At 73.0% G+C, this 111893-nt stretch carries 111 protein-coding genes and 1 pseudogene (1 of these 112 only partly in view); 56 read left to right on the forward strand and 56 right to left on the reverse strand.

What is annotated here, in order from left to right; translation table 11 throughout:
- The 4 genes in view from OHA72_RS37895 to OHA72_RS37910 are tightly spaced (at most 13 nt apart) and all read right to left on the reverse strand, a layout consistent with a single transcriptional unit that may run on beyond the window.
- Positions 1-968, reverse strand: partial view of a dipeptide/oligopeptide/nickel ABC transporter permease/ATP-binding protein gene (locus tag OHA72_RS37895; RefSeq protein ID WP_327000878.1) — the 5' portion only. Its footprint begins 895 nt before the window's first position; the window shows 968 of its 1863 coding nt (coding positions 1-968); its start codon is at positions 966-968; its stop codon lies beyond the left edge, outside the window.
- Between the two features lie 3 nt (positions 969-971).
- Positions 972-1934, reverse strand: a complete 963-nt coding sequence (locus tag OHA72_RS37900) for an ABC transporter permease (RefSeq protein ID WP_327000879.1) — start codon at positions 1932-1934, stop codon at positions 972-974.
- A 13-nt stretch (positions 1935-1947) separates the two neighbouring features.
- Positions 1948-3531, reverse strand: a complete 1584-nt coding sequence (locus OHA72_RS37905) for an ABC transporter substrate-binding protein (RefSeq protein WP_327000880.1) — start codon at positions 3529-3531, stop codon at positions 1948-1950.
- An 11-nt stretch (positions 3532-3542) separates the two neighbouring features.
- Positions 3543-4937, reverse strand: a complete 1395-nt coding sequence (locus OHA72_RS37910; protein WP_327000881.1) for a serine hydrolase domain-containing protein — start codon at positions 4935-4937, stop codon at positions 3543-3545.
- A 294-nt stretch (positions 4938-5231) separates the two neighbouring features.
- Between OHA72_RS37910 and OHA72_RS37915 the strand changes: the two genes are divergently transcribed.
- On the forward strand, positions 5232-5696 hold the full coding sequence (locus tag OHA72_RS37915; RefSeq protein WP_327000882.1) for a hypothetical protein: 465 nt from the start codon (positions 5232-5234) through the stop codon (positions 5694-5696).
- 281 nt (positions 5697-5977) lie between these two features.
- Positions 5978-6121, forward strand: coding sequence for a hypothetical protein (locus OHA72_RS37920; RefSeq protein ID WP_327000883.1), 144 nt, complete (start codon positions 5978-5980; stop codon positions 6119-6121).
- Here OHA72_RS37920 and OHA72_RS37925 read toward each other — a convergent pair.
- Positions 6090-6680 (reverse strand): HD domain-containing protein, encoded by a 591-nt coding sequence (locus OHA72_RS37925; protein WP_327000884.1) that lies wholly within the window; start codon positions 6678-6680, stop codon positions 6090-6092. The two genes, OHA72_RS37920 and OHA72_RS37925, sit on opposite strands and share 32 nt — an antisense overlap.
- 50 nt (positions 6681-6730) lie before the next feature.
- Positions 6731-9736 (reverse strand): TIM-barrel domain-containing protein, encoded by a 3006-nt coding sequence (locus OHA72_RS37930; RefSeq protein ID WP_327000885.1) that lies wholly within the window; start codon positions 9734-9736, stop codon positions 6731-6733.
- 258 nt (positions 9737-9994) lie between these two features.
- Here OHA72_RS37930 and OHA72_RS37935 point away from each other — a divergent pair, with 258 nt between their 5' ends.
- On the forward strand, positions 9995-10987 hold the full coding sequence (locus OHA72_RS37935; RefSeq protein WP_327000886.1) for a LacI family DNA-binding transcriptional regulator: 993 nt from the start codon (positions 9995-9997) through the stop codon (positions 10985-10987).
- A 54-nt stretch (positions 10988-11041) separates the two neighbouring features.
- Here OHA72_RS37935 and OHA72_RS37940 read toward each other — a convergent pair whose 3' ends face one another.
- Positions 11042-11974, reverse strand: coding sequence for an exopolyphosphatase (locus OHA72_RS37940; RefSeq protein WP_327000887.1), 933 nt, complete (start codon positions 11972-11974; stop codon positions 11042-11044).
- A gap of 99 nt (positions 11975-12073) precedes the next feature.
- Positions 12074-13123 carry a glycoside hydrolase family 26 protein gene (locus OHA72_RS37945; protein ID WP_327000888.1) on the reverse strand — a complete coding sequence of 350 codons (1050 nt, stop codon included), beginning with the start codon at positions 13121-13123 and terminating at the stop codon, positions 12074-12076.
- 423 nt (positions 13124-13546) lie between these two features.
- Here OHA72_RS37945 and bglS point away from each other — a divergent pair, with 423 nt between their 5' ends.
- Complete coding sequence (bglS, locus tag OHA72_RS37950) at positions 13547-14263, forward strand: beta-glucanase (RefSeq protein WP_327000889.1); 717 nt, start codon at positions 13547-13549, stop codon at positions 14261-14263.
- A 63-nt stretch (positions 14264-14326) separates the two neighbouring features.
- Here the strand turns inward: bglS and OHA72_RS37955 are convergent, their stop codons facing one another.
- On the reverse strand, positions 14327-15280 hold the full coding sequence (locus OHA72_RS37955) for a LacI family DNA-binding transcriptional regulator (protein WP_327000890.1): 954 nt from the start codon (positions 15278-15280) through the stop codon (positions 14327-14329).
- A gap of 229 nt (positions 15281-15509) precedes the next feature.
- On the opposite strand from OHA72_RS37955, the gene OHA72_RS37960 reads away from it, so the two are divergent.
- Complete coding sequence (locus OHA72_RS37960; protein WP_327000891.1) at positions 15510-16493, forward strand: hypothetical protein; 984 nt, start codon at positions 15510-15512, stop codon at positions 16491-16493.
- Between the two features lie 52 nt (positions 16494-16545).
- Here the strand turns inward: OHA72_RS37960 and OHA72_RS37965 are convergent, their stop codons facing one another.
- Positions 16546-17313, reverse strand: coding sequence for an IclR family transcriptional regulator (locus OHA72_RS37965; protein WP_327000892.1), 768 nt, complete (start codon positions 17311-17313; stop codon positions 16546-16548).
- A gap of 522 nt (positions 17314-17835) precedes the next feature.
- Positions 17836-18522, reverse strand: coding sequence for an SDR family NAD(P)-dependent oxidoreductase (locus OHA72_RS37970; protein ID WP_327000893.1), 687 nt, complete (start codon positions 18520-18522; stop codon positions 17836-17838).
- Between the two features lie 124 nt (positions 18523-18646).
- Between OHA72_RS37970 and OHA72_RS37975 the strand changes: the two genes are divergently transcribed.
- The 5 genes from OHA72_RS37975 to OHA72_RS37995 all read left to right on the forward strand — a co-directional run bounded on the left by OHA72_RS37975 (position 18647) and on the right by OHA72_RS37995 (position 25855).
- On the forward strand, positions 18647-19258 hold the full coding sequence (locus OHA72_RS37975; RefSeq protein ID WP_327000894.1) for a TetR/AcrR family transcriptional regulator: 612 nt from the start codon (positions 18647-18649) through the stop codon (positions 19256-19258).
- A 102-nt stretch (positions 19259-19360) separates the two neighbouring features.
- Positions 19361-20734: an esterase/lipase family protein gene (locus tag OHA72_RS37980; protein ID WP_327000895.1), complete on the forward strand. Its 1374-nt coding sequence runs from the start codon at positions 19361-19363 to the stop codon at positions 20732-20734.
- Positions 20727-22340 carry an ATP-binding protein gene (locus tag OHA72_RS37985; RefSeq protein ID WP_327000896.1) on the forward strand — a complete coding sequence of 538 codons (1614 nt, stop codon included), beginning with the start codon at positions 20727-20729 and terminating at the stop codon, positions 22338-22340. The genes OHA72_RS37980 and OHA72_RS37985 overlap by 8 nt, the downstream gene beginning before the upstream one ends.
- Entirely contained in the window at positions 22337-25339 is a 3003-nt protein-coding gene (locus OHA72_RS37990) for a hypothetical protein (protein WP_327000897.1), read from the forward strand. Before OHA72_RS37985 ends, OHA72_RS37990 begins: the two co-directional genes overlap by 4 nt.
- A gap of 129 nt (positions 25340-25468) precedes the next feature.
- The gene (locus tag OHA72_RS37995; protein ID WP_327000898.1) at positions 25469-25855 is read left to right on the forward strand and encodes a hypothetical protein; all 387 of its coding nucleotides are present in this window, start codon (positions 25469-25471) and stop codon (positions 25853-25855) included.
- A gap of 17 nt (positions 25856-25872) precedes the next feature.
- Here the strand turns inward: OHA72_RS37995 and OHA72_RS38000 are convergent, their stop codons facing one another.
- The 4 genes from OHA72_RS38000 to OHA72_RS38015 all read right to left on the reverse strand — a co-directional run bounded on the left by OHA72_RS38000 (position 25873) and on the right by OHA72_RS38015 (position 29396).
- Positions 25873-26196 (reverse strand): hypothetical protein, encoded by a 324-nt coding sequence (locus OHA72_RS38000; protein ID WP_327000899.1) that lies wholly within the window; start codon positions 26194-26196, stop codon positions 25873-25875.
- Entirely contained in the window at positions 26196-26717 is a 522-nt protein-coding gene (locus OHA72_RS38005) for a DUF6232 family protein (protein WP_327000900.1), read from the reverse strand. The genes OHA72_RS38000 and OHA72_RS38005 overlap by 1 nt, the downstream gene beginning before the upstream one ends.
- A gap of 43 nt (positions 26718-26760) precedes the next feature.
- Complete coding sequence (locus OHA72_RS38010) at positions 26761-27813, reverse strand: CHAT domain-containing protein (RefSeq protein ID WP_327011744.1); 1053 nt, start codon at positions 27811-27813, stop codon at positions 26761-26763.
- A 392-nt stretch (positions 27814-28205) separates the two neighbouring features.
- Entirely contained in the window at positions 28206-29396 is a 1191-nt protein-coding gene (locus OHA72_RS38015) for a tetratricopeptide repeat protein (RefSeq protein ID WP_327000901.1), read from the reverse strand.
- Between the two features lie 98 nt (positions 29397-29494).
- On the opposite strand from OHA72_RS38015, the gene OHA72_RS38020 reads away from it, so the two are divergent.
- From OHA72_RS38020 to OHA72_RS38040, 5 genes are read left to right on the forward strand one after another with little or no spacing between them, the layout of a single operon-like run.
- The gene (locus OHA72_RS38020; protein WP_327000902.1) at positions 29495-30871 is read left to right on the forward strand and encodes a S8 family peptidase; all 1377 of its coding nucleotides are present in this window, start codon (positions 29495-29497) and stop codon (positions 30869-30871) included.
- 47 nt (positions 30872-30918) lie between these two features.
- Positions 30919-31494, forward strand: coding sequence for an RNA polymerase sigma factor (locus OHA72_RS38025; protein WP_327000903.1), 576 nt, complete (start codon positions 30919-30921; stop codon positions 31492-31494).
- Between the two features lie 10 nt (positions 31495-31504).
- On the forward strand, positions 31505-31990 hold the full coding sequence (locus tag OHA72_RS38030) for a hypothetical protein (RefSeq protein ID WP_327000904.1): 486 nt from the start codon (positions 31505-31507) through the stop codon (positions 31988-31990).
- 57 nt (positions 31991-32047) lie between these two features.
- Positions 32048-32209 carry a hypothetical protein gene (locus tag OHA72_RS38035; protein WP_327000905.1) on the forward strand — a complete coding sequence of 54 codons (162 nt, stop codon included), beginning with the start codon at positions 32048-32050 and terminating at the stop codon, positions 32207-32209.
- A gap of 3 nt (positions 32210-32212) precedes the next feature.
- Entirely contained in the window at positions 32213-32947 is a 735-nt protein-coding gene (locus OHA72_RS38040; RefSeq protein WP_327000906.1) for a peptidoglycan-binding domain-containing protein, read from the forward strand.
- A gap of 59 nt (positions 32948-33006) precedes the next feature.
- Here the strand turns inward: OHA72_RS38040 and OHA72_RS38045 are convergent, their stop codons facing one another.
- The 5 genes from OHA72_RS38045 to OHA72_RS38065 form a co-directional block, all read right to left on the reverse strand.
- Entirely contained in the window at positions 33007-33894 is an 888-nt protein-coding gene (locus OHA72_RS38045; protein WP_327000907.1) for an SRPBCC domain-containing protein, read from the reverse strand.
- Positions 33887-34444, reverse strand: coding sequence for a helix-turn-helix domain-containing protein (locus OHA72_RS38050; RefSeq protein ID WP_327000908.1), 558 nt, complete (start codon positions 34442-34444; stop codon positions 33887-33889). Before OHA72_RS38050 ends, OHA72_RS38045 begins: the two co-directional genes overlap by 8 nt.
- Positions 34445-34515: 71 nt before the next feature.
- Positions 34516-35937: an aminotransferase class I/II-fold pyridoxal phosphate-dependent enzyme gene (locus tag OHA72_RS38055; protein WP_327000909.1), complete on the reverse strand. Its 1422-nt coding sequence runs from the start codon at positions 35935-35937 to the stop codon at positions 34516-34518.
- Positions 35927-36607 (reverse strand): peptidase dimerization domain-containing protein, encoded by a 681-nt coding sequence (locus OHA72_RS38060; RefSeq protein WP_327000910.1) that lies wholly within the window; start codon positions 36605-36607, stop codon positions 35927-35929. The genes OHA72_RS38055 and OHA72_RS38060 overlap by 11 nt, the downstream gene beginning before the upstream one ends.
- Positions 36586-37089, reverse strand: a complete 504-nt coding sequence (locus tag OHA72_RS38065) for a M20/M25/M40 family metallo-hydrolase (RefSeq protein WP_327000911.1) — start codon at positions 37087-37089, stop codon at positions 36586-36588. The genes OHA72_RS38060 and OHA72_RS38065 overlap by 22 nt, the downstream gene beginning before the upstream one ends.
- A gap of 157 nt (positions 37090-37246) precedes the next feature.
- On the opposite strand from OHA72_RS38065, the gene OHA72_RS38070 reads away from it, so the two are divergent.
- From OHA72_RS38070 to OHA72_RS38085, 4 genes are all read left to right on the forward strand, one after another.
- Entirely contained in the window at positions 37247-38269 is a 1023-nt protein-coding gene (locus OHA72_RS38070) for a hypothetical protein (protein WP_327000912.1), read from the forward strand.
- A gap of 471 nt (positions 38270-38740) precedes the next feature.
- Positions 38741-39298 carry a peptidylprolyl isomerase gene (locus OHA72_RS38075; protein ID WP_327000913.1) on the forward strand — a complete coding sequence of 186 codons (558 nt, stop codon included), beginning with the start codon at positions 38741-38743 and terminating at the stop codon, positions 39296-39298.
- 193 nt (positions 39299-39491) lie between these two features.
- On the forward strand, positions 39492-40313 hold the full coding sequence (locus OHA72_RS38080) for a helix-turn-helix domain-containing protein (protein WP_327000914.1): 822 nt from the start codon (positions 39492-39494) through the stop codon (positions 40311-40313).
- A gap of 43 nt (positions 40314-40356) precedes the next feature.
- Positions 40357-41163, forward strand: coding sequence for an SAM-dependent methyltransferase (locus tag OHA72_RS38085; protein ID WP_327000915.1), 807 nt, complete (start codon positions 40357-40359; stop codon positions 41161-41163).
- Between the two features lie 28 nt (positions 41164-41191).
- Here OHA72_RS38085 and OHA72_RS38090 read toward each other — a convergent pair whose 3' ends face one another.
- Positions 41192-41398 carry a DUF397 domain-containing protein gene (locus OHA72_RS38090; protein WP_327000916.1) on the reverse strand — a complete coding sequence of 69 codons (207 nt, stop codon included), beginning with the start codon at positions 41396-41398 and terminating at the stop codon, positions 41192-41194.
- Positions 41399-41728: 330 nt separating this feature from the next.
- Here OHA72_RS38090 and OHA72_RS38095 point away from each other — a divergent pair, with 330 nt between their 5' ends.
- Positions 41729-42343, forward strand: a complete 615-nt coding sequence (locus OHA72_RS38095) for a GGDEF domain-containing protein (RefSeq protein WP_327000917.1) — start codon at positions 41729-41731, stop codon at positions 42341-42343.
- Positions 42344-42369: 26 nt separating this feature from the next.
- Here OHA72_RS38095 and OHA72_RS38100 read toward each other — a convergent pair whose 3' ends face one another.
- Genes OHA72_RS38100 through OHA72_RS38145 form a run of 10 tightly spaced genes read right to left on the reverse strand, consistent with a single transcriptional unit; the run spans position 42370 to position 50887 of the window.
- A complete protein-coding gene (locus OHA72_RS38100) occupies positions 42370-43566 on the reverse strand; it encodes a glycosyltransferase family 4 protein (protein WP_327000918.1) in 1197 nt (398 codons plus the stop codon).
- A gap of 2 nt (positions 43567-43568) precedes the next feature.
- Positions 43569-44339 carry a phosphotransferase gene (locus tag OHA72_RS38105; RefSeq protein ID WP_327000919.1) on the reverse strand — a complete coding sequence of 257 codons (771 nt, stop codon included), beginning with the start codon at positions 44337-44339 and terminating at the stop codon, positions 43569-43571.
- The gene (locus OHA72_RS38110; RefSeq protein ID WP_327000920.1) at positions 44336-45043 is read right to left on the reverse strand and encodes a ribonuclease FAU-1 family protein; all 708 of its coding nucleotides are present in this window, start codon (positions 45041-45043) and stop codon (positions 44336-44338) included. The genes OHA72_RS38105 and OHA72_RS38110 overlap by 4 nt, the downstream gene beginning before the upstream one ends.
- Complete coding sequence (locus OHA72_RS38115) at positions 45040-45819, reverse strand: class I SAM-dependent methyltransferase (protein ID WP_327000921.1); 780 nt, start codon at positions 45817-45819, stop codon at positions 45040-45042. The genes OHA72_RS38110 and OHA72_RS38115 overlap by 4 nt, the downstream gene beginning before the upstream one ends.
- A 16-nt stretch (positions 45820-45835) precedes the next feature.
- Positions 45836-46936, reverse strand: coding sequence for a hypothetical protein (locus OHA72_RS38120; protein WP_327000922.1), 1101 nt, complete (start codon positions 46934-46936; stop codon positions 45836-45838).
- Positions 46933-47589 (reverse strand): histidine phosphatase family protein, encoded by a 657-nt coding sequence (locus OHA72_RS38125; RefSeq protein ID WP_327000923.1) that lies wholly within the window; start codon positions 47587-47589, stop codon positions 46933-46935. Before OHA72_RS38125 ends, OHA72_RS38120 begins: the two co-directional genes overlap by 4 nt.
- Complete coding sequence (locus tag OHA72_RS38130) at positions 47582-48622, reverse strand: GHMP family kinase ATP-binding protein (RefSeq protein WP_327000924.1); 1041 nt, start codon at positions 48620-48622, stop codon at positions 47582-47584. The genes OHA72_RS38125 and OHA72_RS38130 overlap by 8 nt, the downstream gene beginning before the upstream one ends.
- Positions 48619-49206, reverse strand: a complete 588-nt coding sequence (locus OHA72_RS38135; protein WP_327000925.1) for a D-glycero-alpha-D-manno-heptose-1,7-bisphosphate 7-phosphatase — start codon at positions 49204-49206, stop codon at positions 48619-48621. Before OHA72_RS38135 ends, OHA72_RS38130 begins: the two co-directional genes overlap by 4 nt.
- Entirely contained in the window at positions 49203-50102 is a 900-nt protein-coding gene (locus OHA72_RS38140; RefSeq protein WP_327000926.1) for a hypothetical protein, read from the reverse strand. Before OHA72_RS38140 ends, OHA72_RS38135 begins: the two co-directional genes overlap by 4 nt.
- The gene (locus tag OHA72_RS38145; RefSeq protein ID WP_327000927.1) at positions 50099-50887 is read right to left on the reverse strand and encodes a hypothetical protein; all 789 of its coding nucleotides are present in this window, start codon (positions 50885-50887) and stop codon (positions 50099-50101) included. The genes OHA72_RS38140 and OHA72_RS38145 overlap by 4 nt, the downstream gene beginning before the upstream one ends.
- Positions 50888-51215: 328 nt before the next feature.
- Between OHA72_RS38145 and OHA72_RS38150 the strand changes: the two genes are divergently transcribed.
- The 9 genes from OHA72_RS38150 to OHA72_RS38190 are packed head-to-tail and all read left to right on the forward strand — an operon-like array spanning position 51216 to position 61433.
- On the forward strand, positions 51216-52418 hold the full coding sequence (locus OHA72_RS38150) for a DegT/DnrJ/EryC1/StrS family aminotransferase (protein ID WP_327000928.1): 1203 nt from the start codon (positions 51216-51218) through the stop codon (positions 52416-52418).
- Between the two features lie 13 nt (positions 52419-52431).
- Positions 52432-53166 (forward strand): PIG-L deacetylase family protein, encoded by a 735-nt coding sequence (locus tag OHA72_RS38155; RefSeq protein ID WP_327000929.1) that lies wholly within the window; start codon positions 52432-52434, stop codon positions 53164-53166.
- Entirely contained in the window at positions 53163-54398 is a 1236-nt protein-coding gene (locus OHA72_RS38160) for a glycosyltransferase family 2 protein (RefSeq protein ID WP_327000930.1), read from the forward strand. The genes OHA72_RS38155 and OHA72_RS38160 overlap by 4 nt, the downstream gene beginning before the upstream one ends.
- Positions 54398-55054 carry an SIS domain-containing protein gene (locus OHA72_RS38165; RefSeq protein ID WP_327000931.1) on the forward strand — a complete coding sequence of 219 codons (657 nt, stop codon included), beginning with the start codon at positions 54398-54400 and terminating at the stop codon, positions 55052-55054. The genes OHA72_RS38160 and OHA72_RS38165 overlap by 1 nt, the downstream gene beginning before the upstream one ends.
- Positions 55051-56046, forward strand: coding sequence for an NAD-dependent epimerase/dehydratase family protein (locus OHA72_RS38170; protein ID WP_327000932.1), 996 nt, complete (start codon positions 55051-55053; stop codon positions 56044-56046). The genes OHA72_RS38165 and OHA72_RS38170 overlap by 4 nt, the downstream gene beginning before the upstream one ends.
- Positions 56047-56051: 5 nt before the next feature.
- Positions 56052-56762, forward strand: coding sequence for an HAD family hydrolase (locus tag OHA72_RS38175; protein ID WP_327000933.1), 711 nt, complete (start codon positions 56052-56054; stop codon positions 56760-56762).
- Positions 56759-57745: a Gfo/Idh/MocA family protein gene (locus tag OHA72_RS38180; protein ID WP_327000934.1), complete on the forward strand. Its 987-nt coding sequence runs from the start codon at positions 56759-56761 to the stop codon at positions 57743-57745. Before OHA72_RS38175 ends, OHA72_RS38180 begins: the two co-directional genes overlap by 4 nt.
- The gene (locus tag OHA72_RS38185; protein WP_327000935.1) at positions 57742-59643 is read left to right on the forward strand and encodes an ABC transporter ATP-binding protein; all 1902 of its coding nucleotides are present in this window, start codon (positions 57742-57744) and stop codon (positions 59641-59643) included. The genes OHA72_RS38180 and OHA72_RS38185 overlap by 4 nt, the downstream gene beginning before the upstream one ends.
- Complete coding sequence (locus OHA72_RS38190) at positions 59640-61433, forward strand: ABC transporter ATP-binding protein (RefSeq protein ID WP_327000936.1); 1794 nt, start codon at positions 59640-59642, stop codon at positions 61431-61433. The genes OHA72_RS38185 and OHA72_RS38190 overlap by 4 nt, the downstream gene beginning before the upstream one ends.
- Positions 61434-61481: 48 nt before the next feature.
- Here the strand turns inward: OHA72_RS38190 and OHA72_RS38195 are convergent, their stop codons facing one another.
- Complete coding sequence (locus OHA72_RS38195) at positions 61482-62132, reverse strand: HAD family hydrolase (RefSeq protein WP_327000937.1); 651 nt, start codon at positions 62130-62132, stop codon at positions 61482-61484.
- Between the two features lie 250 nt (positions 62133-62382).
- On the opposite strand from OHA72_RS38195, the gene OHA72_RS38200 reads away from it, so the two are divergent.
- Genes OHA72_RS38200 through OHA72_RS38240 form a run of 9 tightly spaced genes read left to right on the forward strand, consistent with a single transcriptional unit; the run spans position 62383 to position 74067 of the window.
- Positions 62383-63822: a sugar transferase gene (locus tag OHA72_RS38200; protein WP_327000938.1), complete on the forward strand. Its 1440-nt coding sequence runs from the start codon at positions 62383-62385 to the stop codon at positions 63820-63822.
- A complete protein-coding gene (locus OHA72_RS38205; RefSeq protein ID WP_327000939.1) occupies positions 63819-65234 on the forward strand; it encodes an O-antigen ligase family protein in 1416 nt (471 codons plus the stop codon). Before OHA72_RS38200 ends, OHA72_RS38205 begins: the two co-directional genes overlap by 4 nt.
- The gene (locus tag OHA72_RS38210) at positions 65231-66811 is read left to right on the forward strand and encodes a lipid II flippase MurJ (protein WP_327000940.1); all 1581 of its coding nucleotides are present in this window, start codon (positions 65231-65233) and stop codon (positions 66809-66811) included. Before OHA72_RS38205 ends, OHA72_RS38210 begins: the two co-directional genes overlap by 4 nt.
- Complete coding sequence (locus OHA72_RS38215) at positions 66801-67505, forward strand: polysaccharide deacetylase family protein (protein WP_327000941.1); 705 nt, start codon at positions 66801-66803, stop codon at positions 67503-67505. Before OHA72_RS38210 ends, OHA72_RS38215 begins: the two co-directional genes overlap by 11 nt.
- Positions 67502-68608 carry a glycosyltransferase gene (locus OHA72_RS38220; RefSeq protein ID WP_327000942.1) on the forward strand — a complete coding sequence of 369 codons (1107 nt, stop codon included), beginning with the start codon at positions 67502-67504 and terminating at the stop codon, positions 68606-68608. The genes OHA72_RS38215 and OHA72_RS38220 overlap by 4 nt, the downstream gene beginning before the upstream one ends.
- A complete protein-coding gene (locus tag OHA72_RS38225) occupies positions 68605-70767 on the forward strand; it encodes a GNAT family N-acetyltransferase (RefSeq protein ID WP_327000943.1) in 2163 nt (720 codons plus the stop codon). The genes OHA72_RS38220 and OHA72_RS38225 overlap by 4 nt, the downstream gene beginning before the upstream one ends.
- A gap of 5 nt (positions 70768-70772) precedes the next feature.
- Positions 70773-71852, forward strand: a complete 1080-nt coding sequence (locus OHA72_RS38230; RefSeq protein WP_327000944.1) for a glycosyltransferase — start codon at positions 70773-70775, stop codon at positions 71850-71852.
- Positions 71853-71903: 51 nt separating this feature from the next.
- Positions 71904-73160 (forward strand): cytochrome P450, encoded by a 1257-nt coding sequence (locus OHA72_RS38235; RefSeq protein WP_327000945.1) that lies wholly within the window; start codon positions 71904-71906, stop codon positions 73158-73160.
- Between the two features lie 28 nt (positions 73161-73188).
- Positions 73189-74067, forward strand: coding sequence for a glycoside hydrolase family 16 protein (locus tag OHA72_RS38240; RefSeq protein ID WP_327000946.1), 879 nt, complete (start codon positions 73189-73191; stop codon positions 74065-74067).
- An 18-nt stretch (positions 74068-74085) separates the two neighbouring features.
- Here OHA72_RS38240 and OHA72_RS38245 read toward each other — a convergent pair whose 3' ends face one another.
- The 3 genes from OHA72_RS38245 to OHA72_RS38255 all read right to left on the reverse strand — a co-directional run bounded on the left by OHA72_RS38245 (position 74086) and on the right by OHA72_RS38255 (position 75911).
- The gene (locus OHA72_RS38245) at positions 74086-74691 is read right to left on the reverse strand and encodes a response regulator transcription factor (RefSeq protein ID WP_327000947.1); all 606 of its coding nucleotides are present in this window, start codon (positions 74689-74691) and stop codon (positions 74086-74088) included.
- A gap of 198 nt (positions 74692-74889) precedes the next feature.
- Positions 74890-75339 carry a hypothetical protein gene (locus tag OHA72_RS38250; RefSeq protein ID WP_327000948.1) on the reverse strand — a complete coding sequence of 150 codons (450 nt, stop codon included), beginning with the start codon at positions 75337-75339 and terminating at the stop codon, positions 74890-74892.
- Entirely contained in the window at positions 75336-75911 is a 576-nt protein-coding gene (locus OHA72_RS38255; RefSeq protein WP_327011745.1) for a DUF4386 family protein, read from the reverse strand. Before OHA72_RS38255 ends, OHA72_RS38250 begins: the two co-directional genes overlap by 4 nt.
- On the opposite strand from OHA72_RS38255, the gene OHA72_RS38260 reads away from it, so the two are divergent.
- Both OHA72_RS38260 and OHA72_RS38265 read left to right on the forward strand, forming a co-directional pair.
- Positions 75884-76402, forward strand: a complete 519-nt coding sequence (locus OHA72_RS38260; protein ID WP_327000949.1) for an AfsR/SARP family transcriptional regulator — start codon at positions 75884-75886, stop codon at positions 76400-76402. The genes OHA72_RS38255 and OHA72_RS38260 overlap by 28 nt on opposite strands.
- A complete protein-coding gene (locus tag OHA72_RS38265) occupies positions 76374-76619 on the forward strand; it encodes a hypothetical protein (RefSeq protein ID WP_327000950.1) in 246 nt (81 codons plus the stop codon). Before OHA72_RS38260 ends, OHA72_RS38265 begins: the two co-directional genes overlap by 29 nt.
- A gap of 36 nt (positions 76620-76655) precedes the next feature.
- Here the strand turns inward: OHA72_RS38265 and OHA72_RS38270 are convergent, their stop codons facing one another.
- Complete coding sequence (locus OHA72_RS38270; RefSeq protein ID WP_327000951.1) at positions 76656-77429, reverse strand: phosphotransferase family protein; 774 nt, start codon at positions 77427-77429, stop codon at positions 76656-76658.
- 81 nt (positions 77430-77510) lie between these two features.
- A complete protein-coding gene (locus OHA72_RS38275; protein WP_327000952.1) occupies positions 77511-78230 on the reverse strand; it encodes a hypothetical protein in 720 nt (239 codons plus the stop codon).
- 147 nt (positions 78231-78377) lie between these two features.
- Between OHA72_RS38275 and OHA72_RS38280 the strand changes: the two genes are divergently transcribed.
- Both OHA72_RS38280 and OHA72_RS38285 read left to right on the forward strand, forming a co-directional pair.
- Positions 78378-78500, forward strand: coding sequence for a hypothetical protein (locus tag OHA72_RS38280; RefSeq protein WP_327000953.1), 123 nt, complete (start codon positions 78378-78380; stop codon positions 78498-78500).
- A 236-nt stretch (positions 78501-78736) separates the two neighbouring features.
- Positions 78737-80995: a beta-L-arabinofuranosidase domain-containing protein gene (locus tag OHA72_RS38285; protein ID WP_442788375.1), complete on the forward strand. Its 2259-nt coding sequence runs from the start codon at positions 78737-78739 to the stop codon at positions 80993-80995.
- A gap of 34 nt (positions 80996-81029) precedes the next feature.
- Here the strand turns inward: OHA72_RS38285 and OHA72_RS38290 are convergent, their stop codons facing one another.
- The 3 genes and pseudogenes from OHA72_RS38290 to OHA72_RS38300 form a co-directional block, all read right to left on the reverse strand.
- The gene (locus tag OHA72_RS38290) at positions 81030-81419 is read right to left on the reverse strand and encodes an Ig-like domain-containing protein (protein ID WP_327000955.1); all 390 of its coding nucleotides are present in this window, start codon (positions 81417-81419) and stop codon (positions 81030-81032) included.
- 31 nt (positions 81420-81450) lie between these two features.
- Positions 81451-82026: pseudogene (locus OHA72_RS65070) on the reverse strand (glycine-rich protein); the annotation flags it as partial.
- A gap of 179 nt (positions 82027-82205) precedes the next feature.
- Positions 82206-83795 carry a methyl-accepting chemotaxis protein gene (locus OHA72_RS38300; protein ID WP_327000957.1) on the reverse strand — a complete coding sequence of 530 codons (1590 nt, stop codon included), beginning with the start codon at positions 83793-83795 and terminating at the stop codon, positions 82206-82208.
- 161 nt (positions 83796-83956) lie between these two features.
- On the opposite strand from OHA72_RS38300, the gene OHA72_RS38305 reads away from it, so the two are divergent.
- A complete protein-coding gene (locus OHA72_RS38305; RefSeq protein WP_327000958.1) occupies positions 83957-84301 on the forward strand; it encodes a hypothetical protein in 345 nt (114 codons plus the stop codon).
- 38 nt (positions 84302-84339) lie between these two features.
- Positions 84340-85191: an aminoglycoside phosphotransferase family protein gene (locus tag OHA72_RS38310; RefSeq protein WP_327000959.1), complete on the forward strand. Its 852-nt coding sequence runs from the start codon at positions 84340-84342 to the stop codon at positions 85189-85191.
- A 74-nt stretch (positions 85192-85265) separates the two neighbouring features.
- Here OHA72_RS38310 and OHA72_RS38315 read toward each other — a convergent pair whose 3' ends face one another.
- On the reverse strand, positions 85266-85802 hold the full coding sequence (locus OHA72_RS38315; protein WP_327011746.1) for a hypothetical protein: 537 nt from the start codon (positions 85800-85802) through the stop codon (positions 85266-85268).
- A gap of 43 nt (positions 85803-85845) precedes the next feature.
- Positions 85846-86673 carry an alpha/beta fold hydrolase gene (locus OHA72_RS38320; protein ID WP_327000960.1) on the reverse strand — a complete coding sequence of 276 codons (828 nt, stop codon included), beginning with the start codon at positions 86671-86673 and terminating at the stop codon, positions 85846-85848.
- Positions 86674-86776: 103 nt separating this feature from the next.
- Here OHA72_RS38320 and OHA72_RS38325 point away from each other — a divergent pair, with 103 nt between their 5' ends.
- Positions 86777-87340: a TetR/AcrR family transcriptional regulator gene (locus tag OHA72_RS38325; protein ID WP_327000961.1), complete on the forward strand. Its 564-nt coding sequence runs from the start codon at positions 86777-86779 to the stop codon at positions 87338-87340.
- A gap of 4 nt (positions 87341-87344) precedes the next feature.
- Here the strand turns inward: OHA72_RS38325 and OHA72_RS38330 are convergent, their stop codons facing one another.
- Both OHA72_RS38330 and OHA72_RS65075 read right to left on the reverse strand, forming a co-directional pair.
- A complete protein-coding gene (locus OHA72_RS38330; protein WP_327000962.1) occupies positions 87345-87845 on the reverse strand; it encodes a GNAT family N-acetyltransferase in 501 nt (166 codons plus the stop codon).
- On the reverse strand, positions 87758-88189 hold the full coding sequence (locus OHA72_RS65075) for an LLM class flavin-dependent oxidoreductase (RefSeq protein WP_442788376.1): 432 nt from the start codon (positions 88187-88189) through the stop codon (positions 87758-87760). The genes OHA72_RS38330 and OHA72_RS65075 overlap by 88 nt, the downstream gene beginning before the upstream one ends.
- A 68-nt stretch (positions 88190-88257) precedes the next feature.
- Here OHA72_RS65075 and OHA72_RS38335 point away from each other — a divergent pair, with 68 nt between their 5' ends.
- Both OHA72_RS38335 and OHA72_RS38340 read left to right on the forward strand, forming a co-directional pair.
- Positions 88258-89229 carry an AraC family transcriptional regulator gene (locus OHA72_RS38335; RefSeq protein ID WP_327000963.1) on the forward strand — a complete coding sequence of 324 codons (972 nt, stop codon included), beginning with the start codon at positions 88258-88260 and terminating at the stop codon, positions 89227-89229.
- A complete protein-coding gene (locus OHA72_RS38340) occupies positions 89226-89393 on the forward strand; it encodes a hypothetical protein (protein ID WP_327000964.1) in 168 nt (55 codons plus the stop codon). Before OHA72_RS38335 ends, OHA72_RS38340 begins: the two co-directional genes overlap by 4 nt.
- 92 nt (positions 89394-89485) lie before the next feature.
- On the opposite strand, the gene OHA72_RS38345 is transcribed toward OHA72_RS38340, so the two are convergent.
- Entirely contained in the window at positions 89486-90328 is an 843-nt protein-coding gene (locus OHA72_RS38345; RefSeq protein WP_327000965.1) for a LysR family transcriptional regulator, read from the reverse strand.
- 72 nt (positions 90329-90400) lie between these two features.
- Between OHA72_RS38345 and OHA72_RS38350 the strand changes: the two genes are divergently transcribed.
- Entirely contained in the window at positions 90401-91654 is a 1254-nt protein-coding gene (locus OHA72_RS38350; RefSeq protein ID WP_327000966.1) for an MFS transporter, read from the forward strand.
- An 11-nt stretch (positions 91655-91665) separates the two neighbouring features.
- Here the strand turns inward: OHA72_RS38350 and OHA72_RS38355 are convergent, their stop codons facing one another.
- Positions 91666-92481: an SMI1/KNR4 family protein gene (locus OHA72_RS38355; RefSeq protein ID WP_327000967.1), complete on the reverse strand. Its 816-nt coding sequence runs from the start codon at positions 92479-92481 to the stop codon at positions 91666-91668.
- 314 nt (positions 92482-92795) lie between these two features.
- Here OHA72_RS38355 and OHA72_RS38360 point away from each other — a divergent pair, with 314 nt between their 5' ends.
- Genes OHA72_RS38360 through OHA72_RS38370 form a run of 3 tightly spaced genes read left to right on the forward strand, consistent with a single transcriptional unit; the run spans position 92796 to position 94171 of the window.
- Positions 92796-93215, forward strand: coding sequence for a hypothetical protein (locus OHA72_RS38360; RefSeq protein ID WP_327000968.1), 420 nt, complete (start codon positions 92796-92798; stop codon positions 93213-93215).
- 2 nt (positions 93216-93217) lie between these two features.
- Positions 93218-93442, forward strand: coding sequence for a helix-turn-helix transcriptional regulator (locus tag OHA72_RS38365; protein WP_327000969.1), 225 nt, complete (start codon positions 93218-93220; stop codon positions 93440-93442).
- 21 nt (positions 93443-93463) lie between these two features.
- Positions 93464-94171 carry a DUF4386 domain-containing protein gene (locus tag OHA72_RS38370; protein WP_327000970.1) on the forward strand — a complete coding sequence of 236 codons (708 nt, stop codon included), beginning with the start codon at positions 93464-93466 and terminating at the stop codon, positions 94169-94171.
- Between the two features lie 79 nt (positions 94172-94250).
- On the opposite strand, the gene OHA72_RS38375 is transcribed toward OHA72_RS38370, so the two are convergent.
- Genes OHA72_RS38375 through OHA72_RS38390 form a run of 4 tightly spaced genes read right to left on the reverse strand, consistent with a single transcriptional unit; the run spans position 94251 to position 100086 of the window.
- Positions 94251-95873 (reverse strand): FAD-dependent oxidoreductase, encoded by a 1623-nt coding sequence (locus tag OHA72_RS38375; protein WP_327000971.1) that lies wholly within the window; start codon positions 95871-95873, stop codon positions 94251-94253.
- Positions 95870-97123, reverse strand: a complete 1254-nt coding sequence (locus OHA72_RS38380; protein WP_327000972.1) for an MFS transporter — start codon at positions 97121-97123, stop codon at positions 95870-95872. The genes OHA72_RS38375 and OHA72_RS38380 overlap by 4 nt, the downstream gene beginning before the upstream one ends.
- On the reverse strand, positions 97120-99273 hold the full coding sequence (locus OHA72_RS38385) for an MMPL family transporter (protein WP_327000973.1): 2154 nt from the start codon (positions 99271-99273) through the stop codon (positions 97120-97122). Before OHA72_RS38385 ends, OHA72_RS38380 begins: the two co-directional genes overlap by 4 nt.
- An 18-nt stretch (positions 99274-99291) precedes the next feature.
- Positions 99292-100086, reverse strand: coding sequence for an alpha/beta fold hydrolase (locus OHA72_RS38390; protein ID WP_327000974.1), 795 nt, complete (start codon positions 100084-100086; stop codon positions 99292-99294).
- Positions 100087-100230: 144 nt separating this feature from the next.
- Between OHA72_RS38390 and OHA72_RS38395 the strand changes: the two genes are divergently transcribed.
- Complete coding sequence (locus tag OHA72_RS38395) at positions 100231-100443, forward strand: 2TM domain-containing protein (RefSeq protein WP_327000975.1); 213 nt, start codon at positions 100231-100233, stop codon at positions 100441-100443.
- Positions 100444-100447: 4 nt separating this feature from the next.
- Positions 100448-101023, forward strand: a complete 576-nt coding sequence (locus OHA72_RS38400) for a class I SAM-dependent methyltransferase (protein ID WP_327000976.1) — start codon at positions 100448-100450, stop codon at positions 101021-101023.
- On the opposite strand, the gene OHA72_RS38405 is transcribed toward OHA72_RS38400, so the two are convergent.
- Complete coding sequence (locus tag OHA72_RS38405) at positions 100934-104188, reverse strand: BTAD domain-containing putative transcriptional regulator (RefSeq protein ID WP_327000977.1); 3255 nt, start codon at positions 104186-104188, stop codon at positions 100934-100936. The genes OHA72_RS38400 and OHA72_RS38405 overlap by 90 nt on opposite strands.
- Complete coding sequence (locus OHA72_RS38410) at positions 104185-105087, reverse strand: bile acid:sodium symporter family protein (protein ID WP_442788377.1); 903 nt, start codon at positions 105085-105087, stop codon at positions 104185-104187. Before OHA72_RS38410 ends, OHA72_RS38405 begins: the two co-directional genes overlap by 4 nt.
- Positions 105088-105178: 91 nt before the next feature.
- Between OHA72_RS38410 and OHA72_RS38415 the strand changes: the two genes are divergently transcribed.
- A complete protein-coding gene (locus OHA72_RS38415) occupies positions 105179-105757 on the forward strand; it encodes a hypothetical protein (protein ID WP_327000978.1) in 579 nt (192 codons plus the stop codon).
- A gap of 95 nt (positions 105758-105852) precedes the next feature.
- On the opposite strand, the gene OHA72_RS38420 is transcribed toward OHA72_RS38415, so the two are convergent.
- Positions 105853-106047, reverse strand: a complete 195-nt coding sequence (locus OHA72_RS38420) for a hypothetical protein (protein ID WP_327000979.1) — start codon at positions 106045-106047, stop codon at positions 105853-105855.
- 165 nt (positions 106048-106212) lie between these two features.
- On the opposite strand from OHA72_RS38420, the gene OHA72_RS38425 reads away from it, so the two are divergent.
- The gene (locus OHA72_RS38425; RefSeq protein ID WP_327000980.1) at positions 106213-107802 is read left to right on the forward strand and encodes an ATP-binding protein; all 1590 of its coding nucleotides are present in this window, start codon (positions 106213-106215) and stop codon (positions 107800-107802) included.
- Positions 107803-109047: 1245 nt separating this feature from the next.
- Positions 109048-109395 (forward strand): hypothetical protein, encoded by a 348-nt coding sequence (locus OHA72_RS38430; RefSeq protein WP_327000981.1) that lies wholly within the window; start codon positions 109048-109050, stop codon positions 109393-109395.
- 5 nt (positions 109396-109400) lie between these two features.
- On the opposite strand, the gene OHA72_RS38435 is transcribed toward OHA72_RS38430, so the two are convergent.
- Genes OHA72_RS38435 through OHA72_RS38445 form a run of 3 tightly spaced genes read right to left on the reverse strand, consistent with a single transcriptional unit; the run spans position 109401 to position 111829 of the window.
- On the reverse strand, positions 109401-110258 hold the full coding sequence (locus OHA72_RS38435) for an ABC transporter permease (protein ID WP_327000982.1): 858 nt from the start codon (positions 110256-110258) through the stop codon (positions 109401-109403).
- Positions 110255-111268, reverse strand: a complete 1014-nt coding sequence (locus OHA72_RS38440; RefSeq protein ID WP_327000983.1) for an ATP-binding cassette domain-containing protein — start codon at positions 111266-111268, stop codon at positions 110255-110257. Before OHA72_RS38440 ends, OHA72_RS38435 begins: the two co-directional genes overlap by 4 nt.
- A gap of 27 nt (positions 111269-111295) precedes the next feature.
- Complete coding sequence (locus OHA72_RS38445) at positions 111296-111829, reverse strand: NADPH-dependent FMN reductase (RefSeq protein WP_327000984.1); 534 nt, start codon at positions 111827-111829, stop codon at positions 111296-111298.
- Positions 111830-111893 lie beyond the last annotated feature (64 nt).

Raw genomic sequence — 111893 nt, forward strand, 5'->3', positions numbered from 1 at the left:
TCGCCGCGGCGCATCGTGAAGCTCAGCCCGCGCACCGGTGTCAGCGCGCCGAACGTGACCCGGAGCCCTTCAACGGCCAGCACCGTGTCTTTGTCCACAGTGGACGACGGTGTGGGCTCCGGCAGGGGTGCTCGGCGGCGCACGGCGGTGAACAGCGGGGTGCTCTGCCCGATCTGCCGGGCGATCGCCTCGCCGGTGAGGTTGAACGCCAGTCCCGCCAGGACGACCGCGACGCCCGGCACGAGGGCGGCGAGGGGATGCACGTAGAGGCTGTTGAGGCCCTCGCCGAGCAGCCGGCCCCAGTCGTAGTCGGGCGCCTGCACGCCGAGGCCGAGGTATGACAGGCCGGCGAAGGCGAGCAGGGAGCCGCCGGCCGCGACGGTCGCGTTGACGACGAGGGGCTCGCCGATGTTCGGCAGGATGTGCCGGACCAGGACCCGGAACCGGCCGGCCCCGGCGATCCGGGAGGCGGCGACGTAGTCCCGTTCCGCGACGGAGGCGACCAGGGTACTGGTCAGCCGGGCGAATGCGGGTGCGACGGCGAAACCGATCGCCAGGACCGCGCCCTTGGCGCCCACCCCGAAGATCACCGCGAAGCTGAGCGCGAGCAGCAGCCCGGGGAACGCGACGGCGATGTTCACCCCGGCGGTGACGAGCCGGCCCAGGCGCGCGCCGATCAGCTGCGGCGCGGCGCCGAGGAGCAGCCCCGTGACGACGCCGAGGCCGGTCGCCAGCAACGCCAGGATCACCGACAGGCGGGTGGCGACGAGGACCCGGAAGAAGATGTCCCGGCCCAGTCCGTCGGTCCCGGCCCAGTGCCGCTCCGACGGGCCCTGCAGGATGTTCGCGGTGTCCACGGCGCCGGCCCGGTCACCCCACAGCACGGGCGCCAGGACGGCGGTGACCAGCAGCACGGCAAGGAGCGCGACGGCGCTGATGCCGAGCGGGGTCCGCAGCCGGTTCGGCACGTCTCAGCCCTCCCGGATCGTTGAGCGCGGGTCGAGCAGGGCCAGGCCCACGTCGACGACGAGGTTGACCAGCAGCACGCCCAGGCCGTAGATGAGCACGATGGCCTGCACCACCGGGTAGTCCTTCGACAGGATCGACTGGACGATGGTGCTGCCCAGCCCCGGCCAGGCGAACACGTTCTCCACCAGGACGGTCGCCGCGACCAGACCGCCGAGCAGCAGCCCGGCGAGCGTGAGCGTGGCGGTCAGCGAGTTGGGCAGCGCGTGGCGCAGGTAGAGCCGCCGGTCCGGCAGCCGCTTGGCGCGGGCGGTGCGGATGTAGTCGGTGTCCAGCACCGCCAGGGTCTCCACCCGCATGATCCGGGCGAGCACCGCGGCCGGGCCGATGGCCAGGGCGAGGACCGGCAGCACGTAGGAGCCGGGGCCGCCCCGGCCGGCGATCGGCACCAGGCCGAGGCGCACCCCGAACACGTAGACCAGGCCGGCGCCGATCAGGAACTCCGGCACCGCGCCGAAGAGCACGCTGGCCGAGGTGAAGCCGAGCTCCAACTGCCGCCGGCGGCCGGCCCGGGTCAGCACGGCCATGGTCAGGCCGATCGGCACCGAGAGCGCGACGGCGACGATGAACGCGTACACCGCCAGCTCCAGCGTCGCCGGGTACCGGTCCGCGATGACCTGCGAGACCGGCAGCCCCGAGGCGGTCGAGATGCCGAACCTCCCGGTGAACAGGTCGGCCAGGTAGTCCAGGTACTGCCGCCACAGCGGGTCGTCCAGCCCGAGCTGCTCCCGGCGCGCCGCGACCAGCTCGGGCGACGCGGTGACGCCGAGCGCCGCCCGCACCGGGTCGCCGGGGATCAGGTGGATCATTGCGAACGCGGCCGTCAGCAGCACCCAGACCGAGAACAGCAGACGACGTAACCGGCGCGCGGTGAACCGTACCCACGCGTTGTCCGCCAGTGCCCGCACGCCGGTCACCCCCTTACACCAGCATCCGGATGGACTGCGGGACGAGCGTGCCCTCCGCGAGCTCGAACTGGACGCCCTGGCCGAACGTCGGCACCGTCGAGTTGACGAACGGCACCATGTCGACGTGCTGGAAGAGCGCCTTCTCCGCAGCCGCCCACTGCTCGCACCCGGCGGTGCCGGCGATCGCCGAGGCGTCCGTGACCGCCTTGGTGTACGCGGCGTTGTCGATGCCGGAGAAGTTGACGCCGTCCGGCGCGGACGGCCCCGACAGGTACGGCACGAGCTGGCTGGGCAGGGTGATGTTGAGCGGCAGGAACGCCACGTCCCAGGCGAGCTGCCCGCCGACGATGGCGGTGCCGACCTCGGCGTCGGTCACGGACTTCATGGTGACCTCCGCGCCGGCGCTCTTCCAGACCTGCTGCGTCAGCTCGGCGCCGGCCTGCACACCGGCGCCCAGGCTGGTCGGGTACGCGATGGTGATGGCCAGCTTCTGGCCGCCCTTCGCGCGGACCCCGCCGGTGCCGGCCGTCCAGCCCGCGGCCTCGAGAGCGGCCTTCGCCGCGTCCAGGTTGTGCGCGGGCAGGTTGCCCTCGACGGTGTTCTGCTTGCACGGCCCGAGGCTGGGCGCGACGAGCCCGCTGGGTGCCTTGCCGCTGCCGCTGCTGACGACCTTGCCCAGCTCGGCGAGGTCGAGCGCCTGGGTCAGCGCCTTGCGGACGCTCTCGTCGGCGCCGGGCAGCCCGGCCTTGTGGTTGAACCACAGCTCGCCGAGCGCCGCCTCGACCTGCCGCTGGGTGAGGCCGGCCGCCTGCAGCCGCTGCCGGTCGGGCCCGATCACCTGTGCGACGTTCACCTGCTTGGACATCAGCAGGTTGGCCGCCGTCGACTCGTTCGTGACGACCTTCAGGGTCACCGTGTCGGGCAGGCCGCGCTGGTCGGCCTTGAAGTCGCCGGGGCCCCAGGCGTAGTCCTTGCGGCGGGTGAACGTGTAGTGGTCGTTGGCGACCGCCTCGGTCAGCGTGAACATGCCGGTGCCGTCGCCGCCCTGCTTGAGCAGGTTGCGGTCCTTCATGCCCTTGCCGCACACGATCGGCAGCCCGCCGACGGTGCGCGCGAGGAACGACGCCGGCGCCGCGGAGGTTACCGTGACGGTGCCGGCCGCGTCGTCGCCCTTCGCGGTCGCGCCCGGCGGCACGAACACCCCGATCCTCGACGAGGCGTTCTTCGGGTCGCCGACGAAGTTGATGTTGTCGGCGACCACGCTCGCGGTGAGCGGGCTGCCGTCGGCGCACTTGACGTCCTTGCGGAGGGTGTACGTCGCGGACGTCGTGGTGCCCTGCCAGGTCTGCGCCAGCCCGGCCATCTCGTTGCCGTTCGGGTCGACGTTGATCAGCGAGTCGTACATGAACCGGTCGACCAGGTACGCGACCGACAGCGTGGTGAGGTGGGGGTCGAGCGTGCCCGGGTCCGCGCCGAGCACCATCGTGAACGTCTTGCCGTCGGCGAACGTCTGCTCGCCGGTCGCCGCATTGCCACCGCAGGCGCCGAGGAGCAGCGCGAGACCACCGACCGTTGCAGTGGTCCTGACAGATCTCATGGATGCCTCCGCTACGCAGTTGGCGGGACGCGGCGGATCGCGCGGCCGCTGTGGATGTAGAGGGCGTGGCCGGTCCCGTCGTCGCCGAGGAAGACGTGCGGCAGGTGGACGCCGTGCGTTGCCTTGAGCGGGACGAACCGGTCGTCGGACAGGCGGACCAGTTCGGTGCGCTCGACCTGGCCGCCGAGCTCGGCCATGAGCCCCTTGGGCCGCTGCTCGACCCAGAGCCGGCCGTCGCCGTCGCGCTCCACGACCTGTTCGGCCACGTCGCACGCGTACGTGCCGAGGTACCGCTCGACGTCGACGGTCTCCGGCTCGGCTGGTGGCACGGGCAGCGCCGGCAGCTGCACGCCGGCCAGGTCCCGCAGTAGCCGGGGGAAGATCGACGTGTACAGGCCGAACGGGTTGCCGCCGTTGGTGAGCAGCGCGACCGCGACGTTGCGTCCCGGCACCAGCCGCAGCATCGCGGCCTGGCCGATCGTGTTGCCGTCGTGCCCGATGACCGGGCCGCCGGGCCAGTCGAACAGCTCCCAGCCGAGCCCCCATGCGTCGCCCATCAGGCCGAGCGCGGGCAGGGTCACCTGGGGCCGTTGCATCGCCGCGGCGCTGTCCGCGCTCAGCACCCGTGTGCCGTCGGCGGCCTTCCCGCCGTCGAGGTGCATCTGGCCGAACGCGAGCAGGTCACGTGCCCGCATCGTGAGCATCGAGCCGGCCGGCGCGTTGGACCGGGCGAGTGCCCAGACCGGCGCCGGCACGGGGTCGGCATCCGGCGCCGGCTGGACGTGCCCGACCGCGGCCCGGAACAGGATCGCCTCGTCGGCGCCGTTGGCGGCGTGGGTGAGCCCGAGCGGGGTGAACAGGTGCTCCCGGACGCAGGCGTCGAACGGCTTGCCGCGCAGCACCTCCACCACCCGGCCGAGCACGCAGTACCCGGCGTTGTTGTACGAGAACATGGCGCCGGGCGCGAACAGCTGCGACGTGCCGGCGATCGACGCGACGTACTTCTCGACGCAGTCGTCGCCCTTGCCGGTGTCGGTGAAGATGTCGCCTTCGAACCCGGCCGTGTGGCTCATGAGCTGCCGCACCGTGATCGCGGCGGACGCGTCCTCGTCGGCGACGCAGAACTGCGGCACGTAGCGCCGCACGGGTGCGTCGAGGTCGAGTCTGCCCTCGTCGGCCAGCTGCATCACCAGCGTGCTCGTCCACACCTTGGTGATGGAGCCGACCTGGAACACCGAGTCGGCGGTGGCCTCCACCCCGGTCGCCCGGCTCAGTACGCCGGCCGCGACGTCGATGACGTCACCGCCGACCGAGATCGCCACCGCAGCGGCGGGCACCTTGTACTCCAGGAGCAGCGCGGGCAATTGCTCGCGCAGCCAGTGATGGATGTCATCCAGTTCCGACATGCGGCAAACCCTAGGACGCCCCCTTTCGGCGATGTTCGTATGCTGCGACAACTCAGCCGGCGCCGGTTCGTACCGCCGGACAACCGGACCGGGCGCTCAGGTCCTCAGGTGCCGTGTGAGCCGTTCCAGAGCGTCGGATACGGCCCGGCCGCCGGCAACGGCACTCCGGCCTGCGTCACCCGGTCATCGGTGAGCAGGTCGGCCGCCGCCAAGGCCCGCTGACAAGCTTGCTCTTGCGTTCCCGGGTGCCCGACAGTAGGGCACGTGGCATGGTGGCGACGTTACCGATACTCCGTGCCCGGCGTTCCCCCGAGCAGTTCGGGGGGAGGCTGGGACGACTACCGCCCATCGACCCTCACCGGCCGGCCCGTCGTGGCTGCAGCGCTGGCCCGGACGCCGCAGCGGTTCGCCGACCTCGTCGTTGAGCCCGGGAGCCCGGAGCTGGCGCTGACGCAGGAGCAGTTGCTGGAGTACATGGGGATCTCGACCCGCGATGGGTTGACCTGGGCGCTGGGCATCGACGACGAAATCAAGCCGGTCATCGACACCGGGCCGGACGTGGTCGACGAGGACCTGATGGTTGCCGCACTCGAAGCCCGACCCGGCGTCGTCTGGGCGCAGCATCCGGATCGGGAGTTCTACGAGATCCTGCTGGCCGAACCGGTCCGGGCGGACGAGGCGCTGGCCCTGTTCATCGACGCGATCGCGCACGCCCATCGCGAGCTCGCCCAACGGCTGCAGATCGATCTCGGGGAGTGACGGCACGGGCCCGATGCACCACCACCCGACGCGCCCGCCGACACCTCAACCCGCTGAGCTTCGAAGAGCCGACATGCAGCGGGTCCCTTGCTCTGCGTCGATGCGAACCATTGTCGAATCGGTGACCATCAACGGCTCCTTTCCTCGGCAGGACGCGTCGAGGTGCCGGGGGAGCGCCCCTCCTGGTTCTGGGCGTCGGCGGCGCTGCTCGTCGGCGGTGTCGTCCTGCGGGAGACCGCGATCCGCACCCTGGGGCGGTTCTACTCCCACCACGTGCCGAGGTGCACGGGGCGTTGCACGCGCTCGGCGGTGCGCATCCGTACGCCGCGGCGCTGCACGCGCTCGTCGACGAGGCGATGCTGGCGTTCCCGCTGCCGGTACCGTCGTCCTCCGCTACCCTGCGCGTTGCAGCCGTCCCGTCGTGAGGTCCGGCTCGCCGTACCGCCGCACCATCGACGTGAACAGCGCCGCCTTGTCCTCGCCGAACCGGCGCACCGCCCGCGTGTACTCGGCCGCGGTCACGAACCTCGGCGGGCTGCTCTTGCTGTGGAACTTGTCGGCGTGCATGACGAGCCGCTCCTCCTCGGTCTCGGCGACGTAGTCGCCCGGCGGGATCGGCAGCCCCTGGCGGACCACGTCCTCGCGGGTGACCCCGACCCCGGTGTGGCAGGAGCAGAACCGGCACACCGCCTCCGGCAGCCCCGCCTCGCGCAGCAGCTCGTGCCCGAGGACGCCGTGCCGGATGTAGCCGGCGTGGTCGAGCGCGCCGGCCGCGTCGTACAGCCGGTACACGCCGATGTCGTGCAGCAGGCACCCGGCCCGCACCAGACGGGCGTCGACGGCCGGACCGCCGGGCCGGGCCAGGAGCTGCTCCGCGATCCGCCACACGATCCGGCAGTGCGTGTACACCAGGTCGAACGCTTCCCGGCTCGGCGCGTGCCGCTCGTGCAACGCACGGATCTCATCGTCGGACGGCACCCACATACCGTCACATGCTGCCACCACCGCGCGGTGACGCGGTGGTGGCAGCGCCGTCAGGTGACGGTGAGGCTGTCGATGTTCGCCCCGTTGGAGCCGGTGGTGGTCGCTCGGATCGCGACCTGGCTGCCGGCGGGCAGGGAGGCGGTGAACGAGGTGGTGCTCCAGGTGTCCCAGGAGCCGGTCGGGTTGAACGCCAGGGCGCCGTTGACGGTGCCGCCGTTGACCGAGATGGCGAGGGGGCGGTTGGCGCCGCCGCCGTTGGCGTACCGGAACGTCAGTGTCCTGGTGCCCGCGGCGGGGACGTTGACGGTCCACTGGATGTAGGCGCCGCTGGCCGCGGTGTCGGCGAAGTCGACGAAGCCCGTGCCGGTGTAGTCCGGGTGGCGCGTGTCGATGACGGCGCCGCTGAGCACCGCCCGCTCCGCCTGGTAGGCGGTGCCGCCGGTGGCGGCGGGGAAGGGCGATCCGCTCGGCTCGACCGTGGCGGCCACGCCGCCGCCGGCGACGGTGGGGATGGACGGGGTGACGACCGACAGGACCTTCCTGGCGGCGTCCCAGACGGTGCCGCCGCCGCTGGTGACGGCGGTCGCCTCGCTGGTGTAGGCGGGCAGGGTGCCGCCGCCGTTGACCCGCATGCCGACGGGCGCGGTGAGCCCGTGGACGCGGACGATGTACCGGCGCGCGGCGGGTGCGCCGGCGTAGGTGCCCTGCGGGTGGGCGATGGTGGTTCTGGTCGCGGCGTCGTTCCAGGTCAGTGCGGTGATGCTCCTGGCGCCCGCGACCCGGTAGGACTCGGTGATGCCGTCGTCCTCCACGAGGTCGAAGCTGCCGTCGGCGCCGGCGTAGACCTCCATCTCCAGCTGCCGCTTGTTCAGGTAGGCCGTGCTCTGCGCGTACTGGTACCTGGGCAGGATCGCGCCCGCTTTCACGAACAGGATGATCTCGCCGGTGTAGGTGACGTAGGGCAGGTCGACGGCGTCGGTGCCCACGTGCTTGATGTCGGCCCAGAAGTTGTACCAGGTGTCGCCGGCGGGCAGCCAGACGTTCTGGGTCGCCCCGCCGTCCTGGGTCACGGGCGCGACGAGCAGCGACGGTCCCCACAGGTACTGCAGGTCGTGGGTGTAGGCGGCCGGTCGGTTCTGATAGTCGATGACCATGGCCCGGGCCATCGGCATGCCGGTGGCCGCGGCCTCGTGGGCGAGGCTGTAGATGTACGGCAGGAGCGTGTACCGCAGCTCGCCGTACTTGCGGAAGTCGGTCTGGATGACCGCGCTCTGGTCGAGGGGCCAGCGGGAGGCGACCGCGCCCTGGGAGGTGGTGCTGGCCCCGCTGTGCGGCCGCCAGATCGGCGACAGGCTCGACCAGGCCGCCGCCCAGTTGCGGTAGAACGGCTCGGGGATCAGGCCGCCCGCGCCGCCGTGGAAGCCTCCGCCGTCGATGTTGGAATACGGGAAGCCGCCCAGCCCGCCGACCAGCATGCCCCTGATCTGCTGGCGCATCTCGTCGTAGGTGGAGGCGATGTCGCCGGTCCAGTAGTGACCGTAGCGCTGCTGCCCGGCCGACGCGCCGCGGCTCCAGGTCCACGGGCGCTTGGCGGCGCCGATGTGCCCGGCCGTCTGCGGGTCCCAGCCCTCCTCGCCGACGCCCTTGTGCAGATAGAAGAAGTACGCGTTGCGCAGCTCCGACCACTTCTTGCCGCCGGCGCTGTCGGCGTTGAACGGGATGGGGCCCAGTTCGTCGGTCTCGTCGAGCCACAGCCCGTCGCCGGGATAGTGCAGCGCCGGGTTGAGGGCCTTGGACCAGAAGACGCTCCACACCCAGGCGCGGGTGGCGGGGTTGGTCCAGTCGGGCACCGAGCCGCTGTCCGCGACACCGGTGAGGTCGGCGGCCTTGAAGCTGTAGCCGGGCGGCGGCCCGCCCACCCAGCCGGCCATCAGGTTGGAGTTGTTGCGGTTGTAATCCAGGGTCATCGTCACGCCGTTGTCCGCGGCCCACGCCTGGTAGCCGGCCGGGTCGGGCCACCGCACGGAGCTGAACTCGAACCACGACCCGCCCCACGCGCCGGTGCCGGACCGCCAGCGGTTGTCGTTGACGTGATGGTCGAACGGGAACCCGGCGTTGCGATGCGCCGTGATCTTCGCCCGCCACCAGTTCTGGTCGCTGACGTCGGGGAAGCTCTTGTCGGACATGTGCAGGCCGAAGATGGCGAGCTGCGGCAGGCGCGGGCGGCCCGTCAGCTGGGTGTACCGGTCGAGGAGCTTCGCGAACTGCGGGCCGTTGATGAGGAAGTAGTCCATCTGCGGCCGGACGCCGGCGGTGCCGTGGTCGTCCGCGGAGAACGCGTAGTCCCTGGCGGTGCCGCTGGCGAAGGAGAACGTCGTGTCGAAGGTCGTGTTGAAGAAGACGCCGTAGCCCTTGGTGGACAGGAACAGCGGCACGATCGCGGGTGCCTGGTCGCTGCGGACGGTGCCGTAGTTGTGCGACACGACGTCACCGGTGCGGTCGACCCTCGGCGAGCGTCCGTACAGCCCGTGCCCCGCCTTGACGAAGTGTTCGTCGGCGGGCGGCGGGACGAAGGCCTCGGTGATGACGCTGTTGTTGGTGCCGCCCCAGGTGATGCTGCGGGTCGCGTCCTCCTTCGCGAGCAGGGCACCGGTGCCGCGGTGGTAGAACTCCAGCCGCAGCGGGTTCTTCTGCAGCACGATCCGGATGCCGTCCGCGGCGCCGGTGACGATCGTCAGTGCGGTGCTGTCGTTGGTGACTGTGAGGCCGCCGCCCATGCCCGCGTGGTTGGCGGGTACGACCATCTCGTAGCGGGTGTCGGCGAAGAACGTCTCGCCGCCGCGGATCGCGCGGACCCGGACGATCTGGTTGCCGTACGCGGTGATCCGCAGGCGCTGGCCAGTGGTGCTGGTGACGGTGATGCTGCGGGCGTCGGTCACGTGTGAGGCGTAGTTGCCCAGCTGTTCGCCGACGGCCGCGACGGCCCGGGACGGCGCGGCGGCGACGGCCCCGATCGACAGCCCGGCGGCCATCCCGAGCACGTTTCTTCTCTTCATCGCATCGACTCTCCTCGACAGGTGCGGGCGAATCCGTTGCGCTGGTGGCGGTGTGCGATGCGCAACAGGGCGCGCGGCGATTTGGGTCTCCGGGCGGGTTGGCGGTTGGAGCGCCCTGGAAACGGTTCCCACAGTGGTCCGCCCCAATCAGTTTTGTCAATACCTTGCAATAGACCGGTTTCACATCGACAGGCTTCGTGGTACTGTCGGGAACTGACAAGATCTGGAACCGCTTCCAGTGCACGTGAGGAGCTGCGGATGGCGGCGACGATCAAGGACGTCGCGCGACTGGCCGGGGTGTCCCAGTCGTCGGTGTCCCGCACGCTCGCCGCGCCCGACCAGGTGCGCGCCGGGACCCGCTCGCGGGTCGAGCGGGCCGTCGCGCAGCTCGGGTACGAGCCGAACCGGATCGCCCGAGGCCTCAGCACTGGACGCACCGGCACCATCGGATTCCTGGTGCCCGACATCGCCAACCCGCTGTTCGCCGGCATCGTCAAGGCCGCCCAGCGCCGGTCCCGGGAGTTCGGGCTCGCGGTGCTGCTGGCCGACTCCGACGAGGAGCCCGCCACCGAGATCGACCTCATCCGCACGCTGGGCAAACAGGTCGACGGCTTCGTGCTGTGCGCACCCCGTGCCGGCGACGATGAGCTTCGCTCCGTGTGCGGCGACCTGCCGGTGGTCCTGCTCAACCGCCGCGTCGGCCAGCTGCCGTCCATCATCTTCGACAACGCCGACGGCATCCGCCAGGCGCTCACCCACCTCGCCGCGCTCGGCCACCGGCGCGTCGCCTACGTCGCCGGCCCCCGCACCTCATGGGTGAACCGGGAGCGGCTCCGCGCCGTGCGGGCCGTCGCGGCCGGCCTCGACCTCGAGGTGGTCGAGGCCGGCAACGTGTCACCCGACTTCGAGGGCGGCGTCGCCGTCGCCGACCTGGTCCTGGCCGCCGCCGTGACCGCGGTCATCGCCTACAACGACATGATCGCGCTGGGCCTCGTCAGCCGGTTCGGCACCCGCGGCGTCTCGGTGCCCGGCGACGTCAGCATCGTCGGCTTCGACGACATCCCGGCCTCGGCCCTCGTCAGCCCGGCGCTGACGACCGTCAGCCAGCCGAAGGAGCAGAGCGGCCGGGCGGGCATCGACCTGCTCGCCGACCTGCTCAACGAACGCGAGCGACCGGGCGGCTCGCGCACGTCCCTGCCGACCCGCCTGATCGTGCGCGCCTCGACCGGGCCGGCCGCGCCGCCGTCCTGATCCCGGCCCAGTCGATCGGGCCGCGATCGGTTCGACATCGCCGCCGGCGGGCGCTCAGGCCGGGACGCGGGGCTGGGCCAGCGTCTGGACGAGCTCGGCGAGCACCCGCCCGGCGTCGGCGTTGTCCACCTGGCAGGTGCCGGCCGCGAGGTGACCGCCGCCGCCGTACCTGAGCATGATCGAGCCGATGTCGACCGGCGACGTGCGGTCCACAATGGACTTGCCGACCGCGAACACCGTGTTCTGCCTGTCGCGGCCCCACAGGGCGTGGGTCGAGACGCGCGTCTCCGGGTGGAGCGCGTACACCATGAACCGGTTGCCCGCGTAGATGATGTCCTCGTCGCGCAGGTCCACCACGACGACGTCGTCGTGGACGGTGCTCACCCGCCGCAGCTGGTCGATGAACGGCTCGGTGTGCGCGTGGAACAGGTCCGAGCGCTCGCGCACGTCCGTCATCGCCAGGATCTCATCGACGCTGTCCAGCTGGTGGCAGGCGTGGATGAGCTTCATCATCAGCTCGAAGTTGGAGATGGTGAAGTCGCGGAAACGGCCCAGTCCGGTGCGGCTGTCCATCAGGAAGTTCAGCAGCGCCCAGCCGGTCGGGTCGAGGATCTCCTCCACGGTGTACTGCGCCGAGTCGGCCTTGTCGACCGCCTCCATCAGGTCCAGCGGCACGTCGGTGAAGAAGTCGGCGCCGCCGAACTCGTTGTAGATGACGCGGGCCGCCGACGGGGCCGCCGCGTCGATGATGTGGTTGGGCTGCTCGCCGACGCGTATCGTCTCGGAGTGGTGGTGGTCGAACACCATGTGCGCCCCGGGGACGTAGGGCAGGTTCGTGATGATGTCGTTCTCGGTGATCTCGACCTTGCCGTCCTGCATGTCCTTCGGATGCACGAAGACGATCTCGTCGATCATGTCGAGGTGTTTGAGCAGAGTGGCGCACACCAGACCGTCGAAGTCGCTGCGCGTCACGAGCCTGTACTTCACGGCGGTCTCCCCTTCTCCAGGTCCGTATCCACCGATCGGCCACAGGGGCGCTGACCTGAGCGGATCGGGGCCGCCGCCCGGCGGCCCCGATCCGCGGGTTCACGAACGGGCGTGGTGTGCGGCGATGCGGGCCAGTTCCCCGCCCCGCCCGTTCATGTATTGCCGGTGGACCCAGGACCTGAAGGCGGCGAGCGCGGCCGGTGAGGAGTTCGGCGACCAGGCCTCCTCCTTGGTCAGGTCGAAGTAGGTGAGCAGTCTGAGGTCGGGGTACGCGCCCGAACGCAGCGTCGTGTCCATGTCCTTGAGCCACTGCGCCTTGTCGCCGCCGTCCTCGGTGGACGCGAACTCGCCGATCATCACCGGCTTACCCGGCGCGACGGCACGGGCCTTGGCGTATGCGGCGTCGAAGGTGGCGGTGAAGGTCGTCCAGTGGTCACCGGCCGGATCCCACGACGGGCCGAACCCCCAGTTGTAGCCGTCGATGCCGACCCAGTCGACGTACCCGTCGCCGGGGTAGGCGCGGGCCGGGTCGTTGTAGGCGGCATCCGGTGACGAGCCGTTGTTGAAGGCCCACACCCATTGCACGTTCCTCGCCCCGGCGGCCACGACGAGGTCGTGGACGTGCCGGTAGGCGCGCACGTACAGGGACGGGTCGGCGTTGTTGTTGGCGATGCCCCACGGATACCAGTTGCCGTTGAACTCGTGGCCCCAGCGGACCAGGATCGGCAGCCGCACGGCGGCGAACTCCCGGGCGCGTGCCGTGATGTAGGCGTCCCAGGAGCCGTCGATCACGTCCTGGAGGTGGATCTGGGCGGGGTCGTCCGGGCCGAGGGCGGTGTCCCAGGGTTCCCAGGTGTAGTGCGGCATGATGCCGCGCCGCCAGAGCATTCTGGCCTCGTCCACCGGGAAGGCCCGTCCGCTGGCCCAGCTGTCGAACCACATCACGCTGGCCGGGGTGACGCCGTACAGGCTTCTGACGCTGGCGGCGACGGCAGTGGGGTCCTCTTCCCGGAACATGCCCAGGTACCTGGTCGGTGACGCGTCCCGGCCGGCTCCCGCCGCGGCCGGTGCGGCGTCCGCGACGGCGGCACCGGACACCACCAGTGCGACAGCGGCCACCACCGCGCACAGCAGCGTTCGCATCCGCATGTTGCCTCCTCAGCAATTGGTGAGAGCGCTCTGTGGCGCCCCAGACTGCGGCGGCAGACTGGTAGCGCTTCCAGCCCAAGGTAACCACCCCGCGCCTTCGACGTAAAGAGTTGACTTCATCGATCACGTGAAGCGGCGGGGGTGGGAGGGGTGCCGGCACGTAGAGTCCCTGTTCAACGGCTGTTACGCCTTGACAAGGCCCGCTGTGGGTCCGACACTCTGTCATCGACGTGGCTGGATTGCCAGGACTGGAAGCGCTTCCAGTTCGGCCGGACCGCGTCAGGGATCCGCCACATCCCCGCTCGCCATCCGCGGCGCGACGCAGCATCCCCGCATGGCGACACCCGCAAAGAACTGGAGACGTCAGTGCAGAGCACTCGATTGCGCGGCCCGGCAGTGTTGGTCCTCGCCACGCTGGGCCTGGTGGCCGCCCTGATCGGAACCGGCGTTCACCGCGCGGAGGCGGCCACCGGCGCCGCCTTCGTCGACAACTTCGACGGATTCGACACCGGTCGCTGGTACAAGGCCGACGGCTACAGCAACGGCAGCATGTTCAACGCCAGCTGGCGCGCCGACCACGTCTGGTTCAGTGGCGGCGTCATGGGCATCAACCTGGACACCGCGTCCTGCCCGGGCGGCTGCGCCGGCAAGCCGTACGCCTCCGGCGAGTACCGCACCACCGCCCTGTACTCGTACGGCCGCTTCGAGGCACGCCTGAAGGCCGTCAAGAACCCCGGCACCGTGACCTCGTTCTTCACCTACACGGGTCCCAGCGACGGGCAGCCCTGGGACGAGATCGACGTGGAGATCCTCGGCAAGAACACCACGCAGCTGCAGACCAACTACTTCACCGGTGGCGCCGGCGGCCACGAGACCGTCATCAACCTGGGCTTCGACGCCTCGGCCGGCTACCACACCTACGCCTTCGAGTGGTGGAACGGCGGCACCATCAACTGGTTCGTCGACGGGGCGCTCGTCCACCAGGAGACCGGCTCCCGCGGGCCGCTGCCGACCCACCCGCAACGCGTCATGATGAACCTCTGGCCCGGCATCGGCGTCGACGGCTGGCTGCAACCGTTCACCTACCCCGGCACCAAACTGACCGCCACCTACGACCGGGTCAGGTACATCAGGTACTGAACGTCCCTCAGCGGCGCCCACCGTGGCGGCCGGCAGCAAGCCGGTCGCCACGCCCGCGTGCCGTCAGGCCGACTCCCGCACGACGATCTTCGTCGGCAGGACGGACGACGCCGGTTGCGCGCCGTCCAGCAGCTCGACCAGCATGCGGGCGGCCTCGCGGCCCAACGCCTGCACCGGCTGGTGGATGGTGGTGAGCTTCGGGTCGGTGTGCGTCGCGATGGGCAGATCGTCGAAGCCCACCAGGGCCACGTCGCCGGGCACCGTGCGGCCGGCGTCGCGCAACACCCGCAAGGCCCCGGCCGCCATGTTGTCATTGGCGACGACCACGGCGTCGAGGTCCGGTTGCGCGCTGAGCAGCGCGCGCATGGCCGCGGCGCCGCTCGGCTCCATGAAGTCGCCCGGCTCGGTGGCGCACGGTTCGAGCCCGGCCAGTCGCAACGCCTCGACATAGCCGCGATGGCGTTCCCGGCCGACGGCGGTGTCGAGCGGCCCGGTGATCATGGCGATGCGGCGACGGCCGGCGCCGATGAGGTGCTCGGTCGCCGTCCGTGACCCGCCGGCGTTGTCGACGTCGATGTAGAACGGTGGCGTCCCGTGCGCCGGCAGCCCGATGAACACCGTCGGCAGTCCCGATCGCGCGACGATGTCGATCAGCGGGCCGACGCCGCGCGTCGTCACCAGCATCACCCCGTCGGCTCCCCGGGTCTGCAGGAAGGTCCGCAGCCGCTGCTCGCCGTGATCGGACGTGGCGAGGCTGAGCATGAGGTGCAGGTCGGTCTTCTCCAGCGCGGCGGACGCCCCGACGATGACCTGTGCGAAGAACGGGTCCGCGAAGACCTCGGGCCCGTCGCCGGCGACCGCCAGCACCACCACACCGGTCTGACGGGTGGCCAGCGCCCGCGCGCTGCGATTAGGGGTGAACCCGAGCTCCCGGATCGCCTTCTCGACCGCGTCGCGCTTGGCGCGGCTCACGTTGGGGCCGTTGTTGATCACCCGGGAGGCGACGGTGCGGGACACCCGCGCACGCTCGGCGACCTCGTCGAGTGTCGGGGGTCGAGACGGCGCCGGTGACGGCATTCGTGGTCCCCTCCGCTCGAGCCGATCACCAGGGTGGAGCGCCTGCCGACATGGCCTCCCGCCATCGTAGGGAACCGTGCTCGGCCGTGTAAAGCCGCGTCGTGGCTGGTCAGGGAACGTCGCGTCGCCGGGGCGGCGGGGCGGGCGGTGGCGCTCCTATGATCTGCGGATGTTCGGACTCTTCCGCCAGCCGCCCGTGCTGGACACCGACCTCGGGCAGGCCGACCTGGAGCTGCGCGCGGCGCGGGACCGGGTGGTCGAGGGTGACTGGACGGCGGCGCGGGACCTGCTCGGGCGCACCGGGCGGGACTGGGAGCTGCGGGGGCGGCGGCTGTCGGTGCTGGGGGCCGCGGCGGCGTGGTCACCGTTGTGGCTGGACCTGTGGGACAGTGCCGTGCCGGGTGACCCGGCGGTCGCGATCCTGCGCGCCGACGCCCTGGCCGACCAGGCGGGCGAGGCGCGGGGCGCGAAGTCCGCGCGCCACACGAGCCAGGAGCAGTTCAGGGAGTTTCACCGGCTGTCGGCGCTGGCGGCCGAGGCGAGCCGGCGGGCGGTGGCGCTCAACCCCGAGGACCCGTACCCGTGGGCGACGCGGATGAACACGATGTTCGCCGACGGGCGCCGGCAGCGCGGCGAGTTCCTGCAGGCGGTGGGGGAGGCGGTGCGGCGGGACCCGTTCAACTTCGAGGCGCACCTCACGGCGGTGAGCTTTCTGTGCGAGAAGTGGTACGGCTCGCACGAGGAGATGTTCGCCGCGGCCCGGGGACCCGCGGCCGCGGCGCCGGCCGGGTCGTCGGTGGTGATGCTGCCGTTGCTGGCGCACTTCGAGTACGCGTTGCGGGAGTTCGGGTTCGAGAGCAGGTCGCAGTCGCTGCCGGCGAAGATGGCGTACTTCCGCCGGCCGGAGGTGTACCGGGAGGTCAACGACTGCGCCATGAAGTGGTGCGCGGCCGGGACGCCCCGCATGGTCGGCCGGGGCGTCACGCTGCGGCACTGGCTGGCACTGGCCAACTTCCTGGCCGGCCGTGACCCGGCCGGCACGAAGGTGCTGCTCCGCGAGATCGGCCCGTACCTGGGCAGCACCGCGGCGTACGGCTACTTCTGGATGGAGCAGAGCGAGGGTTTCCATGCCGTCTGGAAGTGGGCGGGCTGAGCGGGACCGGCGGTGAGGCCGTCGGTGAGGAAGCGTTGCGCCGAGCTGGCGGTCAGCTCGGTGTCCGGTACCCCAGCCGGGCCGACAGGGCGGCGGCACCCTTGCGGACCAGGCGGGTCCACTCCGGGTGCGCCGCGGGCGTCCAGCGGATGATCGGCGCGGAGACGCTCATCGCGGCGATCGTCCTGCCGGTGTGGTCGCGGATCGGCGCCCCGACGCAGCGGACCGCGCTGTCGGACTCGCCGTTGTCGACCGCCACGCCCGCGGCGCGCACGCCGTCGAGTTCGGCGCGCAACCGCACCGGGTCGGTGATGCTGTCCGGCGTCATGCCCGGCAGTTCCCCGTCCGGCAGGAGCGCGTCGAGCTCGGCCGGGTCGAGGCTCGACAGCAGCATCTTGCCGACGGCGGTGCAGTGCGCGGGCAGCCGCCGGCCGACCGCGGACACCATCCGGACCGGGTGCGTGCTGTCGACCTTCACCAGGTAGATCACGTCGGTGCCGTTGAGCACGGCGACGTGGACGGCCTCGTTGCAGGCGGCGGCGACGTCCTGCGCCACCTCCTGCGCCTCGCGCGCCAGGTCCAGCTGACCGGCGAACGCGGCACCGAGCTGGAACACCGGCATGCCGAGCCGGAACTGGACCGGCTGGCCGGGCACGGAGATCAGGTACGAGCGGGCGACGAGCGTGACGAGCAGCTCGTGCACGGTGGTGCGGGGCAGGCCGAGCTGCTCGGTGATGTCGCGGGCCGACAACCGGGGGCGGTCCAGGAAGAGTTCGAGGATGTCGAGTGTGCGGATCACGGCCGGCACCACGCGGGGCATGTGCAGATCCTTTCGAGGTACCGAACCGTGTCCGAGATTTCGACGCGGCGATAGTTCGGCAGGATAATGCTTCGCCCGGCCGTCGCCCCGGGCGGGAGCGGGCGGCCGGCAGCGGATCCGGCCGCCGTGGCGACCGTATCCGCTACCGGATCGGGATCCGTGTCCGGCGTCTGCTACGTCCGGATGGTTGCCGGCGTCCGCCGGTAGTCCGCCGCGTTGGCGTACGCCCAGAGCTGATCCACGTAGTCCCATCCGGCCGTGCCGATGATGGTGGTGTCGTCGACGGTCAGCTCCGGGCCCGTCGCGGCCTTGGTGCCGCCGGTGGTGGATGGCCCGGTCAGGGGATAGAACTGGCCGACCCTGCTGCCGTTGAGGCCCAGGACGTACTCGCTGTAGATGTCCTGGATCGGCTTCGCGGCGCGCGGGTCGGCCCGGAACGCTTCAGCTCAGGTGCAGCGTCCGGACGAGGAACTCGCGGCGGTCGTCGACCGGTTCGGCGGGTGTCACCAGGTCGTGTCCGATCTACCAGTGCAGTTCCCCGAGCTCGTCCTGGAAGGTCCCGGTCGGGCCGTCCGCGCCGAGCGTGGCCAGGCGCACGACGGTCCTGGCGCTGTCCTGCACCGGTCGTCCGACCCCGAAGGCGGCGGTCATGTCGGTGGCGGTGGTGCCGGGTTCGAGGGCGTTGAACTTGATGCCGGGCTGGGACTTGGCGTACTGGACGGTGAGCATGGTCGCCGCCGACTTGGACGCCGCGTACAGCGCGAGCGGCATCGCGAACTCCGGCCGGTCGGGGTTGGTCACCGCCCAGAACGATCCCATGCTGCTGGAAACGGTGACCACCGTCGGGTTCGAGGACTTCCGCAGCAGGGGCAGTGCCGCCTCCGTGACCCGGACGATCCCCACCGCATTGGTGTCGAACGCCCGCAGCGCCGCCGGTCCGTCGACGACGCCGTCGGCGAGGATGCCCGCGTTGTGCACCAGGACGTCGAGCCGGCCCTCGGCCGCGTCGACGGCCGCCAGTGCGTCGCTGACCGACGCGTCGTCGGTCACGTCGAGCTGCACGAACCGCGCCCCCAGCGCCGCTGCGGCCTTCTCGCCCCGCTCGACGTCGCGGGCGCCGATGTAGACGGTGTGGCCCAGCTCGGTGAGCTGCTTGGCGGTCTCGAAGCCGATGCCCTTGTTCGCGCCGGTGATCAGTGTGACGGTCATGCGTTGCCCTCCGTAGGCGGCCGTTTCTTTTGTACCGTTCGGTTGTCAGGCAACCGTAGCCAAGTTTTGTACCGTTCGATCGGTGAGCTGGGTCACCATTTGTACCGAGCGGTACGATGGGTGCATGCGGACTGAGACGCCTGCCATCGGACGGCCGCGGGCCTTCGACGAGGAGACCGTCCTCGACCGGGCCGCCGAGGTCTTCTGGCGGCACGGCTACGAGGGCGCGTCGATGACCGTCCTCACCGGCGCGATGGGCATCAACCGGCCCAGCCTGTACGCCACGTTCGGCAGCAAGCAGCAGCTGTTCGAGCGCGTCTTCGCCCGCTACCACGAGCGGCAGGTGGCCGTGGCCCGCGCCGCGCTCGAACAACCCACCGCGTACGCCGCGATCGAAGCCTTCCTGCGCTCCAGCGCCGACGGTCTCACCGCCGGCGATCACCCGCCGGGCTGCCTGTCCGTCCAGGGCGGCCTGGCCTGCTCGCCGGAGAACGCCCGCATCGCGGAGATCCTGGCCGCCGGCCGCGCCGCCACTGAGGCCGTCCTCGAGGAGCGGCTGTCCCGCGCGGCGCAGGAGGGAGACCTCCCGCCCGGCATGGATGCCAGGACGCTGGCCCGGTTCGTGATGGCGCTCAGCGAAGGACACGCCGTGCACGCCGCGGCCGGCGCGCGCCGCGAAGACCTCCAGGCCTCCGTCGACATCGCCCTGCGGTCCGTCGCCGCGCCCCGGTCCTGACGGCCGTCAGGACACGGGCGAACGGTCACTGGCTGTGCGTGCCGTACCCCCGTACTGTCGCCGATAACACTCGCGGCGGGTACGACGACATGGGGAGTGCGCGTGGGAGTCGGTGCGGATCCGTCGGTCGGCCGCGACGCCGTCATCGTCATCCCCGGGGTCATGGGCAGCGAGCTGGTCGAGACCGCGACCGGGCGGACGCTGTGGGGCGTCGCCGACGCGGGCTGGTACGCGCGGGCCTGGACCACCGGCGGGTCGCTGGCCACGCTCGCCGTCACGGATGAGGAACGCGACGGCGTCACCGGGCGGATCACGGCGCGGCGGCTGCTGAGCTTCCCCGCGTTCGCGCCGGTGCTGCGCGGATTCGAGCCGTACACCGCGATGAGCAGGCAGGTCCAGCGGGTGACGAGCGACCCGGCGGCGGTGCTGGACTTCCCGTACGACTGGCGGCTGTCGATCGAACACAACGCGCACCTGCTCGCCGGCGTCGCCGAGCGACACCTCGCGCACTGGCGGGCCCATCCGCGCGGGCATCGCGACGCCCGGCTGGTCCTCGTCGCGCACTCCATGGGCGGGCTGGTCGCCGGCTACTTCACCGCGGTGCTCGGCGGGGCGCAGGTCGTGCGGGCGCTGGTGACGCTCGGCACGCCGTTCCACGGCGCCGCGAAGGCGGTGCAACTGCTGAGCAGCGGCAGCGGTGCGCCGTTGCCGCTGCCGAGGCAACGGCTGCGGGCCCTCGCGGTCACCCTGCCGGGCCTGTACGACCTGCTGCCGTCCTACCGGTGCGTGGACGAGGGCACGTCGGCGCGGCGCCTCACCGCACCGGACCTGACGGCGCTCGGCGGCGACAGCGACCTCGCGACCGCGTCGTTCGACCGCCGGGAGCGCCTGCTGCGGGCGGCCGCCACGATCGCCGCCGGCACGGTCCGGCCGCTGGTCGGCGTCGAGCAGGACACCGTCCAGTCGCTGATCCTGCGCGACGGGACCGCGCAGGCCCGTGCGTACACCTGCCTGCCGGACGCGGACGGCGGCATCCGGCGGGTCGACCGGCGCGGCGACGGCACCGTGTACCGGGAAGCGGCGGGCCTGCCCGGCACGCAACCGCTGCACCTGCCGCAACGGCACGGCGCGCTGGCCGCGCGGGCGGAGGGCATCGCGCACGCCTGCGCGGTGGTCACCGACATCGAGAAGGGGCCGTGGCTGGCGGGAATCGTCGAGCTGGGACTGGACGTACCGGACCTCGTCGCGCCCGGCGAACCCTGCGCCGTCACGGTCGGCGGCTGCGACGACCCGGCCGCCGTCACCTGTCAGGTGACCGACGCCGCCGACGGCCGCCCGGTCGCCCGGCCGCTGCTGCGCCGCTCCGGCGACGGACTGGCCGCCGACTTCACGCCCCGCCGGCCCGGCCTGTACCGGGTCGAGGTGAAGGCCGGCGGGCTGTCGGCGGTCAGCGAACTGGTGCTCGCGCATGAGTGAGGAACTCCCGGACGCGGCCGGCGGCGGGTTCGACGTCGTCTGCGTCCCGATCGGCGACTACCAGTGGCATCCGAGCCTGGACGCCGACACCGAGGCCGCGCACGTCGCGGACCTGTTCACGGCCCTGGGCGGGCGGGCGCAGCGGTGGGCGATCCCGGACGGGCAGCCGCGCACCCGCACCGTCGTCGACGGGCGGCTCCTGACCTGGGCACAGCCGGGGCGGCCCCGCAGCTCGGTGCTGTTCTGGGTCGGGCACGGCCAGGCCAACCCCGACGGCGCGTGGCTCGCCAGCCATGAGACGCCGGTCGTCATGGAGGCCGGCGGGGTCCTGCCGGAGCACCTGGCCGGGTTCATCACCGCGGAGTGGCGGCGTCGCGCCGGGGACGACGACGCCTGGACGATCGTCGTCATCGAGGCGTGCGGAGCGGAGCGCTTCGTCAACCTGCTCCAGTCGGTGCTGCTGCGGGGGGTACAGCCACCGCGCCGGTTCGTCGTGATCGGGGTCGGCGCGGACGACGGCGCCGGCAACCTGGGCGAGTTCCGCCAGGCGCTGGACGCCGCGCTCGCCACGTACCACGACGGCGACGACACGATCGGCCTGGTGGACCTCCTCGACCAGGTGGAGGACCGGCTGCTGACCGGCACCGTGCACCGCATCAAGCCGCACCGGCTCACCCGGCTGCTGCGACCGCGCCTGCTGGAGACGTCGATGGCCGCGTCGATGAGCACGTACGCCGAGCTGCGCGACGTCGCGGCCACGCTGTCGCCGGACGAGCGCGCCCACTTCCTGCCCAAGGCGCAGGGCGCCGACCACCTCGAATACGGCGACCCGCCCTGGTACTTCGTCGGCCGGGACGCCGAACGCCGGGCGATCGCGGCCTGGCTGCACGTGCGCCGCACCGGGCTGCTGATCGTCACCGGCCCACCCGGCTCCGGCAAGTCGGCGCTGCTCGGTCACGTGCTGGTGCACGCCTCCCGGCAGCTGCGGGAGCTCCTGGTGCGCACCGGCCGCCTCGCCCCGCTGTCCGCCGGTGAGTTCCCCGACGACCTGCGCTTCGACGCGGCGATCCACCTCGCGGGCATGGACACGGGCCAGGCCGTGCGCGGCGTCGCGGCGGCGGCAGGGCTCGGCGAACCCCCGGCGGGCGGCACCGTGAGCCGCGACGTGGAGTGGCTGCTGAGCGCCCTCTCGTCCAGGGGGAGGCCGTTGCTGATCCTCGCCGACGCGCTCGACGAGGCACACGACCCCGCCCCCCTCGCCGGTGCCGTGCTGCGGCGCCTCGCCGCCGTGCACGGGGTCCGGGTGGTGCTCGGCACCCGCGCCACCGCAACGTCCCCCGGCCGGGCGGCGGTCGACCTCCTTGAGGCGCTCGGCGCCCAGGACGCGGCCGTCCTGACCGTCGAACGCGATCCGGCGGCCATCCACGAGTACGTCCGGCTGCGCCTGCACGCGGCCCGGGCCGCCGACCTGCTCGCCGCCGACGACGCGGCGATCGACGCCTTCGCCGCGGCCGTGCAGCAGCAGGGACAGGAGTTCCTGTACGCGCGGCTGGCGGTCCACGAGGCAATCCAGAACCCGGCGCTGCTGCGGTGGGACGACGCGTGAACCGCCTCCCCGCCGACCCGCAGGGCCTGTACGCCGCGGCCGTCGCCCGGCTCACCGAACGGCGGCCGAGCAGCCGGCCGCTGCTGGAGGCGCTCGCCCACGCACGGGGCCGCGGGCTGCCGCGGGCCGACCGGATCCTGGTGAGCGCCGCGACCGCGCTCAACGACGGCGTCGCCGTGACGGAACGCGACGTCGACGACCTGCTCGACGCCGGCGCCCCGTACGTGATGCTCGACGCCGAACACGGCCAGAGTGTCTACCGGCTGGCCCATTACACGTTCGCGGAACACTTCCTCGCCGCCGACCGCCGTGGCGGTCGGGAACGTCTGATCACCCGCGCGCTCATCGCCGCGGCGCAGCGCACCCTGCCCTCACCGAACCCGTACGTGACGTTCCACCTCGCCGAGCACGCCGCCGCGGCGGCCGCGTGGCAGGACCTCGCCCGCTCGGACGTCCTGGACCACCTGGACCCCGGGGCGGTCGCCGCCGCGGCCGGGCGTGCCGCCGGCCCGGCCCGGCTGTCCACCGAGGTCGCCGCCGTCGTCTTCGCCCGGCACGTCCTGACCGGCCTCCCGCCGCACCTGCGGACCCCCGTCCGTGAGCTGGCCGGCGCCCGGCTCGACGGCGCCCCGGCCGTCCACGACCTGAAGTACGACCTCGCCGCCGCCGCGATCGACTGGTACACCCGCCGGCCCGGCGCGCTCGGCTCCGTCGGCTGGGTGGGCAAGACCGACGACCACATCGAGTTGGAGTGGACCGCATACGGCGGCACGTTCATCGGCTACGACCGCCCGATCCGCGGGCCCGCCGCGCGGGTGATCGTGCAGGTCCCGGAGGCCGGGCCGCAGCACGGAGCGCTGCGGTGGGCGAGGGTCCGCCGGCACACCCCGCACGTCGCGCTGACCGGTCACGCCGGCGCCGTGCGGGCCCTGACCGCGGTCGCCCTGCCCGGCGGGCGGACGCTGCTGGCCAGCGGCGGCGACGACGCGACGGTGCGGCTGTGGGATCCGGAGGCCGGCGCCGCGGTGGGCGACCCGCTGACCGGTCACGCCGGGCCGGTCCTCGCCCTGACCGCGGTCGCCCTGCCGGACGGGCGGACGCTGCTGGCCAGCGGCGGCGACGACGGCACGGTGCGGTTGTGGGATCCGGTGACGGGCGCGGCGGCGGGCCATCCGCTGACCGGTCACGCCGGGCCGGTCCTCGCGTTGGCGGCCGCCGCGCTGTCCGAGGACGTCGCGGTGCTGGCCAGCGGCGGCGACGACGGGACGGTGCGGCTGTGGGACCCGGCCGACGGCCAGGAACTGGCCGAGCCCGCCGTCACGGCCGAGGACCCCGGCAAGCGCCGGCCGGTGTGGTCCCTCGCCGCGGTGCCCCGCCCGGGCGGCACCGTCCAGCTGGCCTGCTGCGCCGGGCCTCGCAAGGCCGACTTCATCGGTTCCCGCACCCTGCAGGTCTGGGACATCGGGCCGGGGCTCGCCGAGCCGGAGCCGGAACTGCTCGCCCTGCCCCATCCGGATGCGGTCGCCACCGTGCCGCTGCCGGGCGGCGGCGTCGTGTTCGCCACGTTCAGCGCGTACTACGAGCCGCGGATCACCCTGTTCGACCCGGCGGGTGGCGACGAGCAGGTGTGCACGATGGGCGACCTGTTCGCCAAGCCCCGCCGGTTCGCGGTCGTGCCCCAGCCGGACGGGAGCCTCCTGGTCGCCACGGCCGACACGACGGTCACCATGTGGGAACTGCCGGAGCCCGGCTCCGGCTCCGGCACCGCGCGGCGGCTCGCCGACCCGTTCGTCGGCCACACCGGCGACGTGCAGGCGCTGGCGGCGGTGCCCCTCGCCGGCGGGCGGGTGCTGCTGGCCTCCGCCGCCGAGGACGGCGCCGTGCGGCTCTGGGAACCGCACGCCGACACCGGCGATTCCTACACCACCGAAGCGGGCGCAGCCCCGGTCGACGGCTACGACCTGCACGCCCTGGGGGTCACCTCGATCGCGGTCCTCGCCGCGGCCGGCTCGACGCTGCTGGCCACCGGCTCCCGCGCGGAGACCGCGCACGTGTGGGACGCCGCCAGGGGCGTCGCGGTCGCAGCGCCCCTGGAGTCCCAGCCGCCCCCGCTGGGCCACGGCGCGACGAAGTGGTTCACCGATTTGATGGCGGTCACCGCCGTGCCGCTGCCCGACGGCCGGGCCGCCCTGGCCACCGGCAGCGGCCGCACCATCCGCCTCTGGGATCCGGCCCGCGGCACACCGCTGAGCGCGGCCCGGCAGCTGTGCCGCATCGCCCGCGTGCCGTCGGACCGGGCGATGAACATCAACCGCATGTTCGTCGCCCGGATCTCGGCCAAGGCGCCGGTCACGGCGATGACGAGCGTGACCCTGCCGGGCGGCGAGCTGCGGCTGGTCGTCGGCGGCGGCCGCTCGGTCCACCTGTGGCGGGTCACGCCCGACGGCCGGTTGCGGCGGGCGTTCGCGGCCAGGGTGCGGCACCGCGGGGCGGTCCGTGCGGTCGCCGCGGTGTCGCCGGGACCCGGACGCTCGTTCGGTGCCAGCGCCGGCGACGACGCGATCGTGCGATTCTGGAACCCCGCCACCGGCCTGCCGACCGGACGGGCGACCGGACACGCCGGCCCCGTGCGGGCACTCACCGTGCACCCCGGCCCGGACGGCACGGCCTGCTTCGTCAGCGGCGGCGACGACGGCACGATCCGGCTGTGGGAGCCGGGCACCGGCGCACCGCTGGGCGACCCGATCCCAGCCCACGAGGGCCCCGTCCGCGCACTCACGACTGTCGACCTCCCGGCCTCACCGGGCCCCCTGCTGGCCAGCAGCGGCGACGACGGGGTGGTGCGGCTCTGGCACCCGCGCACCGCCGACCTGGTCCTGGCCCTGCCACTGGACTTCCGGCTCACCAGCCTGGCCGCCCACGACGGCGTCCTGTACGGCGGGTCCGCCGCAGGCCTGCTGGCCCTGGACGTCCCCCAGCTGCTGACCGCCGCCGACTGACCCCGCCGTCGCCGGGCAACGGCGGGCCGGTGTCGGGTTGCGTGCCTGACCGTGTCGAAGTCCGCGTCACTGTCGATCGCCCGCGTCATGGCTCACTGCGGTGGCTCGCCCGCCGAGGCCTTGGCGTACGTGGCCAGAGCGATCGCGGATGAGCCGGCCGCCCCGGAACCCTACGAGGTGATCGCCGACCTGCGCCGGCAGTCGCCCATGGAGGTGGCGGACGCCGTCGCCGCGCCGACCGGCCTCTGGCAGTTCGTGGCCGGCTCGTACCTGTGCTTCCTCGACGGGGACATGGACCAGGCCGCGCGACGCCTGGGTTCGGTGACCGGATACCGCCCCGGCACCGCCTGGGCCGCGGCGCCCTGGTTCAGCGACGAGCGGTTCCTCACGACGGTGTCGGCCACCGGACTGGCCGATGCCACCGTGAACATCACCGACTACGGCACCGACCTGGACAACGATGCGGTCCGCGAGCACCTGCTGCCGTGGCTCCGCGCACTCCTGACCGGCAGGTGACTGCGGCGCCGGGGTGCTCACATGCCGAGCGCGGACATCACCTGGCGGACCGCCTGGACGACCGGCACGCCGACCTGGCCGACGACCGTGGCGACGCCGGCGACGGCGCCGAGCGCGCGGCGCAGCGTGCCCGGGTCCTGGTCGGGGCCGGCGTTGATGACGCGCAGCTGCTCGTCGACGAGCAGCCGGTCGGCCGGCGGCACCTGCGCCCGGAGCGCCTGCACGGCCTGGATCAGGTCCTGGTACGCCCGCGCCGGGTCGGCCGGGCCGTAGTTCTGGATGCGGCCGACGCTGTGCTCGCCGTACTGGTTGTACTGGTCGCCGCCGACGTAGCTGGTCATCAGCCCACCCTTCCGGTGGTGTTCGGGGCGTACTGGTTGTACTGGTCGCCCGTGACGATGTTGTTGATGGTGTGGGAGAAGGTCGCGGTCGGGTCGTTGATGGCCGCGACGATCTCGCGGACCAGCGTGTTCACCAGGTTCCTGTCGGGGCTGATCACCGCCCGGTGCGACGTGCCCGCGGTCTCGATGACCAGGGCCCACAGCTTGCGTCTGCTCAGCACCGACAGCAGGCGGACGAACTGGATCAGGATCAGCAGCCCGGCGATCCCGCCGACCACCTTGATCGCGGTGTCGGTCTGCTCGTCGGTCTGCAGGACGTCCGCGACGAACAGCGCGACGAGCGCGATGACGCCCAGGACGATCCAGAACACGGTGATGCCGATGAACCTGCCGACTGCGGCGCCCTTGCGGAACACGACGCCGGCGGTCGAGACGCGGGCGATGTTCTGCAGCGGATAGGCTTCAGTGCCGATCCACAGGACGCGGTGGCGGACGCCTACATCGATCGTTTCGGTCCTCATGCAGGACCGATGCGCCGGCCTCCCGCCTGATACATGCGGCGGTTCAGCCGGCGCCGATCGCGGTGAACGAGCAGGCGGTCGCGTTGGCGAGCGGGTCGCCGGCCGCCTCGGCGCGCATCGTGCGCAGCGCCTCGGCCATCGTGAGGCCGCGGCGCAGCCCGCGGTGGAGGGTCTGCATGAGGCTTGCGGTCGCGGTGTCGTTCACCGGTACCACGCTCGCCACCATCGCGACGGTGCCCAGTGGCAGCAGCGCCGCGGCGAGGCCCATCAGCTCGTCGGCGCCGGACGGGGCCAGCCGCGCGGAGTCGCAGCTGGACAGCACCAGCCGGTACGGCGCGGTCTGCAGCCGCTCGAAGTCGTGGACCGTCACCGGGCCGTCGTGCATGTGCAGCGCCGAGAACAGCGGGCTGTCGGCCCGGAACGTGCCGTGGGCGGTGATGTGCGCCAGCCAGCTGCCGTCCAGCGCGTCCAGCACGCGCACGGCGGTGGCCGCGCCCCGGTCCAGGACCGTCGGCTGCTCGTACAGCTTCGCGAGCGCCTTCACCTCGTCGGGGCCGGCGGTGAGGCCCGGCCCCGACACCAGCACCACGTCGCGCCGCGGGGGTTCGGGCATGGTCCGGGCCCGCAGCCAGGCCCGGGCTGACGGGGCGACGCTCAGCGCCAGCGGCCGCAGCGCCGGCAGCAGCGCCCACGGCATCGACTGCAGCCAGGCGGGCGGCACGACGACGACCGGGCCGTCGCGCAGCCGCGCCGCCGCTGGGCCGAGCAGGAGCTCCTCCAGCCGGCGGCCGCTGACCTCGAGGGCGGCCATGGTCTCCAGCAGCCGGTTGCCCGTGCCGAACGCGAGCCGCCGCAGGCCGGCGCGGGTGAACTCGAGCTCGGCGGCGAGTTCGGCGGTGTGCCCGGCCGGGTAGCGGCGGACCCGTCCGCCGTCGCACAGCAGCACGTGCAGCCGGCCGTCGACGTCGACCAGCTCGACGAGCTGGCCCGGGCCCAGCGCGTCGAACAGCGCCGGCACGGCCAGGGGGCGGTGGGCGGCGCCGACCGACGTGCCGCCGGGCAGCCGCATCGCCCGCGCGCGGATGCGCCCCTCCATGGTGTGCTGCGCGCGCTGCAGGTGCGGCGCGGCCCGCCCCGCGGTGCGGGCCTCCGCCAGCTGGCTGGTGATTTCGCGGTACCGCACGAGCTCGGTGCGCAGCGCCCGGTCCGGCCCGGGTCGCGCCGGGGGGACCGCGAGCGCGATCGCCCGCCAGCGCTCGCACCAGACCAGCAGCTGCCGTGGCCGTCCGGTGCCCAGGCAGGTGTGCAGGGCCACGGCGGCCAGCTCGGTGCCGCGGGCGGTGGACTGGGCACGCAGCTCGGAGTCGCCCAGGGTGACCTGGTGGCGCTGCAGGACGTCGAACCCGCGCCCGCACGCCCGCAGCGTCCGCTCCGGGTCACCGGCGGCCTGCCAGCGCAGCGCCTCGGCGAGCCAGCCGGTCGCCCGGGTCAGTGCCGGGCCGTGCGTGCGGGCCCGGGCGGCCACGGTGAGGTGCCGGTCGGCGTCGGCGTGCCGCCCGAGCGCGACCGCAGCCCGCCCGGCGAGCAGGTGCGCCTGCGCCGACTCGGGTGAGCCGAGCTCGAGCCGCCGCGCGAGCGCCGCCGCCTGCCGGATGAACTGCGGCGACACCGCCCCTGCGCGCAGGCGGCTCTGCAGCAGCACCAGCCGGCAGTGCGCGGCCCACCAGCCCCGGTGTTGCGCGGCGAAGAGCCGCCCAGCCGCCGCGGCGCGGGCCTCCGCGGTGGCCGGTCCCCGGCGGCCAGCGCCGCCCGGCCCGCGGCCAGGAGCAGCTCGGCCTTGCGGGTCGCCTGCCCGCGCAGGGACTCCAGGTCGCGGACCCCGGCGTCGGCCACGTCGAGCGCATCCCGGGACAGCCCGGCGGTGAGCAGCACGGCACAGCGGTCGATGTTCAGGTCGGGTGCGGGCGTGCCGAGCCGCCGGTACTGCCGGGCGGCGTCGTCCAGGTGCGTCAGGGCCGCCGGGAGGTCACCGGCGCGGAACGCGACCAGGCCGCGGTTGTGGACGGCCACGGCGACGTCGTGCTCCTGGTCGGTGGTGGCGAAGAGCCGCTCCGCCTCGCGCAGGTCGTCCTCGGCGCCGGCGACGGAGCCCTGCGCCAGGCAGATCAGCGCCCGCAACGTCAGCGCGCGGGCCGTCCAGATCCTGTCGCCGGTGCGGCGCAGCACCGGCAGTGCCAGGCGCAGGTCGTCGAGGGCGGCGGCGTGCCGGCCCAGCACCCACAGTGCCCGCGCCCGCCGGAAGCGCACCCGCGCCGCGTCCGCGCCGCCGGCCAGCCGCACGGCCCGGTCGAGGGTGGCCAGCCCGGCGCGGGTCCGCCCGGCGTGCAGCAGCGCCACGCCGAACGCGGCCAGGGCGTCGGCCTCCCGGGCCGCCGACCCGGACCGGCGGGCCAGCCGGACGGCGGTCTGCAGCCGGCCGACCGCGGCCGAGGCGTCGCCGAAGTCGCGCTCGACCAGCCCGATCACCTGCTGGGCGATGGAGGCGTCGTGCGGCGACGGATCGGCGGCCAGGACGCGGTGCGCCCCCGCGAGGGCCTCCCGGGGCCGGGCGAAGACCATCGGCAGCAGCCTGGCCGGGCCGCCGTCGACATCCGACGCGTGTCTGATGCCACCGGCCATCTGCCGATGCTATGGCTATTAGCGCCGCACATGTATCAGACGGACATCTGAACCATCGCAACGATGGAGTCGCGTTTCCCGTCCGAGGAAGGACAGTGATGGTACGTCCACTGCACGATCCGCAGCAGAGGTTCTGGGAACAGGTCGACGGCATCCGCGAGCACTTCACCGTCGCGGTCGGCCCGCCGGGCACCGGGACCGACCCGTCGCTCACGCCCCGCTACCTGGCGGAGGACCGCTACGTCCTGGTCCGCGAGGACGACGAGGAGGCGGTCCGGCAGCAGATCGCCGTCCGCAGCGACGAGGCGCCCCAGCGGGCGCACGGACTCGTGCGGCTGCCGGTCGCCGAGGACGTCCCGTCGGCGGTCCGCCGGCTCGCCGCGGCGCACCCGAACTACATGGTGACGATCACGCCGGTCAACAGCTGCCCGGCGGACGAGCCGACCCTGCCGCCGCGTCCGCCCCGCCGGTCGGCGTATCCGCCGGACCCGCCGCCGCCCCCGCTGCTGACGCCGCCACGACACCCGGACGAGCACGCCGGCCGCGGTGTCGACGTGCTGGTCGTGGACACCGGCCTGGTGCCCGACTATCAGAAGCACCCCACGATCAGCGACGTCAAAGGGGGACTGCGGTCCCCGGTGCCGGAAGGCGTCGTGACGCAGTACTACGGGCACGGCACGTTCATCGCCGGCGTCCTGAAGAACATCGCTCCGGGCGTCCGCCTGACCGTGTCGGAGGAACTGCAGCACGCGGGCAGCATCAGCGAGTTCCACCTGGGCGAGCGGCTGCTGGAGGCCCTCGCGGTGTGGCAGTCCAGCGACGGGGAGACCGGTCGCTGGCCGGACATCATCAGCCTGTCGGCCGGTGCGCCCACCGAGGACGACCAGCCGCTGCGCGGCCTGGAGGAGTTCATCCGCCAGCTCGAGAAGCACACGGAGACGGTCCTGGTCGCAGCGGCCGGCAACGACGGCGAGCCCAGGCAGCCCTTCTGGCCCGCCGCGCTGGCCCCGCGCTACGCCGAGTCGAGGGCGATCGTCGCCGTCGGCGCGTTGCGCGAGGATGGCGTGGGCCGCGCCTGCTTCAGCAACTGCGGCGACTGGGTCAGCGTGTACGCCGAGGGGGAGCGCCTGGTCAACACGTTCACGTGGGGCACGTACACCAACGCGCACAACAACACGCGCGACTGCCGGTACCACGTGGGCTACCACCCGCTCTACCGCGACTGCACCTGCGTGACCGCCGGCGCCCAGGGCGACCGGGTGGAGTTCGACGGCTTCGCGCGTTGGAGCGGCACCTCGTTCGCCACCCCGATCGTGGCCGGTCGCATCGCACGCTGCATGAACCTGGACGGCCGGCCGCGCACGTCCCGGCAGGCCGCACAGTATCTGCTCAGCAGCCGGGTTCACACGATCCGAGATGACGCTGACGGCTTGCCCCTGCCGGTACTGTGCGAGGAGGACCGCCCGCCGGCGTGACGGCCGGCCCCGGCGGTCCGTCAGGTCGACGACAGGGGCGGGCGGCTGTGGACGATGACGACACCGGTGCGTTGGCGCGTGCTGCCGCCGAGGGCGACAGCACCGCCTGGGCCGCACTCGTGCAGCGCTTCGGCCGTCTCGTCTGGTCGGTCGCCCGTTCCCATCAGCTCGACAAGGCCGACGCCGAAGAGGTGTACCAGATCACCTGGCTGCGCCTCACCGAGCACATCGACCGGCTCAAGCAACCGGAGCGGGTCGGCGCGTGGCTGGCGACGACCGCCCGCAACGAGTCACTGATGCTGATCCGGGCCGGCCGGCGCCTCACCGTCACCAGCGACGCGATGGTGCTCGACCGCGCCACCGACAACGGCTCGCCGGAGCTGGCGGTCCTCGACGCCGAGCAGGCCGCCACCGACGAGCAGCACATCCGGCGGGTGTGGGCAGCGTTCCAGCAGCTGCCGGAGCGCTGCCAGCAGCTGCTGCGGCTGCTGGTCGTGGGGCCCCGGCAGAGCTACTCGGACATCGGCGAGATGCTGGGCATCCCGATCGGCAGCATCGGCCCGAACCGGGCCCGCTGCCTCGAGCGGCTCCGCGGGCTGCTCGTCGAGCCGTCGCACCCGTAAGGAACCGGCCGTGAAGGAGCGAGCGATGCCCGACGACGGCACCGACCTTGAGCGCGACCTGGAGGTCGCGCTGGACCTGCTCGACCCGGTGCCGGACGGGCTTGCCGTGGCGGCCATCGCGGCGTTCGAGCGGCGTGTCGACGCGGAGCTCGCCCAGCTGGTGTTCGACTCCCTGGCCACGACCGCGGCGGCCGGGACGCGCGGCCCGGGCCAGCCGCGGCTGCTGACCTTCGAGGGCGGCCCGCTGACCATCGACGTCGAGGTGTCGTCCGGGATCGCCGGAACGGCGTCCGGGCGGCGCATCGTCGTGCGGCTCGAACCGGCGCAGCGCGCCGAGTATGAGCTGTGGGCCGGGGACCAGCGCGTCGCCGGTGTCTCCGACGACATCGGCCGGTTCGCCGTCACCGTGCCGGGCTCCGGCCCGTTCCGGCTGCGCTGTCGGCCTGCCGACGATCCGCAGGCCAGCGCCGTGGTCACCCAATGGATGTCCGCGTAGCGCGTATCAGACGTCCCGCCTCTGCATCTCAACGGCAGAAGGAGAGGTGGAACACCAATGACCGGACCACTGAACAACCCTCCCGCGGAGGCCGCGGACGAGACCACACCCCGTGACAGCGAGCCCGTCGTCGAGGACTTCCAGGGCGAGGAAGACCCCGACTCCGAGATCATCCTGCGGGCGCTGCTGACCGCCGGCGCCGACGGCAAGGGGGTGTAGGCGATGAGCGTCAACGCCCCGGGCCTGACCCAGCTGAAGGACTACGCCAACACCCAACTGGGACCGCGGATGTTCCTCGGCATCGTCGGCGACGCGAACCACAAGTCGGGATACCACCTCGGACCCGACCGCATCGGCGGGAAGCCCGACTACTCCATCCGGCTGGCCCGCGACGTCGCGGGCGCGCGCAAGTTCCCCAACTTCGCCTGCGCCTACGACATGGGCATGGACTGGAGCGCGTCGCGGTTGTGGCTCGCCTGGCTGGTCAACGAGTGCCGCAGCGGCGCCTTCGAGCAGATCCGCGAGATCATCGGCTCGCTCGACGGGGTGCACAAGCAGTACTGGTCGCAGCCCGGCGGTTTCACGACCGAGCGCTACACGGGTGACAACCACATCAGCCACACCCACATCAGCGTGTTCCGTGACACCGCGGACCAGGACCACAGCCCGATCCTGCGCGGCTTCATCGAGCACGCCAAGCTCGCCGCGCCGAACGTGCGGGAGTTCCCCGGCCGGCTGCTGAAGTTCAACGAGGGCCAGCCGAGACTCAGGGGCGACGATGTGCGGATGTGGCAGGCCCGGATGCTCGCCCTGGGCTTCGCCATCGACGTCGACGGCATCTACGGCCCGAAGTCCAAGGCCGTGGCCATCAAGTTCCAGCAGCGGCACGGGCTGCAGGTCGACGGGATCGTCGGCCCGAAGACCTGGCACGCCGCGTTCGCACTGGCCGTCGTCTGACCCGGCACCGGCGTCCCGTGCCCGGACAGGGGCACGGGACGCCGCCCGCGGCGGTCAGCTCACTGGTCGATCGCGAACATGCTCTCGGGGACGCCGGCGATCTCCATCTTGCGCCAGATCGAGCGCCACTGCGGCAGCTCGTGGTAGCGCCGCAGCGCGGCGGCGCCGGCCAGGAAGCCGGCCCAGCCCGGGTACGGCGGGTTGGCCGGGTCGAACCCGCTGTGCGTCACGGTGAGCCGGGTCTTGCCGTCGGTGCCTTCCAGCTCCCAGGTGTCCAGCATGCCGTCGGCGAATCGCAGCGTCGCCTTGCGACCCGGTTCGAACTCGACGAACGTGGTCCCGCCGGGGTTCAGCTCGAAGCCGCCCATGGCGTAGCGGCCGCCCACGTGGGGCTCGACGTCGATGTTGACGCCGGACCAGCGGCGGATGTGCTCCGGCCTGGTCATCGACTCGAACACCTGCTCCGGTGCCGCGTCGATGACGATCGACGCGCGCAGCTCGGTCGCCGTGAAGTCGCACTTCGGGGTCAGCGCGCGGCCGGCCAGGTAGTCGGCGAGGTTGGCGATCGCCAGCGTCCAGAACGTCTGCAGCGCGCCACGGGCGCCGGCCTTGTCGGCGATGATGTCCTCGAAGGTCGGCAGGTCGGTCTGGCTCAGCGTGACCAGCGTGCCGTCGGCGTCCTCGGCGAGCTGGAACTCCGACGTGGTCTCGACACCGTCGACGGTCCAGGCGAACCGGATGGTGTGCTCGTCCACGTGCAGCACGCGCTGGTGCGGCTCGGCGCCGTCGGGCGTGGTGCGGCCCCAGAACTCGTACCTGCCGGGCAGGTCGACCTCGGCGTGCTCCGTCAGCCACACGCGCAGCGCCGCCGGGTCGGTCAGCGCCTCGTACGTGACCTTCAGCGGGGCCGGAACGACGGCGCTGAGACGCAGGTCAGGCTCAGTCATCGGGATTTCCCTTCGGGTAGCAGGCGACGGCGAGACGAAACGCGTCGCCTTCGGCACCGCCGTAGCGGGTGAACAGGTCCTGCAGCGTCTGCTGCAGCTCGTCGAGGAACGCCTTGCGATGCTCCGGGCGGACCCGGATGTCTCCGGACACGCCGATCGACGGCAGGTCCGGGCGGTTGAGGTCCAGCGCGGCGATGTCCGCCTGCACGTCCTCCATCAGGTCCACCAGGTAGCCCAGGTTGAGCTGGTCGCGGGCCTGGCGCAGCCCGATGCGGCCCACCAGGCCCGGCGACAGCCAGTAGGACCGGCCGGCCGCCTGGTAGATCCCCTCGTGGATGCCGCGCACCCGGCGCTCGGCCACCTGACCGACCAGTCCGGCCTCCAGCAGGCGCTTCACGTGGTAGTAGACCCGTTGCGGGGTCTGGTCGAGCTCGACCGCCACCTCGGTGCATGACCGGGGCTCGGCGAGCTGCCGCAGTACTTCGATGCGCTGCGGCTTGAGCAGGGCTTCAGCCTGCTCGATGTGGTCGAGGTACACGATCTCTCTCATGGCAAAAATCAGTCTTGACGTAAAAGAAGTTTTTGTCAATCAGTCCGCCGAGGGACAGCGGGAGGCAGCGGTCAGCTTCGGGTGACCCGCAGCGTGCCGAGGGACGGGTCGGCCGCGTAGGCGATCCTGACGCCGGCGAGCCGGGCCTGGTCCAGGGCCGCGAGGGCCTCGGCCGTGATCTGCTCACCCGGCGCGAGGATCGGGATGCCGGGTGGGTACGGCGCGACGAGCTCGGCGCAGACCCGCCCGACGGCCCGCCCGATCGGCACCGTCTCGGCGGCGGCGAAGAACGCCTGTCGTGGCGGCATCGACGCGACCGGCTCGACACGGTACGCCGCGGGTCCGATCACCGGCCGCGGCGCGCCACGGTGCCGCCGCACCGAGCCGGCCAGGGCCGTGGTCAGGCGGCCGAGGGACTCCGGGGTGTCGGCGAGCGAGACGACGGCGACGAGGACGTCGCGGTCGGCGGACTCGATCGGCAGGCCGGCCGCCAGCAGGTCCTGCTCGACGAGATTGCCGTCGGCGCCGGTACCGAACAGCAGCAGCGTCAGCTTGAGCGGGTCGACCGCGGGCCCGTCCAGGACGTAGAGGCCCTCGACGTCGCGGAGCACGGCGCGGGCCTCACGGGTGACCGCGACGGCGTCGCCGAGCAGGGCGTGGCCGTCGCGCTCCAGCAGCGCGCGGGCGGCGTCGGTGCTGGCGAGAACGGCGCCCGCCGGGCTGGTCGTCGCGGTCGCCTCGATGCCGGCGTCCAGGCGCGCCGCGTCGACGCGGCCGGTGCGGGCCAGCACGAGCGCCGCCTGGCTCCACGCGGGCAGCGTCTTGTGCGCACTGGTCACCATGACGTCCGCGCCGAGCTGCAGCGGGTGCCGCGGCAGCGCGGGATGGAAACCGAAGTGGGCGGCCCACGCCGCGTCGACGACCAGGGGCACGCCGAACTCGTGTGCCGCGTCGGCCAGCCCGGCGATGTCGCCGACGGTGCCGACGTAGGACGGGTCACCCACGAACACCGCCCGCACGCCGGGATTCGCGGCCAGGGCGCGCCGTACGGTCGCGGGGGCGACGCCCAGCGGGAGGCCGGTGCCGGGGTCGACCTCGGGGCGTACCCAGACGGGCGTCAGACCGGCCAGCACCAGCCCCAGCAGCAGCGAACGGTGCAGGGTGCGGCTCACCACGACCCGGTCGCCGTCGCCCGCCACGGCCAGGGCGACGGCCTGGTTGGCGTGGGTCGCGCCGCCGGTGGAGAAGCGGCAGAAGTCCGCGCCCCACAGCCGCGCCGCGCGGCCCTCGGCCTCGGTGAGCACGCCGGTGCTGAGCTTCATGGTGTCGAGGCCCGCGTACAGCGGGACGTCTCCGGCGACCACGTCACCGACGAGGTCGGTACGCTGCTTGTGGCCGGGGATGGTGAACGGCGTCGGCGGGCGCTCACCGAAGCGCAGCCAGGCGTCCAGCAGCGGCGCGTCGCCGCGCAGCCCGCGCGGGTCAGTCGGCACCGGACCGCCGGTCGGCTCCGGGTTGCCGGTCGGCTTCGGGTTGCCAGTCGGTCAGGACGGTGACCAGAGCGGCGGCGAGGGCGCGGACCTGGCGCAGGTCGACCCACTCGTCGACCGCGTGCAACCCGCCGCCGGACGGGCCGCACACCAGGGCCGGGCAGAGCTGCTGCCACAGCGGCGCCTCCATCCAGTACGGCGCGTCGAAGGTCGCCCCGGTGCCCAGCGCGTCCCCGAGCCGGCGGGAAAGGCCGGCCGCCGGGCCCGTGTCGTCGAGCCGCCAGCCGTCGCGGTGAGCGACCAGGTCGGCGGCGGCCCCCCACTGCGGATCGAGCAGCGAGCGCAGGTCGTCCAGGGCGCCGGCGCTGGACCGGCCGGCCGGCGTGCGGACCTCGACCAGGCATTCGGCGTGATCCGGCACCACGAACGGCGACTCCCCGCCGCGCACGACCGTCACCATCAGGTCGCCGCCGCAGGCGCGGACCGCCGCGGCCCGTTCGTCAACCGCGTGCAGCAACCTGCCCAGATGGGTGACGGCGTTGACGCCGAGCTCCGCCTGCGAGCTGTGCGCGGCGCGGCCGGCGAAGCGCACCCGCACGACGGCGAACCCGCGCAGCGACCGGGTCAGCGCGAGATCGGTCGGCTCCGCGATCAGGCACGCGTCCGGCCGCACCCCGAGCCGGGGAGCGCGCCGATCACGGCCTCGCTGCCGAGGCTCGCGTCCTCCTCGTCGGCCACCAGCGCGAGCACCGGGCGCACGGGGGCCCGCGCCGCCACCAGGTGCTCCGCGGCGGCGACGACCGCCGCCACGCCGCCCTTCATGTCCGCGGCGCCGCGACCGAACAGGCGGTCCCCGTCGACCCGTGGCGCGAACGGCTCCGGCATCCCGGCCACGCCCACGGTGTCGAGGTGACCGTTCAGCACGAGCGCCGGCCACTCGGCCGGCCCCGGCGGCACCGCCACGAGACTGGGCCGATCGGCGTGACCGGCCGCCGGCACCACCGTGGTCACGAAGCCCGAACCGCGCAGCCGCGAGCCGAGGTACCCGACGATCTCCGCCTCGCCCGCAGCGCCCGCGACCAGCCCCGGGTTGACGCTGTCGATGCGGACGAGGTCCGACAGCAGTCGCACCGCCTCGGCCCCCACGTCTCGCATCGCCTGAGCGTAGACAGCCCGCACCGGCGACGTGCACGTCGGGCCTGCCGGACCCCGCTCGTCCTTGCAACTGTCCGATTGCTGACCGCCACCGCGGTATCAGCCGCGGTCGCCGCCGGGTCCTTCTGCCGACACGAACCGAACGAGAGGCAGCACCATGACCGTCAGCCTGTCGGGATCCCCGGGTGTGTACCGCACGATTCCCGCGTCGGTACGCCGGATCCTTGTGATGAACTTCTTCGCCACCGACGCGTGCGTCGACCAGCTGGACGCGTGGGCGCGGGACAACGCGAACCACCCGTTCGACGACTGGCCGGCGGCCGTCAAGGCGGCCTCCACCCACGTCGGCGGGCAGCCGGAGCCCGAGTACCTCCTCGACATCGACCGCGACATCGTCGCGTTGGTCCACCACGCCGGCCTGCTGGTGCAGGGGCTCTTCGAACTGACCGGCGCGGGCGCGAACGACGTCGGCCGCCTGCAGCACCGCGTGGACCAGGACAGTGCCGCGCTGCTGCAGGCGGCGACACGGGTCCCGGTCCTGAACCGGTTCGACATCACCGTCGACAATCTCGCGCGGTACTGGGCGCAGACGAACCTGCCGCAGTTCCACGACTGGGAGCCGCCGCTGGTCGAACTGCTCGTGCGCGACCCGTTCCTCGCCGCGCAGCGCCCCCGCGTCCTGCGCCCCGGTTCGGTCGACGGGTCGGCGCTGAAGGACGGCGGCAGCCTCCTGGTCCAGACGCGCGGCACCAACCAGTCCTCCGCGACCGCGTTCCTCGACGCGAACGTCGGCGGCCAAACCCTCAAGGGCCAGCTCATCGCCAACAGCGGCAACAACATCCTGCTGTGGTGCCACACGGTGGCCACGATGTCCCGCGCCGACACCGGTTTCCGCCAGACACCGATCGACCCGAAGCCGATCCACGAGTACCTCGCGTTCAAGGTCGCCGCCGACCGGCAGAAGGCGCCCAACATCCGCGCGTTCGACGGCGAGAAGCGCATCATCGACGCCGTCACCACCCTGCTGATCGAGGCGTGCGGCAACCGCGTCGGCATGCACGAGGTCACCGGCTCCCTGCGCTTCGCCACCTCGTTGCGCATGTGCCCGTCGTGCTACCTCGTCGCCACCCAGTTCCTGGTCAACTTCCCCGGCATCACGGTCGAGGTCAGCCGCGTGTGACCCGCAGGCGACGCGGTACGCCACCGCGGCGCGGCAACGATCCCGCAACCGACGGCCCGGGCGTGCCGGCGCGCCTGCAACCCGGGACCGCGAGCCCTGACACCTCCGACGGTGGTGTCAGTCCGAGGTGTCGCGGGGGCGCCGGTAGCGCTCGTAGATCACGCGGGCGCCGAACGTGGAACGCTTCAACACCGAGCGGATCGTCAGAGGCTGACGCGGCGGCTCCCATTCAACGACCCTGATCCGCCGTCCGGGAAGCAGGCGGGATTCGGGTGGGACCGGCAGCCTTCGATTCCGGGGTTGCCGTAGGGTGCCTCCATGATCCGTCGCTCGCGTGTTCTGCTGTGCGCTGCCGTGCTCGCGTCGCTGCTTGCCGGCTGCGCCACAACGGTGTCCGGGCCGTCGGAAGCTCGGCGGATCACCGGGTCCGGGGCGCCGGCGCCGGCCGGCGATGCGTGCCGGTGGTTGCCGATGTCCGCCGGCAGCGAGCCGAACGTCAAGGACGTCGGCACGCCTCCCGCGACGGTTCCCCGCACCGGCAAGGCGACCATGACCCTGACCACCAACCTCGGCACGGTCGAGATCGCGATGGACCCCAAGCTCGCCCCGTGCGCGGTGGCGAACTTCGCCCACCTGGCCGGCAAGAAGTTCTTCGACGGCACCGCCTGCCACCGCCTCACGACGGCCGGCCTGTTCGTCCTGCAGTGCGGCGATCCGTCCGGCACGGGCACGGGCGGCCCCGCGTACCGGTACGCGGAGGAGAACCTCAGCTCCCGTCCCGGCTATGCGCGCGGCTCGGTGGCCGTGGCCAAGACCCAGGAGCCGAGCACCAGCGGCAGCCAGTTCTTCATCAGTTACGCCGACAACCCGCTCCTGCCCGTGGACTACACCCCGATCGGCACGGTCACCAAGGGCATGGACGTCATCGACAAGGTCGCCGCCGGCGGCGTCACCCCCGGCAACGGCCCGGACGACGGCGCTCCGAAGATCCGCATCGTCCTGCGGCAGGTGACGGTCGTCTACGCCTGACGGTCACTGCGAGAGCCGCCGCGGTGCCGCGTCCGCACGGATCAATGACGGTCGCCGCATCGGCCGACGAGCTCGTCGATGAACCTCGTCGAACTCGACCGGAGGAGGTGTACCGGAGCGGATCTGCTGAGGGTATGGTGTTGCCCGCAGCATTCGGTTGATCTCATAGCGTGCATGTGGCGGAGGTGAGAGCGTGCCGGTCACCGGCCAGCGGGTTGTCCGCCGCGCACTGGGGCGGAGGCTGACGCGGCTGCGGGTGGCGACCGGCAAGAGCCGGCGTGAGGTCGCCGAGGCGAAGCTGGGTGTCTCCGAGCCGACGCTGCACCGCATCGAGACCGGCAAGGTGCCGGTGACGGTCGCCAATGTGCGTGCGTTGTGCTGGCTCTACGGCGTCGACGAGAGCATCACCGACGCGCTGTCCGACCTCGCCCTGGGCACGTCCCAGGAGGAGTGGTGGGACGCCAACCCGGTGATCCCCGACTGGTTCAAGCTGTATGTCGGGCTCGAGGCCAGCGCGCGCCGTATCTGCACCTACGAGGGCGAGGTCGTCCCGGGGGAGTTGCAGACGGAGCAGTACGCGCGGGCCGTCTACGGCGCCGAACAGGCGGTGGAGGCCGAGGCCGCCGACCGGCACGTGAAGCTGCGGATGCAGCGCCAGGCCGCGCTCGCCGCCCGCAACCCCCGGCCCCAACTGGTGACGGTGCTCGGCGAAGGGGTCCTCTGCCGTCAGGTCGGCAGCCCGAGCGTGATGGCCGGGCAGCTGGAGAAGCTGCGCGAGGTTGCCGAGCAGGACGACGTCGACGTGCTGGTGCTGCCGTGGTCGGCGGGGGCGCATGCGGCGATGGCGGGCGCGTTCCGCATCATGGATTTCGAGGATCCCGAGGACCCCGATGTGGTGTATCTCGAGTCGCACCTCGGTGCGTTATATCTCGAGGAGGCCGCGGAGGTGGACGAGTACCGGCGGATCTTCACCCTGATCTGCGAGGCCGCCGTCCCGATCGCGGACTACCGATGACGACCTCGACACCACGGCAACCGGACGGGCGGCGATGACCGGCATGAGCGACAACAGGTCGAGGACCGCCCGCAAGGCCGCCACGGCCGCGCGGATGTACGACTACTACCTCGGCGGCATCCACAACTTCGCCGCCGACCGCGAGGCCGCCGAGGCGGTCATCGGGCAGTACCCGTTCATCCGTGACGCGGCCCGGGCCAACCGGGCGTTCGTCGTCAACGCGGTGCGGCACGTGGCGGGCGAGGGCGTGCGCCAGTTCCTCGACCTGGGCTCCGGCATCCCGACCGTGGACAACGTGCACGCCGTCGTCCGCCGCGTGCACCCCGGCGCACGGGTGGCCTACGTCGACATCGACCCGGACGCGGTGGCCGAGAGCATGGAGATCCTCGGCGGCGACGAGCACGCGGTCGCGGTGCGCGGCGACGTGCAGAACCCGTCCGCCGTGCTGGGCCATCCCGAGGTGCGCCGGATTCTCGACTTCGGCGAGCCGATCGGCCTGCTGCTCGCCGCCGTGCTGCACTTCATCCCCGACCACGAGGCCGCCGACCGGGTCGCCGCGCAGTTCGTCTCGGCGCTGCCGAAGGGCAGCTTCGTCGTCGTGTCGCACTCGGCCACCGAGAGCTTCGCGCTCATCGATCAGAGCACCATCACCGAGAACGTCTACCAGCGCCGGACCTCGACGCCCGGCACGGTGCGCACCCGGGAGCAGGTCGAGCGGTTGTTCGACGGCCTCGAGATGGTCGAGCCCGGCGTGGTGTGGGCGCAGCAGTGGCAGGCTGGTGCCCAGGTCGCGGACACCACACCCCTCGGGCTGGGCGGCCTGTGGGTCGGGGTCGCCCGCAAGGTCTGACCGGTCGTCCGGGTCCGGCGCGCTCCGGCTAGCCGGCCAGCAACTGGTCGAACTCGCCCTTCTTCGCGCCGTCGAGGAAGGAGTCCCACTCCTCGATCGTGAACAGCACGGTGCTCTCGTCCGGGCGCTTGCTGTTGCGCACCTCGATCTGCCCTGCGCGTCGGCGTGCCTCGACACAGCTGCCACCGTTGCCCGTCGACCTGCTCGACATGATCCAGTCGCTGTCGCCATGCATCGTGCTGTCTCCCTTGTGTGACGCGCCTCCGAGTCGGAGGCCTCTCTTGTCACGCACAGTAATCGAAATCAACACCTGCCGATCATAAACCGGACAAGGTGCACTATAAACCCCGTGGAACGGCGCCTTCTTGTTTCGCGGTGAAATCTTCGTCGACTGAGCGTAATTGATCAAGGGTCGGAGGGAAATCTCACCCAGAAGACTTCCGTCATGAAATCTTGCACGGTGGAAGTTGTGCCGCCATGATGATGGGGCATGATCCGACACACGTCATCACGACCAGTCGGCAATGCTCGGGCGACCATGACGCTGCGGCAGGAGAGGACATCGGTGGATATCCTCAGCCACGCGAGCCCGACCGCCGCACCGCAATACGACGAGACCGAGTCGGAGCTGGCCAGGTTGCGGGCCCAGGTGGCCTCCCTGCAGTCCGAGCGGGCCGCCCTGTGGTGGGACATCAACCACGACGACCTGACCGGCCTGGGCAACCGCCGCCTGCTCGTCAACGCCGGCCCGTCCCTGCTGAGCAGCACCGGCCGGTGCGCGGTCGTGGTGCTGGACCTCAACGGCTTCAAACCCGTCAATGATCAGTACGGCCACGCGGTCGGCGACGACGTCCTGCGCACGGTCGCCCGGCGGCTGTCCCGCTGCCTCGGCGACGAGCTGGTCGTCCGCCTGAGCGGCGACGAGTTCGCCGCCATCCTGACCGAGTCCTCGATGCCCGGTCACGGCAGCGACTGGTCCTCCCGGGTCGGCGCCCTTGCCGCGGCGATCGCCGAGCCGATGGTCATCGACGGTCACCAGCTGCGGGTCACCGCCTCGATCGGCGTGGCCACCACCAGCGGCGGCGACCACGTGACGGTCGCCGAGCTGCTGCGCCGCGCCGACCTGGCCATGTATCGCGCCAAGGCCGACCGCTACTGCTCCAACGTCGTCTGGGACTGATCGCCGGGACGCGGATCGACCGCCGATCAGGTGGCGGGGGTCAGCCGGTGGGCGGGGGCGCAGAGGCGGTCGTAGAGGGCGGTGGTCCGCGCGACCATCGTCCGGACGTGGTGGTGTTCGAGGATCGAGCGCCGGGCCGCCGCGCCGAGCCGGGAGCTGCGGGCCGGGTCCGACGCGAGGCGCGCGAGGGCGGCGGCGACCGCCGCAGGGTCGCCCGGTGCGACGAGCTCGCCGGTGACGCCGTCGGCGACGAGGTCGGCGAGGCCGCCGACGGAGGTGGCGACGACCGGTTTGCCGAGGCCCATCGCCTCGGCGACCGCCAGGCCGAATCCTTCGGCGAGGCTGGGGGCGACGATCGCGTCGGCCTGCCAGAGCACGCCGGGCATCTCCTCGGGCAGGCGCGGGCCGGCGAAGTGGACGACGTCGTCCAGGCCAAGGCGACGGGCCTCGGACCGGGCGGCGAGCGCGTATTCGGAGGGGCCGTCGGGGCCGACGATCACGACCCGCAGCCGGGGGACGTCGCGGCGCGCGATCGCGGCGGCGCGGATCAGTTCGAGGGTGCCCTTCGGCCGGTAGATGCGGCCGACGCAGAGGGCGACCCACGCGTCGGGGGGCAGCCCCCACGCCGGGCCGTGGCCGGCCGGCGGGCGGGCGGGCACGGTCGCGGGGACCTCGACGCCGTGCGGGATGCGGTGGATCCGGTCGGCCGGAACCCCCTCCACGCGGGCCCTGTCGTAGTAGAAGGAGCTCGGGGCGATCACCGCGTCGGGTGCGAGGCGCCGGAAGGCGAGCTGCAGGCGCCCCCGGCCGAAGGGTTCGGCCTGCGGCGCGTGCTCGTGGATCGTGACGACGAGGGGGATGCCGTGGTGGTCGGCGATGATCCGGCCGAGGACCGCGGTCTCGATGCTGTTGGCGTGGACGAGGTCGAGCGGTCCGGTGCCGTCCAGGACGCCGTCGAGGACGCCGTTGAGCTCGTCGAGGACGGAGAACTGCATGGAGCGCCAGGCGACGCGGCGGCTGTCGGTGAGTTGCTCGGTGTACCGGGTGAGGCGGTGGACGCCCGGCTGGCGTTGCGACGCGGCGCCGGCCAGGGTGCGGCCGTCGGTGGCGACGGTGACGGTCCAGCCGGACTCGGGTGCGTGGGTGAACAGCCGGTGGGCGTACCGCTCCGCACCGCCGGGTGAGGGCGGGAACCACGACGCCAGCAGGAGCGCGTGCGGCACGGCTACGCCACCTCGAATGCTTGCCGCAGGGTGTCGCGGTTGGCCCGGACGTAGCGGATGTCGGTCTCGTAGAGGCCGGTGTGGCCTTCGGCGATGTGCTGCTGGAAGGCCTCGTTGCCCTGCGCGGCCTGCTCGCGCATGAAGTCGATGAGCGCCTGGAGCCGGTCGGGGACGACGTCGATGACGTCGGCGCCGGCGGGTGGGCCGTAGGCGCGGCAGAACGCCGCGGCGCGGTGGCCCTGCTCCTCGGCGGTGCCGAAGCTCTCGGGGTTGCCCGGCGCGTGCAGCGGCGCATACCGGTACACGGCGTAGGCGAGGTCCCAGACGCGCGGCCCGGGGTGTGCGGCGTCGAAGTCGATGAACCCGACGGTCAGGCCGTCCCTGACGACGCTGTTGTACGGCGCGATGTCGCCGTGGCACATGACCTCGACCGGCGAGCGGACCTTGAACAGCCAACGGTCGCCGGGCTCGGGCCGGAAGCCGGTGGTCGCGTCGTGGAGGTTTCGCAGCAGGGTGGCCGCGGAGGTCAGCAGCTCCGGTGTACGCAGCTGCGGGGTGAGCGTGTCGTGGACGTCACCGTCGAGGAAGGTGAGGCGCTCGTTGCCGTCGGCGTCGAAGCCGAGCGGTTGCGGGGCACCGCGGAAGCCGGCGTCGTGGACGTGTTGCAGCAGGCGGTGGATCGCGGGTGCCGCGGGCGACGCCGGGCGGTGCACGACGTCGCCGCGGCGGCGGACCACGTTCACCCCGCCGCGGAATTCCTGATAGTCACTCATCGGAGGCGCTCGCTTTCTATGGAGCCGGGAACTTCACAATGCCCGTTCGGCGGGCGCAGTTCGGGGACGTCGGGCGGCAGCGCGCCGCAGAACCCGGCGGCCGTGCCCAGGTCCGCGGCCGGGCCGGTCCGGCCCGCGGTCCGCAGCAGCTCGGCGCGTTCACCCCGCAGCGCGCCGGGCCCACTGACCTCGCGCACCGCCGCAACGGTGTGCCGCATCTGCGTCTTGGTGAAGAAGCCGTTGTTGACGAGGGCGCGGAAGCGCGCGGCGTCCTTCAGGCTCCACCGCGGGGTGGTGGTGGCGTGCCGGTCCGCGGGAGCGACCATGTCGAGTTCCAGGTCGAGGGTGTCGATGCCCCACGGCCTGCGGGCCGGCGGGTCCTGGAAGTTGAGGTACCAGCCCACGGCGTGTGCCGTCCCGGGGCGCAGCAGCAGGCCGAGGGCGAACCACCGGTCTCGCGGCATGAGGTAGTGCACGTCGTGCAGGGTCCACGGCCGCGGCGCCAGCTGCCACCGCGCCGGGCCGAGCCGCAGCAGCCGCCGGCCGTCTTCCGTCGGCGCCAGGTACACCGAGCCCGCGCTGATGCGCAGCGCTGTCGCCTCGGCCGTGTCGTGCAGCACCGTGACGGGGACCAGCGCCCACGTGCGGCCGGCGACCGCGTGCCGCAGCATGACCTGCGCGCCGGCGGGCCACAGAGCGTTCATCTGTCCCAGCGCACGTAGGCGATGGGTGCCTCGCGCCCCTGGATGTCCAGCATGCGCAGCTCCAGGCCCTCGCTGCCGAGGCTCTCGCGGACGGCGGCGGTCTCACCGGGCCATTTCGGGTGGGCGATCTCGTCGAACGCGATGATGCTGCCTTTCGTGAGGTAGGGCTTGACGGCGTCGAGGGTCGCCCGGGTCGGCTCGTAGATGTCGAGGTCGAAGTAGGCCAGGGCGACGACGGTCTGCGGGTTCTCGCTGAGGTACGCCGGCACGGTCTCGCGCACGTCGCCCTCGATGACCAGGGTCCGCTGGATGTGCGCCAGCGGGTCCAGCGACTCGTGGGCGGCCAGCACGTCGCGCAGATGCTCGACGTACCCGTCCGGGGTGGCGAACCGGCCGAGGCTGGCGCTCGGGCTCACCAGGTCCATGTCGGCGAGGTCGGGGAACCCGCTGAAGGTGTCGAACCCGATGATCCTGCGGGTGGAGTTGTACGGCTCGTAGATGCTGCGCAGCGCCGTGAACGTCGCCAGGTGGCGGCCGTGGAACACCCCGAACTCCATGACGACACCCGGCACGTTGAGGCTCATGCGGTACAGCGCGTCCATCGACAGGATGTCGACCAGCTGGTGGCGTCGCACGTACAGGCCGAGACTGTCCAGCAGGTAGCTGCCGGGGATCGGCGAGCTCTGCAGCAGCGCCGTCAGGCCGGTGCGCGCCGAGCGTTCCTGTTCGGACTCGTGGGGGAGGGTCCGCGGGTCCTTGTACTGGCCGTCGGTCATGAACGGTGTCGCCTCTCTACGTTCGTGCGGGCGTGAGTTCGGCGGTGCCCGGCCATCCCCGCAGGCTGCCGGCGTCCGAGCCCAGGTCGAGGCCGTGCAGGACGACGTCGGCGAGCGGGCCGGCCGCGGCGGCCAGCAGCGGGGCGGGCACGCCGCGGCCGAGGCCGCCGGAGGCCATCGACGCGGCGGCGGCCCGCCCGGCCGGGGTGTCCGCGTGCCGCCGGACCTCGCCGGGGTCGGCGCGGCCCGAGCCGGTGAGCAGCATCCCGGTGGCGTACGCGGTGAGCCACAGCTCGTGGACGGCGGCGGCGGGGAGGCCCGCCGGCGCGGCCGGGGCCTGTGCCCGCAACGCGTCGTGGTCGGTGCCGAGCAGGTGCAGCATGTCGGCGGTGCGGGACCGCAACGGTGCGGCCGACGCGGGGGTGCTGGTGAGGAAGGAGCACGTCGTGCTCTCCGACAGGTACGGGATGATCTCCGGCGTGTCGAAGAGGCGTCCGGCGTCGCCGTGCGGCGCGTGCCCCGGGTAGCAGACCGAGCCGCGCCGGCCGTGGTCGGTGTTGCCCATGATGCTGGTCAGGTCGTCGTGGTCGACCAGGTTCGGGACGGCCACGACGACGGGGACGCCGGCCCCGTGCAGGTAGCGCAGCACGGCGATGTCACCGGCCTCGGTCAGGTCGTCGTGGGCGCGCAGGAACGCCGCCAGGCCGGATGCCGCGCCGGCCGGCAGGATCAGGCCCTGCGTCGGCACGTAGATGTCGATGACCTGCGCCGCGTCGCGGCCGGACCACACGGCCATGCGGGTCAGCGCGGCCGTGCGGGCGCTGTCGTTGACGAACAGGGACACGGCCGCCGACGGGAACCCGCGGATGAGCGCGGCGCAGCCGTCGAGCAGGTCGGCGCACGGCAGCGCGTCGTCCTCCAGCACCAGATGATGGGTGGCGCCGGGGTCGGCCGAGGCCCAGGCCACGGCCGCGGAGCGCACGCTCGTCGGCGGGCCGTCGGGCCTCGGATCCATCGCGACCGTGAGGCCGGGGACCTGCTCGCGCAGCCGCGCCACGGCGGCCGTGCGCCGCGGGTGCGCCATGACGGCCGCGGACAGGGTGGGCCGGACGGTCACGCGACCACGATGGGGCTCTTGACGACCGGCCCGTCCGGCGGCTGCACCCCGGCCCAGTCGACGCACGTGTACCGGTCGGGGTGCACGGCGACCTCGACGACCTGGCAGTTGCGCAGCCAGTTGTCGTACCCGTAGACGTGCGGGAGGTTGTCGCAGATGGCCGGGATGAGCAGCTGCAGGACGCCGCTGTGCGCCACCACCAGACCGGTGCCGCCGTCGTAGGCCTTCGACATCCGGTGCACCGCCGGGATGGCCCGCCGCAGCACCTGCCGGGCGGTCTCGCCGCCCGCCGCGACGGACACGTCGAGGTCGCCGTCGACGCACCACGCGCGCCACGTCCGATCGATCTGGTCGAACACCTCGTTGTAGTCGCGGCCTTCGAGCTCGCCGACGGAGAACTCACGCAGGTCGCCGTCGACCACGACCGGTGTCGCCCCGCGCCCGTCGACGACCATTTGCGCCGTCTGCAGGGCACGGGTCAGCGGGGTCGTGTGCACGGCCACGAGCGGGACATCGGCGAGCATCGCCGTCAGTTCCCGCCCCTGGGCCACCCCGTTGTCGTTGAGCGGCGGGCCGGGCGGCGACGTCGACAGTTTGTTGATCGCGTTGTCCGCGGTCTCGCCGTGGCGGGCGAACAGGATTCGGTCAAGCACAGTCGTGGTCCCTCGAGGTGAGTGGCAGGGCCGTCGCAGCGGCCCCGCCGGCGAACGGGATGAACGGGATCTCGTGCGCGCCGGCCGCGGCCATGGCGGCCCGCAGGTCCGGTTGCCGGCCCTCTTCGACGCTGACCAGCAGGCAACCGCCGCCGCCGGCACCGAGCAGCCGGCCGCCGTCGGCGCCGTGGCGGCGGGCCAGGTCGTACAGCCGGTCGACGGTGGAGGTGCTCACGTGCGGGCTGAGCTCGCGCTTGATCCGCCACTGCCGGTCCAGCAGCGGACCGATCTCGTCGACCGCCCCCGCGGTCACGGCGGAGAGCATCGGTTCGACGAGGGCGCGCAGCGCGTGGAGCCGCTCGATCGTGCCGCGGTCACCGGAGGCCGTGCTGGTGGCCTGCGCGTCGAGCACGGCGCCCGCGTCGCGACGCTGACCGACGTGGAACACCAGCAGCCGGTGGCTCAGATAGTCCGTCGTCCTCGGCGGTACCGCGACCGGCGCCGGCGTCACCCGTCCGGACCTGTCGATGTCGAGCAGGAGTACCCCACCCAGCGCCGCCGCGTAGTGATCCTGTTTGCCGACCGGCCGCCGCAGGTCGGTGCGTTCGACCTCGCCGGCGTCCTCGGCGAGGCGGACCGGGTCCGGGACGCGCCCCTCGGCCTCGGCCAGCGCGCCGAGCAACGCGACACCGAACGCCGCCGAGCTGCCCAGGCCGGTGCCGCTCGGCGCGTCGGTGAACGACGCGATCTGCAGGCCCGAGTGCACGCCGTGGCGGTGCAGCGCGACCCGCGCGATCGCGTTGTGCAGGTGCTCGACCCCGGCCGTCACCTGGGTCTCCTCGAAGGCGGCCGTGACCGATCCGTCGAAGCTGCGGGCGAGCAGGGAGACGGTGACGAACCGGTCGATCGCCATGGTGAGCACCCGCCCGCCGAACCGGCTGGCGTAGCTGGGCAGGTCGGTGCCGCCACCGGCGAGGGACACCCGCATCGGCGCCCGGCACATGACGGCGACTGCCGGCGACACGGCCGTCATGCGGTCACGCTCCAGCGGTCCACGAGCGCCGACACCGCGCCGGGCAGGTCCTCGACGACGGTCGCGGGGGCGCGCAGCCTGGTGACCTCGTCCCGGCCGCGGCCGGTGAGCACGAGCATCGCCTCGACGCCGGCCCGCCGGCCCGCTTCGACGTCGGTGCAGGCGTCTCCGATCATGGTCGAGCGCGCCGGGTCGAGCGACAGGTCGCGGATGGCGCTGGTGAGCATCCCCGGCTCCGGTTTCCGGCACGGGCAGCCGTCGGCCGCCACGTGCGGGCACAGGTAGGACGCCGTGAGCATGACGCCTTCCCGGGTCAGGGTGTCGGTGATGTGCCGGTGGATGTCCAGCGCCTGCTCCAAGGTGATGAGGTGCTTGCCGACCACCGCCTGGTTGGTGACCAGCACCAGGGCGCGCCCGGCCGCGTTGAGACGGCGCAGCGCCGGCCCGACGCCGGGCAGGAGCTCCACGTCGGCGACGCGACGCAGGTATGCCGGGTGGTTGGTGACGACGACACCGTCACGGTCCAGGAACACCGCGGCCGGCGAGCCCGGCGTGGCATGGTCGATGCGCACCGGCGCGGTCATCGGCTCCCCTGCATGGCGGCGCGCAGCTGCGCGGCGGCGGCGTAGGGGTCGATCGGGGTGAAGCGCAGCCCGGTCGCGGTCTCCGCGGCACCCAGGATGAGCGCCCGGGTCGGTGACCGGAGCAGGCCGACGACGTTGACGGCCAGGTGGGCGGCCGGACCGGGGTCGATGTCCTGCTGCACCCACAGGTGGTACGGCATCGGCCGGCCCACGACCCGGTCGAGCCCACGCACCGCATCCGCGATGGCCTGCGCCAGGCCGGCCCGTTCGGCCGGCAGCAGATCGGTGAGGGCGGCGACGTGACGGCGGGCCACGATCCGCAGGCTGAACGGGGACAGTGGCGCGACCGGCACCTCGACCCGATGGTGCGCCGACTCCGCCAGTGTCAGGCCGGGCTCACCGCCGGCGCATCCGGGACAGCCGCGCCCGTCGTCGGCCGGCCAGTGCTCGGGCCGCAACGGCAGCCCGAACAGCTGGCTGTGCGGGTGCGCGACGGTCGCGCCGGCCTCGGCTCCACGGTTCTCGAAGACGAGGACACACGCCACGTCGGGCAACCGGGCGACGTCGGCGCCGCGGTCCGCCCACAGGTCGACGACGGCGTGGATCCGCTCCGCCGGCATGCCGCCGAAGTCGTCGTGGTCGTCGCCGTGCACGATCACCTCGCACCGGCCGGCACCGATCGCCGGCCACCGGTTGGCGAACGCGTACGGCGGCGCGTACGGCTCGGGCGCCTCGGCGCCGTGCACGCAGAACGGGCAGGCCAGGTCATCTCCGGTCGGGCGCGCCGAACGGGCCGGCGCGACGAAGACGAGCCGCCCCGACCACGCGTCCCGGACCAGCCGTGGCTGGGCCACGGGCCGGGTCGGGCCGGGCGCCGCGGTGGGTTGCCGGCTCACGGGCCGGACCACGCGACCGGTCGCGCGCCGGCGAAGGCGCGTTCGGCGGTGCCGCCGAGGACCGCCTCGACGTCGTCCTCGCTGAAGCCGGCCCGGCGCAGCCGGGTGGTCGCCGCCGCGACGCCGTCCGGGGCAGGGGTCTCCCAGCCACCGAGGGCCGGAAGGTCGTCGGCAGGCGGGCGGTCCGGTGTCCCGTCGGGCCGCTCGAGCAGGCCGACGACGTGTTCGGGCCCGGCGCGGCGGATGACGGCGTGCACGTCCGGGTCGGGCGCGCCGAGGTCGACGCACAAGGTCAGGGCGCCATCGCGTGCCAGGGTTGTGAGCCGGCTCACGGCGGGCCCGCCGGTCGAGCGGACCAGCAGCCGCGCGACCCCGTCGCCGGTGTCGCCGAGCGTCACCGGATCGACGGCGGTGGAATCCACCATGACCAGCGTCCCGTGCTCGGAGCACCGCCGCCGGACCGCGGCGAGGTCGCCACGGGCCGCGGCGCCGGTGAGGTGCACGTAGGCGGCGGCGCCGCGGCCGTGCCGCAGCAGCACGGCGAGGTCGGCGACCCGGTCGGTGCCCACGGCGATGCCGCGGATGTTGGGCAACCGGCCGTCACCCTTGGCGTCGGCGAACGCGTCGAGCAGCGCCGCGACCGCCTCGGGGCGCCCGGCGGCGGGCAGGACGGGCACGACGGTCCACAGCCGCGCCGCGGCGGCCCGGTCGAGCCGCGAGAGGTCGTCGGCCGCGGTGATGTCGCGGCCGTCCAGGGTGCGCAGATGTATCACCAACGGAGCCATGCGCACACCCTCCTCGTCTGCGGACACGCAAAAACGGAGGTATAGCGACATGTCTATTCGATCTTTGCGCCGGCCCCCGTTGCCTGCGCGAAGGATGCTAGGCAACAGATTTGTCTGCTGTCAATGCGCATTCATGTCGGCGGTGAATGCGTCATTGACCCTCGCGGTGCGTTCTTGTTAGCCTCCGGAGAGCGCTTCCCTAGATCGATCTCAGGGAGGCGACGTTGCAACGGGGGGAACGGGGAATGATTCACAAAAGGCTTCACGCTGCGCGCATCCGGGTCTTCGGGGGCGGCCGGTGAGCGCGTCCGTGCCGGTCGGCCCGGCCGTGCCCGCGTTCACCGCGGACGACTTCCCGGCCTGGCCCATATGGTCCGCCGAGGAGCAGGACAACCTCACCGCGGCCCTGCGGTCCGGGGCCTGGGCGGGCAGCCGGGCCCGTCAGACACGGCAGTTCGCCGCCGACTTCGCCCGCTATCAGGACGCGCGGCACGGCCTGGCCATGTCCAACGGCACGACGACGCTGGAGGCGGCGCTCGTCGCGCTCGGCGTCGGCGAGGGCGACGAGGTGATCGTCCCGGCGCTCACGTTCGTCGCGACCGCCACCGCCGTGCTGCGCGTCGGTGCGACGCCGGTCATCGTCGACGTCGATCCGGGATCGCTGTGCATCCGGGTCGATCTGGTCGACGAAGCTGTGACGCAGCGCACAAAAGCGGTGATCGCGGTGCACCTGGCCGGCGCGGCGGGCGACCTCGACGGGCTCGTCGAGCTGTGCGAGCGGCGCGCGCTCGCGCTGGTGGAGGACTGTGCCCACGCCCACGGCAGCCGCTGGCGGGGCCGCGGCCTGGGCTCCTTCGGCGCGTTCGGCAGCTTCTCGTTCCAGCAGTCCAAACTCATGTCGTCGGGTGAGGGCGGCGTCCTCGTGACCGGCGACGAGGCGCTCGCCGTGGCGGCGTGGGGCTACGCCAACGGCGGCCGGGACGCCGCCGGCACCACCTACCACCACCCGTCGATCGGCACCAACAGCCGCATGACGGAGTGGCAGGGGGCCGTCCTGGCCGCGCAGCTGGGGCGCTACCCGCAGCAGTGCGCGACCCGCAACGCCAACGGTCTGGCCCTGGCGGAGGCGCTGGCGCAGATCCCGGGACTGTCGGTGCAGACGCGCGACGAACGCCTCGACAGCCAGGGGTATTACGCATTCGTCGTGCACTATGTCACGGAGGAATTTGCCGGAATGCAACGTGGCACTTTTCAAGCGCTGCTCGCGGAGCTCGGCGTGCCAATGGTCGATCCCTATCCCTCTTTGACGATGCTCGATGTGTTTTCGCAACGTCAATTCGCGCCGACGCGGCGCGGCCTGACGCACTCCTTCACCGCCGCCGCCGCGCCCGTGGCCGAATCGGCGATCGAGACCACGCTCTGGATGCACCACCGGGCGCTGCTCGCCGAGCGCGGCACCGTGCTGCACATCGCCGAGCTGTTCGCGGACATCAGGCGGCGGGCGGGGCGGCTCGTCGCCGCGTCGAGTTGAGGGCGGACCCGACATGACCAGCAAACTGATCGTCTCCCCGCACTTCGACGACGCCGTGCTGTCCTGCGGCGCCAACCTGCTGACCGGCGGCCGACCGGCGACGGTGCTGACCGTCTGCGGCGGCGTCCCCGGCCCCGGCACGCCGCCGTCCAGCTGGGACTGGCGGTGCGGATTCCTCGACGGCCATTCGGCCGCCGTGCGCCGCCGGCAGGAAGACGAGCGGGCGTGCGCCGCGGCCGGTGCGACACCGGTCCACCTGCCATTCACTGACTCCCCATATTCGGGCCCGAAGGACGTCACGGAGGTCGCCGCGGCGCTTGAGCCGCACCTGGCGGCCGCCGGTGAGATCTGGGCGCCGAGCGGCATCGGGATCCACGAGGACCACCTCGCCACCCGCGACGCCGTGGTGCTGGCCGCCCAGCGGCTCGGCATCGCCCGGCTGTACCTGTACGCCGACAGCCCGTACGCCGGCGCCACCGGCTGGTCGACGCCCGACGAGGAACGCACCGGCACGCTGCGCTGGTCCGACGCGATGGCGTGCCTGCCCGCCGGGGTCGAGCTCGGCGAGCTGCAGCTGCGGCAGCTCACACCGGCCGACGCGGCGGCGAAGATCGCGCTGGTGCGGGAGCACGCGTCCCAGCTGGCCGGGCTGGGGCGGTACCACCACAATCTGACCTGGCTCGACGGGCAGCTCGCCACCGAGGGCTGGTTCGTCTGCTCGGTGACGACACCGGCGATCGCGCAATGACGGCGGGGACACAGGCGGCGCCGGACCTCGCGGCCGCCGCCCGTCTCACCGTGCTGGCGGCGGCCTCGGTGCACGACCCGGAGGCGAGCGTCAGCCCGTCGCTGTGGACGCGGGTCGAGCCGCACTACCGGGCGCTGGAGCGCCTCGTCGCCGGCGTCGACGGCGAGGTGGCGGCGGCGCTGGCAGCGCACGGCCGCGGCCCCGGCGACCGGGACCGCCGCGCCCGGCTGGAGACGGCGGTGGCGGCGGCGCTGGCCGCGGACCCGCAGCGGCTGCGTGAGGCCCGGCGGCTGCTGCGGCTGATCGCCGAGTTCGGGCGGCTCCTGCCGCACGAGAGCGAGACCTATCGGGACACGGCGTTCGAGCCGGTGGAGCAGCAGATCCAGCGGCTCCTCGGGGCGATGCGCCCGCGGCCGGTGCACCGTCATGATCCGCACCTCGTCGTGGTGGTCTCCTACCGGGTGGCGCAGGCCGGCACCGACCGGATGCGCAACCTGCTGTGCTGCCTCAACGCCCTGCACGCGACCCACGATCCGGACCGGGTGCGGATCGTGGCCGTCGAGCAGGACGACCGGCCGCGGACCGCCGAGCTGGTCGGCCCGCTGGTCGACCGGTACGTGTTCGCCCCCAACCCGGGTCTGTTCAACTACGCCTGGGGACGCAACGTCGGCGTGCGCGCCGCGGCGACGGACGCCCCGGTCTGCCTCCTGGACGCCGACATGGTCGTCGGGCCCGAGTTCGTGGCGCAGTGCGTCGAGGCGTTGCGTGACGGCGCCGAGGCGTTGCTGCCGTACGACCGGCTGCTCTACCTGGACGCCCGTTCCAGCGCGACCGTCGTCGCCGACGTCGCCACCGGACGAGGGGTCAGCGCCGACGGGGCCGGGCTGCGCGGGTACATCATGCGCGAGATCTACGGCGGCGCGATCGTCGCGACCCGGGAGCTGTTCGACCGGGTCGGCGGCCAGGACGAGCGCTACCGCGGCTGGGGCGACGAGGACAACGAGTTCTACTTCATGCTGCGCCGCAACGGCGTCCTGCGCAGGTCCGTCGGCTGGCTCTACCACCTCGACCACGCGCGACCCCCGATGCGGGACGGCACGCTCAGGATCAACCGGGCGGCCATGGCCGTGCCGCGCAGTCCGGGCGGCGAATACGGAGATCCCGCCCGTTACAGCCGGCCCGCCGATCCGGGCACGGCACACCCTCCCGACGAGAAGGACGTAGTTCGTTGATGCACTCGACTACCGCCACCGATCGTCCCAAACAGTCCGATCCCGGCGGCACGGTCGCCGCGCTCTACCTGGACGACCTCGCCAGAGCCGCGCAACGCGTCGACCGCGACGGGCTCAGCACGGCCGTGGACATGATCCACGGGGCGCTCGTGCTGGGTCGCCGCGTCTACGTCGCCGGCAACGGCGGCAGCGCCGGCGCCTCCATCCACATCGCCGCGGACTGGGCGAACGCCGCCGCCGCGGTCGGCTGTGCCGTCCCGGTCGTCGCGTTGTGCGAGAACATCTCCCGCCTGACGGCGATCGCCAACGACCGCTCCTATGCCGACGTGTTCTCCGACCAGCTGCGCACCAGCGGCCAGCCGGGCGACGTCCTGGTGCTGCTCAGCGTCAGCGGGCAGTCGGAGAACCTGCTGCGCGCCGCGACGGTGGCGCACGAGCTGCACATGACCTCGATCGGCATCCTGGGGCACCGCGGCGCCGTCGCCGCGCACCTGGACCACGTGGTGCTGATGGGCGACCGGGACTACGGGATCGCCGAGGACCTGCACATCGCGTTCGGGCACATGGTCGTCCGGCAGCTCGACGGCGGCCGTCCCCGGGTGTTCCAGCCCGCCCCGAACCACACCGACAACCGCATGGGGGAGGGCGTCCGATGAAGGCCATGGTGACCGGCGGAGCCGGTTTCATCGGTTCACACGTCGTCGCGCAGCTGCTGGACCGCGGTGACGAGGTGGTCGTCCTCGACGACTTCTCCACCGGCACCGAGCACAACCTGCGGGCGGCCACGGGCACGTCGGGCGACCGGCTGCGCACCTACCGGGTCGACATCGCCGACGACGCCGCGGCCGGGATCGTGCGGCGGGAGCAGCCTGAGGCGCTGCTGCTGATCGCCGCCCAGTCCAGCGTCAAGGTGTCGATGCGCGACCCGATGCAGGACGCCCGGGTCAACGTCATCGGCATGCTGAAGATGCTGGAGGCGGCGAAGGCGTCCGGTTGCCGCAAGGTCGTCTTCGCGTCCAGCGGCGGGACGATCTACGGGTCGGTCGACGAGGCGAGACTGCCGCTGCGCGAGGACTACCCCACGGCCCCGGTGTCCTTCTACGGCGTCACGAAGGCGGCCGTCGGTCACTATCTCGCGGTGTACCGCCAGCAGGCGGGGCTCGACTACGCCGCACTCGCGCTCGGCAACGTGTACGGGCCGCGCCAGTCGCCGTACGGCGAGGCGGGCGTGGTCTCCATCTTCGCCGGGACCATGCTGTCGGGCCGGCCGTGCGTCATCAACGGCGACGGTCTCACCACCCGCGACTACGTGCACGTCACCGACGTCGCACGGGCGTTCGTCCTGGCGACCGGGCGGGGCACCGGACTCATGAACATCGGCACCGGGATCGGCACCGCGGTCAACGACATCTACCGGCTGCTGCGCGAGGCGCTCGGCCACGACCTCGACCCGGTCCGGGGTCCCGCGCTGCCCGGTGAGGTGCGCCGCGTCGTGCTCGACATCGCCACCGCCCGCGCCGAACTCGGCTGGGAACCACGCATCGGCCTGAAGGAGGGCATCGGGACCGTGTCGGACTGGCTGCGGGCGCTCCCGCCCGGACATCCGTCGGCGCCGAGCGCCGCGACGAGCGCGGCGGCCCGCGGATGAGCGCCGTGAGCCTGGTCGAGACCCGGGACGCGGTCCGCGCGAAGGAGGTGCTCCTGCTCGACGTGGGCGGGCTGCTGGTGCGGCCCGACCCGGCGCGGATCGTCGCCGCGCTCGGCGCGGGCCACGCCGTCACCGCCGACTCCCTGGACCGGGCGCTGTACTGCCACGGCAAGGTCGGTGCCGGCCTCGGACCCGGTGACGACGACGACGACTTCGTGTTCCGGTTCGTCGTGGCCGCCGGGGCAACGCCCGAGCAGGTCCGCGCCGCGTTCCAGGAGCTGCGCGACATCGTGCTGTTCTCCTCCTGGGTGCCGCGTGACCTCACCGGCGACATCGCCGCGCTGCGCCTGATCGAGGTGCACCTGCCGCACATCGCGCTGGTGACCAACTCCGAGGGCGGCGCGGAGGAGATGGTCAGGCGGCTCGGCATCGCGCAGGTCGGCCCCGGGGAGGGGATGGAGGTCACGGCCGTGATCGACTCGGCCACGCTGGGCGTGCACAAGCCCGACCCGGAGATCTTCCGGCTCGCCGCGGGCCTGCTCGGCAGCACCCCAGACCGCTGCGTGTGCGTCGGTGACTCGGTCCGCAACGACGTCGACGCCGCCCGCGCGGCCGGGGTGCTGCCGGTGCACTTCGACCCGTACGACGACTGCCCCGACCGGGACGGCCACCTGCACGTGCCGTCCCTCGCCGCGTTCGCGACGTGGTTGCAGTGACGAACAACGCCGACGTGCTGGTCGGATACGGCCGCATCGCCGAGGTCCTGTACGGCCCGGAACTCGTCGCCGCGCAGGAGGCGCTGACGGTCGTCGAACCGTCCGAGGAGCGGCGGGCCGCGGCCGCCCGGCTCCTGCCGAAGGCGACCCTGCTCGACAGCCTCGACGCGCTGCCGCGGGCCGAGGGCGACGCCGTCGCGCTCAACCTGGTCCCCGGCCCGCGGCACGCCGAAGTGACCCGGCGCCTGCTCGACCTGCACCACCACGTGTTCTCGGAGAAGCCCGCCGCGCCGACCCCGGCGCAGTGGACCGACCTCGCCGCGCTCGCGCAACGCTCCGGGCGGGTGCTGGTGGCCGCGCCGGTCACCGCGTACTTCTCGGGCGTCGAAGCGCTCCTCGACCGGGTCCGCGACGGTGGGATCGGGGTCACCGGCGAGGTCCACGGCGTGTTCACCGCCGCCGGCCCCGCCCGCCGCGGTTACATCGACGCCGATCGCGCCTGGTTCTTCGGCGCCGACTCGTGCGTGATCCGGGACCTCGCGCCCTACGCCGTCGCGCCGATGGTCCGGCTGCTCGGGCGGCCCGACCGGTTCACCTGGTACCGCAACGGCGTCCGCCTGCCGGTCCCGGTCAGACCCGAGGGCACCGTCACCCCCGTGCACGGCAACGCCGCGATCGGCATCGGCCAGTGGGGCGACGTCATCGGCCGGGTCGAGGTCGCCTACCGGCCCTGGGCCGGCACGGTCGAGGCGAGCATGACCGCCTACGGCAGCACCGGCTCGCTGCGGTGCGACCTCGACGACCCGCCGCTGCCGGACCGGCCCGGCCGGGAGAAGGCGACCGGTGCGTTCGACCTGATGCGGCGGGCCCTGACCGACGCCGCGTTCCGGGCGAGGCACGTCGAGGACGTCACGACGGCGCTGGAGATCATCGACGGCCACCGGTACGCGGTCGCCGTGACCGGGCAGGAGGCAGTGGCGTGAGCACCCGGGCCGTCGACCACTGGTGGGCGGAGGCCGTCCGGCCCCGGGTGCTGATCGCGCGCCTCATCCCGCGGGCGGGCCGGCCACTCGTCGCCGTCCTGCTGCTGGTCAACGTCGTGCTCGGGGTCGCGCCGGTCGCGTTCGTCGTCGCGTCGAGCATCGTCATCGGCAGCGTCCCGGACGCCGTCGCGGGCGGGGTCGGTTCGGCCGCGTGGGACCGGCTCATCGTGACGTTCCTGGTCGCGTCGGCGATCTTCGTGCTGCAGCAGGCCCTGGCACCGGCCCAGGTCGCGCTCGGGGAACTGATGCGCCGGCGCGTCGACGGGTACGTCCACCAGCGGATCATGACGGTCGCGCTGGCCGGGGCCGGTATCGCGCCGATGGAGGACCAGGACGCCCTCGACGCCATGAAGGAGGCCGGCCGAGGCATCGACGGCAGCATGGAGACCCCGGGGCAGGCCTGCGCCGGCCTGCTCGCGCTCGTCGCCCGGTACACCCGCCTGGCCGGGTTCGCGGTGCTCGTCGGCGTCGCGGTCTCGTGGCTCGCCGCGGCGGCGCTCGCCACGGCCGTCATGGTGTTCCGCTACGGCAACCGCGGCGGGCTGCGCAGGTACTCGGCCGAGTGGGGCAAGGCGATCCCGACCTTCCGGCACGCGCTCTACCTGCGCGACCTCGGCCTGCGCGCCGAAGCGGCGAAGGAGCTGCGGATCTTCGGCCTGATCCACTGGCTCGTCGACCGGTACGAGACCGTCTACCGGGCCTGGCTCGACCCGGTGTGGCGGGCCCGGCGCAGGATCCTGCTGGTGCCCTTCCTCGGGTATACGGCGATCGGCCTGTGCGTGGCCGTCATGGTGTTCGTCATGATCGGCCGGGCCGGCGCGGGCGGCGCCACGTCGCTGACCGAGCTGGCGCTGGCGCTGCAGGCGACGGTCGCGGCGCTGTTCCTCGCCGAGTACTACCCCGAGTCCGACGACGTCACGCAGCTCGGCATGCTCGCCCTCAGCGCCCTCGACCGCTTCTCCGAGGTGGCGTCCACGTATCCGTCGGCGTTTCCGCCGGACGCGGACCGCACGGGCACCGCCGACCCGGTGGCCGTCGCGCGCCCGTCGGTGCGGTTCTCCGGCGTCAGCTTCGCCTACCCCGGCTCGCAGCGCGCCGTGTTCGACGGCCTCGACCTGGAACTGGAGGCCGGCCGGTGCACCGCCCTCGTCGGGGTCAACGGCGCCGGGAAGACCACGATCGCGAAGCTGCTCACCCGGCTGTACGAGCCGGCCTCCGGCAGCGTCCGCTTCGGCGACCACGACATCCGCGACTTCCCGCTCCAGCTGTGGCGGCAGCAGGTCAGCGTCATCTTCCAGGACTTCGTGAAGTTCGAGCTGTCGGTGGCGGAGAACATCGCCTTCGGCGCCGCGCACGTGCCGCCCGACCCGGAGCGGATCCGCCGCGCCGCGGACCTGGCCGGCGCGCTCGACTTCATCGAACGCCTCCCGCTCGGCTTCGACACGCCGCTGTCGCGCGCCTACGACGGCGGACGGAACCTGTCCGGCGGGCAGTGGCAGCGCATCGCCATCGCCCGGACCCTGTACGCCGCCGGCGCGGGCAGCCGCCTGCTCATCTTCGACGAACCGACCTCCGCCCTGGACGTCCGCGCCGAGGCGGCGTTCTTCGACCGGTTCCTCGACCTCACGAAGGGCGTCACGTCGCTGTTGATCTCCCACCGGTTCTCCAGCGTGCGCCGGGCCGACACGATCGTCGTGCTCGAAGCCGGCCGGGTCGTCGAACGCGGCACCCACGACGAGCTCATGGCCCGGGACGGCCGCTACGCGCGGCTGTTCACGTTGCAGGCCGGGCGGTTCGTCGACGGCCACGACCTGCCGGCGGGCCAGGTGACAGGATGAAGGACACGTTCAGGGCCTGCCGCGAGCTGCTGACGCTGTGCTGGCGGCAGAGCCCGGGCAAGCTCGCCGCCTCGGTGATCCTCAAGCTCGCCGCCGCCGCGTCGCTGCCCCTGTCGGCGGTCGGCCTCGGCGCGCTCACCGACGCCGCCGTCGCACACGATGCCGGCCGGGCCGCCGCCGCCGGAGCCGTGACCGCGGCCCTCGTCATCTCGTCGATCACCCTGGCCCACTTCGCGCACGTCTTCTACTTCGAGCTCGGCGAGATCAACCTGCTGACGAAGGAACGGCAGCTCATCGAGCTCGCCAACGGCTCGGCCGGGCTCGATCACCATGAGCGCCCCGAGTACGCGGACAAGATGCAGGTCCTGCGGCACGAGGTGGAGCGCGTCGGGTACAGCAGCATGGAGGCCCTGCTGTCCGCGGCGAGCGTCTCGCTGTCCCTGCTCATCACCGGCGTCCTGCTGGCCCGGCTCGACCCGCTGCTGCTGCTGTTGCCGCTGACGGCACTGCCCGCGGTGTGGCTCAGCGGCCGCGCCCAGACGCTGCAGGCCAAGGGCCGCGAGGCCGCCGCCGAGCCGACCCGCCGCGCCAAACACATCTTCTCCGTCGCCACGGAGGCCGCAGCGGCGAAGGAGGTCCGCACAGCAGGCCTCGCCGGCGAACTGCGCTCCCGCCACGGTACACAGTGGACGGTCGCGACCCGGGCGGTGTGGCGCGCCGAGGTGCGGGCCGCCGCCCTGCGGATCGTCGGCCAGCTGCTGTTCGCCGCGGGCTACATCGCCGCGATCCTGGTCGTGGTGACCGCCGCCGCCGAAGGCAACCACAGCATCGGTGAGGTGGTCCTGGTGTTCTCCGTCGCCGGCCTCGCCAACCTCCAGGTGACCGCCGCCGTCGCGGTCCTGCAGGACCTGCAGCGGGTCTCGCGGGTCCTGGCCGACATCCGCTGGCTCGACGCGCTCGTCGCCCGCCCCGGACCCACGACGACCGGCCCGGCCCCGGTCGTGCCGGAGCGGATCAGGCACGGCATCCGGCTGCGGGACGTGACCTTCGCCTATCCCCAGACCGGCCAGCCCGTCCTGCAGGACGTCGACATCGTCCTGCCGGCCGGCTCGACGGTCGCTGTCGTCGGCGAGAACGGCGCCGGCAAGACGACGATCGTCAAACTTCTGAGCCGCTTCTACGAACCGGCGCGGGGAGTCATCGAGGTCGACGGCACCGACCTCGCGCTCCTGCCGCTGCCGCAATGGCGCGAGCGGATCGCTGGAGCGTTCCAGGACTTCGTCAACTTCGAGTTCATCGCCCGGGAGAGCGTCGGCGTCGGCGACCTGCCCCGGATCGACGACGAGGCGGCCGTCCTGGCGGCGCTGCACCGGGCCCGCAGCGAGAGCGTCCTGCCACGGCTCGACCAGGGGCTGTCCACCCAGCTCGGCAAGTCGTACACCGACGGCGCCGAACTGTCCAAGGGTCAGTGGCAGAAACTGGCGGTCGCCCGGGCGATGATGCGCAACGACCCGCTGCTGCTCATCCTCGACGAGCCGACCGCCGACCTGGACGCGGAGTCCGAACACCTGCTGTTCGAGCAGTACGCCGCCAACGCCAGACGCCTTGCGGACGCCTACGGCACGATCACGGTCCTCGTGTCGCACCGCTTCTCGACGGTACGGATGGCCGACCTCATCCTGGTCGTCGTCGGCGGCCGGATCGCCGACTCGGGCAGCCACGACGAACTGATCGCCCGCGGCGGCCTCTACGCCGACCTCTACGGCCTGCAGGAGCAGTCCTACCGCTGACCACCGCCGTCGTCCGGCCCCGCTCCCGCGGCGGCCTGCCCGCCGAACTCAGTTCGTGGACGCCAGGAGCAGGCCGGCGAGTTGCGTCAGCGAATCGACCACCCAGTCGGCGGTCCGGCGTACCAGCGGATCATCCGCCCACAGAAATCCCCAGGGGCCGCGGCGGAGCAATGCCGTCCGGAGGCCGGCTGCGTGTGCGGGAATCACGTCGTTGTCGCGGTGGTCGCCGACGTAGAGGATCTGCGACCGCTCGCCCGGAGCGAAATCGGCGACGAGGTCGAAGAATGCCGGGTCGGGCTTGGCGATTCCCCATTCTTCGGAGGTGGCGATCGCATCGGCCGGAAGCCGCAATGCGCGCAGCAACGCGGCCACCCGGACGGTCTGGTTGCCGGCGACGCCGACCCAGACACCCGCCTCCCGCAACCGCCGCAACGCCGGCATCACGTCCGGGTACAGGTCGGCGGCGCTGATCTGTTGACCGCGGCCGGCGGCCTCGCGCCGGGCCCGCTCGGCCTGCGGGTCGAAGCCCGGCCGGAAGTACTGGAACGTCTCGGCGTTGTCCCTGCCCTCGGCGGTGACCGCCCCGAGCACGGCGGAGAACGTGTGCCGGGGCACGCCGATCCAGTCGGCCCACGCCGCGAACTCGCGGGTGTCGTCCAGCAGCGTCTCGCCGACGTCGAACACCACAGATCTGATCATGGGGAGCTCCTCACAAAACGCGAATTGGCCTCATGTATCTCATGACAAATGCAACTGTGAGCCGTTCGGACTGGCTGACACTCTGTAGCCGGAAACGAGAGGCGAGCACCGCCGGAATTGACCTTCGATATCCATTCGATTGCCGTTGATCCGACAGTTCTTCGATCCGAAGAATCGTACTTCTCGCTTTCCTGCCACGTACTTCGCGCGACCGGAGACAGGTCGCGGGTCGTCGCCCGAGGAGAGTGCCGTGTCGAACGATGTCGCAGCTGTGCCGAAAAGGGAACGCCCCGGCGTCCGGGTGCCGGCGGCCGGCATCGTCACGCGCCGGACCTCGGCGCCCGAGCCGATCCGCCGCACGCGGGGTGCCGGCACCGGTGAGCCGTGGCGGCTGGCCGGAGCGGACGTCGCCGTGTTCGTCGCGCTCTGGCTGGCCGCCGGCGCGACGTGGCCGGCCGCCCTGGCCTGTGCCGCGTTCACCGCCGCCGCTCTGGCCGGCATCGGGCTGTACCGCCCGCGCCTGCACCTCTCCGTGCTCGACGACCTGCCCCGGATGCTGCTCGGCTTCGGCGCGGTGACCCCGGTGGCCGCCTGGTTCACCCTGCCGACGACGACCTTCGAGGCCGCTGTCGTGGTGTGGCCGCTCGTGGTGCTCGCCGCGACCGTGCCGGCCCGCACGCTCGTCTACGTCATGCTGTACCAGCGCCGCCGGCTGCTGCCCGGCGACCGCGCCCTCATCGTCGGCTCCGGCGACCTCGCCCTGCGTCTGGCCGAGGTGCTGCGGGCCGACCCGGCATACGGCATCAGGCCGATCGGGCTCGTCGGCCCGCCCGCGCTCACCGGCGAGTCGCTGCCGGTGCCGTTGCTCGGGCCCGTCGACGAACTGGCCGGGATCACCGCCCTGCACCGGCCGGACTGCGTCATCGTGGCATTCCCGAACGCGCCCGACACCGACCTGATCGGCGTCATCCGGCAGTGGCGCCGCTGCGGCGTCACGGTGTACGTGGTGCCGCGCCTGTTCGAGCTCGCGGTGCCGTCCGGCGGCGCGGAACTGGTGCAGGGCATCGCGCTGGAGCGCATGCGCCCCGACCGGATGCGCGGGCTGTACGCGGCGGCGAAACGGGCCATCGACGTGACCGGCGCCGCGATCGGCCTGGCGCTGGCCGGGCCGGTGCTGCTCGCCTGCGCCATCGCCGTGCGGCTGGAGTCCGGGCGGGCCGGTGTGCTCTTCCGGCAGCAGCGGATCGGCCGCGACGGCAAGCCGTTCACGATCCTCAAGTTCCGGTCGCTGACCCCCGCGACCGACCGCGAGTCGCAGGTGCGCTGGAACATCAACACCGACGACCGGGTCGGACCGGTGGGGCGCCTGCTGCGGTCCACCTCGCTCGACGAGCTGCCCCAGCTCATCAACGTCCTGCGCGGCGACATGTCGCTCGTCGGGCCGCGCCCCGAGCGCCCGTACTTCGTCGAGCAGTTCGCCCGCACCTACGGCGGCTACGCCGACCGGCACCGCGTCGCCGCGGGCATCACCGGCTGGGCGCAGATCCACGGACTGCGCGGCGACACCTCCATCGCCGACCGGGTCCGCTACGACAACTACTACATCGAGAACTGGTCGGTCGCCCTCGACGTGAAGATCATGGTCCGGACCGTCGGTGCGATGCTGGGCCTGTCACGGCGATGGCGATGAAGACGCCGGCCTTCGGCGCCACGCCCGCAGCGGCCGGGCGATGGCGCGCCGCCGCCACGGTGCCGTTGCGCGTCGCGCTGGCGCCGCTGGCCTGGGCCCTGGCCGTCGCCGGCTGGGCCGCCCGGCGGCCGAGCTGCCTGGTCGCCGCCGCGCTGCTGCTGGTCTGCCTGCCGGGCAACCTGCAGGAGGCGGCCGGGGGCGGGCGGGTGACCGTCGCCGACATCGCCGCCGGGTTCGCGGTGGCCGCGGCGCTCTGGCGTTCCCTGCGCGACGGCGCCGCGCCCGCGCCGCTCGGGCTGCTGCCCTTCGGCGCGGTGGTGCTGTCGGTGGCCGTCGCGACCGTGATCGCCTCCGACCCGGCCGCGAGCCTGGTCGGTTTCGTGCGGTACACCGAACTCTTCGTCCTCATCCCGATCGCCGTGGCGATGGCGCTGCGGGACCGGCTCGACGTGCTCCTGGTCGCCGGCGCGTTCGTCGCCGCCACGGTCGTCGAAGGCGGCATCGGGGTCTGGCAGGCGGCCACGAACACCGGCGCCTCGTACGCGGGACAGTACGTCCGCGCGATCGGCACGTTCGGCGCCGAACAGGTCATGGCGCTCGGTGCCCTGGTCGGGTACGGCATCGTCGTCACCCTCGCCCTCGGACTGGCCGCGCGGGGCCGGATCCGCCTCGCCCTCCTCGCCGCCGCCGCGCTGCTGGCGGTGCCGCTGGGCTTCTCGCTCAGCCGGGGCGCCTGGATCGCCACCGCCTGCGCGGTCGTGGTGCAGGTCTTCGTCTTCAGCCGGCGGCTCGGCGTCGCCGCCGTCGCCACCGCCGCGTTCGCCGTCGTGGTGCTGGTCAGTGGCGTCGGCCCGGCGTCGTTCACGGTGGACGAGCGGGTCGCCAGCATCGTGTCCTCCGGCTCGCAGCCCGACCGCTCCGTGCGGGACCGGTACGCGCTGTGGGACACCGCGATCGGCATCTGGGCCGACCACCCCGTCTTCGGGGTCGGCCTGAAGGACTTCGCGGCGGCCCGCGACACGTACGCGCCGATGTCGCTGTCCGCCGGGAGCGACGTCGACGACCCGCAGGCCGGCTTCCGCCGCCAGCCGCTGCTGTCCGCGCACAACCAGTACCTGATGGTCCTGGCGGAGCAGGGCACGGCCGGCATCCTCGCGTTCGGCTCGCTGCTGGGTGCACTCACCGCCGGGGCGTTCCGGCGCCGCCCGGCCGCCGATCCGGTGCCGCCGGGCGTCGGCTCGCGCTTCCTGGACCTGATGGCGCCGGGCGTCATGGTCTGGACGCTCATCGACTTCTCCTACGGCGACATCGGCGCCGGCCCGACCGGCGTCCTGCTCGCCGTCCTGCTGGGCCTGGTGGCCCGCCGCACGGTCATCGTGCCGCGCACGACGTCGCCGGAGGTCCCACGATGACGGCACAGACCGCACCCACGCCGCCGGTCTCCGCGCGGGGGACCCTCGTGACCGCCGCGCTGATCACCGTCGTCATCACCATCTCCGGCTCGGGGCTCGGCCTGGTCCGTGACGTGCTGCTGGCCCGGTACTTCGGCGCGGACGGCGCGACCGACGCGTTCCTGGTCGCCTGGACCGTGCCCGAGACGGCGTTCTGCCTGGTCGTCGAGGGCGCCATGTCGCTGGTCATGGTGCCGCTGTTCAGCCGGACCCTTGCCCGGCAGGGGTCGGTCCGCGACCTGGTCGCGGCGACGCTGCCCCGCGTGGTGGTCGTGCTGGTCGCCGGCTCGGCGGCGGTGATGCTGGGCGCGCCCCTGCTGGTCCGCGTCATCGCGCCGGGACTCGCCGACCCGGCGCTCGCCGTCACCTGCACCCGGCTGACCGCCGTCACGGTGCTCGGGTTCGGGATCGCCGGGTACCTCAGCGCGGCGCTGCGCGCGCACCAGGTCTTCGCCGTGCCCGCCACGATCCACCTCGCGTACAACGCCGGGATCGTCGGTCTCATGTGGACACTGCACGGCCGGATCGGGGTCGTCAGCGCCGCCGCCGGCGTCGCGCTGGGCAGCATGCTGATGGCCCTGGTGCAGCTGCCGGCCTATCTGCGCCGCGTCGGGCTGCCGCACCCGCGTCACTGGCTCCGCCGGGCGACGGGACCGCTCGGCGGACCGGCCGGTGCGCTCGCCCTCGGCGCCGTCGCCCCCGTCGTGGTCTACACGCTCGGCCGGCAGTCACAGGTGTACGTGGAGCGGTTCCTCGGCTCGGAACTGCCCGCCGGCGCCATCTCCCACCTGAACTACGCACAGAAGCTCGCTCAGCTGCCGATGCTCGTCGCGCTGCTGGTGTGCACCGTCACGTTCCCCGCCCTCGCGCGCGCCGTCGCGGCCGGTGACCTTCCCCTGGCACGGCGACGGTTCGCCGCCGACCTGCGGGTGGTGACGGTGCTGATCCTGCTCGGCTCGGCATACCTCTTCGCCCTCGCCCCGGCGGTCGTGCAGACCCTGCTGGAACGGGGCGCGTTCGCCGCCGCCGACACCGACGCGGTCGCCGCGATCGTGCGCGTGTACGCGGTCGGGCTGCTGGGGCACGCGATGGTCGGTGTCGCCACCCGCCCGTACTTCGCCGCCGGCGGCAGCACCTGGTTCCCGGCCGTGGCGGTGGGCGCCGGCGTGGCCGTCAACGCGGTCGCCGCCGCGCTGACGGTCGCGCACCTGGGGGCGACCGGGATCGCCGCGGCCAACGGCCTCGGCATCACGACCGCCGCCGTGCTGCTGCTGGCCGGGCTGCGCCGCCGCGAGGTGCCCGTCCCGCTGGGGGAGACCGCCTCGACGGTGGCCCGGGCGGCCTTCGCCGCCGGCGCGGCGGCCGGAGCCGGCTGGCTGGCCGGGCGGCTGCTGGAAGACCTCGGGTCCACTGTGGTCAGTGTCGCCGGCGGCGCCGTCGTCCTCGGCACGTTCGCGGTGGCGGCCCGGCTGTCGGGGTTCGACGAGATCGGCACGCTGGTCTCGCAGGTGGGACGGAGGGTCCGCCGTGCGCGATGACCTCGTGCTGATGTACCACTCGGTCGAGCACTGCGACCGCGACCCGTTCCAGGTGACCGTGCGGCCGGACCGGTTCGCCGGCCAGCTGCGCTGGATGCGCCGGGCCGGGTGGCGGGGCGTCGCGATGCGGGAGCTGCTCCGGGCGCGCGAGGCCGGCACCGCGGACCGGCTCGTCGGGCTCACGTTCGACGACGGGTACGCCGACTTCGTCACCGAGGCGATGCCGCTGCTCAACCGGTACGGCTGCACCGCGACCGTGTTCGTCCTGGCCGGCCGGCTCGGCGGCGACAACGCCTGGGACCGGCCCGGTCCGCGCAAGGCGTTGATGACCGCGGACGACGTGCGCCGGACCGCCGACGCCGGCATGGAGATCGGCTCGCACGGGCTGCTGCACCGTCCGCTGCCGGCGGCCGGCCCGGCCGCCCTGGCCGCCGAGGTCGGCGCCAGCCGGGCGGCCCTCGGCGCGCTCTGCGGCCAGGACGTCGCCGGGTTCTGCTACCCGTACGGGAAGGTCGGCGCCCGCGAGGTCGAAGCGGTCCGGGCGGCCGGGTACGGGTACGCCTGCGCGGTCGGGAGGTCCACGTTGGACCGCCGGTACGCGCTGCCCAGGGTCTTCGTCGGTGACCGCGACGGCGCCGCCCGGCTGGCCGTCAAGTGGCTGCGGCACCGGATCGTCGCGGGCGGTGCGCGATGAGAGTCCTGCAGGTCATCACCGGGCTCGGTGTCGGCGGCGCGGAGCACCAGCTCCGCCTGGTGCTGCCCCGGCTGGCCGGCGAGCCGGCGGTCGTCACGCTGACCAACCCCGGGCCGGTCGCCACCGCGATCCGCGCGGCCGGGATCCCGGTGCACGACCTCGGCATGCGCGGCAACCGGGACCTGACCGCGATCCCTCGGCTCGCCGCGTTCATCCGGTCCGGGCGCTTCGACGTGGTCCACACCCACTTGTACCGTGCCTGCGTGTACGGCCGGGTCGCGGCCCGCCTGGCCGGGGTCCGGGCGGTCGTGGCGACCGAACACTCGCTCGGCGACGGGATCATCGAGGCACGCCCGGCGACCGCCGCCGTCCGGGCGCTGTACCTGGCCGCCGAACGCCTCGGGCGGGTCACCGTCGCGGTGTCCGAGACCGTCCGGCAGCGCCTCGTCGCCTGGGGCGTGCCGGACCGCCGGATCGTGGTGATCCCCAACGGCATCGACCCGGCCGAACTGCGCCACGATCCCGCGCTGCGCCTGGCGACCCGGGTCCGTCTCGGGATCCCGGCGCGGGCCCAGGTCGTCGGCGGGGTCGGGCGGCTGGAGCCCACCAAACGGTTCGACGTGCTCCTCCGCGCGGTGGCGGCCCTGCCGGACACCACGCTGCTGCTGGCCGGTGACGGCTCCGCCCGCGCCGGACTCGCCGCCCTGGCCGCCGAGCTGGACATCGCCGACCGGGTGGTCTTCGCCGGCGGCCTGCCACACGCCCGCGCCGCGCTCTGCGCGATGGACGTGTTCGCCTCGCCGTCGCCGCAGGAGACGTACGGGATGGCGGTCGTCGAGGCGCTCGCCGCCGGCCTGCCCGTGGTCTACGTGCACTGCCCGCCGATCGAGGCCCACCCGCACGGGGCGGCGCGACGGGTACCGGGAACGCCGGCCGCGCTGCGCGACGCGTTGCGGGCCGAACTCGCCCGGTCCGGCACCACCGCCCGGACCACGCCGGCGGCGACCGTCGCCGAGCACGACATCGGCGGCGTCGCCGGTGCCCTGGATCAGTTGTACGGACGACTCGTGCGGCCGGACCGAGTTTGGAGTCGAGCGACATGAGCGGCACACCATCGACGATCCTCGCCGGGCTCGTGCGGCGTTTCGGCCTGCTCGTCGTCGTCACCGTCCTCGGTGCGGCGGCCGGCGGCGTCTACGGCGTGGTCAGGACCCCGACCTACCGGGCCCAGGCGTACGTCGTGCTCACCGCCGAGCCGGGCGAACCGTTCGCGGCGGTCAACTTCGCCCAGGCGTACGGCCGGATCGTCACCAACGGGCCGGTCGCCGAGGCGGCGGCCACCGCGCTCGGATCCCGCGACGGGCTGTCGGCGGTGACCGCGACGACGTCGCCGGACGCGCCGGTCATCGAGATCACCGCCACCGGCACCGAAGCCAAGCGCACCGCCGACGTGGCGAACGCCGTGGCGAAGGCCCTCGCGGACTACGCCACCGCCCGCAAGGCCGAGACCCGGGTCTCGGCGTCCGTCCTGGCCCCGGCGGTCACCCCGGCCGCGCCGTCGTCGCCGAAGCCGCCGCTGGAACTGGCCGTCGGCGCGGCGGCCGGCCTGCTGGTGGGTGGGTTGGCGGCGCTGACCGGCGTGGGCCGGGCCCGGCGCCGGACCGTCGCTACCGCCGTCGCCACCGCCGTCGCCACGGCGGAGCAGGACTCCGGCCACGACATCGTCACCATGGCGCCCGCCCGGCCGCGGACCGTCTGGGCGTCCGCGTCCGTCGCCACCGCCCTCGTGCCGGTGCCGCCGCCCCAGGCCGGCGCCGGCCCGCCACCGAAGGCCCTCGCCTGGAGCGCCGCGCCGACGGAGCCCGCCGTCGCGCCGCCGGGGGCTCGCCTGGAGCGCCGCGCCGGCGGAGCCGGCCGTCGCGCCGCCGGAGGTCCGAGCCTGGAGCGCCGCGCGGGTGGAGCCCGCCGTCGCGCCGCCGGACGAACCGGACCGCGACGCCGTCACGCCGCCGCGGCGGCCGGTCGAACCACCGAAGATCGTCGGCCGTGCCGTCGTCATCCGCAGGGAGTCGCTGTGAACCCTCTGAGCACTGTGGACAATGCCGTGCCCGGCGGCCGGCCGGTCAGCGCCTGGTCGGTCGAGGTCCGCCGGGACGACGCCGCCCTGGCCGAGATCCGGCCCGAGTGGACCGATCTCTTCGGCCGCTGCGCCACGGCGACCCCCTTCCAGACACACGCCTGGCTCACCTCCTGGTGGCGTACGTACGGGCGACCCGGCCGGCTCCGGCTGGTCCTCGTGCGGCTCGACGGTCGCCTGGTGGCCGCCGCCGCCCTGCAGCGGCAGCGGCGCTGGCTCTGCTCGGTGCTGACCCCGGTCGGCGGGGACCTGTCGGACTTCGGGGACGTCCTCGTCGACGATGCGCTCGCCGAACCGGCCGCCCGGGCGCTCGCCGACGCCCTCGCCCACGTCTCCGGCTGGCAGGTCCTCGATCTGCCCGAGACACGCCCCGGCTCCGCCGCCGGCACGCTGCTGACCGGGGCATGGCGCGGTCGCCACCACCTCGTGACCGCCTCACTGTGCCTGGAGCTGCCGGCCCGCGGCCTCGACGACCTCGTCGCCGACCTGCCCGGCCACACCCGCAAGACGGTGCGCCGGCGGGTCAACCAGATCCGCAAGCTCGGCCTCGACGTGCGGACCGTGACCGCCGAGGAGGCCGACCGCGCCGTCGGGGACCTGCTCGCGCTGCACACCCGGCAGTGGCAGGGCCGCCAGGTCAATCCCGAGCACGTCCGCGCCGGGTTCGCCCGGCACCTGCGTGCCGCCACCCGCGAGATGATCCGGGACGGGCAGGCCGAGCTGTTCGAGTACCGCCTCGACGGGCAGCTGGTCGCCTCGTCGCTCGCGGTCGTCGGGCAGGACCTCGTCGGCGGGTACCTGTACGGCGCCGAACCGTCCCTGCGCGACCGGGTCGACATCACCACGCTGCTGCTCAGTGACACGCTGCCGCTCGCGGTCCGGCGAGGCTGCGCCACGATGAGCATGCTGCGCGGCGCCGAACCGTACAAGCTGCGGTGGCGGCCGGCGGAGTCGGTGAACCAGCGGGTCCTGCTCGTGCGCGGCGGCAGCCCCCGGGCCTGGCTCTACGCCACCGCAGTGCGCGCCCGCCGCGCGGCGGTCCTGCTGGCCAAGCGCCGGCTGCCGGGCCTGCGCGCACTGCGCGACCGGCTCCGGTGGCGCCGGGCGAGCGGGCCGGGGCGGTGAACGGCATGCGGATCCTGCACGTCGCCCAGCCGCGCGACGGTGGCGTGGCCGGCTACGTCGTCGCCGCCGGCGCCGACCAGCTCGCCCGCGGCTGGGACGTCGCCGTCGCCTGCCCGCCGGACGGGCGGCTCGCCGCCGACCTGGCACAGACCGGCGTGCCGCATCGGCCGTGGCCGGCGACCCGCGGGCCGAGCCGGGCCACGCCGGGCGAGGTACGCGCCCTGGACCGGCTGCTGCGCTCGTACCGCCCCGACGTGGTGCACCTGCACGCCGCGAAGGCCGGGCTGGCCGGCCGGCTCTGTCTCCGCGGGCGGATCCCGACGCTGTTCCAGCCGCACGGCTGGTCCTGGCTCGCCGCCGACGGGGCGCTGCGGATCGCCAGCGTCGGCTGGGAGCGTGCCGCCGCCAGATGGACCGACCGGATGGTCTGCGTCGGCGACCAGGAGGCGGCCCTCGGGCGGGCGGCGCGGGTCGGCGGGCACTACGCGGTCATCCGCAACGGGGTGGACCTCCAGCACTTCCGCCCGGCCGGCGACACCGCCCGCCGGGCGGCCCGCGCCAGGCTCGGCGTGCCGGAGCGGGCCCCGCTCGCGGTCTGCGTCGGGCGGCTCACCCGGCGGAAGGGGCAGGACGTGCTGCTGTCGGCGTGGGAACAGGTCGTCCCGCACTGCCCGGACGCGCGCCTCGCGCTGGTCGGTGCCGGCGAGCTGCTGCCCGCGCTGCGGGCGCGGGCCGTGCCCGGCGTCAGCTTCGCCGGCGCCGTCACCGACGTGCGGGACTGGCTCGCCGCGGCCGACGTCGTCACGCTGCCGTCCCGGTGGGAGGGGCTGCCGCTGAGCGCGCTGGAGACCATGGCGACCGGCCGCCCGGTCGTCGCCAGCGACATCCCGGGCATCGCCGAGATCCTCGCGCCGGGGACCGGGGCCCTCGTCCCGCCGGGCCGGGCCGGCCCCACTCGCCGGCGCGCTGCTGCGCCGGCTGCTGGACCGCGCGCAGGCCCGGGCCGAGGGCACCGCCGCCGCCCGGCACGCCGAAGGATTCGACGCGCGGCGCACCTACGACCGGCTCGCCGACCTGACCCGTGAGGCGGCCGGGCCGCGGCACCTCGCGCCCGTACTGTCCACAGAGGAGTCACGATGAGCATGGTGTCCACATCGGACAGACCGGTCGACGGCATCGATCTTGTCGACCCGGCGTTCTGGCGGCAGCCGGAGCCGGCCCGGCACGCGGCGTTCGCCCGGCTGCGGCGGCTCGACGCGCCGGTGTACTTCCCCGAGCCCGGCGGCGGCTTCTTCGCCCTCGTCCGGCACGCCGACGTGGTGACCGCCAGCCGCACCCCCGACGTCTTCGTCAGCCGCCACGGCGTGACCACACCACGACCCGCGCGGTGGGTCCGGACGGTCTTCGGCGACTCGATGGTGAACCTCGACGACCCGCGGCACCAGCAACTACGCTCCGTCGTCGCGCGGGCCTTCACGCCCCGCGTCGTGGCCCGGATCGCCGCCGACACTCAGGCGGCCGCCACCCGCATCGTCGACGACCTGATCGCCGCGGGCGTCGGCCGCGACGGGACGGGCGACTTCGTGACGGCGGTCGCGAGCCGGCTGCCGTTCGAGGTGATCTGCACGATGATGGGCATCCCGGACGGCTACCGCCACCGGCTGCTGCGGCGGATCGACTCCACCACCGAGCGGGCCGGCGTCCAGCGCGCGGGCCGCCGGCTGCGGATCCCGGGCCGGGGCATCGCCGCCCTCGCGCAGCTGCACCGCGTCGTGGCCCGGGTCGGCGCCGACCGGCGGCGGCACCCGACCGACGACCTGATCTCGGCGCTGGTCACCGCCGACGTCGCCGGCCGCCCGCTGAGCGGGCGCGAGCTCGGCTCGTTCTTCTCGCTGCTGCTGGTGGCCGGTGTGGAGACCACCCGCAACACGATCGCCCACGCCCTGTCCCTGCTGAGCGCCCACCCCGAGCAGCGCGCGCTGCTCCTTGCCGACTTCGACGCCCGGGCGCCCGGGTTCGTCGACGAGGTCGTCCGGTACAGCTCGCCGATCGTGCAGTTCCGCCGCACCGTCGCACGCGACCATGCGCTGAACGGGTTCCCGCTGCGGACCGGCGACGAGGTCGTCATGTACTACGCGTCGGCCAACCGGGACGAGGCGGTCTTCGCCGAACCGGACCGGTTCGACATCGCCCGGACGCCCAACCCGCACGTGGGGTTCGGCGGGGGAGGGCCGCACTTCTGCCTCGGCGCGTCCCTCGCCCGGCAGGAGCTGACCGTGCTGTTCCAGGAGCTGTTCACCCGGCTGCCGCAGCTGCGCGCGGTCGGCGCGCCGGACCTCGTCGCGTCCAACTTCGACCACCGTGTCGCCCGGCTGGGCTTCACGTACACCTGATCCTCGCGCCGCTGGAAGGACCGTTCCGATGGTTGTGCCGTTTCGCAGGACCCTGCTGGTGCCGCTGGCCGTGGGGATCGCCGTGATCCTCTTCGGCACCGCGGCGACCGTCACGTCGCTCGTCGCCGGCGGGGCGGACGACAACGACGCGCCCGCGGTGTGGCCGTCCACGCCGATGACCCCGCCGGACGGCGATGCGCCACCGGCGCCGCTGGGGCAGCCGCCGGAACGGTGGGAGATCGTGTTCGGCGACGAGTTCGACGGTACGACGCTGGACCGGTCCCGCTGGGACGACCGGTCCAGCGCCGAGTCCGACGAGGGCCGGGGCAACAGAGGCAACCAGCAGCTGGAGTGGAACCGGGCGGAGAACTGCCACGTCGGCGACGGCGAGCTGGTGATGACCGCCAGGCGCGAGACGCACACGTCCGCCGCGGGGCAGCGGTACGACTGGACGTCCTGCCTGATCTCCAGCTCGCCGTCGTTCGCGTTCCGGCACGGGTACATCGAGGAACGCTCGATCCTGCCGGCGGCGAACGGGTTCTGGCCGGCGTTCTGGACGTGGCAGGCGCCGCAGGTCGACAAGCAGGTCGAGACCGACGCGTACGAGCAGTACTCGGCCGGCAGCCGCGAGCTGCAGATGACCCAGCACTCCGGCGGCCGGGACGGCTGCAGGTGGAAGCTGCCGTTCGACCCTTCGGCGGACTGGCACACCTACGGCGTCGCGATCGAGCCGTCCGGCACGGTCTGGTACGTCGACGGGATCCAGGTCTGCCACACCACGGCGACCGCGGACGCGCCGACGAACCTCATCTCGAACCTGGCCGTGTACGAGCGGCAGCCGCCGGCCGGCGGTACACGGTCCGCTGAGAAACGGGTCGACCACATCCGCGCCTGGGCCCGCCGATGACCGGTCCGCGGCGGCCGGTCAGCGCAGCCAGCCGTCGCGGCGGACGATGCGGATCGCGTCGAGCCGGTTGCGCGCGCCGGTCTTGAGGATCGCGGCGGAGATGTAGTTGCGCACCGTGCCGAGCGACAGGCACAGCCGCTGGGCGATGTCGGCGACCGAGTCGCCCTGCATGGCGAGGCCGAGGATCTCCAGCTCCCGGGTGTTGACTGTCTTGTCCATCCGGAGCTGGGCGACCTCGAGCTGTGGATCGACGACCTTCTCCCCGCCGGCGATCCGGCGGATCCAGCCGGCCAGCACCGGGATCTGGACGCCCTTGACCAGGAAGCTCAGCTGAGGGGCGTGCCGCCTGGGCGGCAGGGTGCCGCGCATGCCGGGATCGGACAGGACGACCACCCCGCAGCCGGGCGCGGCGCGGCGCAGCTCGTCGACGATCGGCAGGATCTGGCCGACCATGTAGGTGGTGTTGAAGAGGACGACCTGTGCGTGGAGCCGCACGCAGCATGCCACCACGGGACCTTCGACGTCGACGGTGCCGGCGACGACGATCCCGGGTTGATGGTTGAGCAGCCGGGCGAGGACGCCATGTGCCGTCGAACTGTCGACGATGAGCAGCACGCGAATCACCGCAATCACCCCCTACGGCACCGGCGGATTCGGAGGCTCTCTTGGCCGTACGCTATGTGACCGGCCCCACAGTCGAATCCCCGGTTCGTGCCAACGCTCGCAGCTACCGGCTTGCCCGCGTTCGATAGCACTGTTGCTCATGCGTGACGGAAAGCTCGCCTTCGAAGGGGTCGGCCTCGTCGACTGGGCCGCGATGCGTCATGCGTACGGCACGGCCGAGCACATGCCGGAGGTCGATCCCGGCGACGGTGGTGACGGTCCAGCGAGCGCCCACAGCGGTGCGACGGCGACGGCCCACAGGACGCGCCGGAGGGCGACCGCCTGCGCCGCGCCGAGCACCAGTCCGGTCAGCAGGCCCATCAGGGCGAGGTCCCGCAGCGACGTGCGGTACCCCACGGCGGCGGCGCCGAGCAGCAGCCCGAGTCCCATGCCGGCGGCCGACGCGACGATCCACCGCAGCGGGTCCAGTCGACGGCAGCCGGCCAGGACCTGCCCGGCGCCGATGACCGCGCCGGTGACCAGCCCGCCGGTCAGTGCCGCCACGGGGCTGTCGACCCGGCCCGCGACGAGGCCACCGGCGACGCCGCCGAGGGGGAAGGAGACGAATCCGGCGGTCCAGATCAGCCAGGACCTGAGCGCGGCGTTCACACCCGTACGCCGGGCAGCGCGGGGCGGGGCGTGCGGACCAGGACGACCGCGAACGCGACCAGCCAGCTGCTCCACAGCATGTAGCCGGCGAAGTTGGCCAGGTCGACACCCGGCAGGTCCAAGGGGGAGAGCACCCCGGCGAGGATCAGCACCGCCGACGCCGCGCCGAGCACCGTGAACCAGCGGCCGGCGAGCTGCCGGCCGACGGCGGCGAGGACCAGCAGCGTCCACGCGGCGGTGAGCAGGTACCCGAACGTCTCGCCGACGAGATGGCCGAGGACCTGGTGCGCGGTGTCGAACGCGTCGCGGGCGGACGCGGCGACCGCGGGGTCGGCGCTGGTGGCGTCGGCGGCGTAGCCGGGGACCAGCAGCGGCCAGCGGGACAGGCCGATCACCTGGACGGCGGCGGCCGCGATGCCGGCGACGACCGCGAGACGCATCGTCCGGCCCGTGGACAGCCGCCGGACACCGATCGCGATCGGCGCGAACAGCGCCGCGGACAGGGTCAGGACGGTGAACCAGGCGACGACCGCGGTCCGGACAGGTGCTGGTCCGGCTCGCGCTCGACGCAGGTCGGGTGGTCCGCGCCGACCGGCTCATCGACGAGCTGTGGCCGGGGGACACCGCCCGCAACACGCTGCAGGCGAAGGTGTCGAAGCTGCGCCGCGCGCTCGGCGACCCCGCGCTGATCACCGGCAGCGGCGCCGGGTCCGCGCTCGCCGTGGACCCAGGGGCGGTCGACGCGCTGGAGGTGCTGCGGCTCGCGGGCACCGTGCCGGCGCTGCGGCAGGACCCCGGCACCGCCGCCAGGGTGTGCGCGGCGGCCCTGGCGATGTTCCGCGGTGACCTGCTGCCCGGGGCCGGCGACGGCGACTGGGTGGCGCCGCACCGGGCCCGGCTCGCGGAGGCGTGGCTGAGCCCGGCTCGCCCGTGCGCTGCGCTTCGCCGACCCCACCGCCGCGCGGGAGGCGGCCGAGTGGTCGCGGGACTGGTACGACACCGCCGGCGGCGACAGGCTGCCCCTGGCCGTCCTGGTGCTGGCGGCGCTCGACGGCGACCCTGACCGGCTCGCGGCGGCGGTCGGCACCGCACGCGCCGCGGGCGACGCCGAGGTCGAGGTCCTCGCCCTGGACGCACTGGCCTGTGCCCGCGCCGTACGCGGCGACGCCGGCGGTGCCCGGGCGGCCCTCGCCGAGGCCGACGCCGCCATGCCCGGCGCCCGGCATCTCCTGACCGACGGTGACCGCGTCGACCGGACCCTGGCGCTGTCACAGGTGTAGGTCATGCCGCCGTACACCTGGGACCGCAGCGCGTCTTTACATCCGGGCCCGCAGCACGTCGAACTCGCAGCCCGGCGCGGACGGGTCGAAGCCGTGCTCGACCAGCCAACGGATCGCCAGCAGGCTCCGCATCGACCACCACGCACGGACCATGCCGACGTCGACGTCCCCGCCGTAGCCGGCCACGACGTCGCCGAGGTGCTTCTCGTGACCGAGCGTCAAGGTGGCGAGGTCGTACAGCGCGTCGCCCTGACACGCCTCGGACCAGTCGAGCACCCCCGTGATCTCGTCCCCGTCGACGAACACGTGCGTGATCTGCAGATCGCCGTGCGCGAACACCCGCGTCCACGGCCGCAGCACCGCCTCGGCAATCGTGCGGTTCCGCGCGACCAGGTCGGCGGGAAGGACCCCGTTCGCGACCAGCCACTCGCATTCGACCTCGAGCCGCGCCGCGAAGTCCTCGGCGGTCAGACCGATTCTCGGCGGTAGGGGCGCGTCGTGCAGCCTCCGCGCGGCGGCACCCGCCGCCGCCCACGCCGCGGGCGACGCGGCCGACGGCTCACCGAGGCGCCCGAGCGCCGTGCCGGGCAGCGCGGCGATCGCGAGCACGGGCGGCCTGCGCCACAGGATCTCCGGCGTCGGGATCGGCGCCATGGCCATCGCCTGCACCTCGAAGTCGATGCGTTCCTGATCGGCATCGATCTTCAGAAACACGTCACCGACGCGCAGGGTCGCACGCTCCTGATGGGCAACGACAACCTCGACCCGCTCCACGTCGGCCATTATCGCGGCGACGGCCACCGCCGTCACCGGCTTTGTCGTCCGGACGTGATCACCAGGCCCACCACCAGGAGCAGCAGGGACCGAACGTGCGGCGCCGGATCGGCTGAACTACCAGTCCATCCAGCCGTCCAGCGGGGGCTTGCGCATGTACGGCGGCTCGTCGTAGTCGATCGCGGTCAGCCACTGGGCTCCCGGCGTCAGCCGGTAGCCGAGCCTGACCAGTTCCCGGACGACCGCCGGCATGTGCAGCGCCCCGAAGACGACGGCGACCTCCATGTCCTCGGCGTCGAACTCGCCGTCGATCTCTCGCAGCACGTCGAGCAGCAGTTCGTCCCGCCTGATGTCATCGGCGTCGCGCGGGACGTCGGTGTGGTCGTGAATCTCGAGCGGGGCGTTGCCGAGCCAGTCGCCGTCGCCGGTGAGCGCCATGTGCAGTGCGAGGATCGGCGTCATCACGGTCGCGGTCAGCCGCTCCTGACGGGACATCCGGCGCTCCGGATCGGCCTGCGGCGCCAGGTAGTCGTCGGGGAAGATGACCGGTACGCCCAGCGCGCCGTAGTCGATGTCCTGGGGCACCAGGTCACGGCCGGCCCGCTGACGGGCCAGGCGCATCGCGTTGGCGTAGGCCATCCCGGTCGAACTGGGCCCGTCCCAGATCTCGGCGATGACCGCCTGGCAGGACCGCAGCCGCTGCCAGATCGCCCAGTAGTAGTCGGCGTGTCCCATGTGGATCGTCGGGACGATCACCCAGCGCAGCCCACCGGCGGGTCGCCGGAACACGGTGACGGACGTCCGGAACCCCAGGTCGGTCATCTCGGTCAACTGCATGCCGCCAGGGTAGGAAGCCGCCACCACCCCGGCCGTGGGTTGCCGCAGGCGCAATTCCACTCGACGCCACGGACCATGTGACCGCTCTGCTGATAACAGCAATACATGCCGGGATCGGCGTGAAAAAAGTGTTACACCGTTCTCGTTGTGAAGGTCGTGCAAATTTTCATGACCGGTACTGACGTGCTGTGCGCGATTTCCTGGCGGCGTCAAAAGCTTGCTGAGCTGGGCGAATCCTGGGCATCGGCGACCGCCAGGATCGGTGAATGAGCGATGGTTGACGATTGATGCTTGAAATCGGCGTAACGATCTGGCAATCTTCGTCACGCCACCGATGCCCGTCGCCGGCCATTCTTGGTTGCGGCACGCGTTCGCATCGGGCAGTTGTGTGAGCGGTAACACGGTGCGGAGCCGCCTATTCGCGCTGCAGTCTTTTCCAGGAGGTCGATGTGTCGTCCCTATCCGTTAGTCGCCGTCGGTTGTTGCAGGCGACCGGTGCCGGTGTGGTGGCCGCGACGGCAGGTGTCGTCGACGTCCAGGGTGCGGACGCGGCGGTGGCGCCGGTCCGGGCCGACATCGGCGTGTCGGCGTACGCGTTCGACCTCGGGCAGGTGCAGCTGACGGCCAGCCGGTGGCTGGACAACCAGAACCGGACGCTGTCCTACCTGCGGTTCGTCGACGTCAACCGGTTGCTGTACAACTTCCGGGCCAATCACCGGCTGTCGACCAACGGCGCCGCGTCGAACGGTGGCTGGGACGCCCCGAACTTTCCGTTCCGCACCCACATGCAGGGTCACTTCCTGTCCGCCTGGGCGCAGGCCTACGCCGTGCTCGGCGACACCACGTGCCGGGACAAGGCCAACGCGATGGTCGCCGGGATGGCGGCCTGCCAGGCCAACAACGGCGCCGCCGGGTTCAACACCGGCTACCTGTCGGGCTTCCCGGAGTCCGACTTCAACGGGCTCGAGGCCGGCCAGGCGGTCAGCGTGTCCTACTACTGCATTCACAAGACGCTGGCGGGCCTGCTGGACGTGTGGCGGTACGTGGGCAGCACCCAGGCCCGTGACGTGCTGCTGCGGCTCGCCGGTTGGGTCGACTGGCGCACCGCCCGGCTCAGCTACGCCCAGATGCAGACCGTGCTGGGCACCGAGTTCGGCGGGATGAACGCGGTGCTGGCCGACCTCTACCAGCAGACCGGCGACGCCCGCTGGCTGACCACCGCCCAGCGGTTCGACCACGCCGCGGCGTTCAACCCGCTCGCGTCCAATCAGGACCAGCTCAACGGGCAGCACGCGAACACGAACATCCCGAAGTGGATCGGCGCGGCCCGCGAGTACAAGGCGACCGGCACCACTCGATACCGCGACATCGCCGCCAACGCGTGGAACTTCACCGTCAACGCCCACACGTACGTCATCGGCGGCAACAGCCAGGCCGAGCACTTCCGGCCGCCCAACGCGATCGCCGGCTACCTCGCCAACGACACGTGCGAGCACTGCAACTCCTACAACATGCTCAAACTGACCCGGGAGCTGTGGCAGCTCAACCCCGACAACGCCGCGTACTTCGACTTCTTCGAACGCGCCCTGCTCAACCACATCATCGGCGCGCAGAATCCGGCCGACTCCCACGGGCACATCACCTACTTCACCCCGCTCAAACCCGGTGGCAGGCGCGGCGTCGGCCCGGCGTGGGGCGGCGGCACCTGGAGCACCGACTACAACAGCTTCTGGTGCTGCCAGGGCTCCGGCATCGAGATCAACACCAAGCTGATGGACTCGATCTACTTCTACAACGGCACCACGCTGACCGTGAACCTGTTCATGCCGTCGGTGTTGAACTGGAGCCAGCGGGGGATCACGGTCACGCAGACCACCTCGTATCCGGTCAGCGACACCACCACCCTGCAGATCGCCGGCAACGTGAGCGGCTCGTGGTCGGTGCGCATCCGCATCCCCGCCTGGGCCGGCGGCGCCACGATCAGCGTCAACGGCGTCGCCCAGGGCGTCACCGCCACCCCGGGCAGCTACGCGACGATCACCCGGTCGTGGTCCTCCGGCGACACGGTCACCGTCCGCCTGCCGATGCAGGTGGCGTTGAAGGCCGCCAACGACAACGCGAACGTCGTCGCGGTCACCTACGGTCCGGTGGTCCTGTCCGGCAACTACGGCAACACGACGCTCTCGTCGCTGCCCTCGCTGGTCACCTCGTCGGTGACCCGCACGTCCGGCAGCGCACTGGCCTTCACCGCCACCGCGAACGGCTCGTCGGTCAACCTCGGCCCGTTCTACGACGCGCACGGCCACAACTACACCGTCTACTGGGCGGGCAACGGCCAGAGCTCCGGCGGCTCCTACCGCCTTGTCAACGCCGCCAGCGGCCTGGTGCTGGGCATCCAGAACATGTCCACCGCCGACGGCGGCCTGGCGCTGCAGTGGGGCGACAACGGCACCGCCGACCACAACTGGGAAATGGTCACCGACGGCAGCGCGGTCCGGTTCCGCAACGCCAACAGCGGCAAGGTGCTCGGCGTGCTGAACATGTCCACCGCTGACAACGCCTCCGTCCTGCAGTGGGCGGACAACGGGACCGCCGACCACAGGTGGACGCTGCTGGACCAGGGCGACGGGACGTACAAGATCCGCAACGTCAACAGCGGGAAGCTGCTCGCCATCCAGAACAACTCCACCGCCCAGGGCGCCTTCGCGGTCCAGGACTCGGACAACGGGACCGCCGACAACCGGTGGCGGCTCGTCCGCAACTAGCCGACGAGCCGCCACCGGTTGCCGGCGCGTTGCCTTACCGGCCGGCGACCGTGATCGGTACGGCGGTGCTGCGCCGCCTGGAGCCCAGTGCGACCAGCGCCGCCCCGGTCGGGATCATCGAGGCACCGACCAGGATCATGTTGACCAGTCCGAGGCCGGTCACCGCGAGGATCGACGGCAGCACGTTGGCGGCGTACGTCGCCTCGGCGGTCTGCCCGTAGGCGTCGGTGACCCGGTACCGGACCGCCTTCGCCTGGCCGGTGAAGCCGTTCACCGCCACGAAGCTGATCCTCCCCCGGGCGGGCTCCAGGATGTAGGTGCCCTGCCCGGGGACCCGCACCATCGTCACCGGGCGGCCGCGCGTGTCGAGCAGCGTGATCGATCCGCCGCTGGGCACCCGCCACGGACTGCGTCCCGCCGCCACCGGAGGCGACGTTCACGCCGGCGCCGCCGGTGGTACCGCCACCGCCGCCCGCGTCGCGATCCGTGTCGATCGCGCCGGCGCCGCCACCACCGGCGATGAGCAGCGGGTTCACGCCGTACGACGTCCCCCAGACCGCCGACATCCCGCCGCCGCTGCCGCCGTCGCGGGCACTCTCGGTCAGGCCGGAGTCCGCGATGCCGCCGCGGCCACCCCCGCCGTAGGTCCCGACGGTGGAGTGCTCCTGACCGGCCTGACCCACCGTGATCGTGAGCACCTGCCCGGGCGTGACGGTGAGTGACCCGATGGTGAAGCCTCCGCCGCCGCCTTTGGCCTCCAGTCCGTTCGCCCCGCCGGCGCCCCAGACCTTCAGGCTCAGGCCGGTGACGCCGGCCGGGACGGTGAACGTCTGGTCGGCGCCGGTGTAGCCGAAGCGGACGCAGTCGGTGAAGGTGACCGGTGTGCACGCGGTCGACGCGGTCGCGGTGGTGGCCCCCGGACTGAACAGGCACAGCGGGACCGCGAGTGCGGCCGTCACCGTGATGGCGACCAGTCGCCGGGTCGCGCGCTGTTCCCTGCGGGTGCTCAATGTGTGTGCCAAGCTGCTCATCCCCCGTACGTCAAGCTGATTCCCCCTAAACGGCAGAAACTTCTGTATAGGGATATTTGCCGTAAGAGGTTGCTCACTCGGCGGTCGTGACGGGGGAGCGGGTCAGGACGCGGGTGTCCGGCGAGGTGGCGGGATCGGCAGCTGTCCACAGTGGACCACGTGGCCTACCTGTCCACCTGTCAGTAGCGGAACCGCGAGACCAGGCTCTGCATCTGGGAGGCCATGCCGGCCAGTTCGTCGGCGGCGTTGCGGGTGTCGCCGACCGTGTCGGTGGTGCGGCGGGCGGCGTCGGACACGCCGGAGATCGTGGCGGCAATGTTGCCGGCGCCCTCGGCCGCGTGGGTGAGGGTGCGGTTCATCTCGTGCGTGGTCGCGGACTGCTCCTCGACGGCGGAGGCGATCGCGAGCTGGATGCTGTTGATCCGTTCGATGATCGTGGTGATCTCGCCGATCGCGGTGACCGCGCTGTCGGTGTCGGACTGGATGGTCTCGACCCGTGCGACGATGTCCTCGGTGGCCTTGGCGGTCTCCTGGGCGAGGTCCTTGACCTCGCTGGCGACGACGGCGAAGCCCTTGCCCGCCTCGCCGGCGCGGGCGGCCTCGATGGTCGCGTTGAGCGCGAGGAGGTTGGTCTGCTCGGCGATCGCGGTGATGACCTTGACCACGGTGGCGATCTCGGTCGACGACTCGCCGAGCCGGGACACGGTCGCGTTGGTCGCGGCGGCCACGTTGACCGCCTGCGCGGCGACGGTGGTCGCCTCGGAGGTCGAGGTGCTGATCTCCCGGATCGAGGCGCCCATCTCCTCCGAACCGGCCGAGACGATCTGCAGGTTGTTCGACACGACGCTCGCGGCGGAGGCGACGGTGCCGGCCTGCGCGGAGGCCTCGGCGGCGTTGGCGTCGACCGTCTGGGACGCGGTCTTCAGCTGGGTCGCGGCGGTCTGCAGGGTGGTGGCGTTGCCGGCCAGTTGCACCAGGTCCTGGCGCAGCCGGGCGATGCCGCGGTCCAGCGAGGCGGCCATCAGCCCGACCTCGTCGCGGGTCGTGACGCCGGAGGAGCGGGTCAGGTCGCCGTCGGCCAGGCCGTCGGCGACGTGGAGCACGCCCTGGACGGCGCGGCGCACCCGGCGGGCGACCCGCATGCCGAGCAGCAGGCTCAGCATGATGCCGATGGCGAGCCCGATCACGACGGTCCGGGCCGCGGTGCCGGAGCGGTCCTTGCCGTCCTTGATGCTGGCCTCGGCCTGTGCCGTGGCGAGCTGCTGCAGTGCGGTCTGGTCGGCGATGAGCGCGCCGTAGAGGGTGTCGTACTCCTTGACCGCGGCGTTGAGCTCCTCGGGCGTGGCGGTGACGCGGTCGGCTGCCAGGAAGGCGATGTAGGCGTTCCAGTCCTTCTCCGCCTTGGCCACGATCGCGGGGCCGCCGGGCGTGCCGGCAAGGTTCGTGGCGAGGCTCTTCAGCGACTCTTCGACCGCCTGCTTGTTCGTCTCCAGGCCCTGTTTGATCCGGTCCGCGATGGCCGGATACAGCCTCAGCGCGGACAACCCGCCGCTGTACGCCTCGATGTTCTTGGCGAAGCGCCCTGACTCGCTCAGTGACGCCATGGTCGTGTGCTGCGCGCGGGCGGACTCCGTGCTCATCGTGCTCATGGCCCGCACGGCGACGACCCCTACGATGAGCCCCGCCAGCATGGCAACGAGCACCGCTGTCGTGATCTTGCTCGACAGTGAACGGTTGTCGAATGCCGCGTCGATCGATTTCGGTCCCATAACCGCCACTCCCACTCGGGAACCCTGTTCGGCTGATCGGCGCCCTTTCCCGGTGGTGTAGGAATTTTGTGGCAATCAATGGTCTGACTTATGGCGGGCAGTTCACGGGTGCATTCGGTCGATAGAGTCCGGTGCGGCCGTGAGCGAAGGAGCGTTGTCACATGGATCTGGCTGGGCGTGCGTTGGTCGCCGCGACTCGGGACCCGGAGTTCTGGCGGTGTTACGCGTTCGACGGGGACGGCGGGTTCGACTTCGTCGCGGTCGGCGAGCGGCTTGCGCGGCGGCTGAACGACATCGACGTCGACGATGACGACTGGGATGACGAGGACGAGGACGACCTCTCCTCGGCCCGGGCGATCCTGCCCGCCCGCCGCGGCTGGCTGCTCAGCGGCGAGTACGCGGGGTACTCCATCCGCAACGACTGCCACAGCCGCTTTCCGTTCCCGGAGTTCACCGAGTTCCGCCGGCAACTGGCGGTCGCCGACGGACCGGGCGGCCAGTTCTGACCGCCCCCCGCGACAACGGCCAGCTCGGCGCGGCGCTGGTGGCCGGGTTGGTCGCCGCGCAGTTCCCGCAGTGGGCGGACCGGCCCGTGGTGAGGATCGCGTCGACCGGGACGGACAACGTGATGTTCCGCCTGGGCGGCGACCTGGTGGTCCGCCTGCCGCGCACGGCCGGCATGGCCTGGCAGGTCGACACCGAGCAGCGGTGGCTGCCGCACGTGGCACCGCACCTGCCGCTGCCCGTGCCGGTGCCACTCGGCCGCGGCGTCCCCGACGAGCGGTTCCCGCTGCCGTGGTCGGTGTTCGGCTGGCTCGACGGCGACAACGCCCTCGACGCACCGCTCGCCGGCCGGCGCGACGCCGCACGGGTCCTCGGCGGTTTCGTGACCGCGCTGCGGGGCGTCGAGGCCACCGGCGCGCCGCGGTCGTTCCGCGGCGGTCCGCTGCTGGCCCGCGACACCGACGTCCGCGCCGCGATCCGGGATCTGGCCGCCGACGCGACCGTCGACGGCGACGCGGCGACCGGGGCGTGGGAGGCGGCGCTCGCCGCCGCGCCCTGGGTCGGCGCCCCGACCTGGCTGCACGGCGACCTGATGCCGGGCAACCTGCTGACCCGCGACGGCCGCCTCACCGCCGTCATCGACTTCGGCGGACTCGGCACGGGTGATCCCGCGGGCGACCTGATCCCCGCGTGGTACGTGTTCGACGACGCCGGCCGCGACGTGTTCCGCGCTGCGGCCGACGTCGACGACGCCACGTGGGCGAGGGGGCGGGGCTGGGCGCTCTGCCTCGGGCTCGGTGCGGCCCACCAGTTCCGCGACACGAACCCGGTGCTCGCCGCCGCCGGCCGCCGCGCCGTGTCCCAGGTCCTCGCGCGGGGATCCGACTGTTGACGCGGGTGTTGACGCATGGGCACTCGCCCGGGGCGGATCGGCCGGCCCCGGGCGAGTGTCTGGATCTGTGGCTGTCAGCGCTCGCTGGTGGCGCGGCCGAGGCGCAGGGCCGAGACGAGGAAGAAGATGCCGCCGACGACGGCGTAGCCGCCCAGGTTGGTCAGTGAGGCATCCGACTTGGTGGCCTGCAGGACGAACGACGTACCGGCGAGCACCGAGAGGCCCCCGCTGAGGATCATCGGCCACTGGCCGCCCATCAGGCGCCGGTTGACGCCGACGACGAGCTGGATCAGTCCCGCCACGATGGCCCAGGCGCCCCAGACGCGCAGCACCGCCGGGATGCCGGACGTGCCGGCGACGACCAGGCCGGCGGCGGCGATCAGGCTGATCGCCACGTTCACGTACAGGCCGGCGGCCGACCGGGTGGACCGGGACGACCGGGCGTCGATGACGGCGGCGGCCACGTCGAACAGCGGGTAGAGCACCAGCAGCGTCGCGCTGACCGGTCCGATGTCCGATGCCGTCAGGAAGAGCAGGGCGGCCCAGACGACGGCGAACGCGAAGCGTACGAAGTAGAGCCGTCGCAGTACCGGCGCGATGGTGGCGGTCATGGTGGTCACAAGGGTTCCTTCGGGTCGGGGGAGCGGATTGGGGTCAGCGGGTGCCGCGGGCGGCGTCCTCGATGAAGTGGGCGACGACGCCGGGCCGGCTCACCATCACGGCGTGGGAGCCGTTGACCTCCTCGGTGTGCGAGTTCGCCCGCTGCGCCATGTACCGCTGCAGGTCAGGTGCGATCGCGCGGTCCTGCTTGGCGACCAGGTACCAGGACGGGACGGTCTTCCACGCCGCTGCGGTGCCGGCGTGGCCGAAGCTGCTCTGGCTGGCCGGGCGCTGGGTGACGGCCATGTTCGCGGCGGTGTTCGCGTCGACGTCGGCGGCGAAGGTCTCGCGGAACTTCGCCGGGTCGATGTACAGGTCGACGTCCTGCGTGCCGTCCGCGGCCGTCGTCGGAACCGCCACCAGCGGCAGCGCCGGGGTGGGGTGGGCGACGGGGTGGGCCAGCAGCTCGCCGAGAGGCTCACCGGCCTCCGGCGCGAACGCGGTCACGTAGACCAGGGCCTTGACGTCCGGGTCGCCGGCCGCGGCGCTGGTGATGACCACGCCGCCGTAGGAGTGCCCGACGAGGACGATCGGGCCGTCGACGCTGCGCAGCACGTCCTTGAGCGCGGCCACGTCGGTCGGCAGGCCGCGCAGCGGGTTCGCGGTGGCCCGGACCGGATAGCCGTCCTTGCGCAGCCGCGCGATCACGCCGTTCCAGCTGGACGCGTCGGCGAACGCGCCGTGTACCAGGACCACGGTGGGCCTGGCCGTGCCCGGCGTCTGGGCCGCGGCGGCCGGGAACGCCATCGACACGCCGGCTGCGACAACTGCGGCCGTGCCCGCCGCCAGCAGGGCGGTTCGGGTCCGGATGCGACGTGCCATGACTGCACTCCTACGGGGAGAACGAACGTTCTGTCTTGCGCAACCATGACAGCCGGACCGCCGGTATGTCAAGACCGAACGTTCTACCTACTAAGATGGCGTCATGAGGCGCAGCGACACCGACAGCCGACCGTCCGAAGCGCGATCCCGGCTGCTCAGCACGGCGAGCCGGATCTTCTACGCCGAAGGCATCCACTCCGTCGGCATCGACCGGATCGTCGCGGAAGCACAGGTGACGAGGGCCACGCTGTACCGCCACTTCCCGGGCAAGGAAGACCTCGTCCTCGCTCACCTGGCCGCCGCCGACCAGGCGATCCGCGACCAGGTCGACCAGGTCGTCGCCGCCGACCTGCCGGCGGCCGACGCGCTGCGGGCCATCAGCAGGGGCATCGCCGGCGCGATCCGGTCAGACGGGTTCCGCGGCTGTGCCTTCCTCAACGCCGCGGCGGAATACCCGGACCCCGACCACCCGGTGCACCAGGCCGTCCTCGCCCACCGGCAGTGGTTCCTGGACACCGTCACCCACATCCTGGGGCGCGTCCCGGACGCGCGGCACTACGTCATGCTCCGCGACGGTGCGATGGCGGCCGGCTGCCTGTTCGACCCGGCACTGATCTGCGAGACCTTCCTCGAGGGCGTGGAAGGGCTTCTGCAGGCGCGGGAATGACCGTCTAGGGCTCGAGCGTCACGTCGCGCTGATACCAGGTGCCGGGCCTGCCGCCGAGGTCGGCCGGATCGGCCGGGCCGACCGCGACGAACCCTGCCTTCGTCAGCACCCGCTGGGACGCGACATTCCCGTGGGACGTGGCCGCCCGCAGGGTGCGCAGCCCGTGCCGCGCCGCCGCCAGCCGGCACAGCTCCCGGACGGCGGCGGTCGCCACCCCGCGACCGGCGGCGTGCTGCGCGACCCGGTAGCCGAGGTTCGCCGTGCCGCCATCGAGGTCGTACAGGTTGAACCGCCCCAGGACGTCGCCACCCGCGGTGGCGAGCAGGTAGAAGGCGCAGCCGCCAACGTCCTGCGCGGCCAGCGAGGCGCTGAACCGGTCGGCGAACCGGTCGAAGAACTCGTCACCGCGGTCGGAGATCACGGCCGCGAAGTACGCGCGGTTCGCCAGCTCGAAGGCCAGGACCGCCGGGGCATCACCGGCACACAGCCGCCGCAGCTCAGGCACTCGCCGACCCTACCCAGCCGGCGCGGCGCTCCAGGAACGACTCGACGTCGTGCGGAACCTCCAGCGGCAGCGGGTACACGAGCAACCGGTCGACGCCCAGGTCGGCGTAGCGGCGGGCATCGTCGGCGATCCTCGTCGGTGCGCGAGCCTCGCTCGGACATCGGTACCCCCAGCGCGGCCAGTTCGGGTTCGAGGTAGCCCGCGCCGACGCCGAGCCGCAGCCGCCCGCCGCACAGGACGTCCAGGCTCGCGACCTGCTTGGCCAGGACGAGCGGGTTGCGCTGCGGCAGGATGACGATCCCGGTGCCCAGCTCCAGCTCGGTGGTCACCGAGTCCTCGTTCATCAGAGGGCGGTCGGAGTTGTGCGGTCACAGTCAACCCGGGGCGGTGCCGGTCGTTTCAGAATTGACTCATGCGAATGGTGTACGACACGACGACGGTCCATCCGTTGGACCGGTACGAGCACTACCGGGCGGGTGCCGCGTGTGAGCTGGCTCCGGTGGACGTGCACGGTCCTGCGCCGGGGAACCTGTTCGCAACGATGAACGTCCGCCGGATCGGCGAGTTCGACCTGGAGGAACTGATCTGGGCGGCGGACACCGAGATCGTCACCCGGCGGACCGAGCGGCTGATCCGCATCGGCGACCCGGGGCGGCACCGCCTCCTCCTCACCGTCACCGGTGCGATCCACCTGGAGCAGAACGGCAGCCGGGTGCGGTTCTGCCGCGGCGACATCGGACTGTTCGACCTCTCCCAGCCATGGCACGCGGCCCATCCGCCCGCGGCGGGCCGGATCCGGGTGCTGATGCTGACCTTTCCACGCACCGCGCTGCCGGTCGGCGAACGCGCCCTCCGTCCGTGCTTCGGCACCCTCATGCCGCGGCGCATGCCCGGCCGGCACCTCATGGCGCAGCTGCTCGGCGATCTGCCCGGCGCCGCCCAGCCCGCCGACTACGCCGATGCGCTGGCCGAATGCGTCACGGGGCTGATCCGCCGTCGGCTCGGGCTCCCGAACGGTGTCTCTCCACAGACGCGGCGGCTGGTGTACGTGACGCGAATCCGTGACGTCATCCGATCGCACCTGGACGACCCGGCCCTCGACCCTGACCGGATCGCCAAGGCCGCCGCCGTCTCGCCGCGCTACCTGCACAAGCTCTTCGAGGACACCGACGTGACCCCGATGCAGCTCGTCAAGCAGCTGCGCCTCGACGAGTGCCGCCGGCGCCTGGAAGACCCCGCCCTGCACGCCAAGCCGGTGGGGAAGATCGCCGCGGCCTGCGGATACCGCCGACCCGACCAGTTCGCCCGCGACTTCCGGCAGGCATTCGGTGTCGCGCCGAGCCAGGTACGCCCCGGGCACACCGACCGAAGGAGCCGACCGTGAAACCCGACCCCCGCCCGCCGCACCTGCACGTCAACGTCACGGTGACCCTGCACCGCCGCCGGTTCGGCTGGCTGGTGGCCGGAACCACGATCGGCGCCCTGCAGGCGGCCGACCTGGTGGTCCAGGTGGCAAGCCTCCTCCTGCGCGCCGCGGGCCACCCGTGACGCGGGAGCTGAGCCGCGGCAGCCCGTGTGCTTCGAGGGCGAGAACCGCACGCTCGGTCTCCTCCGGCGGGTCCACCCGGCACCGTCCGGCCTCAGATCGTGCGGCGCAGGGCGGTTTCCACGGCGTCGACCAGTGGGTCGCCTTCGGTCCGTGGGTGGCGGGCGAGGCCGAGTTCGACGTCCGGCAGCGTGGGCAGGGCGGCCGGGTCGTGGCAGGCCATGGCCGGTTCGAGGTTTGCGGGCATGAGCGCCGCGACGCCGAGGCCTGCCCGGACCGCGGCGAGCACGCCGACCAGGCTGTTGCTCTCGAACGCGACCCGCCAGCGCCGGCTGGCGCGCTCCAGCGTCTCCAGCGCCGCCGCGCGGAACGTGCACGGGTCGGAGAACAGCACGACCGGCAGCGGGTCGGCGGTCACGTCGACGCCCTGACCGATCGCCCAGACCAGCGGGCGGCGCACCGTCCAGCGCGGCGGCCCGGGGACGTCCGGCACGTCGTCGAGGACGAGATGGACACGGCCCGCGTCATACGCCTCCCGCATCGCGGCCCTGGAAACGCTGAGCACCTCCAGCGTCGCGCCGGGGTGCAGCCGGGCGAGGTCGGCGAGGGTCTGTGGCAGCTGCGACGCCGCGAGGTCCTCGAGCAGCCCGACGCCGCAGTGGCCGGTGAGCACGCGCCCGGTCTCGGTGAGCGCCTGCGCGGCGAGCGAGAGCATGCGTTCGGCGTACGGCAGCAGCTCCTCGCCCGCACGGGTCGGCAGGACGCCGGACGGTGAGCGGTACAGCAGCGGCCGGCCGACAACACCCTCCAGCTTGCGCAACTGCTGACTGAGCGCCGGCTGGGTGTGCCCGAGCGCGGTCGCGGCGCGGCTGATGCTGCCCACCCGCACGGCGGTGACGAATGACCGCAGCAGCACGATCTCCAGGTCCCGGGCCATAAGAGTTCATTATGCCAGACCAAACGAGATTGCCGGTTCCTATTGCCCGTCGATTGATCTAGCGTCGGGTGGGTGACCACGTACCGGCAGGTGCTCGCCGTGCCAGGGATGGCATCGCTGCTCGGCGTCTCGCTGCTCGCCCGCACCGCGATCACGGCCGACGTGATGGCGGTGACCATGTACGTCGTGCTGGGCCTTGACATGAGCTACGCGGCCGCGGGCGGTGTCGTGGCGGCGCTGACCGCCGGCGTCGCGGCGGGCGGGCCACTGCTCGGCCGCATGATCGACCGGCGCGGCGTGCGTACCGTGCTGCTGGCGACCGTCGCGGCACAGGTCGCGTTCTGGCTGAGCGTGCCGGTCCTGCCGTACGCGGTCCTGCTGGCGGCCGCCGCGGCGGCGGGCCTGCTCATGGTGCCCGCCCAGTCGGTGACCAGGCAGGCGATCGCCGCGACGACGACGCCCGCACAGCGCCGTGCCGCGTTCGCACTGGAGTCGGTACAGGGTGAGCTGTCCTACATCGTCGGCCCGGCGGTGGTCATCGTCTGCGCGGCCAAGACGTCTCCCGGCGCGGTGGCCTGGGCGGTCGGCGCCGCGATCGCCGCCGGCGGCGCCGGGATCGCCTGGCTCAACCCGCCGGTGCGAACCGAGGACGAGCCCGCCGCCGGCACCGCAGCACGCCCCCCACGCCGGCAGTGGCTGGACGCCCGCATGATCGCCGTGCTGACGATGGCGTTCGGCACGACGACACTGCTCAGCGGCATCGACCTCGCCATCGTCGCCACCCTCGAAGCGGCAGACCAGGTCTCCTGGGCCGCCGGCGTCGTCGCCGTGCTCGGGGTGGCATCCGTCGCCGGCGGCCTGATGTACGGCGCGCTGCCCCGGTCGCTGCCCACGTGGCAGCTGCTCGGCCTGCTCGGACTCGTCACGATCCCCGCCGGGCTCGCCCACGACTGGCCCTGGTTGTGCGTGGCCGTCATCGGCGCCGGCCTGCTCACCGCGCCGACCCTGTCCACCGTGGCGGACGCGGTGAGCCGCCTCGCGCCGGCCGGCGTGCGGGGCGAGGCGACGGGCCTGCAGTCCTCGGCGCAGAGCGCGGGGTTCGCCCTCGGCGCCCCGCTCGCCGGGGTGGCGATCGACCTGTCCGTGCCGGCGGGCGGCTTCGCGGCGGCCGGGCTGGCCGGCCTCGCCGCCGCGCTGACCGGCTACCTGCTGTCCCGCTTGCCGCTCACCCGGAAGCCGCCCGCCCGCAGCGATCCCGCCCGCGCCGGGGCGGCGGAGCTGACACCGGCCGGGGCCGACGCCGGGTCAGGCCCGGCGCCGCACTGATCGACCTCGCTTTACAGCGGCGGCTTGGGCCCGAACCTTGGGGCAGTGCTCGGGAAGGCCGGCCGGAACTGTGGCACCGGGTACCGTCCGGACAACGTCAGCACCAGGAAATACAGCAGGCCGGTGGGGACGTCCCAGGGCGCGCAGTCCGGGCCGGTGATCCGCAGACCCTGCCACAGGTCGTCCCAACTCGAGTCCATGAGCAACGACACCGTGGCGCCGTCGGCGGTCGTAGCGACCGGCAGTACCCGGGCCGTGGTGACCCGCAGCGGGCCGGCGAGCGGTCCCGGTGCCGGTTCGGGCAACGCCGCCGGCGCAGTGAGCGTCAGGTAGCCGTCGAACGTGCCGGGACCGTACTGCTCCATGAGCCAGCGGTAGTCCTCCGGCAGTTCGACGCCGATGCGTGCCGACACCGCCTGCCAGTCGACCGGTTCGGCGCGTGGTGGCGGTGCCGCCAGCCGGGCGAGCCGGCCGGGCAGGTCGGCACCGTACGTCAGGTCGACCTCCACCATCAGCGGCAGGTCGGTGTCCTCCTGCACCGCCGCAACGGTCACCGCCCAATGCCCTGCCCGCAGCCGCACCCGGCCTCCGTGGTCGGCCCGCGGGTCCAGTGCGAGCGGGTCCGCCGGGCCGAGACCGAGCCGCTCAACGACGACCCCGACCATCGCCTCGGCGTCCTCGTACAGCCGATCGACGGCGGCACCGTAGGCAGCGTCGTCGGTGAAGTCGTCGGGATCGAGGTCGCGAGGGCAACCGAAGCTGTCCACGGAGACGGACACGGTCGCGGTGGTCCCGTCGGTCCGGACCGCGGCCCTGACACCGCTCATCGAGAGCACGCCGCGCCGGCCGCTTCCCGCTGCCTCCCAGCCGGCACCGCCCAGCACGCCGGCGAGTTGCTCACCTGCCGGCAGATCAACCACGTGGGCCAATCGGCGCGCGAGCACCGCGACAGCGTCCGCCGCCGCACGGCATCGCTCGGCTCGATCCTCGCGCCTGCCATCACCGACCACGCCGAGATGCTACTGCCGCGCGATCGGCGGCGTGCCAGGCAGTGCTGAGGCGCGTGTTAAAGATTCTTGACACTGTGTCGGATTTTCTTTACCTTCGGGTTGTCAAGTTTTCTTTACATGGGGAGCGGGACGTGTCCTCCGAAGAGCAGCGCACGTGGATCTCTGCCGTGGTCGGCCTCGTGGTTGCGGTTGCATACCTGGCGACCGTGCTGTCCAAGGTGCCGGGCACCGACGTGGCGCGGATCGCCTACGTGGGGCCGATGCTCACGGCGATCGGCATCGGGATCGGCGCCGGCATCGTCCTGGCCATCGTGGCCGCCATGGCCTCGCCCAAGGATGCGGGCAGGACCGACGAGCGCGACCGGGAGATCAACCGGCGGGGGGAGTACGCCGGGTTCTACGTCATGAGCATCGCCGCCGTCGTGCCGCTTGTCCTGGCGATGGCGGAGGTCGAGCACTTCTGGATCGCTCATGCGCTGTATCTGGCGTTCGCCCTGGCCGCGCTGGCCTCGGCGGTGGTGAAGATCGTCGCGTACCGGCGGGGCTGGTAGCCGTGGTCAAGCCGACCAGGGTCACCAACTCGATCCGGGCGCTGCGCTTCGCCCATGCAGAGATGACGCAGGCGGAGCTGGCGGATCGCATCGGGGTGACCCGTCAGACCATCATCGCCATCGAGCAGGGCCGGTATTCGCCGTCGCTGGAGGTGGCGTTCCAGATCGCGCGGGTGTTCGGGGTGCCGCTCGACGACGTCTTCGGCTACCCCGACACCGAGCAGTAGTCCCATCGAGAAGGAGCCACGATGCACGCGCTGACCCGCACCGCCCGCATGACCGGGCTGTTCTACCTCGGCATGGCCGTCACCAGCGTCGGTTTCTACTTCATCCTCCTCCCGCGGCTGTTCGCGGCCGGCGACCCGGATGCGACGCTGGCGAACCTGGTCGCGCACGGGTCGCTCGCCCGCGCCATCGTCGCCGTGGAACTGCTCATGGTCGTCGCTCAGGCCCTCACCGCCGTCTGGTTCCACCGGCTGTTCCACACCGCGGAGCCCTTCGCCGCGAGCGGCATCGCCGCCTTCGGCATGGTCAGCGCGGTCGTGGGCCTGGTGAGTGCGGCGCTGCTGGCCACGGCGGTGCGGGTCGCGGCCGACCCGTTCGGCGACCCCGCGGCCACCGTCCAGCTCCTGTACATCCTCAGCGACAACGCGTGGGGCGTGGGAGGACTGTTCTTCGGCCTGTGGCTGATCCCCATGGGCTGGTGCGTGCTGCGCACCGGCTGGATGCCCCGCGTCCTGGGCTGGATCCTCGTCGGCGGCGGCGCCGGGTACGTGCTCAGCGCGCTCATCAGGTACCTCGCCCCCGACGCACCGGCGGTCGCCGAGGCACTCACGTATCCCGCCTCGGTCGGCGAGCTGTGGATGGTCGGCTACCTGCTCATCCTCGGCGTACGCCGGCAGGCACCGCACGAGACGCCGCCGGCCGTCAACACGCCGACGCTGGTGGCGGGCTGAAGCGTCGCGCTGCGGATGCTGAACCTCGCCGGCTACGTCCTGGCCCGCGCCGTCCATCAAGTGCAATCGAGGAGGCGCGTCATTCGTCGGCGAGGGCGGCATGCACGGAGGAGACCGCCCCCGCGCCGTCGCCGACGGCGGTGGCCACCCGCTTCGTTGAGCCGGCGCGGAGGTCGCCGACCGCGAAGACCCGGGTGGCGCTGGTCTGGAACGGCAGGGGTCCAACGGTCGAACCGGCGGGCAGCCGGCCGTCGGTCAGGACGAAGCCGTCGTGGTCCGTGGCCAGCCCCGCGAGCCAGCCCGAGACCGGGTCGGCACCGATGAAACAGAACACGGCGGTGCAGTCCAGCCGGCTGCGGTGGCCGCCGGACCGCTCGGCGACGATCGACGTGAGAGTGTCGGTGCCGGCCAGTTCCCGGATCGTGCTGCCGGCGTGGATCCGGATCCGGGGGTGCGCCCGGATGCGATCCGTCAGGTAGGACGACATGCGGGATTCGAGGTCGGCGCCGCGGATGAGCAGCTCCACCGTCGCGCCGCGGGCGGCAAGGGACAGGGCCGCCTGCCCGGCGGAGTTGGCGCCGCCGAGGACCGCCACCGGCCGGTCGACGTGGTTGCGGACGTCCAGGTCGGTCGCCGCGTAGCGGATGCAGCCGGACCGCTCGAAGACCGCCCATCGGGGGACGTCCGGGCGGCGGTAGTGCGCCCCGGTGGCGGCGATCACCGCGCGGGACCGGATGCGCCGGCCGTCGTCGAGCAGGACGGCGGGCCGTCGGTCGTCGGTGAGGTCGAGGCCTGCCACCGCGCACGGTGCGTGGATGCGCACGCCGAACTTGAGCGCCTGGACCATGGCCAGGCGGGTCAGGTGCTCGCCGCTGATGCCGTGCGGGAAGCCCAGGTAGTTCTCGATGCGGGCGCTCTTGGCGGCCTGCCCGCCGACCCCGCTGCGGTCCAGCAGCACGGTGGCGAGGCCCTCGGACGCTCCGTAGACGGCGGCGGCCAGCCCGGCCGGGCCGGCGCCCACGACGACGAGGTCGACCGGGTGCCGGTCGGGCCGGTAGGTGAGGCCGAGCGCCTGCGCGACGGTGCCGGGCGTCGCGTTGCGCAGCGCCGAGCCGTGCACCACCGCGGCCGGCAGGTCGTCGGGTGTCAGCCCGGCCGAGGCCATCGTCGCGCGCCCGGCGGGGGAGTCCGGGTCGTGCCAGGAGTGCGGCAGGAGCATCTGGGCCGCGTATGTGCGCAGGTGCAGCGCCGCCGCGCCGTCCTGCCGCCCGACGACGACCAGGGCGTTGCCGGCCGTCGTGCGGAACACGTCACGCCGTTGCCGGAACGCGGCGAGGAGCAGGTCGGCGATGTCGTCCTGCTCGGCGAGGACCCGGCGCAGCGTCGTGGGCCCGACGCGCACGACGGTGCCGGCGGTGACCACCCGGGCCGTCAGGTAGACGTGCTGGCCGGTCAGCAGGTTGAGTTCGCCGAGGAAGTCGCCGGGACCGGCCCGGTAGATCAGCCGCGACGGCTCGGCGGCCGTGGCGTCGCGGACGATGTCGACGGCCGCGGTCAGCAGCAGGAAGAAGTCGTAGGTCTCGTCGCCGGGGACGTACAGGTCCTGGCCGGCCTCGACGTGTTCCGCGGCTCCGTACGTGGCGAGGCGGCGCAGCTGCTCGTCGTCGAGCACCGGTCCGCGCGGTGCCGGCCCGCCGGTCACGTGGTCAGGCTCGCGACGGGCACCGGCTGCATCCGGGCGACGGTCGTGACGTAGAGGAGCAGGCCCGCGGCGGTCATGACGAAGCCGGCCCAGACGGTGGACAGCGTTCCCCATCCGGCGTCGAGCGTGACGGCGCCGCCGATCGCGCCGAGCGCGTTGGCCAGGTTGAGCGCGGCCAGGTTCAGGGCGCCCTTCAGGGTCGGCGCGCCGGGTGCGAGCCGGGTCAGCCGGACCTGGATGGTGGGGATCGCGGCCATCATGGTGGCGCCGACGCCGAACAGGCAGGGCAGCAGGACCGCCAGGCCGGCGCCGGCGACGCCGATCAGTGTGAGGAGCACCAGGGCGCCGCCGTACCCCCAGAGCAGCCCGCCGTGCTCGTGCCGGTCGGCGATGCGCCCGCCGACATGGTTGCCGAAGGCCATGCCGACGCCGAAGACCGCGAGGGCGACCGGGATGAACGAGGCGTCCCGCCCCGCCGCGTCGGTGACGAACGGGCCGATGAAGGTGTAGACGGCGAAGATGCTGGAGATGCCGAGCGCCGCGACGGCGACCATCAGCCAGACGCCCCGGTGGCGCAGGGCGTCCAGCTCGTTCGCGACGGACCGGCCGCGCAGGTCCTCGGTGCGGGGCAGCCATGCCACCAGGGAGGCGGCGGCGAGCAGGCCGATGACGACGACCGTCCAGTACAGGGTGCGCCAGCCGGCGTGCTGGCCGATGAACGTGCTCAGCGGCGAGCCGACGACGGCGGCGACCGTGAGCCCGCTCATCACCGTCGCGAACGCCCGGCCGCCCTTGCCCGGGCCGTACACGTACGCGGCCACGACGGCACCGGCGCCGAAGAACGCGCCCTGGACGCTGCCGGCGACGAACCGGAACACGGCGAGCAGCGCGATGTCCGGCGCCAGCGCGGACAGCATGTTGCCGAGCAGGAACAGCACGATCAGGCCGAGCAGCAGCGTGCGCCGGTTGACCCGGGCGGCGAGCAGGACGATCGCGGGGGAGCCGAGCATCACCCCGACGGCGTATGCCGTGATCGCGTGGGTCGCGACCGGGATCGACACGGACAGGTCGGCGGCGAAGAGCTGGATGATGCCGTTGCTGCCGAACTCGCCCGTGCCGATCGCGAAGGTGCCCAGCGCCAGCGCGAACAGCGCAAGCCGCGGATGACGGATCGCTGTGGTGGCGGCGGTGTGCCGCCGCTCCTCGGTGGTGCACTGCTCCGCATACGCGCGGTGATGCATGGGGATCATGGCGTCCTCGCCGGTTCGGGCACGGCGGGCGGGTCCTCGGCCTCGCGGAAGCCGTGGCGGTCGGAGAAGCGCTGCAGCGGTGCCGGCGCCCACCAGTTCACGGTCCCGAGCAGCCGCATCGTCGCCGGCACCAGCAGCGCCCGCACGATGGTGGCGTCGACCAGGACCGCGATGAGCAGGGCCACCCCGATCAGCTTGATGAACGTGATCCCGGAGACGGAGAACAGGCCGATGACGACGAGGATGAGCAGGGCGGCGCTGGTGATGATCCGGCCGCTGCGTTGCAGCCCGACCGCGACCGCGTGGGTGTTGTCGCCGGTGCGGTCGTACTCCTCACGGATCCGCGACATGAGGAAGACCTCGTAGTCCATCGACAGCCCGAACACGACCGCGAGCACGAGGATCGGCTGGGTGGCCTCCAGCGTGCCGGTGGAGGTGAAGCGCAACAGGCCCGACAGGTGGCCGTCCTGGAAGATCAGCACCAGCGCGCCGAAGGACGCGCCGAGTGACAGGACGTTCATCAGGATCGCCTTGACCGGCAGGACGAGCGAGCCGAAGGCCAGGAACAGCAGGACGAACGTCGTACCGACGATGATCAGCGCCATCCACGGCAGCCGGTCGGCGACGGCGTCGAGCTGGTCGGCGAGCCGCGCGGTGAGGCCGCCGACGAGCACCTCGCCGCCGGGCGGGGCCGGGACGTCGCGGACGTGGCCGACCAGGTCGCGGGTCTCCGCGGAGATCGGGTCGCTGCCGTACGTGACGGTCACCCGGAAGACGTCACCGGACCGGCCGGTGATGTCGGCTCCGGTCACCCCGCGGAGCGCGCGGAGCGCCCCGGCGTATGCCTCGACGGTGGCCGGGTCCGGCGCGGTGACGATCGCCTCGATCGGCAGCTGGCTGTTCTGGACGAAGTCCCGGTCGACGGTCTCGGTGACCACGCGGCTCTCGGTGCCGGCCGGCAGCACCCGCGGGTCGATGCCGCCGAACTCGACGCGCAGGAACGGCGCACCGGCCAGCAGCAGCACCGCCAGCACCCCGACCGCGTAGAGCACCGGGCGACGCATGATGCTGTGCGCGAGGCGGTACCAGAAACCTGCCGCCGGGTCGCGTCGCGTCGACGGCCGGCGCCGGCGCACGGACAGCGCGTCGATGTTGCGGCCGAGGACGCCGAGCAGCGCGGGCAGCACGGTCAGCGCCGCGATCATCGCCACCAGCACCGCGGACAGCCCGCCGAGCCCCATCGAGCGCAGGAACGGCATCGGGAAGATCAGCAGCCCAGCGAGGGACACCGCGACCGTGACGCCGGAGATCGCCACGGTACGCCCGGCGGTGGCCATCGTGCGGGCCACCGCGTCCTCCACGCCGGCACCACGGGCGAGTTCCTCGCGGAACCGGCCGACCATGAACAGTCCGTAGTCGATCGCCAGGCCCAGCCCGAGAATCGTCACCACGTTGACGGAGAACACCGACACGTCGGTCAGGTAGCTCATGGCACGCAGCGCGGTGAACGCGCCGATGATGGCCAGACCGCCGATGGCCAGCGGCAGGCTCGCCGCGGCCACGCTGCCGAAGACGACCACCAGCAGCGCCAGCAGCACCGGGATGGAGATCGTCTCAGCGAGGGCGATGTCGGCCGCCACCCGCTCGCGGATGTCGCGGCTGACCGCGGTGATGCCGCCGACCTGGGTCTGCAGGCCGGGAGCGGCGAGGTCGTCCTCGATCCTCGCCAGTGCCTGCCCGCGCTCGGTCTCGTCGTCGCCGGCGAGCGTCAGCACCGCGTAGGTCGCGCGCCGGTCGTGGCTGACCAGTCCTGGGCTGTGGTTCGTGCTCCAGTAGGTGACCGTCGCGGTCACCGTCCCGCCGGGCAGCGCCGCGAGCGTGCCGGTCACGGCCCGCTCGAACACGGGGTCGTCGACCGTCGTGGTCGGGCTCCGGTAGAGGACCACGACGTCGTTGCCGGTGCGTCCCAACGTCTCCTCGGCGCGCACGACGGCACGGGAGCTCTCGCCGCCCGGGTCCTCGAACCCCTCGGTGATCAGGGCGCCGAAGACCTGGGTACCCCAGACGCCGCCGAACGCCATGAACGCCAGTGCCGCGCCGATGAGCCACCACCTGCGGCGGACCATCGTCCGCCCCCACCGCTCGAACATCGCAGTCCCCTGCCGTCGTCAGCGCGCGGCGCGCGTGATGAGCTCGGCCGTCGCGGCCGGCTGCGAGATCATCGCGACGTGCGAGGCGTTCACCTCGACGGTGCGGGCCTGGGCCCGCTGCGCCATGAGCCGTTGTGCCGCAACGGGAATGACCTGATCGTTGCGGGCGGCGAGGTACCAGGAGGGCACCGTGTCCCAGGCCGGCGCGCCGGACGGCTCCTCGAACGCGCCCACGTGCAGCGGCCGCTGACCCGCCCACATCAGGGCGGCAGCCGTCTTCGGCAGGTCGGCGGCGAACGCCTCCCGGAAGAGCTCCTTCTTGATGTAGGCGTCGGCGCCCGTGCCGTGGGGACGGTAGTCCAGGGCGTCCGGGGTCAGCTTGCTGCCGGGGTACCGGTACTGCAGGTCGGGAAGCGTGTCGCCTTCGGCGGGGGCGAACGCCGCCACGTACACCAGGGCGGTGACGTTCGCGTTGCCGGTCGCGGCGTTCGTGATGACCATGCCGCCGTAGGAGTGTGCGGCGAGCACCAGCGGGCCGCTGAGGGTGGCGAGGATGCTGGCCAGGTAGGCGGAGTCGGCGGCGACGCCGCGCAGCGGGTTCGCCGGGGCGATGACCGGGTAGCCGTCACCGAGGAGCCGGGCGGCCACGTCGTTCCAGCCGGACGCGTCGGCGAAGGCGCCGTGCACGAGCACGACGGTGGGTTTCGGCCTGCCGCCGGGCCGGGTGTGGGCCTGTGCGGCTGAGGCGCCGGTCAGGGCGCCGGTGGCCGCGGCGGCGGAGCCTGCCAGCAGGGTTCTGCGGGTCGTCGTCATCGAGGTATCCCTTTCCACAGTTGGTTGCAGCGGTGAATCGGGGGTCAGCGTAGGAATGCGTACTTGACGTGCGCTGAATGACGGTGGACGCCCGCTCCACAAACCGTTCCGTCGTTGTCAAGTGCGGCGATCTAGCGTGCCGGCATGACATCGATGAAGAGCGAAGCCGCCAGGAAGTGGGGCCTGCGGGTCCATGTGCTGTGTTACGTGGTGGCCAACGTGGTGCAGGTGATGGTGTGGTGGTTGTTCGATGCGGACCACCATTTCTGGCCGGTGTGGTCGATCGTGGCCTGGGGCATCGGGCTGGCGTTCCACGTGTGGGGCGTCTCGCCGTCCAGGGCGAGCCACCGGTACTGACGCGGTGTCGTTCCTTCTGGAGTTCGTGCGCGATCCGCTGACGGTCGGTGCGATCGCGCCGAGCGGTGCCGCGCTGGCCAGGGTGGCGACGGCCGCGGTGCCCCGGACCGGTTCACCCGTCGTGGTGGAGCTGGGTCCGGGCACCGGGGCGTTCACCGGTGCCATCCAGCGGCGTCTCGCCGGGCGGGGCCTGCACATCGCGGTCGAGGTCAACCCGCGCTTCGCGCGGCACCTGGGCGCCCTGCATCCCGGGGTCGACGTGGTGACCGCGGACGCGACCGACCTCGCCGCGGTGCTCGCGCGGCGGGGGATCAGCCGGGCCGACGTCGTGGTCAGCGGTCTGCCGTGGGCGGCGTTCGCCGAGCAGCGTCAGCGCGACCTGCTGTCCGCGGTGGTCGCCGCCCTGCCGCCGCACGGCGTGTTCACCACCTTCGCATACCTGCACTCGCGGTGGCTTCCACCCGCGCGGCGGCTGCTCATGTCCCTGCGGTCACGGTTCGACGAGGTCGTCGTCAGCCGCACCGAGTGGGCCAACGTCCCGCCCGCCCTGGTGTACTACTGCCGCCGTCCCGTCAAGTGAGGCCAGGAACGCCTCGGCGCGGCGGGCGAAGAGGTGCGTCGCCCGCTCGGCGGACCAGGCGCGGGCCTCCTCCGCGGCGGCCCGCACGACGCCGACGGGTGCCCCACCGGCGTGCAGCACGCGCGCCCGCAGCAGCCGGATGAGTCCTTCGGCGTAGCGCTGGCCGTGGGCCTCCAGCGCCCGGTCCGCCCGGTCGAGGGCCGTGCGGGCCGCGTCCGGCCTGCCGGCGGCCAGCCACATCTCGGCGATCAGCCCGTTGTGATAGGCGATGCCCCACCGCGGCGGGTCGGTGAGCGTCGTGGCCAGGAGCCGCTCGGCCTCCGCCGTGGTCGCGGCCGGGTCGTCGCCGGCGAGGGCGCGGGCCCAGTACCAGTTCAGCCGCACGTAGTGCTCCTGCTGGACGGCGCTGCGGCCCGTGCCCATCGCCATCCACCGCTCGATCGTGCGCAGCACCCAGTCCGCGTCGCCGGCCATGGAGGCGATGATGGTGATGTAGTACGCCCAGGTCGCCACCCCGTACGGGTCGGTGGGCCCGTTCCAGTCGTCGATCATGGTGCCCGCCGTCTCGACGTCACCGTGCATGGCGGTCACGACGGCCCGCCAGCCGGGCCACTCGCCGGAGACGTCCTGCCGGACCGCGGTCCCACCGTGCGGGGAGACCTCACCGTGCAGCAGGGCCGGGTCGTTGTCGATGAAGTACCGGTACGCCTCGCCGATGTTGCCGGTGTCCCACTGGTGCAGACCCCAGGCCTGCCGGCCGTACACGCGAAGGACCGGGTTGGCGGACGCCTCCCCCTGCTCGTACAGCCGGCGGACCAGCTGCGCACGGTCCGGCTCGAGGAAGGTGTAGGCCCCGAACAGGCGGGCGAAGAGCAGGCCGGCGGCCTCGACGTCCCGGCCGAGCTGCCGGGCCAGCAGCTCGGCCCGCTCGAGCAGGTCGAAGGTGGTGCCGCCGAACCCGGCCTGCCGGCGCGGGGCGATGGCGAGCAGCGCGAGGGCGGACAGCTCCAGCGCCGGCAGCCCGGCGGTCCGCGCGATCTGGGCGGCCGTCTCCAGATGCCGGTCGGCGGCCGCGAACGCGAGCTTGCGCGTCGCGCGGCGGCCGGCGCGCTTGAGCGCCTCCACGGTGCGCACCGGGTCGGCGAGCGGGCCGGCGGCCCACAGGTGGTAGGCGAGGCGCTCGGGGCCGGACTCGTCGTGCGCCGGTCGCTCCTCGAGTGCGTCCGCGACACGCAGGTGCAGCCGGATCACCTGCTGCTGCGCCGTGGTCTCGGTGACGGACTCGCGCACCAGGTCGTGCGCGAACCGCACCGTGAACGGCTCCGCGGGCCTCGTCTCGAGCAGACCGAGCGCGTGCAGCGGTTCGAGGCGTTCGAGACAGCCGGCGACGTCCGCACCGGCGACGCGGGCGAGCAGATCGAGGTCGACGTCGCGGCCGATGAGCGCGGCGATCTGCAGCAGGTCGCGAGCGCCGTCGTCGAGGCCGGCCATCCGGCCGCGCACGACGTCCCGCACGCCGGCCGGCACCCCCGCCCGCACCGTCGCCCCGCCGTCGGCGAGTGCGCCACGGTCGCTGAGGAACCGGGACAGTTCCCGGACGTAGAACGGGTTGCCGGCGGTGCGGTCGTAGATGGTGCGGGCGGTGTCGGCGCCGGGCTCGTCGCCGGCCGCGCGGCGGATGAGCTCGGTGACGTCGGCCAGGCCGAGCGGGCCGAGCCGGATGCGCCGGTGGACGGGCAGCCGGCTGGCGTCGGCCAGGACCCGTGACAGGTCGGAGCCGGGCACGGGCGCGCGGTCCCGCAGGGCGCCGATGATCGCGGTGCCGGCGGGCAGCCGGCCCGTCAGATGCCCGAGCAGCTGGAGCGAGGCGGCGTCGCCCCATTGCAGATCGTCCAGGACGAGCAGCAGCGGCCGTTCCGCCGCGGCCTGCCCGACGACGGTGACGACCTGCTCGAAGAGGCGGAACTGGGCACGGCCGCCGGCGACCACCGGCCCCGTGTCGTCGTGCCGCGACTGCAGGAGACCGCCGAGCTCGCCGGCCATCCACTTCTCCCGCGCCGGCGCCGGCAGGCCGTCCAGGACCGCGGTGATCGCCTGCTCCCACGGCCACATCGCCGGCGTACCGTCGCCTTCCAGGCACGAAGCCCACACGACGCGCGCACCGCGCTGGTCCGCCTCGGCCGCGGCCTCCTGCACCAGACGGGTCTTGCCCACCCCCGGTTCGCCCTCGACGATGGCGAGCCCGCTGCCACCGGTGAGCGCCGCCTCCACGGCCTGCCGCAGGGCGGCGAGTTCTTCGCCCCGGCCGACCAGACCGGCGGCCTTCCGCAGGGTTACGCCGTCCGCCTGCCCGCCCGTGCCGACCTCGAACGGGGACGCCCGGGTCTGCGTCAGCACCCGCAGGTATGCGGCCTGCAGCGCCGGGCCGGGATCGATGCCGAGCTCGTCGGCCAGGCGGTCCCGGAACGTGCGGAACGCCGACAGCGCCTCGGCCTGGCGTCCGGCGGCGCCGAGCGTGATGACGAGGCCGGCCTGGACGGGCTCGTGGAACGGCGCCATCTTGGTGGCCAGCTGCAACGCCGGCAGCACCCGCTCCGGCCGGCCCAGCGACACGGCCAGGTCGGCCGCGGCCGTGCACGCGGCGTGGAACTCGTCGTCGAGCGCGGCGAAGACCGCCATCGCGGCCGTCCCGTGGGTGAACCCGGCGGCCACGGGGCCCTGCCAGAGGCCGAGCGCGTCGACGTAGTGCTCGAGCGCCGTTTCGCGATGATGCTGCGCCAGGGCCGCCTCGGCGGCCTCGACGAGCTCCCGGAAGGCGAGCAGGTCCAGCGTGCCGGGGCCGGCGCTGAACAGGTACGCGTTGCCGCGGCGGTGCAGGTACGCGCCGCTGTCCCGGGCGGGGAGCTCGGGTTCGAGCAGGCGCCGCAGCGCTCCGACGTACTTCTGCACCACGTTGAGCGCGCTCGTGGGGGCGTCGTCGCCCCAGATCAGGCCGATCAGCTCGCTCGTCGTGACCGGGCGGCCGGCGCGGGCAAGCAGCAGGGCCAGCAGGTACGCCTGCTGCCGAGGTTTGACGTCCAGCTCGACGCCGTCGCGCCACACCCGCAACGGGCCGAGCAGCCGCAGGCGCAGGGGATCCGCATCCACCGGAGGTTGCGGGCTCATCCGGGCTCGACCGGGGCCGGTCCACCGGCAACGGACCGCGCGACCCGCCGGCGGGTGAGCAGCACGCCGAACCCGACCGCCGCGAAGTGCATGATGATGCCGTAGACCGCGCCCGGGACGGCCATCTCGGCATTGTTCAGCAGTGCCGGGCTCAGCGCGACCGTCACGGCGATCGTGGTGTTGTGCACGCCGATCTCGAACCCGGCCGCGATGGCCGCGCGGTGGTCGACACCGGCCAGCCGCGGCGCGCCATAACCGATCAGCAGGCTGACGGCGTTGAAGGTCAGCGCGGCCACGCCGACCGAGACGAAGTAGCCCGCGACGTTGCCCCGCTCCGCGTACACCACGAGGGAGACGACCGCGACCAGCACCACCACCGACAGCACCCGGACCGGGCGGTCGAGCCGCCGCGCGACCTCGGGCGCCCGCGCGCGCACGAGCATGCCGACCGCGACCGGCACCAGCACCATCAGGAACACCTGCAGCACCTTGCCGGACTGCAGCCCGAGCGCGGCGCCGTCGGCCAGGAAGTACGCGGCCGACAGATTCACCACGATCGGCAGCGTGACCACCACCAGCGCCGTGTTGACGGCGGTGAGCGTGACGTTCAGCGCGACGTGCCCGCCGAACAGGTGGCTGTACAGATTGGCGGTGGGACCGCCCGGCGACGCCGCGACCAGCATCATGCCGACCGCCAGCGCCGGCGGCAGCCGGAACGCGAGCACCAGGCCGAAGCAGATCACGGGCAGCACCACGAGCTGGCACACCAGGGCCACCGCGACCGCTCGCGAATGCCGGCCGACCCGCCGGAAGTCCTCGACGGTCAGGCTGAGACCCAGGCCGAGCATCACGACGAAGAGGGCAACCGGCAGACTGGCAGAGATCAACGCGGAGCCCACGGTGCATTTTGACCGGTACGCCACGGCCGGTCAATACACCGATCCCGCCGCCGTTTCGCGCGTTCGTGGCCGTCAATGGCACGATGGCCGGGTGTCGCATCGACGAACGGCTCTCGCCGTGTGTGCGTTCGCGTTGACGTTCGCCGTGCTCGCCGTCACCGCGCTGGTGATCGAGCGGATCGAACCCGCCGCGGCTCCGGCGTCGCCCGCCGCTGCGGCGCCGGCGGCCTCGGGGCCGCTGCTGTTCGCGTGCGCTGCGCCGCTGGGCGCGGACGCCGGCTACTGCGAACGCCTGGTCGAGGACCACAGCCGGCGAGCGGCCGTGACCGATCAGACCCGTGCCGACCTCAGCGCCGCGGCGCGACACGTCGACGAACTGGTCCACCCCGAGCCGGTGTGCCGCGCGGTGCAGACGACACCCGGCGGACCGGCCAGACGCGTGTGCGACCGCAATCTGCCCGACCCGGCGGTGCTGCTCGCCCGGCTGGACGGCGCCGGGTTCACCGGCGCCATCGTCCGTCCGGCCCGCGACGGCGATCCGGCGCCGCGGGGTTCGCTCTTCTACGCGGTTCCGGTCCGCGGGGCCTGCATCATCGGCGCGGTCACCGGCCTCCCCGAACGGGTGAGCAGCCAGATCACGGGCCCACTGCCGACCGGCAGCTGCGGCTGAAGGCCGGGCGCCGCAGCCGCGCCCGCCATCATGGCCTGGCCCGCCGCGCCGATGGACCCGGCGCTCGCCGCGTGGACCGGCCCGGCGAGACGCCGTCAGCCGGGCGAGTGCGCCGACGCCGGGGTCGCGTCCGGGTTGCGCCGGCAGGCCCGGGCGATGTTCTTGCGCACCAGCCGGCTCTGGACGTCGATCGCCTTGTCCAGCAGGTCAAGGACCCGCTGCCCGGCCGCTGCCGGATCCGGTTCGTCGGGGCGTCCGTTTCCATGCCTGGAGCTCCTCGGGGTCGTCACGTCCAACGGCGTCCGCAATTCGACCAGCCGAGCGGACCTTGCACCAGATCGCCGAACGGTGGAGGCCGCACTGGTCCGGACGACGCCGGGCGGCGCGTCCCGGGGGAGTCCCGCCGCGGGCGCTGCTGTCCAGGTCGGCGGGCGGTTCGGTACGGTAGCTGGGTCATGGAGCCGCGGATCGGCGAACGCATCATCGGGCGGGATCACCCCGCGGGTCTGCTGCGCGCCGCGGTCGACCGGGCCGTGGCCAGCCACGGCGGGCTGGTGCTCGTCGCCGGGGAGCCGGGCATCGGCAAGACCACGCTCGTCACCGCCGCGGCCGACGAGGCGCGGCAACGGGGCGCGCTGGTGCTGGGCGCCGCCTGCTGGGACTCCGACAGCGCGCCCGGCTACTGGCCGTGGGTGCAGGTGATGCGCGGGCTGCGCCGCTCCGCCGACGACTGGGCCCTCGCCCGGGAATCGTCCGAGCCCGCCCTGCGGGTCCTGCTCGGCGAGGACACAGGCGCGGGCACAGGCTCGGGCTCGGGCTCGGGTCCGGCAGACCTGGCCGACGGCGACCACGAGGCGTTCGCGCTCTACGACGCGGTGACCACCGCGCTGGTCTCGGTCTCCCAGCGCCGGCCCGTCATCGTCGTGCTCGACGACCTGCACTGGGCCGACCCGGCGTCCATGCGCCTGCTGCGGTTCGCCACGCAGCACACCTGGTTCGAGCGGCTGCTGGTGATCGGCACCTACCGCGACGCCGAGGTCGAGTCGGCCGAGCACCGGTTGCACCCGTTGCTGATGCCGCTGACCGCGAAGGCCACCACCGTCACCCTGACCGGCCTGTCCCGGGCCGAGGTCGGCGCGCTGATCAGTCGCACGGCCGGCCGGGAACCCGACGCGGAGCTGCTCAGCGAGGTGCACCGGCGTACCGGCGGCAACCCGTTCTTCGTCGAGCAGACGGCCCGGCTCTGGCGCGCCGGCGGCCAGGTGACCACGATCGCTCCCGGCGTCCGGCAGGCCGTGCAGCGGCGCCTGGCGGAGCTGCCGGATGCGGTCGTCGAGGTGCTCACCGTCGCCGCCGTGCTGGGCCGCGACTTCCACCGCCAGGTCCTCGCCGCCTGCATGCCGGGCCCGGTCGCACAGGTCGACCGGCTCCTCGACCGGGCGGTGACGGCGCGGCTCGTGGCCGCCCGTGGCGAGGGGCGGTTCACGTTCGCCCATGACCTGGTCCGCGAGACGCTGTACGACGCGCTGCCCGACGACGACCGGCGGGCCCGGCACGCCGCGGTCGTGCGTGCCGTCGACCTGTCCGGCGCCCTCGCCGAGCGGCTGATCCCCGCCGACCTGGCCCGCCACGCGTGGCTGGCCGGCGGCGCCCTCGGGCGTCCCGCGCCGCCGGCCTGCTCGCCGCCGCCGGCCGCGACGCGGCGCGGCGGCTGGCCACGGAGGAGGCGGTGGTGCACTACCGCCGCGCGCTGGAGGTCTCCGACGACCCGGCCCAGCGGGTCAGGACGATGGTCGACCTCGGACGGCACCTGCACCACCACGCCGGCCGGGCCGAGGCCGACCGTCTCCTCGCCGAGGCCGGGACGCTCGCGCTCACCCTCGACGACCCGGTGCTGCTGGCGCGGGTCGCGCACACCATGTACCGGCAGACGACCGTCTCGGACCGTCCGGGCACCCCGGCGGAGCTGCTGCGGGAGGCGCACCGGCGGCTCATCGGCGAGCCGGACGCCACTGCGCCGCTCACCGCGCTCGCCGCCGACCTGATCACCGCCACCGAGACGATCGCCCGCCGCGGCCACGACGACGAGACCCTCACCTTCAGCCTCTGGGCGCGCCACGACACCACCTGGGGCATGGGCACGGCCGCCGACCGGGCGGCGCTCACCGTCGAGATCCGCGACGTGGCACGGCGCACCGGCGACCTGGAGACCGAGCTGTGGGCGACGTCGCTGCGCTGGGTGGCCCTGCTGGAGCTCGGCGACCCCGCCTACTACCAGGAGCTGACCGCGTTCGTCACCGGCGGCCGGGACAGCACCGCCGGCGGGTACCGGATGGCGGCGGCGATCGACGGCGGCATCATCGCCTCGTTCCGGGGTGACTTCGCCGAGGCCGGCAAGCTCTTCACGGAACTGGACGACATCAGCTCGGGGGAGCAGTCCGACCACATGTTCCTGAGCGTGCAGGTGCGCTGGTCGTGGCTGACGCTGCAGGGCAGGTTCGCCGAGGCAGGCGCGGTGCTGGAGCGGATGAGCGCGTCCGAGGGGAACCTCGGGGACCTGCTGCGGGCCATCACCGCCGCCGAGCGCGGCGACACCGAGACCGCCGTGCGGTTGGCCACGGGCATCGAGGCGGCCGGCACGACCTTCACCCGTGCCGTCTCGCCGCTGTGGCACCGCCTCCAGGCACAGGTCGCCGCGGCGACGGGCGACCCGCAGCGCTGTGCGCAGATCCGCGCGACGCTGCACCCGTACCGCGGGCAATGGATCGTCGCGCTCTTCGGCTGTGACGTCAGCGGCCCGGTGGACTACTGGCTGGCGGTGGTCGACCTGGCGCAGCGGCGCTGGGCCGACGCCGTCGCCGGGTTCAGCGCGGCCCGCGACGGCGCCGACCGGATGGGCTCGCAACCGTGGTCGCTGCTCGCCCGCGCCGGCCTGGTGGAGGCGTTGACCGGGCGCGCAGCGCCGGGGACGCCGCCGCGGCGGCCGGGAACGCGCGGCCGTCCTGCCCGTGGCCCGCGCCGTGGGCATGGAGCAGGTGCTGCGGCGGCTCGGCGGGACGGAGGCCGGCGCCGTACCGGAACCTGCGGCCGCCGACTACGAGTTCCGCCGCGACGGCCCGGTCTGGCAGCTCACCTACGCCGGCACGGTCGTGCACCTGCCGGACGCCAAGGGCCTGCACGACCTGCGGCTGCTGCTGAGCCGCCCGGGCACCGACGTGCCGGCGGCCGAGCTGCTGGACCCGGCCGCCGGGCCGGAACTTGCCGCCGCCCACCGGCTCGGCGGTGACCCCGTGCTGGACGACGAGGCGAAGGTCCGCTACCGGCGGCACCTCGACCGGCTCGACGAGGAGATCGACCGTGCCGCCGCCCGCGGCGACGAGGCCCGGCTCGCCGCCCTCGACGCCGAACGCGCGGCGCTGGTTGACCAGCTGCGGGCGGCGGCCGGCCTCGCGGGCCGCAACCGCCGCCTCGGCGACGACGCCGAACGGGCCCGCAAGACCGTGACCGCCCGCATCCGCGACACGCTGCGGCGCCTCGACGGGCGGCACCCCGCCCTTGCCGCCCATCTGCGCGACGCCGTGTCCACCGGCAGCACCTGCGGCTACCATCCGGCTTCACCGCCGCCGTGGCGCCTGTAGAACACTCAGCGGCGGTTGTACCGGCGCATCGTCAGCGTGCCGAAGACGACCAGGAAGCCGGCGCTCCACAGCAGCACCCACATCAGGTTCGTGGCGTCGGAGGACCCGGCCATCGCCGCCCGCACCGACGCCACCAGGTGGGTGATCGGGTTGGCCTTCACGAACGCCTGCAGCCAGCCCGGCATCGTCACCGGGTTGACGAACACGTTGCTCAGGAACGTCAGCGGGAACAGCACCATCATGCTGACCCCCATCACCGACTTCTCGCTGCGCAGCACCAGCCCGAAGAACGTCCACACCCAGGAGAACGCGAACGAGAAGACCACCAGCAGGCCGATCCCGGCCAGCACGCCGGGCAGGCCGCCGCCGGGCCGGAACCCGAGCACCAGCCCCACCCCGAGGATGACCAGCGCGCCGAGGACGTAGCGCAGCACGTCGCCGAGGATCATGCCGACCAGTGCGGCGGGCCGCCAGATCGGCAGCGTCCGGAACCGGTCGAAGACACCCTTCTCGATGTCGGTGTTCAGCCCGACACCGGTGTACATCGTGATCATCACGACGCTCGTCACCATGATGCCCGGCAGGAAGAACTGCAGGTAGTCCCGCGGGCTGCCGGCGAGCGCGCCGCCGAACAGGTACGTGAACATCAGCACCATGATGATCGGGAACGCCGTGACGTCGAACAGCTGCTCCGGCACGTGCTTGATCTTCAGCATCGCCCGCCAGCCGAAGGTCAGCGACGCCGACAGCGCACTGGGTCTCGGCGGCCGCGAGCCGGGCGCGAGGACCGTGGCGAGCGCCTCCGCCGACGGCACGTACAGGGCCGGCGCCCGGCCGGTCGTAGCGGTCGTGACATCAGTCATCGGGCCTTCTCCATCTGCTCGTCCCGCTCGCCGGCCTCGACGGCGGGGTGGTCGGTCAGGGCCAGGAACACCTCGTCCAGGCTCGGCTGGCCCAGCGAGAAGTCGTCCACGACGATGCCGGCGCGGGCGAGGTTGCCCAGCGCGAGCGCGGCCTGCTCCCCGGCGTCGAGGTCGGAGCCGGCCCCGCCCACGCGGGCGGTCATCGCCACCGGGTCCGGTTCCAGCTGGACCGGCACGCCCAGCGCCGACCGGAGCACCTGCTCCGCGTCGGCCCGCCGTGCCGGGTCCCGCAACCGCACGTGGACGGTGCCGGAGCCCACCGACGACTTCAGCTCGCCCGGCGTGCCCTCCGCGATCACCCTGCCGTGGTCCACGACCGCGATCCGCCCGGCGAGCTGATCCGCCTCGTCCAGGTACTGCGTGGTCAGCAGCACCGTCGTACCGTGTGCCACCACCGCCCGGATGATCTCCCACACCTGGTTGCGGCTGCGCGGATCCAGCCCCGTGGTCGGCTCATCCAGGAACAACAGGTCCGGCGTGCTGAGGATGCTCGCCGCGATGTCGATGCGGCGGCGCATCCCGCCGGAGTACTTCTTGACCTGCCGCCCCGCCGCCTCGGTCAGCCCGAACGCGGCGAGCAGACTGTCGGCCCGCTCACGCGCGGCCGGCCGGCCCAGCCCGAGCAGGCGGCCGAGCAGGACCAGGTTCTCCGCGCCGGTCAGATCCTCGTCCACGGAGGCGTACTGCCCGGTCAGGCTCACCCGCGCCCGGACCGCGTCGGCCTCGGTCACCACGTCGTGGCCGAACACCCTGGCCTGCCCGCCGTCCGGGCGCAGCAGCGTGGCAAGGACCCGCACCGTCGTGGTCTTGCCCGCGCCGTTCGGCCCGAGCAGCCCGTACACGGTGCCGGTGGGAATCTGCAGATCGATGCCGTCCAGGGCGCGGGTCTCCCCGAACGACCGGGTCAGGCCGACCGCCTCGACGGCGGGCCCGGTGGTGCGTCTACTCATTGACTGCAACCTCTCCTGTTTGACGTTTCAGCAGGTGTACGGGCGTGCGGCACGCCCGTCCCGGAGCGTCAGCCCCCACCAGCCGAGCTGGTCGAGCATGACCGTGGCGTCGCGGCGCAGCTGGTCCTCGGCCGCCGGCGCCGGCCCGCCGCACAGCAGGTCGAGCGCGACGACGCCGGACACCGTCACCGCGTGCAGCGCCGTGAAGACCGTCCGCAGCTGATCGACGGCGTGCATGCCGGTCGAGCGGCACCCGTACGACACGAACCCGACCGGCTTGGCGCGCCATTCGTCGTACGCGTAGTCGATCGCCTGCTTCAGCGACGCCGGGAAACTGTGGTTGTACTCCGGGGTGACCACGACGAACGCCTCCGCCTCGTCCACCCGCCGCGCGAACAACCGCATCGCCGCGGTCGCCGCTGCCGGGTAGCTGCCGGGGAAGTCGAAGTCGGCCAGGTCGACGGCGGTCACCGCCATGTCCTCGCGCTCACCCGCCCGCTCGACGAACCAGCGCCCGACCCGCCCACCCATCCGCCCCTCGCGGGTACTACCGATGATCACGGCGACTCGCAGCGGCGTCATGGTCCCTCCCCGGCTCCGTCGGTCTCACCCACCAGGCGCGAGA

This window comes from Dactylosporangium sp. NBC_01737 (assembly GCF_035963215.1).
Lineage (GTDB): Bacteria > Actinomycetota > Actinomycetes > Mycobacteriales > Micromonosporaceae > Dactylosporangium.

What these genes read in the sequence shown, in the direction of transcription:
- OHA72_RS37905 (WP_327000880.1), bottom strand. Translation starts at nt 3,531, where the DNA reads ATGAGATCTGTCAGGACCACTGCAACGGTCGGTGGTCTCGCGCTGCTC.
- OHA72_RS37910 (WP_327000881.1), bottom strand. Translation starts at nt 4,937, where the DNA reads ATGTCGGAACTGGATGACATCCATCACTGGCTGCGCGAGCAATTGCCC.
- OHA72_RS37925 (WP_327000884.1), bottom strand. Translation starts at nt 6,680, where the DNA reads ATGTGGGTGCCGTCCGACGATGAGATCCGTGCGTTGCACGAGCGGCAC.
- OHA72_RS37930 (WP_327000885.1), bottom strand. Translation starts at nt 9,736, where the DNA reads ATGAAGAGAAGAAACGTGCTCGGGATGGCCGCCGGGCTGTCGATCGGG.
- OHA72_RS37935 (WP_327000886.1), top strand. Translation starts at nt 9,995, where the DNA reads ATGGCGGCGACGATCAAGGACGTCGCGCGACTGGCCGGGGTGTCCCAG.
- OHA72_RS37945 (WP_327000888.1), bottom strand. Translation starts at nt 13,123, where the DNA reads ATGCGGATGCGAACGCTGCTGTGCGCGGTGGTGGCCGCTGTCGCACTG.
- OHA72_RS37960 (WP_327000891.1), top strand. Translation starts at nt 15,510, where the DNA reads ATGTTCGGACTCTTCCGCCAGCCGCCCGTGCTGGACACCGACCTCGGG.
- OHA72_RS37965 (WP_327000892.1), bottom strand. Translation starts at nt 17,313, where the DNA reads ATGCCCCGCGTGGTGCCGGCCGTGATCCGCACACTCGACATCCTCGAA.
- OHA72_RS37970 (WP_327000893.1), bottom strand. Translation starts at nt 18,522, where the DNA reads ATGACCGTCACACTGATCACCGGCGCGAACAAGGGCATCGGCTTCGAG.
- OHA72_RS37975 (WP_327000894.1), top strand. Translation starts at nt 18,647, where the DNA reads ATGCGGACTGAGACGCCTGCCATCGGACGGCCGCGGGCCTTCGACGAG.
- OHA72_RS37985 (WP_327000896.1), top strand. Translation starts at nt 20,727, where the DNA reads ATGAGTGAGGAACTCCCGGACGCGGCCGGCGGCGGGTTCGACGTCGTC.
- OHA72_RS38000 (WP_327000899.1), bottom strand. Translation starts at nt 26,196, where the DNA reads ATGACCAGCTACGTCGGCGGCGACCAGTACAACCAGTACGGCGAGCAC.
- OHA72_RS38005 (WP_327000900.1), bottom strand. Translation starts at nt 26,717, where the DNA reads ATGAGGACCGAAACGATCGATGTAGGCGTCCGCCACCGCGTCCTGTGG.
- OHA72_RS38010 (WP_327011744.1), bottom strand. Translation starts at nt 27,813, where the DNA reads ATGGAGGGGCGCATCCGCGCGCGGGCGATGCGGCTGCCCGGCGGCACG.
- OHA72_RS38015 (WP_327000901.1), bottom strand. Translation starts at nt 29,396, where the DNA reads ATGGCCGGTGGCATCAGACACGCGTCGGATGTCGACGGCGGCCCGGCC.
- OHA72_RS38020 (WP_327000902.1), top strand. Translation starts at nt 29,495, where the DNA reads ATGGTACGTCCACTGCACGATCCGCAGCAGAGGTTCTGGGAACAGGTC.
- OHA72_RS38035 (WP_327000905.1), top strand. Translation starts at nt 32,048, where the DNA reads ATGACCGGACCACTGAACAACCCTCCCGCGGAGGCCGCGGACGAGACC.
- OHA72_RS38040 (WP_327000906.1), top strand. Translation starts at nt 32,213, where the DNA reads ATGAGCGTCAACGCCCCGGGCCTGACCCAGCTGAAGGACTACGCCAAC.
- OHA72_RS38045 (WP_327000907.1), bottom strand. Translation starts at nt 33,894, where the DNA reads ATGACTGAGCCTGACCTGCGTCTCAGCGCCGTCGTTCCGGCCCCGCTG.
- OHA72_RS38050 (WP_327000908.1), bottom strand. Translation starts at nt 34,444, where the DNA reads ATGAGAGAGATCGTGTACCTCGACCACATCGAGCAGGCTGAAGCCCTG.
- OHA72_RS38065 (WP_327000911.1), bottom strand. Translation starts at nt 37,089, where the DNA reads ATGCGAGACGTGGGGGCCGAGGCGGTGCGACTGCTGTCGGACCTCGTC.
- OHA72_RS38070 (WP_327000912.1), top strand. Translation starts at nt 37,247, where the DNA reads ATGACCGTCAGCCTGTCGGGATCCCCGGGTGTGTACCGCACGATTCCC.
- OHA72_RS38075 (WP_327000913.1), top strand. Translation starts at nt 38,741, where the DNA reads ATGTCCGCCGGCAGCGAGCCGAACGTCAAGGACGTCGGCACGCCTCCC.
- OHA72_RS38085 (WP_327000915.1), top strand. Translation starts at nt 40,357, where the DNA reads ATGAGCGACAACAGGTCGAGGACCGCCCGCAAGGCCGCCACGGCCGCG.
- OHA72_RS38090 (WP_327000916.1), bottom strand. Translation starts at nt 41,398, where the DNA reads ATGCATGGCGACAGCGACTGGATCATGTCGAGCAGGTCGACGGGCAAC.
- OHA72_RS38105 (WP_327000919.1), bottom strand. Translation starts at nt 44,339, where the DNA reads ATGAGTGACTATCAGGAATTCCGCGGCGGGGTGAACGTGGTCCGCCGC.
- OHA72_RS38110 (WP_327000920.1), bottom strand. Translation starts at nt 45,043, where the DNA reads ATGAACGCTCTGTGGCCCGCCGGCGCGCAGGTCATGCTGCGGCACGCG.
- OHA72_RS38115 (WP_327000921.1), bottom strand. Translation starts at nt 45,819, where the DNA reads ATGACCGACGGCCAGTACAAGGACCCGCGGACCCTCCCCCACGAGTCC.
- OHA72_RS38130 (WP_327000924.1), bottom strand. Translation starts at nt 48,622, where the DNA reads ATGACGGCCGTGTCGCCGGCAGTCGCCGTCATGTGCCGGGCGCCGATG.
- OHA72_RS38135 (WP_327000925.1), bottom strand. Translation starts at nt 49,206, where the DNA reads ATGACCGCGCCGGTGCGCATCGACCATGCCACGCCGGGCTCGCCGGCC.
- OHA72_RS38145 (WP_327000927.1), bottom strand. Translation starts at nt 50,887, where the DNA reads ATGGCTCCGTTGGTGATACATCTGCGCACCCTGGACGGCCGCGACATC.
- OHA72_RS38155 (WP_327000929.1), top strand. Translation starts at nt 52,432, where the DNA reads ATGACCAGCAAACTGATCGTCTCCCCGCACTTCGACGACGCCGTGCTG.
- OHA72_RS38160 (WP_327000930.1), top strand. Translation starts at nt 53,163, where the DNA reads ATGACGGCGGGGACACAGGCGGCGCCGGACCTCGCGGCCGCCGCCCGT.
- OHA72_RS38165 (WP_327000931.1), top strand. Translation starts at nt 54,398, where the DNA reads ATGCACTCGACTACCGCCACCGATCGTCCCAAACAGTCCGATCCCGGC.
- OHA72_RS38170 (WP_327000932.1), top strand. Translation starts at nt 55,051, where the DNA reads ATGAAGGCCATGGTGACCGGCGGAGCCGGTTTCATCGGTTCACACGTC.
- OHA72_RS38190 (WP_327000936.1), top strand. Translation starts at nt 59,640, where the DNA reads ATGAAGGACACGTTCAGGGCCTGCCGCGAGCTGCTGACGCTGTGCTGG.
- OHA72_RS38195 (WP_327000937.1), bottom strand. Translation starts at nt 62,132, where the DNA reads ATGATCAGATCTGTGGTGTTCGACGTCGGCGAGACGCTGCTGGACGAC.
- OHA72_RS38205 (WP_327000939.1), top strand. Translation starts at nt 63,819, where the DNA reads ATGAAGACGCCGGCCTTCGGCGCCACGCCCGCAGCGGCCGGGCGATGG.
- OHA72_RS38210 (WP_327000940.1), top strand. Translation starts at nt 65,231, where the DNA reads ATGACGGCACAGACCGCACCCACGCCGCCGGTCTCCGCGCGGGGGACC.
- OHA72_RS38220 (WP_327000942.1), top strand. Translation starts at nt 67,502, where the DNA reads ATGAGAGTCCTGCAGGTCATCACCGGGCTCGGTGTCGGCGGCGCGGAG.
- OHA72_RS38225 (WP_327000943.1), top strand. Translation starts at nt 68,605, where the DNA reads ATGAGCGGCACACCATCGACGATCCTCGCCGGGCTCGTGCGGCGTTTC.
- OHA72_RS38230 (WP_327000944.1), top strand. Translation starts at nt 70,773, where the DNA reads ATGCGGATCCTGCACGTCGCCCAGCCGCGCGACGGTGGCGTGGCCGGC.
- OHA72_RS38235 (WP_327000945.1), top strand. Translation starts at nt 71,904, where the DNA reads ATGAGCATGGTGTCCACATCGGACAGACCGGTCGACGGCATCGATCTT.
- OHA72_RS38240 (WP_327000946.1), top strand. Translation starts at nt 73,189, where the DNA reads ATGGTTGTGCCGTTTCGCAGGACCCTGCTGGTGCCGCTGGCCGTGGGG.
- OHA72_RS38275 (WP_327000952.1), bottom strand. Translation starts at nt 78,230, where the DNA reads ATGCAGTTGACCGAGATGACCGACCTGGGGTTCCGGACGTCCGTCACC.
- OHA72_RS38300 (WP_327000957.1), bottom strand. Translation starts at nt 83,795, where the DNA reads ATGGGACCGAAATCGATCGACGCGGCATTCGACAACCGTTCACTGTCG.
- OHA72_RS38305 (WP_327000958.1), top strand. Translation starts at nt 83,957, where the DNA reads ATGGATCTGGCTGGGCGTGCGTTGGTCGCCGCGACTCGGGACCCGGAG.
- OHA72_RS38315 (WP_327011746.1), bottom strand. Translation starts at nt 85,802, where the DNA reads ATGACCGCCACCATCGCGCCGGTACTGCGACGGCTCTACTTCGTACGC.
- OHA72_RS38320 (WP_327000960.1), bottom strand. Translation starts at nt 86,673, where the DNA reads ATGGCACGTCGCATCCGGACCCGAACCGCCCTGCTGGCGGCGGGCACG.
- OHA72_RS38325 (WP_327000961.1), top strand. Translation starts at nt 86,777, where the DNA reads ATGAGGCGCAGCGACACCGACAGCCGACCGTCCGAAGCGCGATCCCGG.
- OHA72_RS65075 (WP_442788376.1), bottom strand. Translation starts at nt 88,189, where the DNA reads ATGAACGAGGACTCGGTGACCACCGAGCTGGAGCTGGGCACCGGGATC.
- OHA72_RS38335 (WP_327000963.1), top strand. Translation starts at nt 88,258, where the DNA reads ATGCGAATGGTGTACGACACGACGACGGTCCATCCGTTGGACCGGTAC.
- OHA72_RS38345 (WP_327000965.1), bottom strand. Translation starts at nt 90,328, where the DNA reads ATGGCCCGGGACCTGGAGATCGTGCTGCTGCGGTCATTCGTCACCGCC.
- OHA72_RS38355 (WP_327000967.1), bottom strand. Translation starts at nt 92,481, where the DNA reads ATGAGCGGTGTCAGGGCCGCGGTCCGGACCGACGGGACCACCGCGACC.
- OHA72_RS38370 (WP_327000970.1), top strand. Translation starts at nt 93,464, where the DNA reads ATGCACGCGCTGACCCGCACCGCCCGCATGACCGGGCTGTTCTACCTC.
- OHA72_RS38380 (WP_327000972.1), bottom strand. Translation starts at nt 97,123, where the DNA reads ATGATCCCCATGCATCACCGCGCGTATGCGGAGCAGTGCACCACCGAG.
- OHA72_RS38385 (WP_327000973.1), bottom strand. Translation starts at nt 99,273, where the DNA reads ATGTTCGAGCGGTGGGGGCGGACGATGGTCCGCCGCAGGTGGTGGCTC.
- OHA72_RS38390 (WP_327000974.1), bottom strand. Translation starts at nt 100,086, where the DNA reads ATGACGACGACCCGCAGAACCCTGCTGGCAGGCTCCGCCGCCGCGGCC.
- OHA72_RS38395 (WP_327000975.1), top strand. Translation starts at nt 100,231, where the DNA reads ATGACATCGATGAAGAGCGAAGCCGCCAGGAAGTGGGGCCTGCGGGTC.
- OHA72_RS38405 (WP_327000977.1), bottom strand. Translation starts at nt 104,188, where the DNA reads ATGAGCCCGCAACCTCCGGTGGATGCGGATCCCCTGCGCCTGCGGCTG.
- OHA72_RS38425 (WP_327000980.1), top strand. Translation starts at nt 106,213, where the DNA reads ATGGAGCCGCGGATCGGCGAACGCATCATCGGGCGGGATCACCCCGCG.
- OHA72_RS38435 (WP_327000982.1), bottom strand. Translation starts at nt 110,258, where the DNA reads ATGACTGATGTCACGACCGCTACGACCGGCCGGGCGCCGGCCCTGTAC.
- OHA72_RS38440 (WP_327000983.1), bottom strand. Translation starts at nt 111,268, where the DNA reads ATGAGTAGACGCACCACCGGGCCCGCCGTCGAGGCGGTCGGCCTGACC.